Origin of the sequence: Methylococcus sp. S1M, from assembly GCF_051295855.1 — a bacterium.
In the GTDB taxonomy this organism is placed as follows: domain Bacteria; phylum Pseudomonadota; class Gammaproteobacteria; order Methylococcales; family Methylococcaceae; genus Methylococcus; species Methylococcus capsulatus.
The window spans coordinates 55,817-171,159 of the sequence record NZ_JBPDXO010000002.1 but is presented as its reverse complement, the minus strand read 5'-3'; the positions used below and the strand labels follow the sequence as shown (position 1 = coordinate 171,159).

93 protein-coding genes (2 of these 93 running past the window's edge) are annotated in these 115,343 nt (G+C 63.4%); 59 read left to right on the top strand and 34 right to left on the bottom strand.

The genetic code is table 11. From position 1 onward, the window contains the following. On the bottom strand, positions 1 to 111 hold the start of the coding sequence (locus ACSHWJ_RS04400; protein ID WP_017366263.1) for a lactonase family protein. The gene continues 1,011 nt to the left of window position 1, outside the view; the window shows 111 of its 1,122 coding nt (coding positions 1-111); it begins with the start codon at positions 109 to 111; its stop codon lies beyond the left edge, outside the window. 188 nt (positions 112 to 299) lie between these two features. On the opposite strand from ACSHWJ_RS04400, the gene ACSHWJ_RS04395 reads away from it, so the two are divergent. From ACSHWJ_RS04395 to ACSHWJ_RS04340, 12 genes are all read left to right on the top strand, one after another. Beyond that, positions 300 to 1,010, top strand: coding sequence for a response regulator transcription factor (locus ACSHWJ_RS04395; RefSeq protein ID WP_017366262.1), 711 nt, complete (start codon positions 300 to 302; stop codon positions 1,008 to 1,010). Then, positions 1,007 to 2,479, top strand: a complete 1,473-nt coding sequence (locus ACSHWJ_RS04390) for a HAMP domain-containing sensor histidine kinase (RefSeq protein ID WP_017366261.1) — start codon at positions 1,007 to 1,009, stop codon at positions 2,477 to 2,479. Before ACSHWJ_RS04395 ends, ACSHWJ_RS04390 begins: the two co-directional genes overlap by 4 nt. A 25-nt stretch (positions 2,480 to 2,504) precedes the next feature. Continuing rightward, positions 2,505 to 3,773, top strand: coding sequence for an extracellular solute-binding protein (locus ACSHWJ_RS04385; RefSeq protein ID WP_017366260.1), 1,269 nt, complete (start codon positions 2,505 to 2,507; stop codon positions 3,771 to 3,773). Further along, entirely contained in the window at positions 3,770 to 4,633 is an 864-nt protein-coding gene (locus ACSHWJ_RS04380) for a carbohydrate ABC transporter permease (protein WP_017366259.1), read from the top strand. Before ACSHWJ_RS04385 ends, ACSHWJ_RS04380 begins: the two co-directional genes overlap by 4 nt. Before the next feature lie 154 nt (positions 4,634 to 4,787). Next, positions 4,788 to 5,453, top strand: coding sequence for a response regulator transcription factor (locus tag ACSHWJ_RS04375; RefSeq protein ID WP_333687840.1), 666 nt, complete (start codon positions 4,788 to 4,790; stop codon positions 5,451 to 5,453). Continuing rightward, positions 5,450 to 6,775 carry an ATP-binding protein gene (locus ACSHWJ_RS04370; RefSeq protein ID WP_432539439.1) on the top strand — a complete coding sequence of 442 codons (1,326 nt, stop codon included), beginning with the start codon at positions 5,450 to 5,452 and terminating at the stop codon, positions 6,773 to 6,775. Before ACSHWJ_RS04375 ends, ACSHWJ_RS04370 begins: the two co-directional genes overlap by 4 nt. Next, on the top strand, positions 6,739 to 8,157 hold the full coding sequence (locus tag ACSHWJ_RS04365; RefSeq protein WP_435928699.1) for a TolC family protein: 1,419 nt from the start codon (positions 6,739 to 6,741) through the stop codon (positions 8,155 to 8,157). The genes ACSHWJ_RS04370 and ACSHWJ_RS04365 overlap by 37 nt, the downstream gene beginning before the upstream one ends. A gap of 10 nt (positions 8,158 to 8,167) precedes the next feature. Next, entirely contained in the window at positions 8,168 to 9,217 is a 1,050-nt protein-coding gene (locus ACSHWJ_RS04360; protein ID WP_010961183.1) for an efflux RND transporter periplasmic adaptor subunit, read from the top strand. Beyond that, entirely contained in the window at positions 9,217 to 12,258 is a 3,042-nt protein-coding gene (locus ACSHWJ_RS04355) for an efflux RND transporter permease subunit (protein ID WP_432539441.1), read from the top strand. Before ACSHWJ_RS04360 ends, ACSHWJ_RS04355 begins: the two co-directional genes overlap by 1 nt. Positions 12,259 to 12,361: 103 nt before the next feature. Then, positions 12,362 to 13,627: a phosphopyruvate hydratase gene (gene eno, locus ACSHWJ_RS04350; protein ID WP_218797939.1), complete on the top strand. Its 1,266-nt coding sequence runs from the start codon at positions 12,362 to 12,364 to the stop codon at positions 13,625 to 13,627. A 78-nt stretch (positions 13,628 to 13,705) separates the two neighbouring features. Next, positions 13,706 to 14,047, top strand: a complete 342-nt coding sequence (locus tag ACSHWJ_RS04345; RefSeq protein WP_432539442.1) for a hypothetical protein — start codon at positions 13,706 to 13,708, stop codon at positions 14,045 to 14,047. Between the two features lie 116 nt (positions 14,048 to 14,163). After that, complete coding sequence (locus tag ACSHWJ_RS04340; protein ID WP_218798438.1) at positions 14,164 to 15,324, top strand: MFS transporter; 1,161 nt, start codon at positions 14,164 to 14,166, stop codon at positions 15,322 to 15,324. Positions 15,325 to 15,467: 143 nt separating this feature from the next. On the opposite strand, the gene ACSHWJ_RS04335 is transcribed toward ACSHWJ_RS04340, so the two are convergent. The 6 genes from ACSHWJ_RS04335 to ACSHWJ_RS04310 form a co-directional block, all read right to left on the bottom strand. Beyond that, entirely contained in the window at positions 15,468 to 16,196 is a 729-nt protein-coding gene (locus ACSHWJ_RS04335; protein ID WP_218797938.1) for a TSUP family transporter, read from the bottom strand. Between the two features lie 208 nt (positions 16,197 to 16,404). Then, a complete protein-coding gene (locus ACSHWJ_RS04330) occupies positions 16,405 to 16,716 on the bottom strand; it encodes a DUF190 domain-containing protein (RefSeq protein WP_010961177.1) in 312 nt (103 codons plus the stop codon). Positions 16,717 to 16,734: 18 nt separating this feature from the next. Continuing rightward, entirely contained in the window at positions 16,735 to 19,503 is a 2,769-nt protein-coding gene (gene mgtA / locus ACSHWJ_RS04325; protein WP_432539443.1) for a magnesium-translocating P-type ATPase, read from the bottom strand. Positions 19,504 to 19,775: 272 nt separating this feature from the next. Beyond that, entirely contained in the window at positions 19,776 to 20,264 is a 489-nt protein-coding gene (locus ACSHWJ_RS04320) for a PepSY-like domain-containing protein (RefSeq protein ID WP_026597579.1), read from the bottom strand. Positions 20,265 to 20,463: 199 nt separating this feature from the next. Further along, the gene (locus ACSHWJ_RS04315) at positions 20,464 to 21,102 is read right to left on the bottom strand and encodes a hypothetical protein (RefSeq protein WP_432539444.1); all 639 of its coding nucleotides are present in this window, start codon (positions 21,100 to 21,102) and stop codon (positions 20,464 to 20,466) included. Beyond that, complete coding sequence (locus tag ACSHWJ_RS04310) at positions 21,099 to 21,470, bottom strand: Chromate resistance protein ChrB (protein ID WP_432539445.1); 372 nt, start codon at positions 21,468 to 21,470, stop codon at positions 21,099 to 21,101. Before ACSHWJ_RS04310 ends, ACSHWJ_RS04315 begins: the two co-directional genes overlap by 4 nt. A gap of 419 nt (positions 21,471 to 21,889) precedes the next feature. Between ACSHWJ_RS04310 and ACSHWJ_RS04305 the strand changes: the two genes are divergently transcribed. The 4 genes from ACSHWJ_RS04305 to ACSHWJ_RS04290 all read left to right on the top strand — a co-directional run bounded on the left by ACSHWJ_RS04305 (position 21,890) and on the right by ACSHWJ_RS04290 (position 25,178). Further along, complete coding sequence (locus ACSHWJ_RS04305) at positions 21,890 to 22,366, top strand: low affinity iron permease family protein (protein WP_010961172.1); 477 nt, start codon at positions 21,890 to 21,892, stop codon at positions 22,364 to 22,366. A gap of 10 nt (positions 22,367 to 22,376) precedes the next feature. Continuing rightward, positions 22,377 to 23,192 (top strand): carbohydrate ABC transporter permease, encoded by an 816-nt coding sequence (locus tag ACSHWJ_RS04300; RefSeq protein ID WP_432539446.1) that lies wholly within the window; start codon positions 22,377 to 22,379, stop codon positions 23,190 to 23,192. A gap of 247 nt (positions 23,193 to 23,439) precedes the next feature. Then, complete coding sequence (locus ACSHWJ_RS04295; RefSeq protein WP_432539447.1) at positions 23,440 to 24,687, top strand: glycerophosphodiester phosphodiesterase family protein; 1,248 nt, start codon at positions 23,440 to 23,442, stop codon at positions 24,685 to 24,687. A gap of 245 nt (positions 24,688 to 24,932) precedes the next feature. Next, a complete protein-coding gene (locus tag ACSHWJ_RS04290) occupies positions 24,933 to 25,178 on the top strand; it encodes a hypothetical protein (RefSeq protein ID WP_432539448.1) in 246 nt (81 codons plus the stop codon). Between the two features lie 174 nt (positions 25,179 to 25,352). Here the strand turns inward: ACSHWJ_RS04290 and ACSHWJ_RS04285 are convergent, their stop codons facing one another. Then, a complete protein-coding gene (locus ACSHWJ_RS04285) occupies positions 25,353 to 27,509 on the bottom strand; it encodes a RelA/SpoT family protein (protein ID WP_218797934.1) in 2,157 nt (718 codons plus the stop codon). A gap of 179 nt (positions 27,510 to 27,688) precedes the next feature. On the opposite strand from ACSHWJ_RS04285, the gene ACSHWJ_RS04280 reads away from it, so the two are divergent. Next, on the top strand, positions 27,689 to 28,678 hold the full coding sequence (locus ACSHWJ_RS04280) for a CHAD domain-containing protein (RefSeq protein ID WP_432539449.1): 990 nt from the start codon (positions 27,689 to 27,691) through the stop codon (positions 28,676 to 28,678). A 40-nt stretch (positions 28,679 to 28,718) separates the two neighbouring features. Beyond that, positions 28,719 to 30,041: an NAD(P)/FAD-dependent oxidoreductase gene (locus ACSHWJ_RS04275; protein WP_432539450.1), complete on the top strand. Its 1,323-nt coding sequence runs from the start codon at positions 28,719 to 28,721 to the stop codon at positions 30,039 to 30,041. A 37-nt stretch (positions 30,042 to 30,078) separates the two neighbouring features. On the opposite strand, the gene ACSHWJ_RS04270 is transcribed toward ACSHWJ_RS04275, so the two are convergent. The 8 genes from ACSHWJ_RS04270 to ACSHWJ_RS04235 form a co-directional block, all read right to left on the bottom strand. Further along, complete coding sequence (locus tag ACSHWJ_RS04270; protein WP_017364305.1) at positions 30,079 to 30,927, bottom strand: 23S rRNA (adenine(2030)-N(6))-methyltransferase RlmJ; 849 nt, start codon at positions 30,925 to 30,927, stop codon at positions 30,079 to 30,081. Between the two features lie 45 nt (positions 30,928 to 30,972). Beyond that, on the bottom strand, positions 30,973 to 31,209 hold the full coding sequence (locus ACSHWJ_RS04265) for a hypothetical protein (RefSeq protein ID WP_432539452.1): 237 nt from the start codon (positions 31,207 to 31,209) through the stop codon (positions 30,973 to 30,975). Between the two features lie 243 nt (positions 31,210 to 31,452). Beyond that, the gene (locus ACSHWJ_RS04260) at positions 31,453 to 32,241 is read right to left on the bottom strand and encodes an EcsC family protein (RefSeq protein WP_432539453.1); all 789 of its coding nucleotides are present in this window, start codon (positions 32,239 to 32,241) and stop codon (positions 31,453 to 31,455) included. 56 nt (positions 32,242 to 32,297) lie between these two features. Further along, positions 32,298 to 34,658 (bottom strand): cation-transporting ATPase, encoded by a 2,361-nt coding sequence (locus tag ACSHWJ_RS04255; protein WP_432539454.1) that lies wholly within the window; start codon positions 34,656 to 34,658, stop codon positions 32,298 to 32,300. Positions 34,659 to 34,699: 41 nt separating this feature from the next. After that, a complete protein-coding gene (locus tag ACSHWJ_RS04250; RefSeq protein WP_017364309.1) occupies positions 34,700 to 34,891 on the bottom strand; it encodes a hypothetical protein in 192 nt (63 codons plus the stop codon). A 55-nt stretch (positions 34,892 to 34,946) separates the two neighbouring features. Continuing rightward, complete coding sequence (locus ACSHWJ_RS04245; protein WP_143708510.1) at positions 34,947 to 35,357, bottom strand: hypothetical protein; 411 nt, start codon at positions 35,355 to 35,357, stop codon at positions 34,947 to 34,949. Between the two features lie 168 nt (positions 35,358 to 35,525). Then, a complete protein-coding gene (locus tag ACSHWJ_RS04240) occupies positions 35,526 to 38,150 on the bottom strand; it encodes a heavy metal translocating P-type ATPase (protein ID WP_432539455.1) in 2,625 nt (874 codons plus the stop codon). Positions 38,151 to 38,234: 84 nt separating this feature from the next. Further along, positions 38,235 to 38,576: a hypothetical protein gene (locus tag ACSHWJ_RS04235; protein WP_017364312.1), complete on the bottom strand. Its 342-nt coding sequence runs from the start codon at positions 38,574 to 38,576 to the stop codon at positions 38,235 to 38,237. A gap of 577 nt (positions 38,577 to 39,153) precedes the next feature. Here ACSHWJ_RS04235 and cax point away from each other — a divergent pair. Beyond that, complete coding sequence (gene cax / locus ACSHWJ_RS04230) at positions 39,154 to 40,239, top strand: calcium/proton exchanger (protein WP_432539456.1); 1,086 nt, start codon at positions 39,154 to 39,156, stop codon at positions 40,237 to 40,239. A 5-nt stretch (positions 40,240 to 40,244) separates the two neighbouring features. On the opposite strand, the gene ACSHWJ_RS04225 is transcribed toward cax, so the two are convergent. Then, complete coding sequence (locus tag ACSHWJ_RS04225) at positions 40,245 to 41,417, bottom strand: cytochrome-c peroxidase (protein ID WP_432539457.1); 1,173 nt, start codon at positions 41,415 to 41,417, stop codon at positions 40,245 to 40,247. 240 nt (positions 41,418 to 41,657) lie between these two features. Here ACSHWJ_RS04225 and ACSHWJ_RS04220 point away from each other — a divergent pair, with 240 nt between their 5' ends. From ACSHWJ_RS04220 to ACSHWJ_RS04205, 4 genes are all read left to right on the top strand, one after another. Next, on the top strand, positions 41,658 to 43,175 hold the full coding sequence (locus tag ACSHWJ_RS04220) for a hypothetical protein (RefSeq protein ID WP_432539458.1): 1,518 nt from the start codon (positions 41,658 to 41,660) through the stop codon (positions 43,173 to 43,175). Between the two features lie 25 nt (positions 43,176 to 43,200). Next, positions 43,201 to 43,899, top strand: coding sequence for a hypothetical protein (locus tag ACSHWJ_RS04215; protein ID WP_432539459.1), 699 nt, complete (start codon positions 43,201 to 43,203; stop codon positions 43,897 to 43,899). Positions 43,900 to 43,982: 83 nt separating this feature from the next. Then, positions 43,983 to 44,573 (top strand): FMN-binding protein, encoded by a 591-nt coding sequence (locus ACSHWJ_RS04210; RefSeq protein ID WP_333687875.1) that lies wholly within the window; start codon positions 43,983 to 43,985, stop codon positions 44,571 to 44,573. Further along, positions 44,570 to 45,106 carry a hypothetical protein gene (locus ACSHWJ_RS04205; RefSeq protein WP_282213310.1) on the top strand — a complete coding sequence of 179 codons (537 nt, stop codon included), beginning with the start codon at positions 44,570 to 44,572 and terminating at the stop codon, positions 45,104 to 45,106. Before ACSHWJ_RS04210 ends, ACSHWJ_RS04205 begins: the two co-directional genes overlap by 4 nt. 4 nt (positions 45,107 to 45,110) lie before the next feature. On the opposite strand, the gene ACSHWJ_RS04200 is transcribed toward ACSHWJ_RS04205, so the two are convergent. Then, a complete protein-coding gene (locus ACSHWJ_RS04200) occupies positions 45,111 to 45,932 on the bottom strand; it encodes a hypothetical protein (RefSeq protein ID WP_432539460.1) in 822 nt (273 codons plus the stop codon). 109 nt (positions 45,933 to 46,041) lie between these two features. Here ACSHWJ_RS04200 and ACSHWJ_RS04195 point away from each other — a divergent pair, with 109 nt between their 5' ends. The 15 genes from ACSHWJ_RS04195 to drmC all read left to right on the top strand — a co-directional run bounded on the left by ACSHWJ_RS04195 (position 46,042) and on the right by drmC (position 71,355). Continuing rightward, complete coding sequence (locus ACSHWJ_RS04195; RefSeq protein ID WP_432539461.1) at positions 46,042 to 46,986, top strand: cation diffusion facilitator family transporter; 945 nt, start codon at positions 46,042 to 46,044, stop codon at positions 46,984 to 46,986. A gap of 114 nt (positions 46,987 to 47,100) precedes the next feature. After that, on the top strand, positions 47,101 to 47,988 hold the full coding sequence (gene cysM / locus ACSHWJ_RS04190) for a cysteine synthase CysM (RefSeq protein ID WP_010961148.1): 888 nt from the start codon (positions 47,101 to 47,103) through the stop codon (positions 47,986 to 47,988). Between the two features lies 1 nt (position 47,989). Then, positions 47,990 to 49,321, top strand: coding sequence for a 23S rRNA (uracil(1939)-C(5))-methyltransferase RlmD (rlmD, locus tag ACSHWJ_RS04185; RefSeq protein ID WP_218800265.1), 1,332 nt, complete (start codon positions 47,990 to 47,992; stop codon positions 49,319 to 49,321). A 16-nt stretch (positions 49,322 to 49,337) separates the two neighbouring features. After that, positions 49,338 to 50,843, top strand: a complete 1,506-nt coding sequence (locus ACSHWJ_RS04180) for a hypothetical protein (protein WP_432539462.1) — start codon at positions 49,338 to 49,340, stop codon at positions 50,841 to 50,843. Between the two features lie 98 nt (positions 50,844 to 50,941). Beyond that, positions 50,942 to 51,424, top strand: coding sequence for a lysozyme (locus tag ACSHWJ_RS04175; RefSeq protein WP_432539463.1), 483 nt, complete (start codon positions 50,942 to 50,944; stop codon positions 51,422 to 51,424). An 86-nt stretch (positions 51,425 to 51,510) separates the two neighbouring features. Further along, positions 51,511 to 51,711: a methylation-associated defense system helix-turn-helix domain-containing protein MAD1 gene (gene mads1, locus ACSHWJ_RS04170; protein WP_432539464.1), complete on the top strand. Its 201-nt coding sequence runs from the start codon at positions 51,511 to 51,513 to the stop codon at positions 51,709 to 51,711. A gap of 58 nt (positions 51,712 to 51,769) precedes the next feature. Beyond that, entirely contained in the window at positions 51,770 to 52,882 is a 1,113-nt protein-coding gene (locus ACSHWJ_RS04165) for a DNA cytosine methyltransferase (protein WP_432539465.1), read from the top strand. Continuing rightward, positions 52,863 to 53,282 (top strand): very short patch repair endonuclease, encoded by a 420-nt coding sequence (locus ACSHWJ_RS04160; protein WP_432539466.1) that lies wholly within the window; start codon positions 52,863 to 52,865, stop codon positions 53,280 to 53,282. Before ACSHWJ_RS04165 ends, ACSHWJ_RS04160 begins: the two co-directional genes overlap by 20 nt. Continuing rightward, positions 53,279 to 56,413, top strand: coding sequence for a DISARM system SNF2-like helicase DrmD (gene drmD, locus ACSHWJ_RS04155; RefSeq protein WP_432539467.1), 3,135 nt, complete (start codon positions 53,279 to 53,281; stop codon positions 56,411 to 56,413). The genes ACSHWJ_RS04160 and drmD overlap by 4 nt, the downstream gene beginning before the upstream one ends. Next, positions 56,410 to 60,654: an Eco57I restriction-modification methylase domain-containing protein gene (locus ACSHWJ_RS04150; protein WP_432539468.1), complete on the top strand. Its 4,245-nt coding sequence runs from the start codon at positions 56,410 to 56,412 to the stop codon at positions 60,652 to 60,654. The genes drmD and ACSHWJ_RS04150 overlap by 4 nt, the downstream gene beginning before the upstream one ends. After that, positions 60,651 to 62,792, top strand: a complete 2,142-nt coding sequence (locus ACSHWJ_RS04145) for a KAP family P-loop NTPase fold protein (RefSeq protein ID WP_432539469.1) — start codon at positions 60,651 to 60,653, stop codon at positions 62,790 to 62,792. Before ACSHWJ_RS04150 ends, ACSHWJ_RS04145 begins: the two co-directional genes overlap by 4 nt. A gap of 9 nt (positions 62,793 to 62,801) precedes the next feature. After that, positions 62,802 to 64,757 carry a BbrUII/HgiDII family restriction enzyme gene (locus tag ACSHWJ_RS04140; RefSeq protein ID WP_432539470.1) on the top strand — a complete coding sequence of 652 codons (1,956 nt, stop codon included), beginning with the start codon at positions 62,802 to 62,804 and terminating at the stop codon, positions 64,755 to 64,757. Between the two features lie 13 nt (positions 64,758 to 64,770). Next, positions 64,771 to 68,742 (top strand): DISARM system helicase DrmA, encoded by a 3,972-nt coding sequence (gene drmA, locus ACSHWJ_RS04135; protein WP_432539471.1) that lies wholly within the window; start codon positions 64,771 to 64,773, stop codon positions 68,740 to 68,742. After that, positions 68,742 to 70,592 carry a DrmB family protein gene (gene drmB / locus ACSHWJ_RS04130; RefSeq protein WP_432539472.1) on the top strand — a complete coding sequence of 617 codons (1,851 nt, stop codon included), beginning with the start codon at positions 68,742 to 68,744 and terminating at the stop codon, positions 70,590 to 70,592. The genes drmA and drmB overlap by 1 nt, the downstream gene beginning before the upstream one ends. A gap of 1 nt (position 70,593) precedes the next feature. After that, entirely contained in the window at positions 70,594 to 71,355 is a 762-nt protein-coding gene (gene drmC, locus ACSHWJ_RS04125) for a DISARM system phospholipase D-like protein DrmC (protein WP_432539473.1), read from the top strand. 533 nt (positions 71,356 to 71,888) lie between these two features. On the opposite strand, the gene ACSHWJ_RS04120 is transcribed toward drmC, so the two are convergent. Genes ACSHWJ_RS04120 through ACSHWJ_RS04110 form a run of 3 tightly spaced genes read right to left on the bottom strand, consistent with a single transcriptional unit; the run spans position 71,889 to position 77,566 of the window. After that, on the bottom strand, positions 71,889 to 72,617 hold the full coding sequence (locus ACSHWJ_RS04120; protein WP_432539474.1) for an esterase family protein: 729 nt from the start codon (positions 72,615 to 72,617) through the stop codon (positions 71,889 to 71,891). Beyond that, the gene (locus ACSHWJ_RS04115) at positions 72,614 to 73,567 is read right to left on the bottom strand and encodes an acetylxylan esterase (RefSeq protein WP_432539475.1); all 954 of its coding nucleotides are present in this window, start codon (positions 73,565 to 73,567) and stop codon (positions 72,614 to 72,616) included. Before ACSHWJ_RS04115 ends, ACSHWJ_RS04120 begins: the two co-directional genes overlap by 4 nt. Before the next feature lie 27 nt (positions 73,568 to 73,594). Next, entirely contained in the window at positions 73,595 to 77,566 is a 3,972-nt protein-coding gene (locus tag ACSHWJ_RS04110) for a non-ribosomal peptide synthetase (RefSeq protein ID WP_432539476.1), read from the bottom strand. Positions 77,567 to 77,793: 227 nt separating this feature from the next. On the opposite strand from ACSHWJ_RS04110, the gene ACSHWJ_RS04105 reads away from it, so the two are divergent. The 6 genes from ACSHWJ_RS04105 to metA are packed head-to-tail and all read left to right on the top strand — an operon-like array spanning position 77,794 to position 82,470. Beyond that, positions 77,794 to 78,195, top strand: a complete 402-nt coding sequence (locus ACSHWJ_RS04105) for a hypothetical protein (protein ID WP_010961133.1) — start codon at positions 77,794 to 77,796, stop codon at positions 78,193 to 78,195. After that, positions 78,192 to 79,484 carry a glutamate-5-semialdehyde dehydrogenase gene (locus ACSHWJ_RS04100; RefSeq protein ID WP_432539477.1) on the top strand — a complete coding sequence of 431 codons (1,293 nt, stop codon included), beginning with the start codon at positions 78,192 to 78,194 and terminating at the stop codon, positions 79,482 to 79,484. Before ACSHWJ_RS04105 ends, ACSHWJ_RS04100 begins: the two co-directional genes overlap by 4 nt. A gap of 13 nt (positions 79,485 to 79,497) precedes the next feature. Further along, on the top strand, positions 79,498 to 80,130 hold the full coding sequence (nadD, locus tag ACSHWJ_RS04095; protein WP_282213313.1) for a nicotinate-nucleotide adenylyltransferase: 633 nt from the start codon (positions 79,498 to 79,500) through the stop codon (positions 80,128 to 80,130). 13 nt (positions 80,131 to 80,143) lie between these two features. After that, positions 80,144 to 80,539, top strand: a complete 396-nt coding sequence (locus ACSHWJ_RS04090; RefSeq protein WP_010961130.1) for a group II truncated hemoglobin — start codon at positions 80,144 to 80,146, stop codon at positions 80,537 to 80,539. 10 nt (positions 80,540 to 80,549) lie between these two features. Further along, the gene (locus ACSHWJ_RS04085) at positions 80,550 to 81,389 is read left to right on the top strand and encodes an ATPase (protein ID WP_041361151.1); all 840 of its coding nucleotides are present in this window, start codon (positions 80,550 to 80,552) and stop codon (positions 81,387 to 81,389) included. 13 nt (positions 81,390 to 81,402) lie between these two features. Then, positions 81,403 to 82,470 (top strand): homoserine O-succinyltransferase MetA, encoded by a 1,068-nt coding sequence (gene metA / locus ACSHWJ_RS04080; RefSeq protein ID WP_010961128.1) that lies wholly within the window; start codon positions 81,403 to 81,405, stop codon positions 82,468 to 82,470. Here the strand turns inward: metA and ACSHWJ_RS04075 are convergent. Next, positions 82,427 to 83,431 carry a bile acid:sodium symporter family protein gene (locus ACSHWJ_RS04075; protein WP_017365455.1) on the bottom strand — a complete coding sequence of 335 codons (1,005 nt, stop codon included), beginning with the start codon at positions 83,429 to 83,431 and terminating at the stop codon, positions 82,427 to 82,429. The two genes, metA and ACSHWJ_RS04075, sit on opposite strands and share 44 nt — an antisense overlap. Positions 83,432 to 83,725: 294 nt before the next feature. Here ACSHWJ_RS04075 and ACSHWJ_RS04070 point away from each other — a divergent pair, with 294 nt between their 5' ends. After that, complete coding sequence (locus tag ACSHWJ_RS04070; RefSeq protein WP_017365456.1) at positions 83,726 to 84,232, top strand: L,D-transpeptidase; 507 nt, start codon at positions 83,726 to 83,728, stop codon at positions 84,230 to 84,232. Between the two features lie 36 nt (positions 84,233 to 84,268). On the opposite strand, the gene ACSHWJ_RS04065 is transcribed toward ACSHWJ_RS04070, so the two are convergent. Next, positions 84,269 to 85,615, bottom strand: a complete 1,347-nt coding sequence (locus tag ACSHWJ_RS04065) for a hypothetical protein (protein ID WP_432539478.1) — start codon at positions 85,613 to 85,615, stop codon at positions 84,269 to 84,271. A 595-nt stretch (positions 85,616 to 86,210) separates the two neighbouring features. On the opposite strand from ACSHWJ_RS04065, the gene ACSHWJ_RS04060 reads away from it, so the two are divergent. Further along, a complete protein-coding gene (locus tag ACSHWJ_RS04060) occupies positions 86,211 to 87,503 on the top strand; it encodes a dicarboxylate/amino acid:cation symporter (RefSeq protein WP_010961124.1) in 1,293 nt (430 codons plus the stop codon). On the opposite strand, the gene ACSHWJ_RS04055 is transcribed toward ACSHWJ_RS04060, so the two are convergent. Genes ACSHWJ_RS04055 through ACSHWJ_RS04045 form a run of 3 tightly spaced genes read right to left on the bottom strand, consistent with a single transcriptional unit; the run spans position 87,462 to position 90,386 of the window. Next, positions 87,462 to 89,147, bottom strand: a complete 1,686-nt coding sequence (locus ACSHWJ_RS04055) for an ABC1 kinase family protein (RefSeq protein ID WP_228370162.1) — start codon at positions 89,145 to 89,147, stop codon at positions 87,462 to 87,464. The genes ACSHWJ_RS04060 and ACSHWJ_RS04055 overlap by 42 nt on opposite strands. Before the next feature lie 37 nt (positions 89,148 to 89,184). After that, on the bottom strand, positions 89,185 to 90,030 hold the full coding sequence (locus ACSHWJ_RS04050) for a RibD family protein (protein ID WP_010961122.1): 846 nt from the start codon (positions 90,028 to 90,030) through the stop codon (positions 89,185 to 89,187). After that, a complete protein-coding gene (locus ACSHWJ_RS04045) occupies positions 90,027 to 90,386 on the bottom strand; it encodes a cupin domain-containing protein (protein ID WP_010961121.1) in 360 nt (119 codons plus the stop codon). Before ACSHWJ_RS04045 ends, ACSHWJ_RS04050 begins: the two co-directional genes overlap by 4 nt. Before the next feature lie 86 nt (positions 90,387 to 90,472). Between ACSHWJ_RS04045 and recQ the strand changes: the two genes are divergently transcribed. Continuing rightward, complete coding sequence (gene recQ, locus ACSHWJ_RS04040) at positions 90,473 to 92,632, top strand: DNA helicase RecQ (RefSeq protein ID WP_218801389.1); 2,160 nt, start codon at positions 90,473 to 90,475, stop codon at positions 92,630 to 92,632. Positions 92,633 to 92,672: 40 nt separating this feature from the next. Then, entirely contained in the window at positions 92,673 to 93,035 is a 363-nt protein-coding gene (locus ACSHWJ_RS04035; protein WP_017365462.1) for a (2Fe-2S) ferredoxin domain-containing protein, read from the top strand. On the opposite strand, the gene ACSHWJ_RS04030 is transcribed toward ACSHWJ_RS04035, so the two are convergent. The 3 genes from ACSHWJ_RS04030 to mfd are packed head-to-tail and all read right to left on the bottom strand — an operon-like array spanning position 93,036 to position 97,576. Then, entirely contained in the window at positions 93,036 to 93,338 is a 303-nt protein-coding gene (locus ACSHWJ_RS04030; RefSeq protein WP_218800249.1) for a DUF3175 domain-containing protein, read from the bottom strand. A gap of 52 nt (positions 93,339 to 93,390) precedes the next feature. Further along, positions 93,391 to 94,047 (bottom strand): riboflavin synthase subunit alpha, encoded by a 657-nt coding sequence (locus tag ACSHWJ_RS04025; RefSeq protein ID WP_432539479.1) that lies wholly within the window; start codon positions 94,045 to 94,047, stop codon positions 93,391 to 93,393. A 58-nt stretch (positions 94,048 to 94,105) separates the two neighbouring features. Continuing rightward, positions 94,106 to 97,576 carry a transcription-repair coupling factor gene (mfd, locus tag ACSHWJ_RS04020; RefSeq protein WP_432539480.1) on the bottom strand — a complete coding sequence of 1,157 codons (3,471 nt, stop codon included), beginning with the start codon at positions 97,574 to 97,576 and terminating at the stop codon, positions 94,106 to 94,108. A gap of 330 nt (positions 97,577 to 97,906) precedes the next feature. Between mfd and ACSHWJ_RS04015 the strand changes: the two genes are divergently transcribed. Further along, positions 97,907 to 98,266, top strand: coding sequence for an H-NS histone family protein (locus tag ACSHWJ_RS04015; protein WP_228370160.1), 360 nt, complete (start codon positions 97,907 to 97,909; stop codon positions 98,264 to 98,266). Positions 98,267 to 98,337: 71 nt separating this feature from the next. Here ACSHWJ_RS04015 and ACSHWJ_RS04010 read toward each other — a convergent pair whose 3' ends face one another. The 4 genes from ACSHWJ_RS04010 to ACSHWJ_RS03995 all read right to left on the bottom strand — a co-directional run bounded on the left by ACSHWJ_RS04010 (position 98,338) and on the right by ACSHWJ_RS03995 (position 103,088). Beyond that, positions 98,338 to 99,225: a carbon-nitrogen hydrolase gene (locus tag ACSHWJ_RS04010; protein ID WP_017365466.1), complete on the bottom strand. Its 888-nt coding sequence runs from the start codon at positions 99,223 to 99,225 to the stop codon at positions 98,338 to 98,340. Next, entirely contained in the window at positions 99,222 to 100,325 is a 1,104-nt protein-coding gene (locus ACSHWJ_RS04005) for an agmatine deiminase family protein (RefSeq protein WP_432539481.1), read from the bottom strand. Before ACSHWJ_RS04005 ends, ACSHWJ_RS04010 begins: the two co-directional genes overlap by 4 nt. Positions 100,326 to 100,535: 210 nt before the next feature. After that, on the bottom strand, positions 100,536 to 102,212 hold the full coding sequence (gene recN / locus ACSHWJ_RS04000; RefSeq protein WP_432539482.1) for a DNA repair protein RecN: 1,677 nt from the start codon (positions 102,210 to 102,212) through the stop codon (positions 100,536 to 100,538). Positions 102,213 to 102,215: 3 nt separating this feature from the next. Continuing rightward, positions 102,216 to 103,088, bottom strand: coding sequence for an NAD(+) kinase (locus ACSHWJ_RS03995; RefSeq protein WP_017365469.1), 873 nt, complete (start codon positions 103,086 to 103,088; stop codon positions 102,216 to 102,218). A 219-nt stretch (positions 103,089 to 103,307) separates the two neighbouring features. Here ACSHWJ_RS03995 and hrcA point away from each other — a divergent pair, with 219 nt between their 5' ends. From hrcA to greA, 8 genes are all read left to right on the top strand, one after another. Beyond that, positions 103,308 to 104,360 (top strand): heat-inducible transcriptional repressor HrcA, encoded by a 1,053-nt coding sequence (gene hrcA, locus ACSHWJ_RS03990; RefSeq protein ID WP_010961110.1) that lies wholly within the window; start codon positions 103,308 to 103,310, stop codon positions 104,358 to 104,360. A gap of 109 nt (positions 104,361 to 104,469) precedes the next feature. Further along, complete coding sequence (gene grpE / locus ACSHWJ_RS03985; protein WP_218797903.1) at positions 104,470 to 105,027, top strand: nucleotide exchange factor GrpE; 558 nt, start codon at positions 104,470 to 104,472, stop codon at positions 105,025 to 105,027. Between the two features lie 68 nt (positions 105,028 to 105,095). Further along, complete coding sequence (gene dnaK / locus ACSHWJ_RS03980; RefSeq protein ID WP_010961108.1) at positions 105,096 to 107,021, top strand: molecular chaperone DnaK; 1,926 nt, start codon at positions 105,096 to 105,098, stop codon at positions 107,019 to 107,021. 95 nt (positions 107,022 to 107,116) lie between these two features. Next, a complete protein-coding gene (gene dnaJ, locus ACSHWJ_RS03975) occupies positions 107,117 to 108,250 on the top strand; it encodes a molecular chaperone DnaJ (protein ID WP_010961107.1) in 1,134 nt (377 codons plus the stop codon). 17 nt (positions 108,251 to 108,267) lie between these two features. Further along, a complete protein-coding gene (dapB, locus tag ACSHWJ_RS03970; protein ID WP_010961106.1) occupies positions 108,268 to 109,077 on the top strand; it encodes a 4-hydroxy-tetrahydrodipicolinate reductase in 810 nt (269 codons plus the stop codon). Between the two features lie 134 nt (positions 109,078 to 109,211). Then, positions 109,212 to 110,348 carry a glutamine-hydrolyzing carbamoyl-phosphate synthase small subunit gene (carA, locus tag ACSHWJ_RS03965; RefSeq protein ID WP_432539483.1) on the top strand — a complete coding sequence of 379 codons (1,137 nt, stop codon included), beginning with the start codon at positions 109,212 to 109,214 and terminating at the stop codon, positions 110,346 to 110,348. A gap of 15 nt (positions 110,349 to 110,363) precedes the next feature. After that, entirely contained in the window at positions 110,364 to 113,582 is a 3,219-nt protein-coding gene (gene carB / locus ACSHWJ_RS03960; protein WP_017365473.1) for a carbamoyl-phosphate synthase large subunit, read from the top strand. A 24-nt stretch (positions 113,583 to 113,606) separates the two neighbouring features. Beyond that, a complete protein-coding gene (greA, locus tag ACSHWJ_RS03955; protein WP_010961103.1) occupies positions 113,607 to 114,083 on the top strand; it encodes a transcription elongation factor GreA in 477 nt (158 codons plus the stop codon). Here the strand turns inward: greA and yhbY are convergent. Beyond that, on the bottom strand, positions 114,080 to 114,361 hold the full coding sequence (gene yhbY, locus ACSHWJ_RS03950; protein ID WP_432539484.1) for a ribosome assembly RNA-binding protein YhbY: 282 nt from the start codon (positions 114,359 to 114,361) through the stop codon (positions 114,080 to 114,082). The two genes, greA and yhbY, sit on opposite strands and share 4 nt — an antisense overlap. Positions 114,362 to 114,419: 58 nt before the next feature. Between yhbY and rlmE the strand changes: the two genes are divergently transcribed. Further along, positions 114,420 to 115,052, top strand: coding sequence for a 23S rRNA (uridine(2552)-2'-O)-methyltransferase RlmE (gene rlmE, locus ACSHWJ_RS03945; RefSeq protein WP_432539485.1), 633 nt, complete (start codon positions 114,420 to 114,422; stop codon positions 115,050 to 115,052). A gap of 203 nt (positions 115,053 to 115,255) precedes the next feature. Then, on the top strand, positions 115,256 to 115,343 hold the beginning of the coding sequence (gene ftsH / locus ACSHWJ_RS03940) for an ATP-dependent zinc metalloprotease FtsH (RefSeq protein ID WP_187148265.1). Its footprint extends 1,820 nt past the window's final position; 88 of the gene's 1,908 nt are visible here — the first part of the coding sequence; it begins with the start codon at positions 115,256 to 115,258; its stop codon lies off the right edge, out of view.

The window sequence follows — 115,343 nt, the reverse complement described above, 5'->3', positions numbered from 1 at the left end:
CGGCGGATTTCCGGCGAATTTGGGGCGTTTGTCGGGATCGGCCAGGCCAATGCCCGGGATCAGCGATGCGAACGCAAATGCGGTGAAGGTGAGCTTGAATAGGGTCTTCATGACAGGCCTCGTGTGAATCGAAAAAGGTTCCCCCGGTAAGCCACGGGCTTTTCGGGCGTGGCCATTGTGCGTGGCCAAAAATCACGAATTCATCACGGAGCGCTCAAATAAATGTGACTGGCCTGTACCTTGCGGCGTGCCGATAATTGAGGCCACACCATCCGATCGGCGGGAGTCCGGCTCCGGCAATGAAACGCATCCTGGTCATCGAAGACGATACCGACATCGGGGACATGCTCGGCATCAACCTGCGGGATGAAGGTTACGCCGTGGAGATCGCAAGAGACGGTATCGGCGGACTTGCGTGTTTGAAGGCCGACCGTTTCGACCTCCTGGTTCTGGACCTGATGCTTCCCGGCATCGACGGCCTGGAAATCTGCCGTCAAGTCCGGCGCATGCCCCATTACCAGCCGATCGTCATCATCAGCGCAAAGTCCACGGAAACGCAGCGTGTATTGGGCCTTGAACTCGGGGCTGACGACTACCTGACCAAACCCTTCTCCATCCCCGAACTCATTGCGCGGATTCGCGCCCTGTTCAGACGAGTCGAAGCGATGGAACGGGAGTCGCAGGCAAAGGCCGGCGTCATCGTTCGTGGGCCGCTGACCATCGACCCGGTCGGTTATTCCGTCATGCTGGAAGGTCGGCCCGTCGCCCTGACGCTGAAGGAGTTCGAGTTGTTGCTGTTCTTCGCCCGCCATCCCGGTCAGGCATTCACCCGCCTCGCGCTGCTGGATCGGGTGTGGGGCTATAGCCACGACGGCTACGAGCACACCGTGAATTCGCATATCAATCGCCTGCGTGCGAAGATCGAACGCGATCCCGGACGGCCCGAATTCATCCAGACGGTCTGGGGTGTCGGCTATAAGTTCGTGGATTTTGGGGAGAATCGCCCGTGAAATTCAGGTCGCTCTACAGCCGCATCGCGCTCACCTTCGCCGCGCTGGTTCTCCTCTTCGGCGGCTTGTGCGGCGGGCTCGATCTGGTCGCGGCAAAAAATCACCAGCAGGAAATCATCCAGCGGCTCAGCCGCGGCCTGGCGGAACACATCGCGAGCCACTGGCCCCTGTCGAAAGGGGAGGGGTTCGACGGCAAGGCGGTGAGCGAGCTGTTCCACATGCTCATGATCGTCAACCCCAGCATCGAACTCTATCTGTTGGACGCGAAGGGAGCCATTCTGGCCTACGATGCGCCGCCGGGGCGGGTTCGGCTGAAGGAGGTTTCCCTGGCCCCCTTGCGCGGCCTTCTCGGAGGCGATGCGCTGCCCGTGAAAGGGGACAATCCGCGCCACCCCGACAGCCGCGAGATATTCAGCGCCACACCGCTGAATCGGGATGGGCAAATCATCGGTTACCTATACATCGTGCTGGCCGGAGACGAGTACCAAAGGCTGGCCGAAGACGTCTGGCAGGGGCATGTGTTCCAGAGTGTCATGTGGACGGGAGCGGGGGCGTTGCTGTTGACCCTGGTTGCCGGGTTGGGCCTGTTTTCGCTGGTGACCCGTCGTTTGGACGCCTTGACACGGACGATCGCCGCCTTCGACGACGCGAGTTTTTCCGGCACCTTGCAACTGGATGGCGCGCTGCAAAACAGTCCCGACGAGATCGGCCGGCTCGCCGCGACATTCTCCCGGATGGCCGAGCGCATCGCCGCGCAGGTGCAACATATCAAGTCCCAGGACACGCTGCGGCGCGAAATGGTCGCCAATGTGTCGCACGACCTGCGCACCCCGCTCACTTCCATGCAGGGTTATCTGGAAACCATGCTGCGGAAGTCCGACCGGCTTTCTCCGGCGGAACGGCAACAGTACCTTGAGGTCGCCGTGCGGCAGAGCCGGCGTGTGGCGCACCTGGCTCAGGAGCTGTTCGAACTGGCGAAGCTGGAATGCGAGGAAGTGCGGCCGAGTCTCGAGCGTTTCTCCCTGCAGGAGCTTGTCCAGGACGTGGCGCAGAAATTCGAGCTGGCCGCCGATGCCAAAGGAGTCCGGATTGCCGCCCGGTTTCGCGATCGCATTCCCTTGGTCTATGCCGATATCGCGATGATCGAGCGGGTTTTGACCAACCTCATCGACAACGCGTTGCGCCACACGCCCGAGGGCGGTCAGATCGACTTGACGCTGAGGCGTGAAGCCGGCGACAGGGTGACGGTCCGGGTGGAGGACAGCGGTGCCGGCATCGCCAGCGAACTTCTGCCAGGCCTGTTCGAACGGGATTCGCCGTTGCGCCGGGATTCCGGAAGGCATATGGGGGGCGGGCTGGGTCTGCTTATCAGCAAGCGGATGCTGGAACTGCATGGAAGTACGATCGAGGCATTGAGCGGGGATGGCTGCGGAGCGGTTTTCACGTTCAGCCTGCCGGCGCCGGCTTGAGAGACCGGTGGGCCCGTATTTTCCGATGAGCCGGATCACGCATCCCCGCGCCCCTTCGTTTCTCCTGGCCTGCGCCGTGTTTCTGAACGGCTGCCAGCCGGCGGAAAACGCCGAGGTCGTGGAATTCTGGGCGTTCGGCAGCGAGGGCGAAGTGGCCCGTGAGCTTGCCGGCGAATTCGAGCGGCGGAACCCGGAGATTCGCGTCGAGGTCCAGCCAATTCCCTGGAGTGCCGCGCACGAAAAGCTGCTGACGGCTTATGCCGGCGGCAACCTGCCGGACGTATTTCAGCTCGGCAACACCTGGATAGCGGAATTCGCCGCGCTCCGGGCACTGGAGGATGTCGCCGCCCGGTTCGAGAACACCGGGCGGAAAGGCGACTACTTCGAAGGGCCGCTGGATGCGGCTGTCGTCGACGGCAGGATGCTGGCGGTGCCCTGGTATGTCGACACGCGCATTTTGTTTTACCGCCGTGACTTGCTGGAGGCTGCCGGAGTTGCGGTACTGCCGCGGAGCTGGGATGCCTGGTTCGAGGCCATGATCCGCGTCCGCGAACGCCACGGCGATTTCGGGCTGTTCCTTCCCATCGACGCATGGGAGGTTCCGGTAATTTTCGCCATGCAGCAGGGGGCGGTTTTATTGAGGGACGGGAATCGCCACGGCGACTTTCTCCATCCCGATTTCAGGGCGGCGTTCGACTTTTACCTGCGCTGGTTCCGGGAAAAACTGGCGCCTGCGGAAACCTCCGGCCAGGTGGCCAATCTTTATCGGGAGTTCGGGCGCGGCTATTTCACCGCCTTGATCACTGGGCCGTGGAACCTCGGCGAGTTCCGGCGGCGGCTGGCCGATCTCGACGCCTCCGCCTGGGACACCGCGCCCTTGCCGTCCTTCGACGGTTCCTATCCGGGAGTCTCTCTGGCCGGCGGGGCCAGTCTTGCGCTCGCCGCCGGGTCCACGCGCAAGGAAGCGGCCTGGAAGCTGATCGAGTTCCTGACCGCTCCGCCGCAGCAGATCCGCCTGTATCGTCTCACCGGCGACCTGCCGCCGGGACGGACGGCCTGGACCGATCCCGCCCTGGCCGGGGACCACAAGGCGCAGTCCTTCCGGAGGCAGATGGACCGTCTGCTTCCGCCTCCGAAAATCCCGGAGTGGGAGCGGATTGCCAGCCGCATCGCGGCATATGCCGAGAAGGCTGCTCGGGGTGAAATGGCTCCGTTGGGGGGCCTGGAGGCCTTGAACGATGAAGTGGATCGGATACTGGAAAAACGCCGCTGGCTGCTGGAGCGGGGGCGATGAGGTTCAATCCCGCCTTCTGGTTCGTAGCGCCGGCGCTGGCGCTGCTCGTGGTGTTCTTCTTCTTGCCGGTCGGAGCGGCGCTGGGTCTCAGCTTCACCGATTTCGACATTTACGCTCTGGCCGACATCGGACGGCTCAGATTCGTGGGTCTGGACAACTACCGCCGCTTGTTCGGCGATGCGGAGTTCTGGACCGCACTCTGGAATACCCTGTATTTCGTGGCCGTGGGCGGCCCGTTGTCGGTGCTGGTTTCGCTGGCGGCGGCCCTGCTGGTCAATCACCGCCTGACCCCGTTCAAGGGGCTGTTCCGTTCGCTGCTGTTCCTGCCAGTGGTGACGACCCTGGTGGCCGTGGCGGTGGTCTGGCGCTACCTGTATCAGCCGCGCTACGGCGTTCTCAACTACCTGCTCGGCGGGTTCGGCATCGGACCGGTCGACTGGCTCGGCGATCCGGACTGGGCGATGCCGGCGATCATCCTCATGGCGGTGTGGAAGAATTTCGGCTTCAACATGATCGTGTTCGTCGCCGGCCTCCAGAGCATTCCCGAATCGCTGTACGAGGCGGCCAGCATCGACGGCGCCGGCGCCCGCCAGCAGTTCCTCTATATCACCCTCCCGCTGCTCGCGCCGACTTTCCTGTTCGTCGCCGTGATCACCATGATCGGCCACTTCCAATTGTTCGCCGAACCTTATGTGATGACCCAGGGCGGTCCAGCCGGCAGCACGCTCAGCATCGCGTTGCTGATGTATCAGCAGGGATTCCGCTGGTGGAATCTGGGCTATGCTTCCGCGATCGCTTTCGTCCTGTTTGGCATCGTTCTGTTGTCCGCCGTATTCCTCGCGTTGCAGAAGCGGAAGTGACCCTTAGGGTCCAGCCGCTGCATCGGCTACTCACTGCTTCGGCGCTTTGCCGCCCAAACTTGGCTGGCCATGGACGATGGACCGGGCCTTCTTCTTAATTTTTTGTTAAGAGTCGTTGGTAAAAACTCTCCTCCGGATTCGAAACGAGGGCTCCATGCGTTTACTGCTTGCCGAAGATGACTGGATGATTGGCCAAGCCCTTCGCGAGGGATTGAACCAGGAGGGCTTCGTCGTCGACTGGGTACAGGACGGACGCCAGGCTGAGCTCGCCTTGAAAGCCGCCGCAGCCGAATACGCCTTGCTTTTGCTCGACTTGGGATTACCGCGCCGGTCGGGTCTGGATTTGCTTGCCGACCTTCGGCGCAGTCGGGCCGATATCCCGGTCCTCATTCTCACCGCGCGCGATTCCCTGTCAGACCGGGTACTGGGGCTCAACAGCGGTGCTGACGATTACCTCGTGAAACCCTTCGAACTCGATGAGCTCGTCGCCCGCATCCATGCCCTGGTCCGGCGGGCGGCGGGACGTGCCGAACCGGTCATCGAACACGGTGTGTTGCGGTTACATCCGGTGAAGCGGGAGTGCTGGCTGCGAGGTGAGCCGGTGGAACTGTCCGCCCGTGAATTCGATTTGCTCTACGTCCTCCTGGAAAAACCGGGCGCTGTGCTGTCTCGCACCCGGTTGGAAGAGCGCGTTTATGGCTGGGGACAGGAAGTGGTCAGCAATGCCATCGATGTCCATATCCACCATCTCCGCAAGAAGCTGGGCCCTGGATTCATCGTCAATGTCCGGGGCGTGGGTTATCGGGTTGCCAAACCATGAACGTAACGATCAAAAACCGTCTCCTGCTCTGGCTGTCGCCAGCTCTCATCCTGGCCGGGTTCGCCTTTACCGCATCGACGTATTTCAATGTTCGGGAGGAAATCGACGAACTCTTCGACAAGGTTCTGCAGGCCATGGCGTACTCCCTGCAAACCCTGCCGCCCACGGCCGTCGAAAGTTCGGTGCCGGCGTATCGTGTGGCTCAGGCGGCAGATCTCGATCTCATTGGCCAGCGCTGGAGCGGGGACGGGCGGTTGAGTTATCGCTCGCATCCGTTCGAGCCCCTGCCCGCTGACACGCCGGAAGGCTGGAGCATCATGCACTGGCGGGGCGAGCCATGGCGTACCTTCAGTCTCGCAACGCCCCAGGGGCTCGTCCAGGTGGCCCAGGCCATCCGCGAACGGCGTGAGACTGCCGATGAAATCACCCTGGAACTGTCGGCGCCGCTGCTGTTCCTCCTGCCGACGGTGGCCATGGTGGCGTGGTTCGGTGTCCGCCGGGGACTGGCGCCGTTGCAGGCCATCGTCGACGCCGTGCGCCGGCGGGCCCCCGACGACGTGGAACCTTTTCCCGACCAGGACGCTCCGCAGGAAATCGGCGCTCTGACCCTCGCGCTGAACGGCTTGCTGATGCGTTTGCAGGATGCTTTGGCCGCCCAGCGCAGGTTCACCGCAGATGCCGCCCATGAACTGCGCAGCCCTTTGACGGCGCTGTCCCTCCAGGTTCAGATCGCCGAACGCGCCGACGATCCGCAAAAGCGAGCCCTGGCTTTGCAGCGGTTGCGGCAAGGCATCCAGCGAGCGACTCATGTCCTCAACCAAATGCTGACCTTGGCCCGGTTCGATCCTGAGGCGCCCCCTTCGCCATTGGTTCCCACCCGGCTCGACGAACTGGCGTGCTCGCTGGTGGGGGAGCTGGCCCCCGTGGCAGCGGATAAAGCCATCGATTTGGGTATCGCCGTGGTCGAGCCCACGGTGATACAGGGCAATGAAGATGAGCTTCGCGTGCTGCTCCGCAACCTGATCGACAATGCCGTGCGCTATACCCCGAAGGGGGGGCGGGTCGACGTCAGCGTGAATCAGGAAAACGGCGCCGCGGTTCTGGCGGTATGCGACGACGGGCCGGGCATTTCCGTCGAAGAAAGGCATCGCGTTTTCGATCGCTTTTATCGCGGCCGCGATCAGGCTGAACCCGGCAGCGGGCTCGGTCTGGCCATCGTCCGCCGCATCGCCGACCGGCACGCGGCCGACATTCGTCTGTCGACGGGTCGCCATGGACGGGGGTTGTGTGTGAACGTCTGCTTCTCGGGGGGCCGGACATGATCGGGCTGCCACGAGGCGAAAGCCGGGTCGGCTCGGGGGCGGTCCCTCTCATTCTGACCCTGACGGCCTGTCTGGTTTGCGGGTGCGCCGATTACCGGAGCCGGCCGCTGGACCAAGACGAGCTGGTCGGGCAACTGGCCGTGCCAGCGCCTGGATCGCTGGCTGAAGCCGCCAGCCGGCTGCGCCATCCGCGCCTTCGACCGGTATCACTGGACTTCTCCAAGCCTCTGACCGACGAGGCCTTGGGTATCCTCGCCGTCCTGGTCAGTCCCGAACTCAAGGCCTTTCGGGCCAAGGAGGCCGTCGCCGAAGCCCAGGTCTTCAATGCCGGTCTGTTGCCCGATCCGAAACTGTTCGGCCGCTTCGACTGGGTGTTCAGCGGTCCGGCCGGTCTGGTCAGTCCCTACACGGCGACCCTCCAGTGGGATCTCGCCAAGCTGGCGACGCGGTCCACCGATCTGCACATCGCCGAGGAGCACGCCCGGCAAGTCCGGCTGGACGTGGCCTGGCAGGAGTGGCTGGTTGCCAACCAGGCGCGTCTCTTGGCGCGGCGTTGCGCCTATCTGGCACGCCAGGAGGCCGTGGCAGCCGAAGCCGCGCAGATTTCGGCGCAACTGCTCGAACTGTCCCGACACAACCTCGCTTTGGGCGATGCGACGCTGGCCGAGTTGGGCATCCGCGAAGCGGCATTTCTGGATGCCAAGGATCGTTCCCTGGCGCTGGCGCGGCAGATCGCCAAGGCCCGCCAGGATCTGAACCGATTGTTGGGGTTCCCGCCGGCGCAGCGTCTGGTGATCGCGGATGTCGAGGCGAAGCCGCCGGCCGGTCTAGATCCGGAGCGGCTGTTTGTGTCGGCGCGGCGGCAGCGACTCGATTTCCAGGCACTCGAAGCCGGCTATGCCAGCCAGGAGGCTTCGGTATACCGGGCTATCCTCGGCCAATATCCGGCATTCACCCTTGGCATCAACGATTACCACTACTACAGCGATTACAACACGGGGGGGCCCACCGTCAGCCTGGACCTTCCCCTATTCAATCGTAACCGCGGCGCCATTGCCATCGCCGAGGCGACGCGCGAGCAACTCTATCGGGAATATCTGGGGCGACTCAATCAGACCCGTGCCGACATAGGCACCCTGGTAACGGATCTCGACCGGATCGCTCAAGAACGGGAACCCTTGGCCCGTGAATTGCCCGAGCTCATCCGTGCCGAACGCTTGTTACGAGAAGCGGCGGCGGTGGGTGACGCAACGCTGGTGAATTACGAAACCGTGCGTGCGAACTACCTGGACAAGCGTCTGAAACTGCTGGCTTTGGAGCAGGCCGCTGCCGAACAGGCGGTCGCCCTCCAGCTCGCCGTCGGTTCAGCTTCAATCCTGTGACAGCAATGCCATGAGTCCAAAGTCGAAATTCGCAAACCGCCGGCGCTTCCTGCTGGCTACCATGCTCATTCTCGCATCCGGCTACGGAACGAGTACCGAATCGTCCGTCCTGGTGACGTTGGCGCCGGCGGAACCGGCCGACATGAGTAAGACGCTCACGGCCTACGGCACCGTGGAGTTCGCGCCGGACCAGCTCCAGGCACTGAGCGTCCAGGGTGAGGGTTTGGTCACCCGGGTATACGTCGCACCGGGACAGCGGGTACGAAAGGGCGACGTCCTGGTCGAACTGACGGCGACCGCCAACAGCGCAACGGAGCTGGAACATGCCCGTATCGCGGTCGAGTTCGCCACCAAGGACTTGGAGCGTCTCCAGGACTTGCGGGCTCGCCAACTGGCCACCAACGCCGAGGTCCGCACGGCGGAAGAAAATCGGGCCAAGGCCGATTCGGCTCTGGCCAATGTGCGAAAGCGCCTGGGTGATACCAGTTACAGGCATCTGCGTGCGGACCTCGACGGCTACGTGGAAGCCGTCCATGTTCATGCCGGGGATATCGTATCGCCCGGCGTGCTGCTGGTGCTTCTGGCACCCGCCGACAAGCTGAGGGTGCGGTTGGGGATTGAACCGGAGGATTTGCCCGTCATCCACGAAGGCCAGAAGGTCGTGATCAAGGCCCTCCGTCCGGGTCTTCCACCCCAGGAAGGACGGGTCAACCACATCTATTACCAGGTGGACCCGAAGACCCGGCTGGCCGAAGCGGTCGTGCCGCTGACGGGCTCATCGGATTGGTTGCCCGGCATCACGGTCAAAGCCGAACTCGTCGTCGCCGAACATCGGCAGGTCGTCACCGTGCCGCGTCAGGCCGTGCTCAGCCGGGACGGAAGACCTTATCTGTTCGTGGACGAACAGGGTCATGCGCGGCTGCGCTGGGTCGAGACCGGATTCGACGATGGCCAGCGAGTGGAGATCCAGGCTGGCATTGAAGCCGGGGAAGGCGTGATCGTCACCGGCAATTATGAACTCAGTGACGGTATGGCCATCCGGACCAGCGAGGTACCGTGATGGCCTCCTGGCTTTCGACGCACCGACGTTCGCTGCTGTTTCTGCTGGTGCTTCTGGCCCTGGGTGGGATGGTGACGGCGCTGCGACTGCCGGTGGCACTGTTCCCGACGCTGGATTTTCCGCGGGTGGTGGTGAATATCGATGCCGGAGACCGTCCGGTGGAACGTATGGCCGTGGAGGTGACCCAGCCGTTGGAGCAGGCGCTTCGCGCCGTTCCGGAAGTGCGCGCGATCCGCTCGACGACCAGCCGCGGCTCGGCCGATCTGGCGCTGACCTTCGATTGGCGCACGGATATGGTCACCGCGCTGTTACAGGTGCAGGCCGCGGTCAATCAAATCCTTCCGGACCTGCCGGCCGGTGTCCGTTTTACGGCACGGCGGATGGACCCCACGGTTTTTCCGGTGTTGGGACTGGCCTTGACGTCTGCCCGGAACGACCCCGTCGCCTTGCGCGATTTCGCCTATTACCGATTGCGCCCGCTCCTTTCGGCCTTGCCTGGCGTCGCGGAGGTTCAGGTTCTAGGCGGACGGCAGGCGGAATACCAGATCATGGTGGATCCGGACCGGCTGCACGATCTGGGACTGACCCTGGCCGAGGTGGCGTCGGCGCTTTCCGACGCCAATGTATTGAGTGCCGTAGGTAAGGTGGAAGAGCGTTACCACCTTTATCTGACGCTCGCCGATTCGCATCAGGTGAGTGAAGACGATATCCGGCACACGGTTTTGAGAAGCGGTTCCGATGGTGTCGTGGAGCTGGAAGACGTCGCCCGGGTCGAACGCGGCCATCGGCCCGAATGGACACAGGTCAGCGCCAACGGGAAGGACGCCGTGCTGGTGAACATCCTGCAACAGCGTGGAGCCAATACGGTCACCATCGCCGAGGAGACCCGGCGCGCGCTGGCCGGCTTCTCGCCGCAGATTCCTGGCGACGTCGAACTCAAACCCTATTACGACCAGTCGGAACTGGTCAACGACGCGGCCATCAGCGTACGCGACGCCCTCGCCTCCGGAGCAGTCTTGGCTGCACTGGTCCTGCTCTTGTTTCTGCGCAATCTGCGCGTCACGCTGATCATGCTCATCGTCCTTCCCGGCGTCATTTCCGCCACGGTCTGGCTGCTGAAGCTGTTCGGACAGAGTTTCAACATCATGACCTTGGGCGGGCTCGCCGCAGCCGTAGGACTGGTGACGGACGATGCCGTCGTCATGATCGAACACATCATGCGCCGCTTGAGCGAAACACGGGACGACCAGCCGACACATGGAACGGTACTGACGGCCGCCAGAGAGATGCTGCATCCGTTGACGGGTTCATCACTCGCTACGATCGTGGTGTTTCTCCCCCTTGCGTTTCTGGACGGCATCACGGGCGGATTTTTCCGGGCGCTTGCCTTGACCATGGCAGCGGGCCTGGTCATTTCTTACGGGGTCGCCGCGCTCGCCGTGCCGCTGTTGGCAAATCACTTGCTGAGCCGGCGGGACTCGCTCCGTTTGGAGTCGGTTGGGCCGCTGCAGGCCCGGTTCCACCGGGCCTACGGCAGCCTGCTCCTTCGGCTTCTGCGGCAGCCGCTTTGGACACTGCCCATCATCGTCGCCCTGATCGTCACGGGTGTCGTCGCGTACAGCCGGGTGGGCTCCGGCTTCATGCCCCATATGGATGAGGGAGGATTCGTGCTGGACTACCGGACACCGCCGGGAACCTCTCTGACTGAGACCGACCGGCTGCTCGACCAGGTCGAGCGGATGATTGCAACGATCCAGGACATCGACAGTTATTCCAGGCGTACCGGCTTGTCGCTGGGTGGGCATATCACCGAAGCCAACGAAGGGGATTTTTTCATTCATCTAAAACCACACCCCCGCCGGGACGTGGAGGATGTCATGACCGAGTTGCGGGAGGCCATCGAAAGCCGTGTTCCCGGCTTGCAGATCGAAACTGCCCAACTCATGGAAGATTTGCTCGGCGATCTCACCGCCGTGCCTCAGCCCATCGAGATCAAGCTGTTCGGTGACGATAGCCGGGTGTTGCGTCAGCTGTCGCCCCGGGTGGCGGCCTTGCTGGGAGACGTTCCCGGCGTCGTGGAAGTGTTCGATGGGATTACGCTCGCGGGTGATGCCATAGAGATTCACTTCGATCCGGTCCAAACCGCCTTGGAAGGCATGAGTCCCGGCATGGTGGCAAGACAAACACAGGATTTCCTGGCCGGAACGGTAGCGACTCAAATCGCGATGGGCGAGAAGATGATCGGGGTGCGCGTCTGGACTGATGAGGCGCTCCGCACCCGCATGGGACAATTGGAAGCGCTGCGGATACGCTCGCCCGACGGCCATGATTTTCCTTTGAAGCGCGTGGCCCGTCTGCGAGTCATCGAAGGGCAGGCTCAGGAGACGCGGGAAAACCTGAAAGCGATGGTGGCTGTCACTGCCCGAATCGAGGGACGCGATCTCGGCTCGACGGTCGCGGACGTGCAGGCGAGGGTGGCCACGCTGCCCCTCCCTCCGGGCGTATATGTCGAATATGGCGGACTCTACCGCGAACAGCAGGATTCGTTCCGGGGGCTGATCCTGGTCTTCGTCAGCGCCGTCCTCCTGGTCGCTCTGTTGCTCCTGTTCTTTTACGAACGCTTCAGGGTCGTACTGGCCATTCTGACCACCACCCTGCTGTCCCTCACGGGTGTGTTCGCAGGGCTATGGCTGACGGGAACCGAGCTCAATATTTCTTCGTTGATGGGGATGACCATGATCGTGGGCATCGTTACCGAAGTGGCCGTGTTTTATTTTTCCGAACTTCGCCAAGTCGGCAAGCCGGATCCTGCCGCTTTGGTCCGTGCCGGCACTTTGCGCATGCGGCCGATCTTCATGACATCGCTGGTCGCGATTCTGGCGCTCATGCCGCTCGCCTTGGGCATGGGACCCGGCTCCGCCATGCAAAAACCGCTCGCCATCGCCATCATATCCGGCCTTCTCCTTGCCGTGCCCCTGGTCTTGATTGTCATGCCGGCGATCTATGCTTTACTTCACACAAACCGTGGGGGGTGGTCATGAGCCTGAACGGCAGGCCGTGTGTCCCGCCTCATTCGCCCGTTGTGGAACTGCGCATAGCCGGCCGCAGCGTTTTTTCTCTGGACCATCACCTGAAGGAGTCCCCATGAAAGCCCGTATCGAATCCGTCCAAGCCATGCCGATTTACGATTCCCGCGGCGTCCCCACCGTGCGCGTCAGGCTGACGCTGACCGATGGAACGGCGGCCACCGCCTCGATTCCGTCGGGGGCATCCACCGGCGAGAACGAGGCCGTGGAGTTGAGGGATGGCGACCCGAAGGCCCATGGCGGCAAAGGGGTGCTGAAAGCCGTGAGCAACGTGAACGATGTCATCGCACCCGCCGTCATGGGTTTGGAGCCCTGGCGGCAGGCCGAGATCGACCGTCTCATGATCGAGCTCGATGGCACGGCGAACAAGGAGCGACTGGGCGCCAACGCCATCCTGGGCGTCTCGGAGGCCGTCGCCGCCGCGGCGGCGAAAAGTGCGGGGCTGCCGCTCTATGCCTATCTCGGCGGGGCCGGCCAGGCGCGCCTGCCCATCCCCATGATCAACATCCTGAACGGTGGCAAGCATGCGGACAGCAGCCTGGATTTCCAGGAGTTCATGATCATGCCGGTCGGTGCGCCGAGCTTCGCCGAAGCGATGCGCTATGCAACGGAGACTTTCCAGGCATTGAAATCCATTCTCAAGGCCAAAGGCCATGCCACCAGCGTGGGGGACGAAGGCGGTTTCGCCCCCCAGTTGCAGAGCAATGACGAGGCCTGCGACCTGATAGTCGAAGCGATCAGGAAAGCCGGCTATGAGCCCGGCGAGGACATCGCCATCGCTTTGGATCCCGCCGCCAGTTCATTCCATGAAAACGGTATTTATAGACTGACGCGCAGCGGTCAGGGGGACAAGACCAGCTCCGAGATGACCGATCTCTACCGGCGGTGGATCGACAAATACCCCATCGTTTCCATCGAGGACGGTCTGGCGGAAAACGACTGGGATGGCTTCCGCGAGCATACGGCCGTGCTGGGTGAGAAAATCCAGATCGTCGGCGACGATCTCCTGGTCACCAACACCCGCTTCATCCAGCGAGCGATCGAGGAGAAAAGCTGCAATGCCGCACTGATCAAACTCAACCAGATCGGCACCGTCACCGAGACGGTGGAAGCCATCCACCTGTGCAGGAAGGCCGGTTGGGGCTTCGTGATTTCCCACCGTTCGGGCGAAACGGAAGACACTTTCATGGCCGATTTCGCCGTCGCCATGGGGGGCGGGCAGATCAAGACCGGGTCGGTGTGCCGTTCCGAACGCATGGCCAAGTACAACCGGCTCTTGGAAATCGAGTCGGAGCTGGGCAAGGCTGCCAGATTTGGCCGCTAGGCCGACCGATCCCTTGGCGCCGCCTTGGCAATGCAGCCGGCCTTTTGCCTGCAGTGTTTCGCGCAACTACCGGAGCCCATGGAAGTGTGTCCGTATTGCGGTTCGAGCGTTGCCGACCAGCATCACACGAGCTATGCCGCCCGGCTGATTCATGCACTGTCCCATCCGTTGGCGGAGGTGCGCATGCGCGCGATCATTGCTCTGGGACTGCGGAGGGAGGAAGGAGCGGCCACCGCACTCCTGGCCTGTGCGTTGCGCCATCCGGTGGATGTCACCGAAGGCGTGGCCGTGGCGCAGGCCCTGGGGAATATGCTCGATTCCAGACCTGCGGTCCAGGCGTTGACCGTGCTTTCGGAACGGCATCCCGCGCGGGCCGTGCGCCGAGCCTCGCGGGCCCTGTTGCAGGCAGGCGGCAGCTGACGGCACGGCCATCGAGCCCCTGCGCTTCAGGAAAGACGCTGTGGTGGGTCCAGCGGCTCGAATCCCGATCGGGATAGACCCCCATGAATGGCCGTTCAGCAACCGAAGGAGTCCAGATGTTCCGGCAGGTCTTTTCGTTACCCTCCACCGTTTGGCTGCTCGGCCTGGTCAGCCTGTTCAACGACTCGGCCAGCGAACTGGTGTATCCCCTCGTCCCGATTTATCTCGCGTCCGTCTTGATGGCGGGTCCCCGGGCATTGGGCATCATCGAGGGCATCGCCGAGATGGTGAGCAGCCTGCTCAAGCTGTTTTCCGGGATCATCGCCGACCGGGTACACCGGGCCAAATTCCTGGTGGTCTGCGGCTACAGCCTGGCGGCGATCTCGCGTCCTCTATTGGCATTCGCCACGGCCTGGCCCATCGTGTTGGCGCTGCGCTTCGCCGACCGCCTGGGCAAGGGTCTGCGGTCATCGCCTCGGGATGCCATGCTCGCCGCCAGTGTCTCCGGCGACCAGCGGGGGCTGGCCTTTGGCCTGCAGCGGGCCATGGACAACGCCGGCGCCGTGGTCGGGCCGCTGGCGGCGACCATGCTGATTGCGGCGGAAATGCCCATCACGGAAATCTTCCTCTGGGCGTCGCTCCCCGGTGCTATGGCGGTGTTCCTGGCCGTTTCAGTCCGGGAGCCGGCGCGGGAGATCCGGTATGACGGCAAGCCGCCCGATTGGAATCTGCAAAAACTGCCACGCGTGTTCAGGCGTTATCTCTGGGTGCTGGCGTTGTTCACGCTGGGCAACTCGTCCAACATGTTTTTGCTGCTACGCGCTCGGGAACTGGGTTTGCCGGAATACCAGGTCCCCTTGTTATGGGGCGCGACTTCCCTGGTCGCCATGCTGTTTTCCACGCATCTGTCGGGTCTTTCCGACCGTGTCGGCCGCGTACCCATGATTTTCGCCGGATGGATGATCTATGCCCTGTTTTATTTGTGCCTTGGCCTGAACGGCTCCGGCCTTTCGCTGCTGTGGCCGCTATTCGCCTTTTACGGCCTTTTCATGGCGGCGACCGAGGGTGCGGAGAAGGCGTTGGTCGCCGATATGGCGCCTCCCGCTTTGTTGGGAACGGCTTACGGCTGGTTCAATCTGACCACCGGAGTCATGTTGCTGCCGGCATCCTTCATATTCGGATCGCTTTGGCAATACGCCGGTCCCGTGACGGCTTTCGGCTTCGCCGCCGGATGTTCGCTCTTGGCTGCGATATTGCTGAAATTGTGGGTCAAATAAACGGCATGCCGCACGATGACAGCGTTCCGGGGTCCGTTCCCGGCGCAGCCCGGGAGCTGAGATCCAGACGGCTCGGCTGAGAGCGGATCACTCGTGCCGGGGTGATCGGGCCGTTGACGCGGGGCCACACCCCAGCCATTGCATCAGCCCAGGGCGCGAAGTATCAGGACCATCCCGGCCAACGCAAGAAACCCCGCGAAAATGCGGCGGTATTTGGTCTGATCGATTTGGGTATAAAGCATCTCGTCGGTCAACAGGAAAACCAGGGCGCCGACGACCAGATAAATGCCGTTTTCGGCATAGGGTATTTCGATCTGCGACCGGCTGAAGATCCACAAGGTCAGCAGTTGCGCGACGGCGAAGGTGCCGTAGGAGGCCGCGATGGTGACTCGGGCCACATCTTTTTCGTAGTTCTTGTGATGTACCAAGGCGGTCAGGAGTGAGCCGCCGAGATTGCTGAGTCCATGGACGATACCCATGGTGACGAAGTAGGTCTTTTCGTATTTCATCAGGGTGTCGATGGTACTTACTACGCCTGGAGAAAATTCCTTGAGAGCGATGAACAGCAGGAAAGCTCCGATAACCATACCGATGTTGATCCGGGTATGTGTAATCAGGAACAGGAACACGATGATGGGGGGGACGGCCAGGAAGATCACCCGGCGGTAAAAGGAAAAATCGATGTGAGCGTGGTGTTTGACGATCTGCAGCAGATTGATGGCGATGGAGATGGGGAGCAGGACGACCAGTACATCGATGAAAGAATGGCCCAGCAGCAGTAAGATCGGCGTGCCGAACAACAATACGCCCGCACCGAAGAGGGACTGGATGATCGATGTGGCCACGACGGTAAGTACGACTTCTACTGGCATGAAATTCTCCTTGGTCATCGGGCGATGACTCGATCGGGTTTTTAAGCTGCGGCCCTCTATGTTTTCAGAGAGGGTTACGAATGGATACGGGGGCACTCGACGATCGCCAGTCACTCCGAGCCAGTCTCGAGCGGGGCGGGGGGCACGGACCAATGAATGACCGTGCTCGCCGCGGAGACGAGCCGGACTGAGCGCTCAGGGTGTTCGGTCAGGGTGAGACATGTACCGTCGCATCCCAGCTCACGACATGGGCCAATACCAGGCGGTGAGTCAGTTTGTCCATGACGGCCTCGATCCTGTCGGGCCGGTCATAGAACTCCACGATCAGCGGCAGATCGAGGGAGAGGTCGACCAGGGAAGCGGTGTGAATCTTCCCATCGGTGCTGAAGCCCGCGATACCGCGCAGCACCGTCACACCTGCGACCTTTTCTTCCTCATGGAGGAACTTGAGGAGCTTGGACAGGAGATGTTCCCCTTCGCGGAGGTAGATCCGCACGATTCTCACCGAAGCCGTTGCCATAGATAGTCCCGCGTAATGTCAATCGATCCGATATTTCCTGTTCAGCCAGACCTTGATCGTCTGGGTCAGCGCGATGTAACCCGCCAAAATCAGGAACAGTAGTGGCCAGTAACCGCCTGGCAAGGCGGTGAAGCCGAGGTTCGCAGCCAGGGAGGAATACGGAAGCCAGATGCCGACGCAGCAGATCGCCACCGTGGTGGCGAGCAAGGGAAGACTCGCCCGGCTCTCCAGAAACGGTATTTTCTCCGTCCGGATCACATGAACGATCAGGGTCTGCGACAAGAGCGACTCCACGAACCAGCCCGTATGGAACAGCTCGGGCCGGGTCCAGGCATCGAAAACCGAGAACAAGACGAAATAGGTCAGGTAATCGAAAAGCGAGCTGACAGGCCCGACACACAGCATGAAGCGGGCGATGTGGCCGATTTCCCACTGGCGAGGCCGGTCAAGGTATTCAGGATCGACGTCGTCGGTGGCGACCGTGGTTTGCGACAGATCATACAACAAATTGTTGAGCAGGACCTGTGGCGGTGTCATGGGCAGAAACGGCAGGAATGCACTTGCACCGACCACGCTGAACATGTTGCCGAAGTTGGAGCTGGCTCCCATTTTCAGGTATTTCACGATATTGCCGAAGACCTTGCGGCCCTCGATGACGCCGTCGTCCAGCACTTCCAGATTTTTCTCCAGCAATATGATGTCCGCGGACTCCTTGGCGACATCCACCGCACCGTCCACGGAAATGCCGACGTCGGCCTCCTTCAGAGCGGGCCCGTCGTTGATGCCGTCTCCGAGGAAGCCCACCACATGTCCCTTCTGCTGCAGCAGGCCGATGATGCGCGCTTTCTGCAGGGGTGAAAGCTTCGCGAATACGGTGGTTGTTTCCAGCAGGTGCCCCAATTCCGAATCCGGTAGTTGCTCGATGGCGGAGCCGAGGGCCACCCGTTCCATCGACAGTCCCACGTCATGGCAGATTTTACGGGTAACGATTTCGTTGTCCCCGGTGAGAATCTTGATGGCGACGCCGTGTTCGCAGAGTTCGGCGATGGCCGCGGCGGCACTGTCTTTGGGGGGATCGAGGAAAGCCACGTAGCCGATCAGCGTGAGCTCTTTTTCAGCGCTGGCATCGTAGGAAATTTCGGGTGTCTCGATGTCTTTGTAGGCCACGGCGAGTACCCGGAAACCTTCTTCATTCAGGGCCGCGGTCGACTCTTTCAAACGTCGACGATGAGACTCGTCCAGATCGAAACGTTCCCCCTCCGTGTCTCCATGGGTGCAGACGGCCAGCATCTCCTCCACTGCGCCCTTGCAAACCAGGCGGTGCCGGCCTGGCTCCCGTTCCAACACGACGGACATCCTGCGCCGGACGAAATCGAACGGTATTTCATCGACCTTCAGCCAGTCTCCGTCGGTCTGCGGCAGTCCATCTTCGAGGGCATGGAGCAGCACGGCGTCGTCCAGCAGGTTTTTCAACCCGGACTGGAAATGGCTGCTGAGGTAGGCGAATTCGAGCACCCGCGGGCATTCCTCGCCCTGAAGATCGAGATGTCTCTCCAGCACGACCTGGCCCTGCGTCAGCGTGCCGGTCTTGTCGGTGCAGAGGATGTCCATGGCGCCGAAGTTCTGGATGGCACTCAACTGCTTGACGATCACCCGCTTGCGCGACATCGCCAGGGCACCTTTGGCCAAATTGATGGTCACGATCATTGGGAGGATTTCGGGTGTCAGGCCGACGGCCACCGCCACGCCGAACAGGAAGGCCTCCATCCAGTCGCCCTTGGTGAACCCGTTGAGCAGGAAGACCAGTGGCACCATGACGAGCATGAACCGGATCATCAGCATGGCGAAGCGGTTGAGCCCCTGGTCGAAGGAGGTCAGGACACGCCGTCCCAGAAGGTGCCCGGCGATACTGCCAAAGTAGGTGCCGGCGCCGGTCTGTACCACGACGGCCGTGGCCGAACCGCTGACCACGTTGGTGGCCATGAAGCAGAGGTTTTTCAGCTCCAGGGGAGCGGGCGCGGTCTGCGCCGAACCGAATTTCTCCACGGGCATGGATTCGCCCGTCAGAGCGGCCTGATTGACGAAAAAATCCTTGGCCGCCAGCACCCGGACATCCGCCGGCACCATGTCGCCCGCCGAGAGATGGATGACGTCGCCCGGCGTCAAGCATTCCAGTGGGATTTCCCGGCTGACAGGCAATGCGGTACCGGTCGCGCGGCGAACCACCGTGGCCGTGGTTTTGACCAGGGCCCGCAGCTTTTCTGCTTCCAGCTTCGCGCGTCGTTCCTGCCAGAGCGACAGCAGGTTACTCAGGACCACGATGACGGCGATCAATACCGCGGTTTTGCGATCATCCAGTGCAAAGGAGGCCGTAGCGAGGATCAGTAACAGAAGATTGAGCGGCGACCGCAGACGCATGGCCAGCTCGCTGACCAAAATCGGCCGCTTTTCCTGGCGGATTGCATTGGGACCATGCTCGCGGAGCCGCAGTTCGGCTTCCTGCTCCGTCAGCCCCCCCATACCGGAGCCCAATTCGGCCAGGGCGGCGTCAGGACCCAGCGTTGCGATCTCCAAGAGTCTTTGACTGGTCCGGTCGGCCTGGACACCGGGAGCGGAGGGGGCTATCTCGCCCCCCGGAATGATGGTGCCCAGCTCACGGCAGTAGCGAACGGCGGCCTCGCGCAGCGCCTTCCAATTCTGCGGATCCCGAGCGACGGAACCTTGGCGGATCGCCCAATCCTGGATTTTCCGGCGGAGATCATTCTTTTCACTGTCGCTGGCGTTCATCTTCTTCGGTCCGGGCTGATTCGGGTAAGCCCGAATATACCAGCATGTCTGACGGACGCCATCGCCAAAGCGTTTCCGCTCGGTCATGGGGAACGAAACAGGAATCCTCCCTTTGCGTAAGGCAAAGGCTGAAGACGATCGGACTCTCCTTTCCCTACTATATTTCAGGGCCGAAAGTAGTAATCCCTGTGCCACCCCCCCAAAGGTCCTGCATGACCTCAGCACGCGGTATTTACCGCGGCCGAAAGTCATGCAATCTCCCCTGTCGGGGCCTAGTCCTCCCCGTCCGTATCGGTTTCCGTTTTCACGATGGTTCCGTTTGCATCAAGCTCGAGCTCCAGCCGCTTTTTCCCATCGGCGAGTTCCACTTCATACCCACTGACGGTTCCTTTTGGGTTGAAAACCTTCTCGGCTTCCTTCACCGTGGCGCCCGGGTGCGCTTTCTTGATCGCGCTCACGACCGGTTCGGGAAGCTCGGTGGGTTTGATCTCCTCCTCGGTTTCGATCAACGCGCCCTCGGCGCCGTAGGTCGCCTCGAGCTTTCTGCCACGATCCTCGAATTCCACTTCATACACGATCTTGCCGTCCGTGGTCTTCTCCGAATATTTGGCCTCCTTCGCCGCCGGATAGGCCTTCTGAAAAGCCTCATGGACGGCTCGAGGAACTTGCTTGGCGGACAGTTCCTTCTCCTCGCCGGCGGCCGCGAGGCCAGAGAAGTGGGCGAACGCCAAAACGGCAAGGGTCATCGGGTGAGTCTTCATGGAGATACTCCGCGTGTGTTGTTTAAGGTCGCGGGAAAACTTTCGGAAGCTTCGCTTCAAGATTTAGGGGTAAGTTTCGCACCGCGGGCCTTTTGTACCATCCGCGACATTAACGGAAAATTACGGGATCGCAAAAATGCAGGGCCATGACGGGGAAGCAGGTCGGGACTTGGAAACCACTCAATTCATGTGCTTTCCGTCATGCACCCGAGGCCTCGGTGATGAAATGGACGCCGTAGAGGCTTACCATGACCCCGGCGATCAGGTCGAAATACTTGGCAGGAAGCCTGCGGAAGACACCGGCCTTTCCAAGCAGCAACGCGGTCAGGCCGATGACCGCTAGACCGATCAAAACGCCGGCGGTGGCGGTGGCCATGCCCTGCTTCAAGGCAATGCCCAGCCACACCACCATGATTTCCAGCCCTTCGGCGAACATGCCCCAGAACGCCACGATGATGCCGGACCAGATCAACGGATTGCCGGCGGACAGGGCATTCGCTGCGCGCCGGCTGGACGGGTCCTCATAGACCTCGAGCATTTCCACGGCTTCCGTGGCGACTTGGTGCGCCGTCCAGAATTCGTAGAGCAGGAACAGACCGAAGCCCAGCAGCAGCAAGGCCGAGATCCAGTCCAAGGCGGCCATGGGCAGCAGCAGTCCAAGCTGCGCCAAACCGAAGGACACGACGGCCACGGCCAAGGCACCGCCCAGGCTGCCCAAGGCGGCGCTCTGCCAGCCGTGCTTATAGGCCACCGAACTGATGACGGTGGAGGCGATGAACAATTCGGTGAACGTCACCTGAAAGGTGACGAGGACGCCGGCCAGCGAGATTTCGTTCATGGGTTTTCCTCCGAAGGGGGGAAGGGTCGGGATTTCAGCCGTTCGTGTTCGGCGGCGAACACCGCCTGGGAAAATTCTTCGAGCCGTTCTTCGCGGAGCAGCAGTTGCCGGGCGGCTTCCGCTGCCAGCTCGGCGCCGTAGAAGTCCAGTCTGCCGATCTTCTCCAGCCAGCTTTTCAGCTTCTTCAAGTCCTCGTCGTTCTCCTGGAGCTCGGCGTAGGTGAAGTTTTGGGCCGCCGTCTCCCGTTCGATCTCGGCGAGATAATCGGCGCAGCGCCCCCGGAACTCGCGGTATTCGGCGTTGCGTTCCTCGTTGAAGCGGCCTGCAATCAATTCCTGCTGCCGCCTGTCGAAACCGCTGTTCTCCAACAGATAAAGATACGCCGCCCATTTCGCCGGTTTCGTTCTGGACGATCTTGAACCGGCGCCGATGATGGTCGGATTTCGGCAACAGGCAGACCCCATTCTGGAGGTAGACGGCCCGGAGTCCCTTGAGTTTGCGCCAGAGCGCGAGACGCCTCTTGCTGGGTTCGGCAGGGACCTTGTAGATCAGTAGTAGCCAGTCGCTTTCATGCATGGCAAAAATCATGTAGCCACCGTTACATCCCATAGTAACGAACTGGCCGAGCTGTTTCGGGTAGCAGGAAGTCATATCCTTATTCCCCCCGTCCCGGGCCTTTCTTGCCATCCGGAGGAATGCCGTGGTATAGCGCAACGCGACCCAGAGACCCTGGATCCGCGAAAATGAGCTATCAGCCCAACATCAAACAAGAAGGAGGAGTACCGCAATGTCATCCGACCTGAACCTGTACGATGTGGCGCGCCGTTGCGCCGCACGCCTCACCGAGAACCTCGACAACATCGGCTACTGGAATGCCAGGTTCGACCGTTTCGCCCGGCTGTTCGCGCGTCTGTCCGGCAGACCGCTCGCCTTCAACCTCGCCCTGTTCGTTATCCTGGCTTGGGTGATCACAGGCCCGATTTTCGGTTTCAGCGATACCTGGCAACTGATCATCAACACCGCGACCACCATCGTGACCTTCCTCATGGTGTTCCTGATCCAGCATACGCAGAATCGCGATACCGAGGCCGTCCAGGTGAAGCTGGACGAACTCATCCGCGCCGTCGAACGCGCCGACAATGCGTTGCTGGATTTGGAGGAACTCGAGGAGGAGGAACTGGCTCTGATGCGCAGTAAGTATGTGAGTCTGGCCCGCGCGGCGCGCCAGGGCCGGGCGAGCGGGGAAATCTTGGGGACCGAGTGATGCAGGACCGATGCGGTATCCGGCTCTGATTTTCTACCTCGTTCTGTCGCTGGCGACGGCGGCGACCCTGTTTCCGCTGGTCTGGATGGTTTCGGTGTCGTTGATGCCACCGGCCGAAGCCATGCGCTATCCGCCCCCGCTCTGGCCCGAGGCCCCGACGCTGGAGCATTACCGGACATTGTTCGATCGCCTGGCGATTGCGCGGTATGCGTTGAACAGCCTAGTGCTGGCCGGTGCTGTCACGGCTCTGTCGGTGCTGGTCAACGCAGCCGCCGGCTACGCCTTCGCCCGCCTGCCGTTCGTGGGGCGGGATGCGCTATTCCGGTTGTTGATGACCTTCATGGTCATCCCGGGGCAGGTCGCCATGCTGCCGCTGTTCCTGCTGCTGAAGCAGCTCGGCCTGATCAACACCTATGCCGGTGTGATCGTTCCCGGGTTGGCCAGCATTTTCGGGATATTCCTGGTGCGGCAGTATGCGCTGTCACTGCCACAAAGCCTGTTCGATGCGGCGAGGCTGGAGGGGGCCGGTGAGCTGCGCATCTTCTGGTCGCTGGTGCTGCCCCTATGCCGGCCGATTTTGATTACGCTGGCGGTCTTCACCTTCCTCGGGAGCTGGAACGATTTCCTCTGGCCCCTGATCGTTCTGACCGACCGCCGTCTTCAAACCCTCCCGGTGGCGCTGGCTGCCCTGATGGGGGAGCATGCGGTTGACACCGAGCTGATGATGTCGGGTGCAGCCCTCACGGTGGTGCCGGTGATCGTTCTGTTCCTGGCAGCGCAGCGATACTACCTCGGCGGGCTGATGCAGGGCGGCGTCAAGGGATAGCCGCGCGATGGCCGCCCATGGCGGCCGCCGGTCACGCCCCTGTCATTTCCACCGATTACCGTAGCGACCGTTTCGACCCGGCTTGCCGGGCCGAAAGGGCGCCGGACATCCGCAGAATCCCCGCGGCGGAGCCATTCCGGCCGATCCACCGACAGCCAGTAGGCGGTCAGCCCGTTTTCATCCATGTTTCCGCACCCGGGCTCGACCCGCGCCGGCTGGTGATCAGCGCGTAATCGGAGAGATGAACATGTCGAAAATACGTCTGTTATTCAGTTTGCTTGTGGGTTCCTCGTGCCTGGCCGCGGTTTCGGGCGAGGTGATGGCCGGCAGGACCGACGGCATCCAATTGGGGCCGCGTCCGTTCTTTCTGGTCAATGACATGAGGGATGGCAAGCTGAAGAGCAAGCTGCTGAAATGTTCCGAAGGACCATTCAGAAAGGCCGAGTTTGCGATTGGTCACCGCGGTGCAGCATTGCAGTTTCCGGAGCACACCCGGGAGTCCTACGAGGCTGCGGCACGCATGGGGGCCGGCATCATCGAGTGCGACGTGACCTTCACCAAAGACAAGGAACTGGTCTGCCGCCATGCCCAGAACGATCTGCACACCACCACCAACATCCTCACCATTCCCGAACTGGCGGCGAAGTGTACCAGGCCCTTCACGCCGGCTACTTTCGACGCCAGCGGCAACCTGCTCACTCCGGCGAGTGCGGAGTGCCGCACCACCGACGTCACCCTGGCGGAATTCAAGATGCTCAGAGGCAAGATGGACGCCTTCAACCCCAGGGCAAAGACCCCGGTGGAGTTCCAGGGTGGTACGCCGGACTGGCGAACCAATCTCTATGCCGGACCCACCAGCGGCACGCTGATGACTCACAAGGAAAGCATCGCACTGTTCAAAAAACTGGGCGTGAAGATGACGCCGGAGCTCAAGAGTCCCGTCGTGTCGATGCCTTTCGACGGTTTCAGCCAGGAAGACTATGCGCAAAAAATGATCGACGAGTACAAGGAAGCGCTGGTTCCCGCCAGCAAGGTTTTTGCGCAATCCTTCAACAAGGCGGACGTGCTGTACTGGATCCAGCATGAGCCTGCCTTCGGCAGACAGGCCGTCTATCTGGATGACGCCGAGGAGGTGGCGGACCTGCCCGGCGCCGCCGAGCTGGCACAGTACAAAGCCGACGGCATCAACATCGTCGCGCCGCCGATCTTCGCCCTGCTGGACGTGGATGCCGCCGGGAACATCGTGGCTTCGGAGTACGCCAGGAACGTCAGGCGTGCCGGTCTGGACATCATCACCTGGACGCTGGAACGCTCCGGCATCCTCGCGGATGGCAATAACGGTTTTTATTACCAGACCTTCGATTCGGCGATCCATCGCGAAGGCGACATGATGCGCGTGCTCGACGTACTGGCCAGGGACGTGGGTATCCGGGGCATCTTCTCCGACTGGCCGGCGACGGTGACGTATTACGCCAACTGCATGAACCTGAAATGAATTTGAGCGAATACGGTTCAACCGAGCCGTGACGAGCCGCGGGTGAACATCGTGTGGAGTCGTCATGGCGGCGGCTTCATGCGCGGCGGAAGGAGGGCGATGGCGGGAATGGGGAGGTGATCGAATCACAGTCCGGCAGGACAGAACCTGCCCGCCATCTCGGGCGGGCGTTTCGGTGTCCTCCCCATTCCCACGATAACGGACCGGCCAGCCTCGTCCGGGTGCGGGGGCCGTTCAGCGGGCCCATGCCAAACCGCGACGCGAGCGGTTTCTGGAACGGCCATGAGCGTAGCGCCAGGACTCGCCGAACAATTGACCCCGGCCAGGTGGGCGAGACCGGATTGCGGCTGCAGAAGGAGATCGAGGAGGGGGAAGTGTGTCTGACCCAGGCCATCCATCGTCAGACCCTCGGGGTGGTCGGTTCCGTCGGTGCGGTGGCGGGAATGATCCGGCTGCTGGAATGGTTCCTCGCCCATCCGCCCAGCCCGTAGGCCACAGGCTACCCGACAAAATACTTCGTACCCGAACGGCACGACCCACGGAGGTTTTCGGGGCACCTGACCGCGGGGGCAAGCCGATTCAAGTCATGCTCGCGGTCGTGACCATTCGTCAGTCTTCTTGGCGCCGGGAGTCGCCACTGCACGGCGAAAGGTGATGTTGTTGCCCTAGCCAGGCAGTTTCCGCCGGGCTTCCTGTACGTTATGGATCTGCCCGATCTTTTCCAATGCGGTGCTGAGCTGGCCGAGGTCGTGGACTTCGACCGTGATGTCCATGACGACGCCCTGGTCTTGCAGGTTGGTCTCGGTGTAAGTCCGCAGGATGTTGATGTGCTCATGCGCCAGCACCTGGGTGATGTCTTTGAGCAGTCCTTTGCGGTCGAACGCGCGAACCTCGATTTCGACAGGGAACACCCGTGTTTCCTCCCCCCAGGCGACGTCGATCAGCCGGTTTCGTTTGCCCGAGGGGAGCTGGACGACGTTGGGACAGTCCTGGCGGTGGATGGTCACGCCGCGGCCGACGCCGATATAGCCGATGATAGGATCGCCCGGGATCGGCGCACAGCAGCGCGCGAAATGCGTCAGCAGATTCCTGACCCCCTGCACGGTCACTTCGCCGGTTCCGCGGACGGCCGCGCGCGCCGGTTTCCGCGGCGGTACGGGAGGCGGCTGGAATCCGGGCACCTGGAGCGCGGCGGCCAGTTGTCCGGGACCGATGTCGCCGCGGCCGATGGCGAGCAGGACGTCATCGGGCCGCGGCAGGTGGAAATGGCGGGCCAGGGCGTCGAGGTCGACGTCCCGGGTCTGGAGCTTGTGCTTTTCCTTGTCGAGTATGGCCTTGCCGGCGCGCAGGTGCTTGTCGTGGTCCTGCTGTTTGAACCACTGCCGTATCTTGTTGCGCGCGTGGGCGGTCCGCACGTATCCCAAACGCGGGTCGAGCCAGCCGAGCGTTGGGCCGCCCTCCTTGGCAGTGAGGATTTCCACCTTGTCGCCCGATTTCAGCGGGTGGGTCAGCGGCACCATGGCGCCGTTGACCTTGGCGCCCCGGCAGCGATGTCCGACTTCCGAGTGGATGGCGTAAGCGAAATCGACCGGGGTGCTGCCTTTGGCCAGGCGGATGACCTGGGCGCGTGGTGTGAGCACGAAAATCGCATCGCCGAAAGGCTCTTCGCGGAAGTCCTGCAACAGCGAATCGTTGTCCTCCTCGCTCTCCAGCAGCCGGCGCAGGGAGGCGATGCTGCGGTCGAAAGCCGCGTCCTGCCCGCCGCCTTCTTTATAGCGCCAGTGGGCGGCGACACCGTATTCGGCGAATTCGTGCATCGCCTGGGTGCGGATCTGGATTTCCACCGGGCGGTCGTCGGGCCCGATGACGACGGTGTGCAAGGACTGGTAGCCGTTATCCTTGGGGTTGGCGATGTAATCGTCGAACTCCTTGGGAATGTGTGGCCACAGGCCGTGGACCGCGCCCAGCACCGTGTAGCAGGTCGGAATGCTGTCCACCGTGACGCGTACCGCCAGAAGATCGTACAGATCGGCCAGTTGGGCATGTTTGCGCTCCATCTTTTTCCAGATGCTGTACAGGTGCTTGGGGCGCCCCGATACCCGCGCGTCGATGCCGAGTTTCTTGAGCTCGTCCCTCAAGAGCCCCATGAAATTCAGGATGTAGACTTCCCGTTCGGCGCGGTTGGTGCTCAAGGACTTCGCGAGCGTACGGTATTCGTCGGGATGCAGGTAGCGGAACGACAGGTCCTCCAGTTCCCATTTCAGTTGGCCGACGCCCAGCCGGTGCGCCAAGGGGGCATACAGCTCCAGGGTTTCGCGGGCGATGGACTCCCGGACGTCGCTGTCCTGATATTTGAGGATGCGCATGCGCTGTACCCGGTAGGCGAGGCGGACCAGCACGGCGCGGACGTCGTTGACGACGGACAGCAGCATGCGCCGCAGCAGTTCGGCTTGTTCGGGGCCGGGATTATCCTGCAGTGAATATTCGTTGAAGGTATTGAGCCAGTTGACCTTTTCCAACAGCCGGACGGTCTCTTCGTCGAAATGGCCCCGGATGAATTCCTGTGGCAGCGTCTCCCGCAGATAAGGATCGGCCAGCAGCGCGGCCTGGATGCTGTAAGCATCCACCTTCAGGTTCAGCAGGATATGTCCGACGTCGACGCCGCGCGGGCGGGTCTCGGGATCCTTTGCCGCCGCGTCGATGGCGAGGTTCAGTGCCTTGCGGATGTTTTCCGCTTGGGCTGGATAGCCTTGCTCGAACAGCCGGTGCAGTTGTTCGGCATCCAATTTCGAGGCGTCAGACTGGTAGTGCGTGTGCTTCATTCAGTTTCGAGCGGGTGGAAACGCCAGAGCCTGGAGGCGAGCAGGTACGGCGGTTGCCGCGTGAGGGGGATCACCACCATAATCGGGCTGCGAATGGCTCTCCCGCAATCTTAGCAGAACTGATACTTCCCGCCCGCGGGCCGGAGCCGAAACCGTATGTTGCTCGAGGAGCGCGGGTGATGCAGGAGATAGAGGAGGAATCGGGGAAGGCCGATACCCCGCCGCTGGCGGAATGCCGTGCCGATGCCATCGTACGCCGGTTCGCGTCGCAGTATCTCGATCGCATGGAGTGCAGTGAAACCGGGATTCTGGAAAACCCCGAGGCATTGCACGACTACCGTGTGGCCCTGCGCCGCAGCCGGACCTTGCTGGGGCAGCTGAAAGGCGTGTTCCCCGAACGGGATGCCCGCTGCTGGCTGGACCGGCTCGGTCGTCTGGGCGAATTGACCGGGCCGCTGCGGGATTGCCAGGTCATGCTCGCCGATCTGCCCCTCTACCATTCGATGCTGCCCGAGTCGCTGAGGCCGGCATTGGCGCCGCTGCAGTCGTATCTCGAACGGGAAACGGCGTCTGCTCACCGGATACTGGCGGAGCGTATGCGGCGCAAGGATTACCGGCGCACGATCGAAAACTGGCGCCGGTTCCTCGAACGGCCCGCGCCGAAGCGTCCGGCGGCGCCGAACGCCCTCGCTCCCGCCGGCGAGATCTGCGGCCGGCGCATCTGGAAACTTTACCGGTCGATGCTGCGGGAGGGCGCGGCGCTCGGGCCGGACAGTCCGCAGGATGCGTTCCACGCCTTGCGGAAGCGGGGCAAGAAACTGCGCTATCTGCTGGAGTTCTCGGCTTCGCTGCGGGGCGATGGCAAGCTCCGGGATCTCATCGCCCAGTTGAAGAAGCTCCAGGACGTCCTCGGCGAATGCCAGGACACCGCCGTCCAGCGCGCCCGCCTCCTGCGCCTGGCGGAAACCCTGAGACAGGACGGCCAGCCGCTCGACACCCTGCTGGCGATGGGAGTCCTGGTCGGTCACCTGGAACGACGCCAGTCGCGCTGCCGCCGGGCTTTCGGCGAAGGCTTCGCGGAATTCGCAGGAAAGCCGGTGCGCCGGCGTTTTCGCAAACTGTTCGGACCCGGCCACGGTGAAGGAGACAGAGGTCGGCGTAGGGCTTAAACTTTTTAGGACTCAACCTAACAAGAATGGAAGGGGATTCATGCAACGAAAACGGAACGAGCAACCGACACCTCGCATCCTGATCATTGGCGGCGGCGCCGGTGGCCTGGAACTGGCGACCAAACTGGGCAAGACGCTCGGCAAGAAGGGAAAGGCGCAGGTGACCCTCATCGACGCCCATCCCACCCATATCTGGAAGCCTCTGCTGCATGAAGTCGCGGCGGGCACGATGGACGTGAACGACGATGAGCTGGATTACCTGGCGCAGGCCAACGCCTGCCATTTCCGTTTCGTCCTGGGGCGCATGAACGGTTTGGATCGCGTCGCCAAACAGGTGAAGCTCGCGCCGATGACCAACGCCGCGGGCGAGGAGGTGATCCCTGCCTGTTCCTATCCCTACGACATTCTGGTCATCGCCGTCGGCAGCGTGTGCAACGATTTCGGCGTACCCGGCGTGGCCCAGAACTGCATCTTCCTGGACACTACGGAAGAGGCCCAGCAGTTCCACCGCCGCCTGCTGGAGGCCTACATGCGCGCCCATGCCATGGGCGGGGCGAAGCAGCCCGGTCAGCTCGACGTGGCCATCGTCGGCGGCGGCGCCACCGGCATCGAACTTTCGGCCCAACTGCACCAGGCCACCCGACTGCTGGCGGCTTACGGCCTCGACAACGTCACACCCTCGGATATCAAGATTCATCTGATCGAGGCTGCCCCCCGGCTGTTGCCCGAATTGCCGCCGCGTCTGTCCGAATCCACGGTCAAGCAGCTCCTGGCGCTCGATGTCCAACTGCACCTTGGCGAGCGCGTGGTGGAGGCACGGCCGGATGGCGTCCTCACCCATACCGGCAAATTCATTCCCGCCACGCTGAAGGTTTGGGCGGCTGGCGTCAAGGCGCCGGATTTCCTGGCGCAGACCGATCTGGAAACCAACCGCCTCAATCAGGTCGTGGTGCGCCAGACGCTGCAGACTACGCGGGACGACCACATCTTTGCCATCGGTGACTGCAGCGCCTGTCCTTGGCCGGAAAGGAACACCACTGTGCCGCCGCGCGCGCAGTCGGCTCACCAGCAGGCCAGCACTGCCTACGAGAACATTCTGCGGCTTCTGGCCGGCAAGGCGCCGGTCGATTACCGTTACCGCGATTACGGTTCCCTGGTTTCCCTAGGCAAGTACAGCACGGTGGGCAATCTGATGGGCAATCTCCTCGGCAGCGTGATGATCGAAGGGGTGATCGCCCGCTTGGTCTACCTGAGCCTTTACAAGATGCACCAGTACGCACTGTTCGGGCCGTTGCGGGTCGGCCTGATCATGATCGCTCATTTCTTCAGCCAGAAGCTGCGGCCGAAGATCAAGCTGCACTGAGGCGGAGGCGGGTTCGAAGTCCAGCGTCCGCGCTTCTCTAGTCCGGTTCGCCCGCCAGCCACTCCAGCCGCCAGCCGCCTTCGCCCTCCGGACTGAGGGTCGCGTGCAGCCAGGGCAGCAAGGTCTTCATGTGTTCGTCGAGGCGCCAGGGTGGGTTGATCACGATCATGCCGCTGCCGTACATCCGCTTGTCACCGCTTTCGGGCAGCACCGACAGCTCCATCGCGAGCAACCGGTCGATGCCGGTCTGGCGGAATTTCCGGCGTAGCCGGTCGGCGGTGCGGCGGTCCTGGATTGGGTACCAATAGGCGAAAATGCCGGTGGGCCAGCGTTTCCAGGCCCCCGCCGCGGCTTCGGTCATCCGTTCGCGCTCGTTGCGCAGTTCGAAGGACGGATCGCAAAGCACCAGGCCGCGCCGCTCGGGAGGCGGCAGGAAGGCTTTGAGGCCCTGGTAGCCGTCGGTCGGGTGGACCGTGATCCGGCGTTCGCCGGCGAAGAGAGAGCGCAGCGACAGGACCTCGGTGCCGTGCAGCTCGCACAGGACCATCCGTTCGCCGCCGCGAAGGAAATGCCGGACGATGAGCGGCGAACCGGGATAAAACCGTAATCTGCCGCCGGGATTGAGCATCCTCACCGCGGCCAGGTAATCCTCCAGCTCGGGCGGTACCGAAGGCAGCTTCCACAAGCGCTCGATTCCGCTCCGGTGTTCCCGGTTCTGCTTCGCCATGGCCGATTCCAGGTCGTAACGCCCGGCGCCGGCATGGGTGTCGAGGTAGAAGAAGGGCGCCGGTTTGCGCAGCAGCGAGCGGACGATCTGCGTCAGCACCGCGTGCTTGAGGACGTCGGCGAAATTGCCGGCATGGAAGCCGTGGCGGTAGCTCAGCATCGGTCGAATGGAAACGAGGATTCGCACCCCGGAAACCGGGGACGATTAGCGGGCTGATGGCGGGTAGCGCCTTTCCAGGTCATCGAGAAAACGGCCGATCTGTCTCATACTACCTTTCAACAGCCGCGGCGGCTGCCCGTTCAGCCACCGCTCCAGGCGCATGCTGCTGCCGGGCCACAACACCAGCCCCCCCATGGCCAGGAAAGGCAGGCCCAGCACACCGGGCGTGACCAGCCCGACGACACCGGCGGTGATCAGCAGCCAGCCGACGTCATGTGGCATGCGGCGTATCCGCTGTTCCGTTTTTCGTTCAATGGCGAGGGCGTCCAGTATCGCGAAGCCATTTTCGAGGGATGGTTCGCTCTTTTCCGGTCTGGTGGGCCGGGGCGGAGCAGGGAGGGCTGCCGGCCTGTTACGCCGCTTCGTAGATTTGCGCCCGGGATTGGGACTTTCGGTCATGTTTATGTTGCTTCGAGGTCGGACCGCCCATGTTACCTGCAGCAGGTGGCACGGCTCAATCGCGACTCACGTGGGTGGTATCCAGCCTGCGATCCTGCCGCGATCGAGCAGCCAGCGTTCCTGGTAAACGTGCTTGGCGGCGAGGCCGGCGCGCCGGCTGAAGGACCGGTTGGCATAGGCATTGAGCGCGACGGACAGGCCGGGAACGAACGATGCCAGCTTGCGGCCGAACACGATCCGCTGCAGTACCGCCAGCGCTGCGTCGTTCACGGCGTCGCCGACGAGGTGATGCTCGAGCTGCCAATGATAGTTCTCCATGGCGCGCGTTCGTTCCTCGGCCGTTTCGGCGGTGGCCAGCGCCAGGATGTGCAGCATGAAGCCGCGGTCACCCGTGCGCTCCGTGGAATAGCCATAGGCCTGGGACACGCGATGGATCAGCCGCAGCGCCACGCCCAGCAATGCCGGAACGCCCACCAGGACGGTACCCAGGCTGCCCGTGCCGGTCACGGCGCCTACACCGGTGGCGAGTTTGAGTCCTTCTTCGATGACTTTGTCGGCCAAGCGATCGCTGAATTCCAGCGACTGCGCGCCGATTTCCTCCAGGCTGCGAATTCCACCGTGGCGCAGGATCCAGTCGTCCCGTACCAGTTGCTCGGCCATCTTGTTGAGGGCGTCGAGCGCGAATCGCGAAGCAGGGGCGGGTATGATCTTCCGGCCCAGCCGGACCAGCGGCCGCCGCGCGCGGTTCAGGAGCGGGCTCGCCAGATGAGGCTTACGCCGTTTCCATGCGGCGATGGCCCGGATCTGTTCGGCTTCGTAATGGCTCGGTGGCATGGCTGGAATGAGGTGTTTCATGCCTATCAGCAAGACTGGCGGAGAGGGCTCCGGACTCCGGCGAGCGCCGGGCTTGTTCAGCGCAGAAGCGGAACGCGACGCACCTTTGCCATCTGCAGGTTTCGCCGCAGACGGCGGTCGACGTTCACGACACCGAGGTTGGCGATGATGCCGGAAGTAATGCCGTTGAGGATACCGGCGAAGGCGCCGGCGATGCAAAGCAGATTCGGGATCGCCGCCATACGGCAGGCCGAAACGACGTTGGCGTCATGGCTTCGGGCCAGCTCCATCAGAGCGACCAGGGGATCGAGCGATTCGCTCAGGAGCGCGATGTCGCAGGGCCCGCTGTCACCCAGCGGGTTTACCAGGCCGACGGTGACATGGGCTTCGCCCGCCATCTCGGACTCCTTGTCGAAGTCGCCGACCAGCGTGGTCCGCACGCCCCGGTTTTTCAGCCCGCGTAGAAAGCGGATCTTCTGCTCCGCGTTCAGCCCGCCGCCGGAAAGATCGGCACCGAGGCGGCGCATGAGTTCGGCGGTTTCGGCCTCGGGGCGTGACGAGACGACGAATATCTGCCGCATGCCGAGCGCGCGGAGAGAGGCGAGGGTCTGACTTGCGCGCGGCCGGTGCGAGTAAGTGAACCGCAGCTCCGCGACGTCGGTGCCGTCGATGCGCATCCGCAACGGCGCCGTGACCGCCTCGGAGTGGCTGAGAGCTCCCGTCAGACTGACGGTATGGCGGCCGCTCCGCACCTCGACCGCATTGGCGTCCAGCGACAGCAGTTCCGGCTCGCGGACGACCAGCCCACGCTGGGCGCAGCTTCGGGCCAGCGCCTCGGCGCGTTCGTCGCCGAGGAACAGTCCGGCGCCCGCGGCGTGCCGCAGGATCGTGTCGGTGTACGGCGCCTGGCCGGCCACTTCGGCCAGCTCGAGCTGCGGATCGAGGAGGCCCGGCAGATCGCCGTCGATCACCAGGAAGTCGCTGTCCTTCATGCGGGCGAGAGCCGAAGCGGATTTGAGCAGGGCACCGCTGCGCCAGGCCAGCCGCATGGCCCGGAGTGTCTCCATCGGCAGGACCATGCCGGGGCCGCTGACCCAGTCCTGATGCAGGATGGCGCCCACCGTGATCAGGTCGCCCACGGCCCAGCCTACGCCGGCGGTGGCCAGAGTAGGGAACACTGTGCGGTCCGCCAGTTCTTCCGCTCGGCGTCGCATGGTTCGGTCGGCGGGCATCAGGGAGGCGGTGTCGAGGACCTGCCTTGTGAGACCGGCGGCCCGGGTCTCTGGTCCGGTGCGGACGGCTTGGATATCCAGGGAACCGTTGGCCACGACGGTCCCGGCAAGCACTTCGTCGCCGGCTGTTTTCCGTACCAGGCCCGGATGTCCGCGAAGGCTGGATTCCTGGACCAGGGCCTGGCCGGCGAGGACGACGCCGTCGACCGGGATGATCCGGGGCGCAGAGACTTTGACCCGGTCGCCGGCGCGCAGATCGGAGGAAGCGACCCGTGACTCGATGCCTTCGGGGCTCAGCAGGACGGTCTGTGCCGGAACCGGCAGGTTGTCTTCCAGAAGCGCCCGGGTTTCCCGGGTCAGATGCTTCCGCCAGTTCTGCTGCCAATAGCGCAGAGACCATTCGGTCAGGGCATACGCGAGGACCTGGCCGGTGGCGATCGAGCAGGCGAGCAGGGCGGTGTGAAACACCGCCACGCCCGGTTTCCCGCGGCTGATCTGTTTGCCGGCATCCTGCAGCACCCGGAGATTGCCCGCCACCAGCAGACCTGCCGCGAGCGGCGTCGCGAGCGGCAGCATCAACTCCCCTACGGCGCCGAGTCCGACACTGGCGTTGGCGACCCGGAAATCCACCGCCGCGGGTTCGGGAATGCATGATGCCGTTTCGGCGATCAGAAGCCCCTCGGCGACGCGTAACAGAGCGGCCGGTTCCAGTGAACCGGCGTGGTAACGGATTCGGATCGTGCCGGAAGCGGCATGGCCAGAAACACGCCGGACGGCATCGAGTGCGCCGAGCGCGGCTTCGATGGTTCGGAGACGTACGGCATTGCCCTGCAAGGACGGATGTCGCAATTCGAGCCAGCCATTGGCGGCGGACCCGATCCGGAACAGCGAGATCAGGTCGTCATGCCGATGCAGCGTGACGGGGGAATCCGCCGGCCACTGCGGCAAATCCCGGTCTGCCCGCCCTTCTTCCTCGACGTCCACCGCGGCGGCCAGCCGCCGGCGGAAAGCGTCGACGCCTGTCTTCGCGGTGCGGTGTCTGATGAGCGCACATCCCCGGGAGGGTTCCAGCTCGAGTGACTCGACTTCCGGGAGGGTGAACACCCGCCGGGCAAAACGGCGGGCGATCTTCGCTCGGCCGGGGCCGAAGACCGCCGTATCCTCGATGCGTAGCCAGCTGGAACCGAACGCGATCCTACCGGCCATACATCGTTATGTTGGGAGCACGCGGCTCGTCGGCGAAACGGCTAATCGGCATAGGGCTTGATTTCGCCGAGTTCGACCATGCGGTCGAGTTCCATGACGATCAGCCTGTCCTGTTCGTCCAGGACGTTGTAAAGCTCCTGCAACTGCTTCTGCCGGCGTCGGACTTCGATGATCATGGCCGACAGAAAAATGGCCGCCAGGGCGGTGGTCAGTGCGTTCGTCACCTGTTCCATGCGTCTGTCCTCCGGATTCAACGGGGTGAAAATACGGGGCGAACGGGCGGTCCAGTCAGGCGCCCATGGCATCCTTGGCGCCCTCACGGATCACTTCGATCGTACCCAGGAAGCCGTCCTTGTGCAGCCTGTCCTTGATGTCCTTTTCGATATTGGGGCTGTCGTGGTGCAGGCTCAGGAAGCGCAGGAACTCCTGCAGGGCGTGCAGCGCCCGGACCGGCTTCTGAATCAGCCCCAGATTGAGATGGAATCCGTGGTACTCGCCGCCATCGCGCGGACCGGATCGGCGCATGTCGCGGACGATGAGCACCGGGTCCTTGCCGATGAACTGCGGATGCCGCTTGACGATGTCACGGGACTGTTCCGGGGAAAGTACGTAGAGCGGGTCACCGTCCTGGAAAGAGCGGATCATCTCGAAATTGTCCCGGATCACCTGCGCGGCGGGGGAGGTCCAGCCGGTATCCAAGATGAATATGCGAAACCTCGGAGCCGGCCGCCCGCCGGCGCTTTCCGGGACGGCGGTCGCGGTTTTGCTTCTGCGGCCACGGGATGTGGGGGCGTTTGATTCGGACATGGGCGATTCTCTCCTGGGCTGTTTCGAAGCGGGGCGGGCGATGCGAGCGGAGCCGGACTCCTAGGCCGCCAGCGCGCGCCCCTTGTCATCGTCGGCTTCGTCGATTTCCGCCGCCTTCACCCTTTCCATCGCCTCGCCGGCTTTAGGGACTCCGCTCCGGTCCGCCTCGGCACAGCCCGCCCGCTTGAGTTCGAGTTCGAGCTGGTGGCGTCGTTCGGCTTCCAGAAGGGCGACCTTCCGCATCGGCAGCAGGCCGTTGGCGAGCGCCGCGAGCGCCGCGACATTGTTGGTGAAAACCGAGGCCGCCACGCCGAAGCCCAGGGTGAACACACCGAGGACGCAGGCGACATTGGGGGCGATGATCATGGCCCAGCTGCGCGCGATATTGCGCTCCAGCTCACGGGAAATGTCCCGCAGTTCGCAGAGCTTGCCCAGGCCCTGTTCGAGGAACACGATGTGGGCGGTATCCGTGGCGATGGACGTGGCGCCCCGCAGCGAGATCGACACGTTGGCCTTCTTCAGCGCGATGGAATCGTTGATGCCGTCGCCGACGAAGCAGACGGTACGGCCTTCCTGCTGCAGCTTTTCCACGTAATCGGCCTTGTCCGCCGGCAAGACCTGGGCGAAATAGCGGTCCATGCCCAGTTCTTCGGCCAGTTTGCGGGTGGGCGCCTCGTGGTCGCCGGAGATGATGGCCAGGTGCTTGACGCCGCGCGCCCGCAGGCCGGCGACAATGTCCTTCACTTCGGGGCGGACTGCCGCCTGGAGTTCCAGTGCTCCGCCGATCCGGTCGCCGATCGCGACCATCACCATGGTATAGCCTTCGAGGTGGGCGGCATCGAGTGCTTCTTTGATTTCCGGGGTCAGCCCAATGCCCTCCCTCTCCATGAAGCGGGCGCTGCCGACCCGGATTCGCCGGCCTTTCACCCTGACGTCGATGCCGTAGCCGACCTTGTACTGGGTCTCGTCGGTCGCCGGCAGGTCGATGCCCCATTCCTCCGCTTTTTTCAGGATGGCCAGGGCGATGGGGTGATGGAACTTCTGCTCGGCACCGGCGGCATACATCAACACCTCGTTTTCCGCGAAACCGTTCGCCGTGATGATGCGGCCGACCTCCGGACACTCGCGAGTGAGGGTGCCGGTCTTGTCGAACAGCACGGTGTCGATCCTGCCCATGAGTTCCAGTGCCCGGCCGTCCTTGACCAGGACACCCTTTTGCGCGCACAGCGCCAGGGAAGACAACAGTGCCAGCGGCGCCGCCATCCGGATGCCGGTGCCGAGGTCGCTGTTCAGGGCAGCGACTGCGCCGCTGGGTCCGATGGTCGCCCATGCGATGGCGCCCACGACCAGGGTCGGAGCGGCGGCCCGATCCGCCAGCTTCTCCCCTTTGTTCTGGGATGACAGCTTATAGCCCGCGGTGTCGTTCAAAATCTGGCTGATCTTGGCGGAGGCCGTTTCACCGCCCGACTGCTCGACCGAGACGAAGATCTTGCCGGCCACCATGACGGTGGACGCGAACACCCGGTCTCCCACGCCCTTTTCCGCGGGGCTGGATTCCCCGGTCAGCGTGTGCTGATCGATCATTGCCATGCCTTCGACGATGTGGCCGTCCACCGGTACGGTATCCCCGGTGTGGACGGCGACGATGTCACCCTTCTGGACCTTGTCCATGGGTACCTCGATCTCGACGCCGTCTTTGACCAGCCAAACATGGCGGGGCTGTTTGCCGAAGGCGTTCAGCAGCATCTTCTTGGAATTGTCCTCGGTCTTCTTGACCAGCAGCCGGCCGAAGGACAGGCACCAGGCCAGCACCGCGCCGGGCAGGAGCTGCAGGGTGCCCAGGCAGCCGAGCACGACGATCGAATCCAGGAAATCGCAGCCGATCCGCTTTTCCTTCGAGAGACGTTCGTAGGCTCCCCGGAAACAAGGGATGGAGGTGTAGGCGAATACCGCCGCGGACAGTGGGAGCAGGGCGGGAACGGCGAACTGCGCGGTCGCCGCCAGAGGGATGGACAAGCTGCAGATGGTCAGGTCGAGGTCGAGTCTGTCGAGTGCTTCCTGGTGCTCGGCGGTTTCCAGGGCGCTGTCGAGGATCTCGATGAGATTGGTCTGGCTCAGGCGGCGTGGATCGTAGTCGATCTGTACCGTGCACCGCAGCGAGTGTGTTTTGTAGCGATCGACCCCCAGTACGCTCATCAGCTCCCGCTCGATGGCCTGGCACAGATTGTTCTTGCGGTACAGGACGGGGTTCTTCAGCCGGATCGAGCCGATCTGGTCGCTCACGACCTGCCAGCCCGTGACGCGCTTGCCGAAGCGATGGTAATGCACGACGCCTTGGCGATCGCGCGCGGTGATCATCGGCGCGAAAACCGGCTCGCCCTCCGCTGGCGTGCCTTCGTCTTCCACCAGGCAGTCTGCCACTCGCCCCAGCACTTCTTTCGCGGCATGACGCTTCGTGTCGAAATGCAGCTCGGCGCGGCAGGCCGGCGCCGCTTTGATCGTCGCGCCCCGGATTTGCGGTACCCGGAATACCCGCCGCAGGAAAGCCCGACACACCGGTGTATCGGGGTCGCTGAACATCTCCTGGCCGTGGACGGCGATGGTTCCGGGGGCGGGAAACGAGACGGTGATGCTGTTGGTCCCGGAGTGTTTCGGAGCGCGGGGACTGGAAGCGGCGTAGGGCATTATCGACTGTCCTGAGTGACCAACGAATTGACGATGATTCCTTTGCGAAGGGGCGTCATCGCGCCCCTGGGCCGGCGGCGCGGCTCAGGTGGTGGGTGCGGTCACCGGCGTTTCCTTGGCTTCGTTCAGCGCATCGAGAGCAGCGCGGCCGCCGTCGATGAATCCCTCGACGATGGGATTGTCCTGGGGAATGGCCCGCGCGATGAAGACGGTGCCGTAGACGATGCCGTAAGAAACCATGTAGGAACTGGTGTAGGCGAAGCGTGACAGCGAGCGTCCCACATCCATGCCGGCCAGTTTCTCTTTCACCTTCGCCGCGTCTTCCGTGGCGTTCTGCACGGCATCACGCATCGCATCCGAGATCGATTTCAGGGCTTCGGCTTCGCCGGCGTCTGTGCTGGTACTGTTCGCGGTTGAATCTGCCATGGTACTTGGATACCCCCTTGAAGTTCGACATGTTCGTTGTGCCGGACGGGTCGGTCGTTCGAAACGGCCTGTAACACTCGGGTTCAGGCTAACACGTCTGTCCGGCGGAAGCCAAGACGAAGAGGACGCCGGGAATCCGCTTTAACCTGACGGTAACATCGCGGTGCCGGTCTCAAAGCCGAGCTTCATAAATATCCGTCAGGCTCGTTAAATTTTTATTGGGATTATGTGTAAGTTTCTTGTCCGTCGGCTACGGCGATGAGGCATGGATGAAGCCGATTCCGAACATCAGGTAGACTCCGATCGGCATCATGCCTTCGAGCCGGGTCGGGGAATGGTCGCCCAGGGGTTCCGGGCGACCTTCATCGACAGGATGATGCCGACGAGTTCGAGCCGGGTGAACAGCAGTCCATACTCATGCCTACGAGATGGCCGGCGATGACCGGGATGGGGGCGACCAGCAGCGCTAGTTGGGTCGTTGCGCCGATTGGTTCAAACCGCGCGATTATGGTTGGCAGGCGTGACGACTGTTTTGAGAGAACATTCTTATGCGCCATCAATCTTGGGAGCCCCGAGTGTGAGACTGAACTGGTTGCTGGTATTCGTTCCGATTGCGTTGGGTCTGGACTGGGGAGATGCCCACCCCACGCTGGTGTTCCTGGCGTCTGCTCTGGCGATCGTGCCCCTTGCGGCGCTGATGGGCGATGCCACCGAATCGCTCGCGAGTTATCTGGGGCCCACCTACGGCGGCTTGCTCAGCGCGACCCTTGGCAATGCGCCCGAAATCATCGTGGGGCTGTTCGCGCTTCATCAAGGATTGGTCGACGTCGTCAAGGCCTCGTTGACCGGTTCCATCATCGGAAATCTGTTGCTCGGTCTGGGCTTGTCGCTGTTTGCCGGCGGTATGAAACATGGAGAGCAGCAATTCGACTCCAAGACGGCGAGGCGCAACGCGGCGTCACTGATGCTGGCGGCGATCGCCCTGATCATTCCTGCCGTGTTTCACTTCAGCGCGAGTTCCGATGAGGAGATCAGCGTCCACATAGCAGCGGTGCTGTTTTTCGTCTACTGCAGCAGCATCGTTCTCACCCTCCGAAGCCAGAAGGCAGTATTCGGTGTCGCGGCGGCCGCCGAGGAGCTCGAAGAAAAAGGCAAGGCCGAACCGGAGCCGTTGGGCGGCGAGCTTGGATGGAGCAGGAACCGGGCGCTTGCGGTCCTCGCCGTGGTGACCATCGCCTTGGGCGTCATGAGCGAAATCATGACGGACGCCGTCCAGCCGGCGGCCGATGCGATGGGATTGACACCCTTGTTCGCCGGCGTTTTCCTGCTGGCGATCGTGGGTAACGCCGCCGAAACCTTCAACTCGATCCGGTTCGCCCGCTCCAACCAGGTGGAACTGGCGCTGGGCGTCACCGTCGGTGCCAGCACCCAGGTCGCTCTGGTGGTGGCGCCCGTCTTGGTGTTCTTCAGCATGCTCATCGGACGGGACATGGACCTCCTGTTTTCCCAGTTCGAGATCGTCGCCGTCATGCTCGCCGTCGTGGTCACACGCGACCTGGTCCGAGACGGCCAATCGACTTGGTTCGACGGGCTCCTGCTGATCGGCGTCTACTGCATACTCGCCATCGGATTCTTCTACATCCCCGTCACCCCGGCTTCCTGACTCCCTTACTCCGGCCGGTAACCGTCGGTCAGGGTCTTGAGGAACGCGACCAGATCGTCGACCTCCCGGTCGCTCAGGCGCAGATTGCCGAGCTCATCGCCATTGACGTTCTGTTTGACCTCGGGTGCGGGCCAACAGCCCAAGCGTTGGGCATCGGCTTCGGGTACGAGTTCGTTCCAACAGGTGGGGCGGACATCGCGGGTGTTGTAGAAGTCCACCACGGACCGCAGGGTGCTGAAATAGCCGTTGTGCATGTAGGGCGCGGTCAGAGCGATGTTGCGCAAGGTCGGCACCTTCAGTTTGCCGTCCTCCCAGAACTTGCCCACCCGCTTGCCCAGTCCCAGGTCGATGAAGGCCGGCCCGTCCGGGTTCAGCGTCGGCGGCAGCGCGTAGAAGGGGTTGTTCGGATTCTTGGGCACGCCGAGGTTGTCGTAGGTGTGATCCGTGAACAAGGGTGGGGTGCCGTCCGCGCTCGGCCGACTCGGGTGACAGGCTGCGCAGTTGCCTTTTTCCTCGGATTCGAAAATCACCAGCCCGCGCATTTCCTGCGGCGTGAGTTTCACTTTCCCTTTCAGGTAATAGTCATATTTGGAATCGAACCTGGCGAACACCGGTGACCGTTCGAAGGCGGCTATTGCGGCTGCGATCCGGTCGTAGGCCTTACGGGTGTTATCGAGCGAGCCGGGACCGAACACCTCGTCGAACATCCAGGCGTATTCCGCTTCACGGACCTTGTTCACTACCGTCTGTTTATCAGGATTGGCCATTTCCAAGGGGTTGAGGAACGGTCCTTTGGCCTGTTCCTTGAGTGTCGGAGCGCGTCCGTCCAGGAACTGCCCCCCAACGAACAGGCGCAGAATGGGGTCGTAGTGGAATGGCGGGGTATAGGCGGCATAGGCCGCGGTCGGCGCATTGCGGTTGCCTTTGAGCGTTTTCAGCGCGCCGTTGGAGGTCGGTTGGCTCTTGTTCGGATCGGAAAAAGCCGTGGCCGGATCATGGCAACTGCTGCATGCCTGACCCGGTGGCGTGGACAGGTTGGTGTCGAAGAACAGTTTCTGGCCGAGCCGGGCCTTTTTGGAAAGGTGTTTTCCTCCCGGTAGAGTGAGTTCTTCCGGGGAAGCCGAAAGGGATGCCATTAGTCCTAAGATGCTCGCCGCGAAGGTGAAACGGTATTTCATGCGAGGTTCCCCTCTCTCTTGCTCGAGTAAATAATGAGAACAATTCTCGTTAAATCCTGGCGCCGGGGCAAGCTCTACCTCTGACCGCTGTCCGATTTCCGGCGCTTCCCGTCATCCCTGGAAGGGGACGCCTTCCTTCAGAGGGCACTTGCAACGTTCCGATGCAGATGCTAATGTTCATTCAAACGCGAATCAATCGCATTTGCAAGCGTGTTATCTTTTATAAGGGGAGAGTCAGCAATGAATGCACCACCAGTCAGACCGAACCCGCTCCGGGCGGCATTATCCACCGCCCTTCTTTCCGTCGGTATTGCGGGAGAGGCCGCTGCCGCTCAGAAGATGCCTTCGGTCGAAGAGCTCTGGAAAGTGATCCAGCAGCAACAACAGGAAATCGAAGCGCTGAAGACCAAGCTCGGCCAGACCGAGACCGTCCAGAAGGAGGTCAAGCAGGAAGTGCAGGATCTCAAGACGGCCAGCAAGGGGGAAGCGCCGTCCGAGCCGGGAAAGCCGGCTGACGAGGCCGGCAAGAAAAAAGTCAAGTCCGAATCGGACCGCAAGACCGATATCCTGGCGGCCGAGGTGGAAAAACTCAAGACTTCGCTGATCATCCCGGAAAAGCGGGAATACAAGAGCATGTACGGTATGGCGCCGGCGGCCTCCCAAGTGTACATGAATAAGCGAGGCTTATCGATCGGCGGTTACGGCGAATTCTTCTACACCAATTTTCAAAACGACGGGGTGGAAAAATCGCTGCAGCAGAAAAACACGGCCGACATGGCCAGACTCGTTCTCTACGCGGGCTACAAGTTCAACGACTGGATCGTTCTCAACAACGAAATCGAGTTTGAGCACGGATCGACCGGCGAGGGGAGCGAAGAGAAGGGCGAGGTTTCCGTCGAGTTTTCGTACCTCGATTTTCTGTTCGATCCCCGGGCCAACGTCCGTACCGGTCTGATGCTGGTGCCCATGGGCTTCATCAACGAGATCCACGAGCCGACATTCTTCCATGGCAACCGGCGTCCCGAGGTCGAGCAGTTGATCATCCCGACGACCTGGCGGGAAATGGGCGTTGGCGTACATGGGGAAATCGTGCCCGGCCTGGTCTACCGCGCCTACGGCATCAATGGTCTCAATGCGGAGGGCTTCGATTCGTTCGGCATCCGAGAGGGTCGCCAGGGTGGCAGCCAGGCTCTCGCGGAGAATCTGGCGTTTACCGGTCGGGTTGACTACATGCCGCCCGAATTGCCGGGGCTAATGGTCGGCGCCTCGACCTTCCTCGGCGATGCGGGGCAGGGCAATGTCTTCATGACCGCTGCGGGTCCGCAGAAGCCCAACGTGTTCACCCAACTCTACGAAGGTCACCTCCAATGGCACTACCGAGGCTTCGAATTCCGGGCGCTGGGAGCCTGGGGTGGGATCGGGGATGCGGCGATACTCAGCGAGGCCAAAGGCGAGACGGTGGGCAGTTCCAATTACGGCTGGTATGTGGAGGGGGCCTATGACGTGCTGCCTTGGCTGTGGCAGGGGACCACCCAGTACCTCGCGCCGTTCGTGCGTTACCAACGTTACAATACCCTGGCGACCGTGCCGGACGGCTTCACCGATTACGACGGCCTTTACGATCGGCGCATCTACCAGGCGGGCCTCACTTACAAACCCATCACCAACATCGTCATAAAGGCCGATTATCAGAACATCAGTTCCGGGGCGGGACAACTGCCGGGCCAGTTCAACCTCGGCGTCGGGTTCATTTACTGAGCAATCCAGTCCAGAGGAAAAATCCATGCTATTTCGCGGACTTCTGTGGGTGACGGCGGCGCTGGCGGTTGCCGCCTGTGCGCCAGCACCGGTCGTCGACCAGTCGAATTTCTCGGACGTGTCGGGGCTCGAGCCGTCCTTGGGACAACAGGCACAGGCGCCGGCCGGCGGACGCATGTTCACGGTCTACAATTACTGGCACCGCAAGGGAGCCGTCTTCACCGAATCGAGCCGGCAGGTGGTCGGGGAGGGCGCGGTCTTCGTCGATGCCGGTGATCCGGTGTTTCCGGCGACGGTGCAGAGCGACCCAGTCTATTGTTCGGACAAGCTGATGTACATCGATCCCTTGATCGGTGCCTACAAGAGGGCCTGTTTCTCGGACGAAACGGGCGATGGCCTGTTCGATCACGTCCGGGTGGCGCCGGAGTCGTCCTGGATCAAACAGCCGCTGTCCCCCCGACTGCCGTACAAGACCCAGGATATTGTCGTGCCGCACGGTGGCGCCTTCCGCTACGAGTTGATTTATCAGGGTTTCGCCAACAATACCCTCAGCCTCCGGTTCATGGAGTACAAGGGAGGCGATTTCGACCGGCCGATGGTGACGCTGGACATGAGCTATGCGGCCGACACATTCCCGACCACCATCACTTTCCGGAATCTGAAGGCCGAAGTGCTGGCGGCCGACAACCACAAGATCGTTTACCGCGTCCTCAGCGGATTTTGACGTTTTCATGACCTGAGGTGGTCCGTAAGGCACGGTCTTTGGTGTAGCATGAGCTTGCAAATGACATTGAGGAGTATTTTTCTTTGCACAGTCAATTTTGTGTTTCCAGAGGCGAATCGGGGCAAGGGAAGGTCGGGTTTTTTGCTGCCCTGCTGACAGGGGTTTGTCTGCTGGGGGTGATGCCAAGTGCCTGTGCAACGGTCTATCACAGTCAGGAGGAGGCTTTCGAACTGGCATTCGGCACAGGTGTGTCCGTGACGGCGGAGCCGGTGTTTCTCACCGACGAGCAGATCGCCGCGGTGGAGCGGGAGGCGCGGGTGAAGCTCGATTCAGGCCTGTTCACGTTTTACACCGCCGAACGGGATGGCAAGTCCTTGGGATTCGCGGCCATCGAATCCCACACCGTGCGGACCCAGCCGGAGAGTCTCCTGATCGTGCTTTCCCCGACGGGCGAGGTGGGGCGCGTGGAAGTGCTGGCGTTCCACGAGCCGCCGGAGTATCAGCCGGCGGCGCGGTGGTTCGAACTGATGAAAGGAAGGACGATCGAACAACTGATACCGGGCAACGGCATCGACGCGGTATCCGGAGCCACACTGAGCTCGGTGGCTGCACTGGCCAGTGTCCGGAAGGTCAAGGCGATATTCAGGCAGGCGCATCCTGCCGGAGGTGAATGATGCGATTTTTCGTGACCGGAGAGCAGAATCGGCAGATGATGCTCAATGCCGTGGTGCTCTTGTTTCTGGGGTACATCGCTTTGTTCTGGGTCAGCAACGGCCTGATGTATTTCCATAAAATGGGGCTGACGGCGCAATCGGTGGTCGAGTATTACCTCGGCTCGCCGGAAAAATTCACCCAGCCCCGGAGTTACCAGAGTCTGCTGGAAGTCACGCATTTCCATCTGTTCTCGATGGGGATGCTGGTGGTCACGCTCGCCCACCTCGTGTTGTTCACTCCCCTGCCGACCGGCCTGAAAGTCTGGCTGACCGGCCTGACGTTTTTCGGCGCGGTGGCGGATGAGGCGGCGGGCTGGCTGGTCCGTTTCGCCCATCCGGTTTTCGCCTATTTCAAGATTGGCGCGTTCGTCTTGCTGGAGCTCAGCCTGGCGACCCTGATCGTGGTCGTGTCGCTGTCGCTTGTGGCCCAGCGCACGCGACTGCGGGCCAAGGAGCCGCCGCGCTCCGTTCAGGCCGTGACGGACGTCGTCTGAGGATTCACCAGAACTTGAGCTTTTTCGCCGCATAGCCCTCCGGAATGGCCATGACGCCGGGCGGGAAGACGTCCGAGTTGACCCTGCTCAGGGTCAACGTGGCGGCCTGTTGGGACGAAGCGTCGTGGAGTTCGACCGGGATACCGGGATAGTCGGTGAGGTTTACCGTAGGCAGCGGCCCGAGATCGACGTAGCGTGCCGCCACCCCCTTGGCTTTTTCGGCGATTCTGGACGAAAACAGTAGCATGGCACGCAGGGTTTCGTAGTCTCCGGCCGGAAGCTTGAGCGTTTCCGCCGATGCCAGGCAGATGTCGCCCTTCTTGTCCCCGCCCTGACGCAATTCCACTTTGCTGCAGGCATAGCCTCCTTGAGTTTTTGCAGTGCCCACTTGCGCCAGCACGATCGGCCGACTGTCTTCCGACTTGGCGGTGATCCGGTCCAAGTCGACGCCGCCCAGGATGTCCGACCACTTGGCTCTTTGTTCCGGAGATACTTTTTTCAACTGTTCACCCAGTCCGCGCAGGAGCGGCTGTACGTCCTGGACTTGGGATGCAAGTTCGGCGACCCGCTGCTCGGTGACGGGCATGTAGGCCTGTTTGCGGTGATCGATCAAAAATGCCGCGTTTCGGGATCGATTGAATAGGATGTCCAGTTCGCCATCACCCCCCGCCGACTTGATGAGTACCTGCCCATCCTTGACGAACAGCGACTGCGGCGCTTTTTCTCCGGCGACCTGATATTGCAGCGTGGTGTCGGCAAAAGCCGGGGCGATGGAAAAAGGGGAGGCGAGGATTGCGCATGCGATGCGCCGGGAAAGTCTTGCCATGGGATGACCTGATCGGATTTTTCGTAAAGCGGATGATGCGGGGCGCTGGGCAGCTGCCGGTGCAGCAAATCCGTTAAAATCGGTATTTTCGCGCGGCCTGGAGAACTCTGTGCCTCACGACGACCACGAACACCATCATGCGGCTGATTCCGCCGGAGCGCAAGGGCGACTGGTCTGGGCGTTGATCCTCACTGGCGGCTTCGTCGTGTTCGAAGCGCTGGCGGGCTGGAAGGCGAACAGCCTCGCGCTGCTGACCGACGCCGTGCACAACCTGAGCGACGTGTTGGCGCTGGGCCTGAGCTGGTACGCCATGCGGCTGACTGCCCAGCCGGCGCACGCGGCCAAGACTTTCGGCTACCACCGAGCCGGCATCCTTGCCGCCCTCGCCAATTCGGCCGGGCTGGTGGGCGTTGCCTTGTACATTCTCTACGACGCCTACGTCCGCCTCCTCAGTCCCGCTCCGGTTCAGGCCGACATCCTGATCGGGGTGGGCGGGGCAGCGCTGCTGGTCAATGCCTTCACCGCCTGGCTCGTCCATCACGGCAGCCACGACGACCTGAACATGCGCAGCGCCTTCCTGCATCTGCTGGGCGATGTGGTGTCAACCCTCGGTGCCATCGCCGCGGGTGTGGCGATCCGCTACACCGGTCTGTACTGGCTCGATCCGGCGGTCAGCGTCCTGATAGCGCTGCTCATCCTCTGGAACGCCAAGGGGCTGATGGCCGAAGTCTTGGACATCCTGCTGGAAAGCACGCCGCGGGATGTGGACATGGGTTCGATGGTACGGGACATGATGCAGGTGGAAGGTGTGCATGGGGTGCACCATCTCCATGTGTGGAGCATTTCGCGGCAGTTGCGCATGCTGTCCGCTCATATCGTGACGGACGACATCCGCCTCAGTGAAGGCGAGGAGCTGCAGAGGCGGGTCACGCGTCTGCTCGCTCAACGTTATGGTATTGCGCATACGACGCTGCAACTGGAGTCCGAGAGCTGCCAGCCGGATTCGCTGTATTGCGACATTTCCAGGCCGAATCACCGCTATCATGGTGAATGAGCCGGCAACGTCCGATGAACACACCGTTGGCCGTTTGACGGTCAATCCGGAGAAAACCGCTCGGTCATTACTCCTTACAATAAGCGCCATCAGAAATTTTCCGCAGGCCGCTCCATGTTTCCCACCATCGAATCCTTCGTCGGCAACACGCCGCTGGTACGTTTGCAGCGCTTGCCCGGCGACACCGCCAACTTCATTCTGGCCAAGCTGGAAGGCAACAACCCCGCGGGGTCCGTCAAGGACCGGCCGGCCCTCAGCATGATCCGCTGTGCCGAGGCGCGCGGCGACATCCAGCCGGGCGACCGGTTGATCGAGGCGACCAGCGGCAACACCGGCATTGCCCTGGCCATGGCGGCGGCCATCAAGGGCTACCGCATGACCCTGATCATGCCCGATAACATGAGCGCCGAGCGTCGGGCGACGATGAAGGCTTTCGGGGCCGAGATCATCCTGACGCCGGCGGCGGGCGGCATGGAGGCGGCCATCGACCTGGCACGGGCGATGGAGGCTCGGGGCGAGGGCAAGATCCTCGATCAGTTTTCCAACTCCGACAATCCACGCGCCCATTACGAAGGCACGGGGCCGGAAATCTGGCGAGACAGCCAGGGGCGGGTCACCCACTTCGTCAGCTCCATGGGCACCACCGGCACCATCATGGGCACGGCACGCTACCTGAAAGAGCGGAATCCTGCGATCCAGATCATCGGCGTCCAGCCCAAGGACGAGGCCAGGATCCCCGGCATCCGGCGTTGGCCGCAGGAATACCTGCCGAAGATCTACGATCCCTCGCTGGTGGACCGCATCCTCGACGTGACCCAGGAAGAGGCCGAGTCGACCACGCGGGAACTGGCGGCACAGGAAGGCATCTTCGCCGGCATTTCCTCCGGCGGTGCGGTGGCAGCCGCCCTGCGACTGTCGCGGGAGGTGGAGAACGCGGTGATCGCCGTCATCATCTGCGACCGCGGCGACCGTTATCTCTCCACAGGCGTATTTCCGGAATAAGATGGGTCATCGAGGCAAAAGAAAGCCGCTGCCGGCCGAGCCGATCGCAGCGCACATCGAATCTTTCGCCCACGACGGCAAGGGGATCGCCCACGTCGACGGCCGGGTGGTGTTCGTCGATGGCGCTTTGCCGGGCGAAGACGTCACTTTCGTCTATACCGAAATCAAGCGTGACTACGCCGCCGGGCGGGTGGTGGAGATCGTCACGGCCTCGCCCGACCGGGTGCCGGCGCGTTGCCGGCATTTCGCCCTGTGCGGAGGCTGCAGTCTGCAATATCTGTCCGAAGACGCCCAGATCGCCCTGAAGGAAGATCTGCTGCTGGATCAATTCCGCCGTATCGGCAAGGTCGAACCGGCGGCTCAGTTCCCGCCGCTGCGGGGACCGCACTGGGGTTATCGCAGCCGGGCCAGGCTCGGGGCGCGCTACGTGGCCAAGAAGGGCAGGGAGCTGGTGGGATTCCGCGAACACGCGAGCGCCAAGATCGTGGACATGACCGATTGTCCCGTGCTGCATCCGGCGTTGGGGGAGCGCATCCAGGCCTTTGCCGAGTTGATCGAGGGTCTCTCGCTGCGGGAACGGCTGCCACAGATCGAGGCGGCGGTCGGCGAGGAGCGCACGGCGCTGGTGTTCCGGGTGCTGGAGGACCCGACCGCCGAGGATTTCGCCAGACTGGCTCGGTTTGGCAAAGACCAGGGTCTGGACGTCTACATCCAGCGGGAAGGGCGCGACTCGGTCGCTCCGGTCTATCCGGAGACCGCACACGACCTGAGCTACAGCCTTCCGGAATGGGAAGTGACCTTCCGCTTCGGTCCCCTGGATTTCACCCAGGTCAACATGGCTATCAACCGCCAGATGATCGACCAGGTCATGCAGGTGCTCGATCCCCAGCCGGAGGAACGCGTGCTCGATCTGTTCTGCGGCCTGGGAAACTTCACCTTGCCGTTGGCGCGCCGCGCCGGCCACGTCACCGGCGTGGAGGGAGGCGCGGAAGCGGTCGCGCGGGCGATCCGGAATGCGGCGGACAACGGTATCGGCAACGTCGAATTCCACGTTGCCGACCTGTCGAAGCCGGAAAGTTGCGGCTCCTGGGCCGGCCGGGAATACCACAAGGTGCTGCTCGATCCCTCTCGCTCCGGCGCCCTGGAAATCCTCCAGTGCGTGCCGAACTGGAAAGCCGGGCGCATCGTCTACGTGTCCTGCAATCCTTCCACCCTGGCACGCGATGCCGGCGTCTTGGTCCACGAATACGGTTATCGTCTGCTCAAGGCCGGCGTCATGGATATGTTTCCGCACACCGCCCACGTCGAGTCCATCGCGGTATTCGAGCGCTGATCTCGAGGTTTTCACCATGAAAAGACTGCTGCTCACGCTGGCCGCCGCGCCCGGACTCGCCCTGGCCATTCCGGCCACGCCGGTGATGACCCTGTACCAGTTCAACGGGCCGCTGGATATTCCGTACTATGACGCCGATGCTTTCCTGCGCAACGGCCCGGCTTCGCCGGCCGGGACGTTGAGCCAGGGCAGTTCGGTCATCCCATGCCTGGTTCTGAAGAACGGTCAACCGCTGACCGACGCCACCGGTACGCCTTACGTCGGTTTCAAACTCGTCGTGGACTCCCGTACCGCCACTCCCGCCTCGGCGGAGAAATTCAAGCAGGCCGTGGCGGAGCGCAAGACCCTCGTCGTCGCCAACCATCATTGCGATGCCTCGGTCCGGCACGTAATCGACGTCCGCAAGCTCTATCCCATGGAAAAAGCTCCTTTCTTCGATCCGCCACGGGAGCTAGCCCGCCGGCCGGTCAGGCCGGACCAGGGCGAGCTGGATCGGATCGTAAAGGCGTTCCACGACTCGCCTCAGTGTGAAAGCGCCAACGGCAGTCTCACCGGCCGACGCTCCGCTCTGGCCCGCGCGTGGGACCAGTTCGTGCGGGCCAACCCCGGCCATTGGCCGGCACGGGCACTGGAGCAGGCCAAGCAGCTCGATTACGTCATGCGCACCACCCTGTTCGAGGGGCATCTGGAGCGGGGCTGCAATGCCTACGGTGCCTGTGAACGTAACGTCATCGCCCTGTCCATCCGCAACCGCGGCAAGGAAGGGTGCAGCAGCGGCCAGGGCTGTGGCGCCCCGGGAGATTTCCAGGGAGTGGCGTCCAGGCCCTCGCAATACAACATCTGGGACGAATACCTCACCCAAGTCACGGGTCTCACGGCCTGCTTCCTGCGCCAGGACCTGAGTCAGACCGAGCGCTACGCCAAGCTGCAGGCCATGTACGCGCAGACTCTCCCGGACGTGCAGCGCATCCTGTTCGGCGATGATGCGGACCTCAGGGAAATCTTTCCCTTCGTTCCCCTCACGGACCTGAAGAGCCTCAAGCACTACTACCACGCTCCGGCCATGGGCAAATGCTTCCCCGGCCACGAGCGGGCGGAGTACATCACCGGTGCAGTGGCCCGGAAGGGGCGGGATTTCGCCCTCATCGCCAATACCCGGATTCAGGTGGAGGATCGTGCAGACGGCGGCTACTTCTTTCGGGATTTCCTCGTGACCGCCAAAGACGACCGGGATGAAATCAGGATCGTCGACAATTATCCCGGTTTCGTCATCGACGCCCGCAAGGTCGATCTCAAGCCCACGGCCGGCTGCCTGCCCTACGGCATTCCCGCGGGCTGCGAATTCGGCGAACCCGGACGTTACCGCACCACCCCGGTCTGGCTGAACACGGGCCGACCGCTGGAGCTGCGCTGTCATCTCGAGGACCGGGGAGAAAACTGCCAGGCGCCCGCGGTCGCCAAAACCGTCGGCGTCGGCGGCCGATGCGATACCCAGATGCGGCCGGTGGCCGGGGTGAAGTGATGTTGTCGGCGCCTTCCTTGCAGGCCAGGCGAGATCGATGCGTTTACGACCTTCGAGCCGTTCCTCTTCCTCGGGCGCGTGTTCGACCGGGTGCGGCCGTGATCGCGGTGCCTCGAGCGGCCATCGACCTGGCCAAGCGCTTCGAGGGCTTCCACCGCGTGCCGAAGAACGACCCCGGCCGCGCGCATCCCTACGTCTGCCCGGCCGGCTACTGGACCATCGGCTACGGTCACCTCTGCGACCCGAAGCATCCCCCGATCACGGAGGCCGAAGCCGATGTCTACCTGGCCCGTGACCTGCAGACGGCGCTCGCCGCGACGCTGCGCTACTGCCCGGTGCTGGCGACCGAACCCGAGGGGCGGTTGGCTGCCATCGTGGACTTCACCTTCAACCTGGGCGCAGGACGGCTGCAGACCTCGATGCTGCGGCGCCGGGTCGATCAGCGGTATTGGACCAGCGCTGCAAGCGAGCTGCGCCGCTGGGTCTACGGGGGCGGGAAGGTGCTGCCTGGCCTGGTGGCGCGCCGACAAGCCGAAATCGAGCTGATGGCCGACCGATCGACGACAAACGAATCGGCATGAACCGGCCCCAATCGGCATGGATCGCATTTACCCTGTCCAAATCCTGTGACAATATGCGTCCTGGAGTCCACGCGATGGAAAGCGTCATGGCCGATCGTTGGTTATCCGTCGAGGAAATCGCCGAATACCTCGGCGTCAGCAGGGACAGCGTCTACGCGTGGATCGCGAAAAAGGACATGCCGGCCCACAAGGTGGGGAGGTTTTGGAAGTTCAAGGCCGAAGAGGTCGACGAATGGGTGCGCTCCGGCAAGGCGTCGGAGGAATCCGATTCGGCGGAAGGTCATTGACCGCCTCGGAGATTGGAGTGCCCAGTTCGCCAGGACCGACGTCGCGAGGAAAGGAAAAATGACCAAGTTGGCCTGCATCGATTTGTTCTGTGGGGCGGGAGGACTCGCGCACGGCCTGATCTCGGAAGGCGTTCCGGTCGTGGCCGGCATCGACGTCGACCCGGCCTGCCGCCATCCCTTCGAGGCGAACAACGGCGCGCGCTTCATCGAGGAAGACGTCTCGAGGACGAAGCCAGCGGTTTTGCAGGATCTTTTCGGGGACGCGGACGTCCGCATCCTCGCCGGATGCGCGCCTTGCCAGCCGTTCTCGACCTACGCCCAACGCTACGACACGGTGGGAAGTCCACGATGGGCACTGCTGTACGAGTTCGCACGTCTGGTCAAAGCCATTCGCCCCGATCTCGTCACCATGGAGAACGTGCCAACGGTGGAGAAGCACCAGGTATACCGTGATTTCGCGGCCGCTTTGAAAAAGCTCGACTACGAAGTCTGGCACGATATCGTCGATTGCTCCGAATACGGCCTACCGCAACGCCGACGCAGGAGGGTGTTGCTCGCATCGAGACTGGGGCCGATCGAGCTGATCGAGCGCACGCACGAGCGGCCACGAACCGTCCGTGAAGCGATCGGAAGGCTTACCCCCATACCAGCGGGCGGTGCTCTGCCCTCCGATCCGCTGCACACGGCGTCCAGGCTTTCCAGTCTCAACCTCCAACGCATCCGCGCATCCCGTCCCGGCGGGACCTGGAGGGATTGGCCCCAACGTCTGATCGCGGATTGCCACCGCCGTGACAGCGGCCGGACATACCCGGGTGTCTATGGCCGTATGGTCTGGGACGAGCCCGCCCCGACCCTCACCACCCAGTTCTACGGTTTCGGCAACGGTCGCTTCGGACACCCCGAGCAGGATCGGGCGCTATCGCTGCGTGAAGGTGCGATCCTGCAAGGGTTTCCGGAAGACTACTCCTTCGTCCCGGACGGTGCGCCGATCCATTTCAAGAGCTTGGGCCGCATGATCGGCAACGCGGTGCCCGTCACTTTGGGCAGGATCATCGGCCGGAGCATCCTGAGACATATCGCCGTCGCGCCTGAAAAGAAGACAGTCGTCGAGACCGCCCAGTCCGTCGCCGAGAGGGAGCGAAATGCCAAGCGTGAGTCCCTCGTCGCCTGAAGCCAGCCGCCGCATGGCGCGCGTGCGGCAGCGAGGAACGGACGTCGAGATCGAACTGCGGCGGGCCCTGCATGCCTTGGGCCTTCGCTACCGCTTGCAAGTGCCACTGTCCAGAAAACCGCGAAGGGTTGCCGACATCGTGTTCATCGGCGCGCGCGTGGCGGTTTTCGTCGATGGGTGTTTCTGGCACGGCTGTCCACTCCACGCCACCTGGCCAAAGGAGAACGCCGGATTCTGGCGCGCCAAGATCGAAGCCAACCGAGCGCGCGATGCCGACACCACCCGGCGCCTGCGAGAACTCGGTTGGGAAGTGATTCGCGTCTGGTCTCATGAGGATCCGGTCGAGGCCGCCCGCCGCATCCACGACCGCGTGCGGGAACGGAAGGGAAGATCCCGATGAGCATAACGCCACGATCGACTAGCGTCCGATCCGCCCATTCGACCACCCCGGAGCCCGGCCAGTTGGTCGAGGTGCGACGGCGTCAGTGGGTCGTCGCCGACGTCGTCTCGTCGAATTTGGAGGGGGCGCCACAAAGCTTGGTTACGCTGTCGTCGATCGACGAGGATGGCCTCGGCGAAGAGCTGGAGGTCGTCTGGGAGATCGAGCCCGGCGCACAGGTCATCGAGCGGGCGGGCCTGCCATCCATCACCGGGCAGGACGACGCGACCACCCTCGATGCCTTCCTCGACGCCGTGCGCTGGGGCGCCGCGACCAACGCCGACCGCGGGTTCCTCCAGGCACCGTTCCGCAGCGGCGTCAGCATCGAGGACTTCCAGCTCGATCCATTGGTGCGAGCCATCGACATGGCCCGCGTCAACCTGCTCATCGCCGACGACGTCGGTCTCGGCAAGACCATCGAGGCCGGGCTGGTCATCCAGGAGCTCCTGTTGCGGCACCGCGCCCGCACCGTCCTCATCGTCTGCCCCGCCTCGCTGCAGGAGAAGTGGCGCGTCGAGATGCTGGAGAAGTTCGGCCTCGACTTCCGGGTGGTGGACACCGAGTACATCAAACGGTTGCGGCGCGAGCGCGGCATCCACGCCAACCCGTGGACGTCGCATCCGCGTCTCATCACGTCGATGGATTGGGCCAAGGGCGGCGAGGGGCTGCGTGCCATGCGCGACGTGCTCCCGCCCCATGTCGGCCATCCGCGCAAGTTCGATCTGCTGGTCGTGGACGAGGCGCACAACGTCGCGCCCGCCGCGGGCGCGCACTACGCGCTAGAGAGCCAGCGCACGCGCTTCATCCGGACCATCGCCCCGCACTTCCAGCACCGCCTGTTCCTGACCGCCACACCCCACAACGGGTACACCGAGTCGTTCACCTCGCTGCTGGAGTTGCTGGACGACCAGCGTTTCGCACGCAACATCCTCCCCGACGAGAAGCGCCTGAGCCAGGTGATGATCCGTCGCCTCAAGAGTGATCTCGTCGATGCGCAGGGCAACCCCCTCTACGCGCGGCGCAACCTGCAGGCGCTGCCGATCCACTACACACCGGAAGAGCGTGAGATCCACCGCAAGCTGAGCGACTACTGTGCCAGCCGCGAGAAGCACGCCGAACGGGCCGGCAACGGCTTCGGCACGACCTTCGTCAACCGGCTGCTCAAGAAACGCTTGCTCTCATCTCCGGCCGCGTTCGCCGCCACCCTCGAGAAGCACGCCAACTCCCTCTCCGAGGCGCGGCCCGAGAAGCGGGACGCCATGGCCGAGCGCATCCTGCACAAGGCCATCCTGAGGGTCGAGGAGGACTACGCCGACGATCGGGAGGTCGAGAACGCCCAGGCCGAGGCCATCGAGGAGGCCACGCGCCGCACGCCGCCGCTGACGGCGGAGCAGCGAGCGATGCTCGACGAACTGAGATCGTGGGCCCAGCGCGCCAGGAACCAGGTCGATTCCAAGGCCCGCGCCATCCTCGACTGGCTCGAAAAGCACCTCAAAGGGCCGAACGGCGAATGGAACGACCGCCGGGTGATCCTGTTCACCGAGTACCGCACGACGCACGAGTGGATGCATCGGATCCTCGCCAGCCACGGCTTCGGCGGCGAGCGCCTCGCGCTGCTGCACGGCGGTCTCTCCCAGGAGGAGCGCGAACCCATCAAGGCAGCGTTCCAGGCCTCCCCCAAGGACTCCCCCGTCCGCATCCTGCTCGCCACTGACGCGGCCTCCGAGGGCATCGACTTGCAGAACCACTGCAACATGCTCATCCACCTGGAGATCCCCTACAACCCCAACGTGATGGAGCAGCGCAACGGGCGCATCGACCGCCACGGCCAGCGCGAGAGGGAGGTGCTGATCTGGCACCCGGTCGATGGGGGTGACGCTCAGGGCACCTCGGTCGGCGGCCATGCCGAGGACATCCTGCGCGCCCTGCGCAAGCTGGACTCGATGCGCGCCGACATGGGCAGCGTCAATCCGGTCATCGCGCCGCAGATGTCCGGCCTCATCGAAGGCTCGCTGAAGGACCTGGACACCCGCATGGCCGAGGCACGGATCGCCCGGGCCCGGAACTTCGTCCGAGCCGAACGCGAGTTGAAGGAGCGCGTCGCCAAGCTGCACGAGCGACTGCTGGCCACCAAGCAGGACTTCCACCTCGACCCCCAGCACATCCTGATCGCGGTGAAGACCGGCCTTGCCCTGGTCGGCCGACCTCCTTTGGAGCCCGTCGAACTGCCAGGGGCCCCGCCCGGCACCGTCTTTCGCATGCCAGCGCTCTCCGGATCCTGGGCGCGCTGCCTGGAAGGATTGCGTCATCCCCACACGCAGAAGATCCGCCCCATCACCTTCGACCACGCCGTCGCCAGCGGCCGCGACGACGTGGTGCTCGTCCACCTGAACCATCGCCTGGTGCAGATGTGCCTGCGCCTGCTGCGCGCCGAGATCTGGGCCCGAGACGACGTGAAGAAGCTACACCGCGTCAGCGTCCGCAGCGTGCCCGACGCGCTACTCGACGGTCCGGCCGTGGTGATCGTCTCGCGGCTGGTGATCACTGGCGGCAACCATCACCGCTTGCACGAGGAGCTGACCGTCTCCGGCGGCTACCTGCGTGATCAATCCTTCCGCCGTGAAGAGAGGGTCACCCGCGTCCAGCAGTGGCTGGACGACGGCAAGCCGATCACCGCGGCGGCGCCCCTGTTCGATGCACTTCGCGTCCGCTTCGATCGCCACCGCGAAGCCATCCTCGAGGCGGTCACTGCCCGCTCCAAGGAACGGCTGCGCTACCTGACCAACACGCTGCAGACCCGCAAACGGCAGGAGATCGACGACATCGGAACCGTGCTCGACGAGTTGGAGCGGGCGATCCAGTTCGAGTTGAAGAGAGGTGAGCAACCCGAACAGCTCTCGCTCTTCACCGAGGACGAACGCATGCAGCTGCGGCGTGACATCGCCGCGCTGCAGGCCCGGCTCGCTCGCATCCCGGAGGAGCGCCGCATGGAGACCGAGGTCGTCGAGTCCCGCTACGCCAAGCTCGACGACCGCACCTTCCCGGTCGCCGTGATCTTCGTCGTGCCCGAGTCCGCCGGAGGTGCCGCATGAGCATGCACCACGACTGGCTCTCGCTCATCGAGATCTCCGGTCCCTTCCTCGCCGTCCCGGTCCTGAAGGAAGCCTTCCCGCAAGGGCTGGAGGAGCTCGACGTCGCCAAGCGCAAACGGCTGCGGCAGGCCTACGACGAGTGGCAGGAGGCGCTGGAGACGGGCGATCCACGCTTCGACGACCTGCACGCCGCCTGGATCGACGAGGTCCTCGCACGTGGGCTGGAGCTGGACGAGGACGGCCGGGGCGACGTGCTGAAGCGCCGCGACTGGTGCGCCGCGAACGTGGTCGTCGATCTACCCGAGCACGGCGTGAGCCTGTCGCCGGAGTTCGCCGTCGTCGCCGACGGCGGCAAGCCGCTGCTGCTGATCCAGACCCACGGGCCAGAGGTCGATCTCGAAGCCACCCAGAGGCTGGACGGTTGGGCCAGTACGCCCGCCGAGCGCATGGTGGCGCTCTGCCGTGCCACCGGCTGCCGCCTGGGGCTCGTGACCAACGGCGAGCGCTGGATGCTGGTGGATGCCCCGGTGGGCGCGGTCACCACCTTCGCCAGTTGGTACGCGCGCCTCTGGGGTCAGGAGCCCGTCACCCTCCAGGCCTTCGTCCACCTGCTCGGCATCCGGCGCTTCTTCGTGGAAGAGTCGGAACGGCTGCCCGCGCTCCTCGATCGCTCGCTGAAGTACCAGGACGAGGTCACCGACGCCCTGGGCGAGCAGGTGCGGCGCGCCGTCGAAGTGTTGGTCCAGGCGCTCGACAAGGCCGACCAGGACCGTGACCGTGAGCTGCTGCGCGGCGTGAAGGAGGTCGAACTCTACGAGGCCGCGCTGACGGTGATGATGCGGCTGGTCTTCCTGCTGTGCGCGGAGGAGCGCGGCCTGCTGCTCCTGGGCGACGAGCGCTACGAGGCCCACTACGCCGTCTCCACGCTGCGCATGCAGCTGCGCGCCGAGTCCGATGAGATCCTCGAGCGCCGCTGGGACGCCTGGTCGCGCCTGCTCGCCGTGTTCCGCGCGGTCTATGGCGGCATCGAGCACGAGAACCTGCGCCTGCCCGCGCTCGGCGGCTCCCTGTTCGATCCGGATCGTTTCCCCTTCCTCGAGGGCCGGGCCAAGGGCTCCCATTGGCGCACCGATGCCGCGAAGCCGCTGCCCATCGACAACCGCACCGTGCTGCTGCTGCTCGAGGCCATCCAGCAGTTCCAGGGCCGCACGCTCTCCTACCGCGCGCTGGACGTGGAGCAGATCGGCTACGTCTACGAGGGCCTGCTCGAGCGCACCGTCAAGCGCACCACCGACGTCACGCTGGAGCTCGAAGCCACCAAGAGCGCCCAGTCGCCCTGGGTCACGCTGGCCGAGCTCGAATCCGCCCGGCTCGACGGCGCCGAGCACCTCGTCGCATTGCTCCGTGAGCGGTCGGGCAGCTCCGAGAGCCGCGTCCGCAACGACCTGGCTCGGCTCGTGGACGACACGCTGGCCGAGCGCCTGCTCACCGCCTGCCATGGCGACACGGTGCTGCGCGACCGCGTCCGGCCCTTCGCCCATCTGCTCCGCACCGACCCGTGGGGCTATCCGCTGGTCCATCCAGCCGGGGCCTACGTGGTCACCACGGGCTCCGACCGGCGCGAGACCGGCACGCACTACACGCCGAAGTCCCTCACCGAGGCTATCGTCGCCGAGACGCTCACGCCCGTCGCCTACGTCGGCCCGGCGGAGGGCAAGCCGCGCGCCGAATGGACGCTCAGATCTCCCGAGGAATTGCTCGATCTCAAGGTCTGCGACCCGGCCATGGGTTCGGGCGCCTTCCTCGTGCAGGCCTGCCGCTGGCTCGCCGACCGGCTGGTGGAGGCCTGGGCTCGTGCCGAGGCCCAGGGCCATACGGTGGGCATCGATGGGCGGGTGGCGCAGGCCGGCTCAGAAGTCGAGCCGCTGCCGCGTGACGTCGAGGAGCGCACCATCGTCGCCCGCCGCCTCATCGCCGAGCGCTGCCTCTACGGCGTGGACCTGAACCCGCTGGCGGTGGAGCTGGCCAAGCTCTCGCTGTGGCTCACCACCCTGGCCACGGGGCGGCCCTTTGGCTTCCTTGACCACAACCTGCGCCAAGGCGACAGCCTGCTCGGCATCCATCGACTGGATCAACTGACCCAGCTCACGATGAACCCCTCGGGCCAGGGGCAGATGCGCCTGTTCGGCCAGACCGTCGAACGCGCCGTGCGCGAGGCCATCGAGCTGCGGCAGCGACTGCGCGCCACCCCCATCCGTGACATCCGCGACGTGGAGGTCATGGCGCATCTGGATGCCGACGCACGCCAGAGGCTCGAGGTGCCAGAGCTCATCGCCAATGCGTTCATCGGGGAGGTGTTCGCTACGGGTGGCACCGGCGCGGCGTTGGAGAACGCGCTGGCCTCGCTCGCCGTGCAGGCCGGAAGGGCCATCGACGGCGATCAGGAGACGCAGGCCGCGATGCGTCGGCGAGCCGCCGCCGCACTCGCGACCGATCTGCCGGCGGGCAAGCCACCACGTCGTCCGTTCCATTGGCCGCTGGAGTTTCCGGAGGTTTTCGTCGATGGCAAGGGCGGATTCGATGCCATGGTGGGGAATCCGCCGTTCATCGCGGGGAAACGACTGACCACCCGCCTAGGAGAAGCCTACACCTTCGGGATAAAGAGGGTCGTCTCGGATACCAAGGGGGCCGCTGATCTCTGTGCGTACTTTTTTATTGTCTGTTCGCGCATAACCAGTCAAAGTGGGGCGTTTGGCTTGATTGCAACGAATTCGATTTCACAAGGTGATACGCGCGAGGTTGGCTTGGGCTGGATTGAGTCGAATGGATGGAAGATCATCCGAGCCTGGCCGGACTTGAACTGGCCGGGGGGTGCCGCCGTCACGGTTTCCCCCTGTGTTCTCGCTGGACCTGCGTGGCAGGGTGAAATTCGTCTGGCTGACAAAGTGGTATCCAAAATCTCTTCGTATCTCGAAGAAGAGGATGACGGTGGTCAACCTTACCATTTGAAGGCAAACGAAGGTATGGCATCCATCGGTACGGGCATCAATGGAGAAGGCTTCATTTTGACGCCGAATGAATATGCCCAGTTCATCTCCGCCAACCCCAGGAACGCTGAAGTCATCCGTCGATACCTCACGTCCCAAGATATCAATCAAACTCCGGATTCCTCGCCTTCTCGCTATGTGATCGATTTCTGGGACTTACCAGAACATATCGCGCGCAACTACGAACTGCCGTTCGCCCGCGTGACGGAACTCGTCAAACCTCAACGCGACCGACTCACTCGTCAGATTCACGAGACTTGCTATTGGAAGCACTGGGATCGACGCGAGGCTTTCTACGAGCGCATGCGCAAGTTGCCGCGTGTCATCGTTACCGGGCGGGTCTCGAAGCACCACGTATTCGCTTTCGCTGACCCCGAATGGTTGATAGCCGACGGGGTCGTCGTGTTTCTGCGATCAGATGAGGCTAGTTTCTCTGTCCTTCAGTCGTCGATTCACGCCGAATGGGTGCAGAGGCACAAGACAACAACGGCAGCACTCAGCACCACTTATTCCGTGAGTCGCTGTTTTTCCACTTTCCCTTGGCCTGAAAAACTTCCGGATGAAGTCGCCACGGTTGGACGATCCTATCTTGAGACGAGAAACGATGTTCAGTCCACCCTTCAATTGGGCCTGACTTTCTTATACAACCGGCTTCACGACGAGTCCGACCAGTCGAGCGAAATCAACAAGCTGAGGGAACTGCACCAGAAACTCGATAACGTCGTCGCTGCCAGTTACGGAATTTCCTTTCCGCTGGAGCATGGTTTCCATGACACCAAGCAAGGACGTCGCTTCACGATCTCGCCTGCGGCGCGCAGGGAGGTGATCCTGCGCCTATTGATGCTGAATCGAAAGCGCTACGAAGAGGAGGTCGCCCAGGGATTGCATGGTGGCACGACCACCCGTACCTCTCGCCGTGCATGCTCGGTACAGTCCGTGCAGCCGTCCCTGGACTTCGAGAAAGGGCCTGCGCCGACATCAAGACACGCATCGCCATCCGCCGCCATTCTGGACTACCTTCGCACGAATCCCGGCTGGCAGGCGAAATCCGATGTCCTCGCCGCCACAGGCATCACGGATGGCCACTGGACCGCCGCCATTGCCGACCTGGTTGCAGGCGGCCAAGTCGAACGTCAGGGCGAGCGGCGCGGGGCGCGGTATCGAGCCACCAACGATGCGGAGGGATCGGCATGACGGCACTTTCGGCCGACCGGCCCAGTACCGACCCGAAGGACGATCTCTTCGGGCATGCACCGTTTGCCAAGAGCCTGGCCGACAGCATCTGCCGTTATCCGGGTGGCGATGGACTGGTGCTCGCGCTCTACGGCCCTTGGGGCTCCGGGAAGTCCACGGTACTGAGCTACGTGGGGCACTACCTCGACCAGCTTCCTGAAGGCGAACGGCCTGCCGTCGTGACCTTCAACCCCTGGTGGTTCTCGGGGCAGGAGAACCTGGCCCGTGCATTTCTCGGCCAACTCCAGGCCGTCCTACCCGCCAAGAGCGAGAAGTTCAAGAAGCTGGGCGACCTGCTGGGTGACTTCGCCGAAGGCATCGGCGGCCTGATCGATCTCTCCGGTGTCACGGGGGGCGCGGCAGCCAAGCTCGGGAAGCTCATCGGCATGGCGACCAAGCGAAAGCCGAAAGACGTCCCGGCGCTCAAGGCGGAGATCTGCAGGCTCCTGAAGGAAGCCGGAAAACGCATCCTGGTCGTCATCGACGACATCGATCGACTGACGCCGGAAGAAACGCGCCAGCTGTTCACGGTCATCAAGGCGCTGGCGGATTTCCCGAACGTCGTCTATCTGCTGGCCTTAGACCGCGAAGTCGCCGCACAGGCCATCGAGCAGCAGGGCGGCCTGCCCGGTGAACGCTATCTGGAGAAAATCATCCAGGTGCCGTTCGAGCTGCCTCCCGTCGACCGCGTCGCTTTGCGTCGGGCACTGTTCGAACGACTCGATCAGGTGCTGGGTGACACGCCAGATGGTCTGTTCGATCGGTCCTACTGGACGAACGTGTTCTTCGACGGCATCGACCCGATGATCCAAGTACCGCGTGACGTCGTTCGTTTCACGAACACGCTGTCGGTCACCTATCCGGCGGTGCGCGGAGAAGTCAATCCGGTCGATTTCATCGCTCTCGAAGCGATTCGGGTTTTCCTGCCCGATCTGTACGACGTCATCCGGACGAACCCCGATAGGTTCTCCGGCCACAGCCGCGACGACCGGTATGAGGGCGATCGGAACGCGGTCGAGGCCTTTCACCAGCACTGGGCGAGTGAGTTACCCGCGCCGCTACGAGCAAGTACTCGAGCGCTGCTGGAACGCATCTTCCCGAAGATCGGGCGGATGGGGTATGGCCCAGACTGGCTGATCGACTGGCGCAGGAACCTGCGTGCCTGCCACCCGGACGTCTTTCCGATCTATTTCCGACTGACGGTGCCTCCCGGCGCCGTCAGTCGGCAGGAAGTGGCCGCGCTCCTGAGTTTGGCCGGTACACCCGCCGAATTCGGGAAGGCGCTCGTTCGGGCCAAGTCGGAACGTCGCCATGACGGCCTCTCGAAAGCGAGGGCCCTGCTCGAACGCCTGATGGACCATGTCGAGAAGGACGTCCCGGAGGCGAATGTCCCGACGGTCATTCAGGCGCTCTTCGACGTGGGCGACGCGTTGATCGACCCTGACGACGAACGGGGAATGTTCGACTTCGGCAATGTCTCGCGCGCGGCTCGTCCTGTCTATCACCTGTTGAAGCGGCTGCCGAGCAACCGTCGCGCCGCCGTGCTGGCGTCGGCCATCGAGGCGGGACGAGCCGTCGCGGTCCAGGCGTTGCTACTGCGGTGGCTGGACGATGAAGCCACGAAGGCGAAGGACTCCGACGAGACCGCACTGTTGTCGGCCGATGAAGTGACGGAGCTGAAGCGAGCGTGGCTGAATCGAGTGCGGGCCCTCTCAAGGGAGCCGGGCTTCCTGGATCACCCTGAGTTGCCGAGGCTTCTCGCTTTTTGGAAGCGATGGGGGGACGGAACCGAAGTCCGCGCATGGTGTGAGCAGATCACGGCGTCCGACGAAGGATTCCTGAATGTATTGCCGAAGTTCCTCCGGCACACGAGATCGCAGACCATGGGCGATTGGGCGGTTCGCCTCAGGCCTCGTCTCGATCCGCGCTGGTTGAGCGATTACATCGATACGGAGGCGACTGCGGAACGACTTCGTCGTCTGCAGCAGGATGGGCAGGTTTCCGACGCCATGCGGGAGGCCGTGACGCAGTATCTGAAGGAGCACGAGATGCTCAAGTCTGGCAAGGATCCTGACGGCTTTACCGCATTCGAAGACTAGGGGGAGCACGTGGCAGATACCTACAAGATGACGGTCGACTTGAACGTGCTCGACCACCTGGGAATCAACCTCTACAGCAACATCGCGGCCGTCCTGACGGAGGCCGTTGCGAACGCCTGGGATGCAGACGCTGAGACGGTCGACATCAGGATCGACCCGGGCGGAGATTGGATCGAGATCGTCGATGACGGTATCGGCATGTCGGTCGATGACATGAACGACAAGTACCTTCGAGTCGGCTATCGGCGGCGTGAGGAAGATGCGCAGCACGGGAAGACCACTGCCAAGGGGCGGCCCGTCATGGGCCGCAAGGGACTTGGCAAGCTCTCTCTGTTTTCGATCGCCAACGTGATCGAAGTCGAATCGTCCAAGGATGGCTGTGCTCATGGTCTGCGCATGAGCGTGGCCGGCATCCACGAGTCCGTTCAGAGACGGGAACCCTTTTACAGTCCGGAGCCGCTCCCGCCCGATGCGATCACACTGGCCAAGGGTACTCGTATCGTCCTGAAGGACATCAAGCGTCAACGCCTTGGGCGGGGAGCGCAGGCGCTGCGCAAACGTTTGGCTCGCCGTTTCTCCGTGATCGGGGAAGTGCATGGGTTCAAGATCCTGCTCGACGATCAGCCGATAACGCCGTCGGATCGCGGCGACCTGCCGATGGTGCAATTCCTATGGCAGTTCGGTGAGGACGCACTCGATCTGTCCCCAGCGAGTCAGCTCCTGGAGCGAGAGTCGCTACCGAATCGATTCGATGGTTGGGATCCGGAGTGGAAGGTCAGCGGCTGGATCGGCACCGCCAGGTTTCCCAAGCAGCTCGACAGCGAGGATGCAGGCAACCTGAACGGAATCGTCGTGTTCGCTCGTGGTCGCTTGTTCCACGAGAACATCCTGGACAAGCTCAACGATGGACGGCTGTATACGAAATACCTCACTGGACAGATCGAGGCGGACTTCCTCGATGCAGACGATGCACCAGACATCGCGACCAGCGACCGTCAGCGTGTGCAGGAGGACGATCCTCGATACGTGCAGCTCATCGCGTTCCTCAGATCTCGGCTGACCCAGGTGGAGAAGCGCTGGACGGAATGGCGCAAGAAGCACGAGGTCGAGAAGGCCAAGGAGACCTCTCCGGCCCTTTCGGAATGGCTGGATACGCTTCCCGATGGCTACAAGAAGAGCGCGGAGACGTTGATTGCCAAGTTGAGCGCCTTGCCGGTGGACGACGAAGAGGACCGCAAGCTCATGTATCGGCACGGCATCCTGGCATTCGAGCGGATGAAGCTTCGCGGCTCGACCGAGGAGTTCGTGACGGGCGTCGAGAGCGCAGAAAGACTCTTGGCCGTGCTCGCGGACAGGGATGCGCTCGAAGCCTCTCTCTACAGGGACATCGTGAAATCCCGCCTGGATGCGATCCGGGACTTCCAGACCATCGTCGACGAGGATGCGAAAGAGCGTGTCCTCCAGAAGTACCTTTTCGATCACCTCTGGTTGCTGGACCCGGCGTGGGAGCGGGCGACGGGCAGCCCGATCATGGAGTCGCGCCTGACGACGGAGGGCGTGCTCATCGAAGACTTGTCCGAGAAGGAGCGCCTGGGCCGGGTCGACATCGCCTACCGTACCAATGCAGGCAAGCACGTCATCGTCGAGCTGAAGAAGGCCGGTCGCAAGATGGGGCTGCTCGAGCTGGTCGAACAGGGGCAGACCTACGTCGACAAGCTAACGAAGATCCTGCGCGAGCAGAACCAGACGAGCCCCGACATCGAGGTGATCTTCGTCCTTGGCAAAGCCGTCGATGAGGAGGCCTCCAATCCGGATCGTCTCAAGTCGTCGATGGCCTCGATCTCACCGGGTAGCCGCATCGTCCACTACGACACCCTGATCCGTGGAGCTCAAGAAGCCTATTCGGCCTACATCGAGCAGAGCAAGGCGCTCGACAAGCTCGAGAAGATCGTGGACAGGATCTGAGGGGGTCAAGGGTATGACGAACAGTCCCAATGCCTGGATCGCCATCGACCACGGCCTCGGCACCGATCGCAGGCTGGCGTCCTACACGTTGGTATTGAAGGGCGACCGCTCCCAGTACCAGTCGATCGCCGAGGACGACTGGGTGCTGGTGCTCGACGCCAACGGAGCGGTGGTGCGTGCCGGGCGTGTACTGCGCATCCGCTCCGACCTCGAGACGACGACGGTCTTCTTCGATCGCGTGTGCGCCGCCGATGCGCCGGTGCCGATGGTCAGCCCATCGCTAACGCCGCCTTCCTCGGGCAGCGTCGGGCGTATCTCCTGGGAGACCTTCGTCTCGGCTTTGTCCAAGGCGTTCGGTCACACCGTCGCGACCGTGCCGGTGATCGAAGACCGAGCCTACGCTCGCGAACTGCTTCAGCTGGCCGTGGTGGACGACCTGCTCGGCCCCGCCGGCGGCCCGCACGAGCGCATCGTGGACATGAGCGTGCGCGATCGCTATCTGGTCGGGAAGTTGGCCCCGCGCGAAGCGGCTCCGGGTGGCATCGAGGGGTTGGAAGGGCCGTTGGCGGAGGAAGCAGTCGAGGAACCCACCGACCCGATCGTACCCGGCCAGCACGAGCCCGGTGCCGAGTTCGGGACGGTTACCGGGCGTGTGGAACCCGAATCGGATGCCTCCGACGAGATCGACGTCGCCAGCAATCAGTCGCTGGTGCCCAGCAGCTTCGGCATGACCTTTTGTGTCGACGGCGACGTCGAGCGCATCGAAATCGAAGCAAGTTGGGGGCGGTACGAGCGCGTGCCCAACGACGAGCACGAGATCGTCCGCAAGGATGGTTCCAAGGCCAAGGTCTGGCAACGCATCCCCTGTGGCGGCAAGCTGGTGCTGCCTCTCACCGAAGGCGCGATCCCCCATCAGGCGCCCGATCCGGATCATCCGGCCGTCCGCATCCAGGGTTCCGTCCGGGCCAGGAACGCCAAGGGTGATCGCTTGGTGACGCTGTTCCTGGTCAACGCGCAGGAGGAGCCTGACACCAACCGGGATACGGCCTGGCTGTTCCAACCCGAACTGATCGTGCGTGCGGAACCGCAGGCCACCCAGCGCGCCATTTTCCGCCGCCGCCCGGTGCTGGACACGGACGGGATGGATCTCGAGCGCGAGTCGTTGGAGATGATCTACCGCAACCGCGTGGAATTCGCGGTCGGCCATGGCGTGGCCGTCCATGCGGAGACGGCCGCAGACGACCCGACACGGGCCATCGAGGTGCGCGCCACCGTCATTCCCCAGTACGAGGTGCCGGTGACCGAGACGCCGGGTCTGGATCCCGCCGACCGCCCGGCGATGAGAGAGATGGTGGCGAGCGGCCTGCTCGACATGCAGCGCCTCGCCGAACTTCCCGTGGCCGAGTTGGTCGAGGCGCTGAACACGCTGACCCGCGACTACGGGGCATGGATCGCGGAGCAGCGCTGCCGCGTCGGCCGGGACGTGGTCGGCTACGACGTGCAAGCTGCCCAGGCGTTGGATCGGTGCCAGGAGATCCAAGCGCGATTGCAGCAGGGCATCGATACACTGAAGAACGACGACAAGGCCCTGGCCGCGTTCCGCTTCGCCAACCGCGTGATGGCATTACAGCGCGTGCGCAGCGTCTATTCTTTGAAGCGGCGTCGGGGAGAGGATCCCGATCTCGGCGAGCTGGAGAAGAGCGAGAGGCCTTCCTGGCGTCCATTCCAGTTGGCGTTCCTGCTGCTGTCGATCCCCTCGTTGGCCGATCCCATGCACGCGGACCGCGTGCAGCCCGTGGAAGCGCACGCCGACCTGCTGTGGTTTCCCACGGGTGGTGGCAAGACCGAGGCCTACCTGGGCGTGGCGGCCTTCGCCATGGCGATCCGAAGGCTGCAGGGCGAGCTCGGCGGCTACGACGGTTCGCGTGGTCTGGCCGTGATCATGCGCTACACCCTGCGGCTGCTGACCTTGCAGCAGTTCCAGCGCGCCACGGCTCTGATCTGTGCGATGGAGAAGCTCCGCCGGGACGCCTTCGTTCAGGGCGACGAGTCCTGGGGGAAAGAGCCCTTCACCATCGGGTTGTGGGTCGGTAACAAGGTGACACCCGGAACGACGGAGGAGAGTCACCAGGCCATCGAAGGTTTCCGTAATCCCGGCAGGCACCGGGCTGGTACGGTATCCCCATTACAGCTCACGAGCTGTCCGTGGTGTGGAACTCCGATCGATCCCGGTAAGAACGTCCACGTCGACGTGCCAAGAAAGCGAACCGTCGTCTATTGCGGCGACAAGAAGAGCAGCTGCCTATTCTCCGAAGGACGGTCCGCCGGACTTCCGCATCCAGGTCTTCCGGTGCTGACGGTGGACGAGGAGATCTATCACCGTCCGCCGACGATGATGATCGCCACCGTCGACAAATTCGCCATGATGGCGTGGCGTGGCCAGGTGCGCACGTTGTTCGGCCGGGTGAGCCAGGAATGCGAGCGCCATGGCCTGCTCTGGCCCGGCTGCGAGTGCAACACCGGCCACCGCGCATCCAAGGGCCTGCCCGCGGCGGCGGTGAAGCCCGTCAGCCTTATCCGGCCGCCGGATCTGATCATCCAGGACGAGTTCCATCTCATCAGCGGCCCGCTGGGCACGATGGTCGGCCTGTACGAATCGGCGGTGGACGAGCTGTGCGGATGGACGCTCGACGGCAAGACGATCAAGCCGAAGATCGTCGCGTCCACGGCGACGGTCCGCAAAGCCAGGGAACAGGTGAACAACGTGTTCATGCGGCGCGTGGCGGTGTTCCCGCCGCATGGCCTGGACGTGGAGGACAACTACTTCTCGGTTCAGCGTCCTATCGATCGGCGGCCTGGGCGTCGCTACCTCGGCGTATGCTCGCCTGGCAGCTCGCGTCCTGCGATGCTGATTCGCGTCTACACCGCCTTCCTCACCGCGGCACAAGCCCTGTTCGAGCGCTTCGGCGAGGTAGCCGACCCATACATGACGATGGTCGGCTACTTCAATTCACTGCGCGAGCTGGGTGGGATGCGACGGCTAGCCGAGGACGACGTCCAGACGCGTTCGTACCGCGTGCAGATGAGCATGGTCGAGCGGCCCGCGCTCGCCCAGCGCAGCATCAGCAACATCCGCGAGCTGACGTCGCGCGTCTCCAGCCAGGACATCCCGAAGTACCTCGACGACCTCGAGGTCAAGTTCAAGGCCACGTTCGATTCGAGTGCGGGTAAGTACGTGACGAGATGGAACGAGGGCGATACCCGCGCCATCGACGTGGTACTGGCGACCAACATGCTGTCGGTCGGCGTCGACGTGAACCGGCTGGGTCTGATGGCGGTGAACGGGCAGCCGAAAGGCACGGCCGAGTACATCCAGGCGACCAGCCGTGTGGGCCGGTCCTTCCCCGGGCTCGTCTGCACGGTGCTCACGTGGGCACGACCGCGCGACCTCTCGCACTACGAGACCTTCGAGCACTACCACGCGACGTTCTACAAGCACGTGGAGGCGCAGTCGGTGACACCGTTCTCGCCTCGTGCCATGGATCGCGGGCTGACCGGCGCGTTGCTGAGTCTGATGCGGCTGGAGTACGCCGACTTCAGCCCGAACGAGGGAGCGGCCGCTCTCGACCGGCCCGACAAGCCCGAGGTTCTCGAAGCCATCGAAGTGCTGAAGAGGAGAGCTTGGAACGTCAGCGAGAACCGCGCTATCGAGGCGCTGGCCGAACGTGAACTGAAGGAACGGGCCGACGAGTGGGCCAGGGAGGCGAATGTCCCAGGACGAACCCTGGCCTACGAGAAACGTGGCGAACGCGCGGCGACGACGGTCGGGCTGATCAAGTCGCCCGGCATCCATGCGTGGGACAACTGGACGGTCCCGATGTCGATGCGCGAGGTCGAGCCTGGCGTGCGGCTAATCATGAACACGGGGCGCCTATCGGACGTTCATGGCTGGAAACCGCGTCCGGTGTCGACTGACGAGGACTGATGATGACCGATCGAACACCCGTGGGCGAGGTTCGGCCGAGCCAATTGTTGTGGACGTATGGACCAGGCGCACTGATCGACCTCCCGAACCTGTCGGTGGTGACGCTGGGCATCGACCAGTGGGAGAAGGACCGCTGTCAGCCGATCCAGGAACCGCGCCTACTCGCCGCCGTTCGCAGGGCCCTCGGGCCGCAGGTGGAGAACCTGCGCGTGCCGCCGTTCCAGAAGAGCGAGCTCGTCGATCCGTGGTCGGCGGAGGCGAACATCGGCGTTCCCGTCCGTCCGTTCCCGCGCTGGATGCGCTGCGTGAAGTGCGGCTTGTTGTCTCCTTTCGATACCGGCCTGTTCGAGATCAAGGAGCATCGATTCCGTCCGGAGCGCACCCGCTTCGTCCACAAGGCCTGTCGCGGCTCCAAGGGCGATCAGCCGGCCAAGGATGCCGACGCGGTCCCCGCGCGATTCCTGTTGGCTTGCCGTAATGGGCACCTCGACGATTTTCCCTGGCATTACTTCGTCCACGGCGGCAACAGCGACTGCAAGGGTACGCTGCGCTTCTTCGAGAGCGGTGCCTCGTTGCAGACCGAGAACCTATGGGTGAAATGCGATGCCTGTGGGGCATCGCGCAGCATGGCGCAAGCTTTCGGCAAGGCTGGGAAGGAAAACCTGCCGAGCTGTCGAGGCAGGCATCCTCATTTGGACCATTTCGACGACGACTGTGACGAAGAGGCGCGGGCCATCCTCTTGGGGTCGACGAACGGTTGGTTTCCGATCACCCTTTCCGCACTCGCCATCCCCCAGGCCAAAGATCCGCTCGCCCAACTGATCCAGGATGGCTGGGAGTTCTTCGACGATCTGGACTCGGAGGCCGCCGTCGCCGTGACGGTGAAGACGCTGAAGAAGACCGGAGTCCTACCGGGCATCGACAAGTATTCGGCCTCCGCCATCTGGGCAGCGATCGAAGCGCATCGCCATGGTGGTGAGCAGGACGTCGTTGGCGATGCCGATATCAAGGGGCCGGAATGGGACGTCCTGACGGCAACCGATCCGCCAACCGATTACCCACACTTCATGAGCAAGAAGGTGGACACGCCGGCCGGATTCGAGAAGTACATCCGCAAAGTGTTGCTGCTGGAACGACTTCGAGAGGTGAATGCCCTGTTGGGCTTCACCCGCGTGGAAGCGCCCGAGGAGTCGAGCGCTCCGGACGCGCGTCCTAAGATGGCGCCTCTCGCCTGTCATAAGCCCGATTGGGTGCCGGCGAGTCAGGTGCATGGCGAGGGCATCTTCATCCAGTTCAGCGAGGAGGCGATACAGGCGTGGGAGGTGCTCGCGGGCGTCCAAGAGGTCAATGAGATGCTCATGGCCGGGCATCGGGGTTGGCGAAACTCGCGCCACCTCGATCCGAACGAAGGCTATCCGGGGATCCGCTATGCCATGCTCCACACGCTGTCGCACTTGCTCATCCGCGAGCTGGCACTCGAATGCGGTTACAACGCGGCGAGCATCCGTGAACGGATCTACGCCGATGCCGAGAATCGACACGCGGGCATCCTCATCTACACGGCGGCGGCCGATTCGGACGGGACGCTGGGTGGCCTCGTCGACCTGGGTAGACCCGAGAACCTCGGCCGACTGGTGCGGCAGGCCCTGAATCGAGCGAAGGTCTGCTCGTCCGACCCGCTCTGCTCGGAGCACGACCCGGGCAAGGATCGCTCGCTCCACGCCGCCGCGTGCCATGCGTGCAGCCTGGTCGCGGAGACCTCCTGCGAGCGGGGCAACCGTTACCTCGACAGGTCTTTGCTGGTGCCGACCCTCGAACGAGGGAGCGCCGCATTCTTCGCCGGGCTGTGACATGGAGAGACTCCTGGAAGCCGTCACGGCCGTGGTCTGTCTCGTTTCGCCGGAGAAAGTGCGGGTGCTGGCAGGCGCGATTCGGAAGATCGAGGAGGCGCAGGCGAATGCCGCCCTGTCGGATGTCGTCGGCACGGCTACGGCCAAAGCCGCCGTCGATCGTCTCGTCGATGCTTGGCGGAGCACGTCGGTCGGTTCCGGCGAGTTGGCTTCGATGCTCCTCGCCGCCGGTCATGCATTCGAGAGCGTGTCGAAGCAGCAGTCGATCGAGCTCGTGTGGACGGGGCCGACGACGCCCTTCGTCTCGGCGCGCCGAACCGAACAGGCGCTGTTGCAGGTCATCGGTGCGGCCAGGCAAACCTTGTTCGTCACCAGTTTCGTGGCCTACGACGTCTCGACCATCGTGAAGGCATTGAACGATGCAAGCACGCGGGGGGTGAGCATATCGATGCTCCTCGAGTCGTCACAGGATCACGGGGGCAGTATCACCTTCGACGTGATCGGCAAGATGAGGGCACTGGTTCCCTCCGCGAAGCTCTACGCCTGGCGGGAGCGAGCAGCCCCGTTCGCGGATGGGCGGGTCCATGCCAAGGTCGCCGTCGCCGACGGCGCCATCTGCTTCATCACCAGCGCCAACCTGACCGGTCATGCCATGGACCGGAACATGGAGGCTGGCATACTGATTACGGGCGGGTCGGTTCCGAAGCTACTGCACGAACACCTGCAGGCGTTGGTCGATACGAAGACGGTGTCTCCAGTCTGAATTTCCGAGGAAGTGCGCGGGGCCGTTCACACAACGGGTTGAAAAGAATCGAGTTGTAGCAGCGGCTCCATGGCGTGAGAAAAAACGGCCTTATGGCGCGCCGAGCGGTGCCCGTAGGGCATCCGTTCAAGTGACTGGTTCTCCCGGAGCAGCGTGAGGGGGGGCGAGTAATTGAACGTTTTTCCGTTTATCTCCAACTGGCTTCTACCACACTGCCGCCCACCCGCCAAGAGCGCTCGATTCCATGGGGCTACGCTCCCGTTTGATCATCCCCAGTCACGCGATGGACAGACCCGGCAACCCTACCATGACGCTTCCGCCGGAACCGAGGTGTTTTGAGTCCGACGCCTTTCCAATACCGGCAAGTGCAGATTCGGCTTGACGCCGCGAACCGGTAGTACAAAAGTGGGTCGCGAGCCGTCTTCGTTGTGTCGAGCTCGTGGGATGGGGGTTACGAGAACCGATGCTACATCGGCCGGTCTGCCCAATGCCCGAATCGAACCGGGCAGACACCGGTTGGAAACATTCGCGGCTTAGACGTACAGCGGCGCCATCTTCCGCCAGGCGTGACCCTGGTGGGCGCGCCCGTCCCAGGTATGGAGGGCGTGGGGGATGCCCTTGGCCCACAGAATCCGGCTCAGGTCGCGGTTGTTGCCGGCGAAGGGATCGTCGCCGCCCACCACGAGCACGATGTCCATGCGCCGCAACGCTTCGAGCCGCCAGTGGCATTCCAGGTTGGGGAGAAAATGCGAGGGCGTGTGGTAGTAGATGGTGTCGTCGTAATAGCCGTCGAACAGGTCGCGGAAGTGTTCCACGCCAAGCGTCAGGTCGTAGCGGCCGGAGAATGCGGCCACCTTGCGGAACAGGTGGGGGTGGCGGAAGGCGATGTTGACGGCGTGGAACGCGCCCAGGCTGCAGCCGTGCGCGATGGTGCAGGGATGGGGGTTCTTTGCGGCCATCAAAGGGAACACCTCATTGAGGACGTATTCCTCGAACCGGACATGGCGCCGGATGCGCTCGGCCGGATGGCGCCAGAAGCAATAGAGGGCTTCGTGGTCGATGCTGTCCAGGCAGAACAGCTGCAGGTGTCCGGCCTCGATCTTGTGCCGCAGGCTTTCCACGAGGCGGAGGTCTTCATATTCGTGGAAGCGGCCGTCCCGGGTCGGGAAGACCAGCACTTTTGCGCCGGCATGACCGAACACCAAGAGTTCCATGTCGCGGCCCAGGCGTTCGGTGTACCAGCGGTGATATTCCCGGTTCATAGCGGTTCGAAAAACGCCGCGATGGCGGCGGACAGCGATCGGTCCTGTTCCGGTTTGCGCGGATGGTCGAAATGCCCCGCGTCCAGCACCAACAGCTCTTTCGGCCCGGCGAGGGCGTTGTAGATGGCGAACTGACCGGGCGGCGCGACCGCCGGGTCGAACAGGGCGGCGGCGACGTGCACCGGGATGCCGACGAACTGTGCTGCGTTGGCGGCATCGTAATAGGCCAAGGTTGCCGCCACGTTACCGTGTGAAGACCGATACCGCCGGACCGATTCTCCGCTGCCGACGGTCGGCAGCGTCAGCCGCAGCGGCTGGTGGCCGAAGGTCGGCACGTTGAGATGGGCCCGGCGGATGCGCGGCTCCCACGGCAGGCCCAGCGCGCCGATGCCGCCGCCGAAGCTGATGCCGAGGTAGCCCACGCGGCCTTCCGTCTCGGGAAACAGTTCGAGCAGGACGCTGACGGCCAGCCAGAGGTCCTCGACGCAGCCGCCGAGGACGTAGCGGTCGCGGTCCTCGATGCCGCACAGCACATGCCGGTCCGGAGTGTCGGGAATGCCGGAACAGCGGCTGCGGGAGAGGCCACGGAAGCAGGGAAACAGGACGGCGGCGTCGTCGAAGGGGAGATCGAGATCGGGGCCGCTGCGGCCACCGTAGCCGTGGCCGACCACGAAGCCCCGGTTGATCCGCCCATGCTCCGGGATCAGCGCCCAGCCGCCGATGTCGATCGCGCCGGTCGAGCGGTAGCCGAGGTCGAATGCCTGGAAGCGCGGATGGCTCCAGCCGCAGCGGCGGAGCTCCGGCCTGGGCGCGACGTTCCTGGCGTCGTCGTACCGCGCCGACCAGAATGCGGCGAAGTCCTCCGGCGGGTCGGGCGGTTCCAGCCGGAGCAGCTGGTCGAGGGAAAACCCGTAGGTCGGATCGAACGGGTAGCAATGGCTGAAAGGCATGGTTTCCGGCGCGGTGGGGGAGCGGGGTCAGCGCCCGCTGCTCCCCGGTGGACGCGCCCGGCGCCGCAGTTCGTCGGCCAGCGTGCGGACGTGCGGTTCGCCGAGCAGGGTGTAATGGTTGCCGGGCACTTCCACGACGTCGATTTCTTCCGCCAGTCCATTCCAGCCGAGCAGCGGATCGTCCAGGGCGGTGGCGGCCTGCTGGCGGGCGCGGAACAGCGTGAGGGTGCCGGGATAGAAGCCGGGTACGTAGCGGTGGGCGGCCTTGACGTTCGCGGCTTTCATCTTCTCCAGCGGGCGTACGCCGGCCCGGCCGGGCGCCAGCCGCGCGTCGAGGCACCGTTTCGCCCACTGCATCTTGTCGCACAGGAACCGCAGCTTGTCCGCGGTGCCGAGTTTCAGGAAATGGACGGTGAGACGGAGCAGCTTGGTGCCGAAACCGGGGGCGTCCGCCGCGCGGTTCCAGTTGTCGAAATTCGCCACCAGCGCGACCTCGTCTCCCATGGCGTGGAGCTGGCGGGCCATTTCGAAGGCGATGATGCCTCCCATGGAGTGGCCGCCGATCCAATACGGCCCTTTCGCCTGGACGGCCTTGATTTCCGAGATGTAGAGGCGGGCCAGGCACTCGACGTCGGCGCCGATCAAGGCGTCCTCGCCTTCATCCATGCCGGGCGACTGGATGCCGTAGACGTTGAAGTCGGCTTTCAGTAATTCAGCCAGGGCGTGATACCAGTGCACGCTGCCGCCCACGCCGTGGACGAGGAAAAGCGCGGGCCCCCCGGCGGCCTCCAGGTTCAGGGGAACGATGTGGGTGTGCGGAGTCTCCGTATCGCCTCTGCCGTCGATGAGCGCCGCCAGTTGTTCGACCGTCGCGGCCCTCGCCAGGGCGGCGAACGAAAGCCGTCGGCCGCAAACGAGTTCGATGCGGGTGAGGAGTTGGAAGGCGCGCAGGGAATCGCCGCCCATGGTGAAGAAGTTGTCCCGGATGCCGATCGAACGTGCCGGGAAGATTTCCTGGAAGATCCCGGCGAGTTTCCGCTCGGTGTCATTGCGGGGGGCGTCGGTGCGGCCGGCTGCCGGGGCTGGCACTGCCGGGTCGGGCAGTGCCTCGCGGTCCAGCTTGCCACCCGGCGTGAGCGGAAATTCCGCCATGGCTACGAAGGCTTGAGGGATTTCGTGCTCCGGTAGGGTGGCCCGCAGGAACGCCTCCAGTTCGTTGGCGTCGAACCGGCGTCCCTGTGCCGGAACGACGTAGGCGGCGAGGTATTTCCCGCCCGCCGTTTCGAGCGCCTTCACCGCGGCCTGGGCCACGCTCTCATGACGCTCGATCGCTGCTTCGATTTCGCCCGGTTCGACGCGGAAGCCGCCGATCTTGACCTGATTGTCGCTGCGTCCCAGGAAATACAACTGGCCGTCCGCGCCATAACGCACCAGATCGCCGGTACGGTACATCCGGGCTTCGGGGTCACCGACGAACGGCTCGGGGACGAAGGCCGCAGTGGTGAGTTCGGGACGCCGCAGGTAGCCTTTAGCCACCCCGGCGCCGCCGATGTACAGTTCGCCCGGGACGCCGATGGGCACCGGTTTCAGGTGGCGGTCGAGCACATACAGCCGGACGTTGTCGATGGGCCGGCCGATCGGAGGATCGGTGAGAGGCAGACCGGAGGGTAAAGGCGACGGCTGATACACCGTTGCAGTGACCGTCGTCTCCGTCGGTCCGTAGCTGTTGAGCCAGGTGACGCGGGCTGCGCCGGGCAGCCGGTTCCAGGCCTCCAGCATGGCGCCGGAGGCCTTTTCCCCGCCGACCACCGTCAGTCTCAGCTTGGCTGGCAGTACTCCGCCGCTTGCGGTGAGTCCGCGTACCAGTTCGTTCCAGAATGCCGTGGGAATGTCGAACACAGTGATGCCTTCGCGGTCGGCCCAGTCCAGGAATTCGTGCACCGAATGACCCTGGCTCTCGTCGCGGAATACGACCGTGCCACCGGCGTACAAGGTCGGGTAAATCTCCTCCACGCAGATGTCGAAACTCAGGGAGGCATACTGCAGGACCCGGTCTCCCGGCGCCAGGTCGTAGCGGCGACGTATCGCCGCGCACAGGTTGACGATGCCGCGATGCGTGACCATCACGCCCTTTGGCTGGCCCGTCGAACCGGAGGTATACATCAGATAGGCGATGTCGTCCGGCCCGGCCGGGCATGGCGGCGCTTCGTCCAGGCCGTCGCCATCGGTTGCCCGGTCGGCATCCAGTCTCAGCAGTTCGATGCCGGGAAGGCGAAGCGCATCGGCCAGGGCGTTCCGGGTCAGTACGATCCGGGCGCCCGAGTCCTCGAGCATGTAGGCGAGCCGGTCTTCGGGATAGGCGGGGTCCAGCGGCAGGTAGGCGCCGCCGGCTTTCAGCACGCCGAAGAGGGCGACCGCCAGTTCGCAACTGCGGTCGAGCAGCAGGGCGACCACGGAACCGGGCCCCACGCCTTCGTTCAGCAAAAACGCCGCCAGGCGATTCGAGCGCCGTTCCAGCTCGCCGTAACTGAGACGTTGGTTTCCTCTCTGGACTGCGATGGCATCGGGCGTGTGGCGTGCCTGCGCGGAGAAAAGCTCACCCAGGGTGACCTGAGGGTAATCGGCACGCGTGTCGTTCCATTCCACCGTGAGGCGCCGCAGCTCGTCGTCGGGAAGAGTGCGGAGGTCCGCGAGTCTGCCATCGGTGCAGGCCGTCAGGCTTTCGAGGATCGTCAGGAGTTGTTGCAGCATACGCTCGACCGTGTCGTCCTCGAACAGGCGACGGTCGTATTCGATCTTCAGCAGCAGGCCGTCGGCGAGGTAGCCCGCCAGGATGAGGTGGTCGGTCTGTTCTTTCAATTCGAACTGGCGCTTGTCCCAGTCGCCACCCCGGGACTTCACCACGTGGTAGTTCTCGAAAACCACGATGGTGGTGAACAGTGGCATGCCGGACGGCAGGCCGCTCCAGGCGTGGATGCAGGCCGGCGGAGTGTGTTCGTGGGCGCGCACGCTCAGGTGCTGGCGCCGAAGCTCGCGGATGAATTCGGCGACCGGTCTGGCAGGGTCGATCTTCAGGCGCACCGGGGTGGTGTTGATGATCGGGCCGACGATGGCCTCGCCCCCGGGGACGGATTTCCGGCAGGAACGCGTGGCACCGAACACCACGTCGTCGAGTCCGCTGTGACGCGCGATCAGCAGACCCCAGGCGGCCTGAACCAGGGTGTTGAGGGTGACCTCCTGTTTTTTGGCGAGCGCCTGCAATGCCTCGTAGAGCGCCGGAGGCGCCCAGGCCTGAACCAGTCCGCCGGTATGGGCGGGCGACAGGAGCCGCGGCTCGGATCGGGCGCTCAGGACGCGGTTGGGTTCATGGAAATCCGCCAGCAGCTCGCGCCAGTAGCTTCCGCTCGCCGCGAAATCCAGCGAGTCCAGCCAGCCGATGTAGTTGCGGTAGGGCGTCGGTGGTGGCAGCGCCGGCTCGTGGCCGTCACGCAGCGCCTGGTAGATCCGGAACAGTTCTTCCATGATGATGAGCCGCGCCCGCCCGTCCAGCAGCGCATGGTGGTAAGTCCACACCGCCCAGTGTTCGTCTTCGCCGGTTCGGATCAGGCTCAAACGGTGGAGAGGCGCCCGCGCCAGGTCGAAGCCCCGCAGTCTGTCCTCGGCGAGAAAGGTCTCGAACCGGCTTTCCTGCTCCTTCCGTGCCATTCCGCGCCAGTCGAAAGCGGCCCAGGGCATCGTCACGGCGGGTTCGACCCGTTGCATCGGCGTTTCCAGGTGCTGCCAGAGGAACGCCGTCCGCAGGATGTCATGGCGGGCGACCAGGCGGGTCCATGCCTCCCGGTAAGCGTCTTCGTCGAGGTTCTCGCGGGTTCGCAAGACCAGCTGCTGGATGTAGGTGCCTTCCCGCTGGTCGAACAGGGTCGCCGAGAGCATGTTTCCCTGCATCGGCGAGAGCGCATAACAATCCGGCATGCTCTGCTCCTTGACGTCTTTTTCCATCGTGCCGAGGATCCTTTTCAGATTGGCTTCAACGTGCGTAAGTATTGGGCGATTTATAAGACATTCATGGGGCCGGTGAAAGCCGGTACCGTGTGATTTCCGCAAAAGGCGTGGATTCGCTGTATCATTTCCGATTTGAAACCTCGTAGATCCGAATCGTGGGTACAATCCGGACCGATGGCGGCGAATGGCCGAATCGGCATTCTTATCAAACAACGGTTGATTTCATGAAGGGGAAATTTTCATTGGTACTGGTGCTCGCGCTGCTGGCAGCGTGCGCCGGCAAGGAGCAGAGCGATCTGCGCGAAGCATTGCTGGCCAAGCTCCAGGACGACAGCGATCTCAAGGACTACAATCTCGATCCGGGTGAAATCGCGGACTGTGTGGTCAACGATCTCACGGACGATCTGCCGGGCTTCCCGGGCGATCCGCGGCGCAAGCAATACCTGACGGCCTATGCCCGGTTCTATTCGGTGAAAGGCTCGGGTGATTTCGAGAAAGTGGCCGAGGAGTACAAGGACCTGTTCGGTTCGGTCAAGGCCGCCCATCAGGCGGCCCTGCGTATGACCGACTACATCATGACCTGCATGGGGCAGGCGATCGAACGCAGCGGACCGACGGAACGATGACGGCGGTGAGCGCATTGCGTCCGGCCGGCCCGGAGGCCGTGGCGGCATACGTGGATGGCCTGGCGCGGCGCGCCCGGGAGGTGGGCCGGATCCTGAGCCGGGCCGAGACGGCCGCGAAGAACCGGGCGCTGCTGGCGATCGCCGCAGCGCTCGAGGAATCGGCGGACGCCTTGATCGAGGAAAACCGCAAGGACCTCGAGGCCGGCGCGGCCAAGGGTCTGGACCGGGCCCAGCTCGAGCGGCTGGGGATCGACGCCAAACGGGTCCAGACCATGGCCGTGGGCCTCAGGGAGATCGCCGCGCTTCCAGACCCGGTGGGTGAGATCAGCGGGCTGACCTACCGGCCTTCCGGCATCCAGGTCGGGCGGATGCGGGTGCCGCTGGGTGTCATCGGCATCATCTACGAATCCCGTCCCAATGTCACCGCCGATGCGGCTGGGCTGTGCCTGAAGTCCGGCAACGCCTGCATCCTGCGGGGCGGCTCGGAGGCAATCCATTCCAACAGAGCCATCGCGGCCTGTATCCGCCGGGGCCTGGAAGCCGGCGGCCTGCCGGCCGATGCGGTCCAACTCATCGAGACCACCGACCGGGCGGCCGTCGGTGCGCTGCTGGCTGCGGACGAGTACGTGGACATCATCGTGCCGCGCGGCGGGCGTTCGCTGATCGAACGGGTCGTGGCGGAGTCGCGGATCCCGGTCATCAAGCATCTGGACGGTATCTGCCACGTCTACATCGACGACGGCGCGGATTTGGCCAAGGCCCGCCGCATCGCGATCAACGCCAAGACCCAGCGCTACGGGGTCTGCAATGCCATGGAGACCCTGCTTGTCGCCGCCGCCATCGCGCCGGCGGTCCTGCCGGATCTGGCCGCGCTCTACCGGGACAAGGGTGTCGAATTGCGCGGCTGTCCCGAAACTTGCCGCCTCGTGCCGGACTGCGTGCCGGCGACCGAGGCGGACTGGGACACGGAGTATCTGGCCCCGATCCTGGCGGTCCGCGTGGTCGCCGGGCTGGACGAGGCGATCGAGCACATCCACCGCCATGGCTCGGGCCACACCGACGCCATCGTTACCGAGGATTACGGCCGTGCCCGCCGCTTCCTGCGGGAGGTCGATTCGGCATCGGTCATGGTGAACGCCTCGACGCGTTTCGCTGACGGGTTCGAGTACGGTCTGGGGGCGGAGATCGGCATCAGCACCGACAAGCTCCATGCCCGCGGACCGGTCGGCCTGGAAGGGCTGACCACCCAGAAATTCATCGTGCTGGGTGACGGCCACGTCCGGATCTGAGGCGGCACAAGGGATGATCGGCATTTACGGCGGCACTTTCGATCCGGTCCATTACGGGCATCTGCGGGCGGCGCTGGAGGTCCGGGAGGACTTGGAGCTGCGCGAACTGCGCTTCCTGCCGTGCCACCAGCCGCCCCACCGTCCGCCGCCAGTGGCCGACCCCCAGACCCGCCTGCGCATGCTGGAGATCGCGCTGGCCGACGCCGACGGCGGTTTCGTTCTCGATACCCGCGAGCTGGACCGCGGCGGGCCGTCTTACATGGTCGATACCTTGAGCTCGATACGCAAGGAGACCGGCGACGAGCCGCTCTGTCTCATCCTCGGTCTCGATGCGTTCCTCGCGCTTCCGGCCTGGCACCGCTGGCGCCGGCTGTTTTCTCTGGCGCACATCGTGGTGCTCCAGCGCCCCGATTACGACATCGAATATGCCGAAGATCTGAAGCATTGCGTCGAGGAGCGGCAGGTGACGGACCCGACGCAGCTCGCGGCTCAGCCGGACGGGATGATCTATTTCCTGGAAGTGACCCAGCTCGCCATCGCCTCCACGTCGATCCGCCGGATGCTGCGGGAAGGGCGCAGCGCCAAGTACCTGTTGCCGGACGCGGTGCTCGAACTGATCCATCGGGAATCGCTTTACGCCAAGTGAGATCGTTTCAGTCATGCAGGAACCTGTAATCCAGACTCCCTACCAGCGCCTCGGCGGCGAAGCAGTGCTGCACGAACTGGTCGAACGCTTCTACGGCTACATGGACGAGCTGCCGGAGGCGGCGCCGATCCGGGCGATGCATGCCGACGACCTGTCCGGTGCCAAGTCCAAGCTGTTCAAATTCCTGTCCGGCTGGCTGGGAGGACCGGACCTGTTCGTGCAGGAGTTCGGCCATCCGCGTCTGCGGGCGCGGCATTTCCCGTTTTCGATCGGCGTACCCGAGCGCGACCAGTGGCTCTTGTGCATGCGCAAGGCACTCGACGACATCCCGCTGGACGGCCCGTTCCGCGAAGCCTTGTACGAGGCACTGGCACGCACCGCCCATCACATGATCAACCGCGAAGATTGAATCACCCCCGATGCGTCTGACCTCTCAAGAGTTTCTGGACTGGGATTGCAAGAAGATCACCCTGCTCGGCATGTCGGGGACGGGTAAGACCACCTTGGCCAACAAGCTGCCGAAACGGACCTGGTTCCATTATTCCGGCGACTACCGGATCGGTACCCGCTATCTCGATGAGCCGATCCTGGACAACATCAAGCGCCAGGCGATGGAGGTGCCGTTCCTGCGCGACCTCCTGATGTCGGATTCGATCTATATCTGCAGCAACATCACGGTGGACAATCTCGCGCCCATCTCGTCCTTCCTGGGCAAGCTCGGCGACCCGGCGCAAGGTGGCCTGCCGTTGAAGGAATTCAAGCGGCGGCAGGCGCTGCACCGGCAGGCCGAGATCGCGGCGATGCGGGACGTGCCGGAATTCATCGAGAAAGTGCGCGAGATTTACGGTTACCAGCATTTCATCAACGATGCCGGCGGCAGCGTGTGCGAATTGGACGATCCGGAAACCCTGGAGACACTGGCGAAAAACACGCTGATACTCTACATCCGCACCAGCCCGGAACTGGAACAAATGCTGGTCGAACGGGCCGCGCGTGACCCCAAACCGCTGTATTACCGGGAGGCCTTCCTGGACGAACATCTGCCGGTTTTCCTGAAGGAAAAGGGTTACCCCTCGGTCGAGGCCATGCCGCCCGACGAATTCGTGAGCTGGGTGTTTCCGTACCTTTTCAAATCGCGGCTGCCGCGCTACCAGGCCATCGCCGACCGCTACGGCTACACCGTGGACGTCGGGGACGTCGCCCGGGTGCGGGACGAGGGCGATTTCTTGCGGCTCGTGGCTTCGGTCCTGGGCGGCTGAGGGAGGGGGTGTCATGCCGCTGGTTGCACACACCGATCTGCCCACCTTCCAGCGTCTGCGCGAGGAGGGCCAGGACGTCCTCAGCGTCGAACGCGCCGCCCGGCAGGACATCCGTGAGATGCACATCGGTCTTCTGAACATGATGCCGGATGCCGCCCTGGAAGCTACCGAGCGGCAGTTCTTCCGGCTGGTGGGGGGGGCCAATCCGATCGTGCAGTTCCACATGCATCCGTTCACCATCGAGGGATTGCCGCGGGGAGACCAGGCGGCGGAGCACATCGCCCGCTATTACGAGAGCTTCGACCGTATCCGCGAGGAGGGCCTCGACGGTCTGATCGTGAGCGGGGCCAACGTCACCCAGCCACATCTGCAGCAGGAAGCGTTCTGGCAGCCGCTGACCGAGGTGTTCGACTGGGCCCGCAGCAACGTCACTTCGATCCTGTGCTCGTGTCTCGCCACCCATGCCCTGTTCCAGTACAGCTACGGCGTGGAGCGCACCCATCTCGGTTTCAAACGCTGGGGCGTCTATTCGCACCGGGTGGTCGAGCCGCTGCATCCCCTGGTGGCGGACATCAACACCCGCTTCGACGTGCCGCATTCGCGCTACAACGAAATCTTCCGCGAGGACATGGAGGCCGCGGGGCTGCGGGTCCTGGTCGAGAGCGAGGAAGCCGGGGTGCACCTCGCGGTGAGCCCGGACCTGTTCCGCGTCATCTACTTCCAGGCCCATCCGGAATACGACACCGTGAGTCTGCTCAAGGAATACAAGCGCGAAATCCTGCGTTACTTTTCCGGCGAGCGCGAGGACTACCCGCCCTTTCCTGAACACTATTTCTCGCTCGAAGTGGGCGCGGCGCTCAATGACTACGGCCAGGCGCTGCGCAGCGCCCGCCGGGCGGGCAGGGCGCCGCCACCGTTCCCGGAGGAATTCGTGCTACGGCACCTGGACAACACGTGGCGCGATACCGCCAAGGCAGTGTTCAACAACTGGCTGGGCAAAATCTACCAGATCACCGACCAGGACCGCCGCAAGCCCTTCATGGCTCACATCGATCCGGACAATCCGCTGGGACTGGCATAGGGGTGTCGAACGCATGTCCCATGGAAGGCAGGGGCCGATGCGTGCGCAGCCGCCACCAGCCCGCCAGCAGGCTGCCGATGATGGAATGGAAGCTGGCGGAAATCGCCGAAGGGATGGGTGCCAGCGCCATGCCTGCGAAATTGGCCTTGGCCAGCACGGTGGCGAGCCCCGAGTTCTGCATGCCAACCTCGATGGCGATGGTGCGGACGACCGCGTCGCGGTAGCCGAGCACCCTGGCGAAGACGTAGCCCAGACCGAATCCGCCGACGTGCAGCAAGGCGACGGCGCCGAACAACTTGAGTGCGGCGGATTTGATGACGTCGGCATTGGCGCCGATGATACTGGCGCAGATGAAGGCGATGAAGATCACCGACACCAGCGGCGTCACCGGGCTGACGGTGCGCACCAGCCGCGGCGCATAGCGGTTCAGCAGGAGGCCGGCGGTGACGGGCATGACGATGACCTGCAAGGTGTTCAGGAAGATGCCCCAGCCGTCCACCGGCGTGTAGGCGCCCGCCAGGAGCTTGACCAGCAGCGGGGTCATCACCACCGCGGTGAAGGTCGACACCATGGTCAGCAGCACGGACAGCGCCACGTCGGCGCGGGCGATGTAGCTCACCACGTTGGACGCCGTCCCACAGGGGCAGCAGGCCACCAAGATGAGTCCTACCGCCAGTTCCGGTTCGAGCGCCAATCCATGCGCGATCGACCAGCCGAGGAACGGCATGATGCCGAAATGCGCGACGGTGCCGGCGATGATGATTCGCGGCATCCTGGCCACCCGGTGGAAGTCGTCGAAAGTGAGCGTGATGCCCATCCCAAGCATGATGATCGACAGTCCCCAGACGATCATCGGGCCGGTGAACCAGGTGAACCAGGCGGGGAAATACAGCGCCAGCCCCGAGCACAGCAGCACCCAGACCGGAAACAGGTTCGCAAGTGAATTGCAGATTCGAAGCATCGTCGGAAGCCGTGAAAGACGAACCGCGAAGTTTACAAGTTATCGCCGCCGCTTGTACCGGATACACCGAAATCCATGACGCGGCGCTCCCTCTCCCGCCGGGACGAATCTGCCGGGAGCAGATTTCACGCGGCACCTCCCTATGCCGCCTCCTTTGGGCGCTACGGGTGCAAATCGGCTTTCCTGCCGATTCGTGCATTTACCCGAAGGGTGCCGGGCAGGATAGCCCGGCATGATTGGGCGAGGCGAGGGCCATCAAAACCGGCCCGCCCAGCAAAGCCCGGGCACAGGAACATGACGGCGCCCGGGAACGTCGCCGACTTCTTGCACATCAGCGTGCCGCGGCAACGCCTGGAGCTGATCGAAGCGGGGAAGGTGGTGGCCCACTACCGCGTATCCACCGCGAAAAACGGCGTCGGCGAAAAGCGCGGCTCGGAATGCACGCCGCGCGGCTGGCACCGGGTCCGCGCCAAGATCGGCGCCGGTCTGCCGGCAGGGGCCGTGCTGGTCGGACGCCGGCCCACCGGCGAAATCTACACGCCTCTACTCGCCGCCCGCCATCCCGGCCGTGACTGGATCTTGAGCCGCATCCTCTGGCTGGGTGGCCTTCAGCCCGGCTTCAACCGCTACGGCGAAGTCGATACCGCCTGGCGATACATCTACATCCACGGCAGCCCGGATGACGGCGTCGACGGCACGCCCCAGTCCCATGGCTGCATCCGCCTCACTTCCGCCGACGTCATCGATCTGTTCGACCGGGTTCCCGTGGGTGCGCTGGTTTATGTCGATGCAGGAGCGTAGGGGACACCGCACGCGAGCCGCCGGATCCGCCGAGGATCACTGCGGCGGCCAGGGCTGCTGGTTGTTGGTCACCCCCCAGGGACCGGTGCAGACGCTGCCCATGTTCTGAAGGGGCGGCGCGCAGCAGGCCGGCGTGACGGCGTCGGTGTAGGGCTGATTCTCATTGACCGTTATCAGGCACTCGTTGGTCCCGGTTTTCCGGGCCGTCACCGTGGAAATCTCATAGGTCTCGATGCCTTTTCCGTAGACGGGCGGGTTCTGCGACAGGACGCACTGGTCGGAAATCATGAACTGGGCGCCCGAATTGTCCGGATTCTGTGGCGGTCCTTTCTGGACCGGCAGGTTTTCCGAGGTCCAGTACCAGTTGTTCACCTGCAGGCCGAGGCCGGGATAGGCGGAATAATCGCCCTGGAAGGTGACCGAGCCGCCTCCGGGCTGGACGACCTGCTGTCGTCCGCCGGAGGTGAATATGGTCACGGTGTTGCCATTGGGACAGGGAGAGCTCTTGCTCAGGTTGTTCTGGACCGTGATCTTGTTCGGAGTGGCGCCGGTCTGGCCCAGTGCGGGCAGTTTACTGGTGCCCGGACAGAGCGTCACGAGGTAGCCGGTGCCGGCCGGGCAGGCGACCTGCTTATTGTCTACGGGATACTGGTACGCGTCCGGACACGAGACATCCGTGCAGGTGAGACCCGGCCCGCCTTGCGGAAACGTGCAGCCGGCGCCGGTGCTCATGGTCACGCCGATCGGAACGTTGAAAAAGATGTTCGCGGTCGCGGTCACGCAATCGTCGGGATTGGCGCCGGAAGCGCTGCACAAGGTGGGAGGAGAGGTAGGACCCGAGCCGAAATTCGTGCTGAGATCGACGAAATCCTGATTGTTCTTGGTGCCCCCGTTCGGGGTGATCTCGAAAGTCGTACCGAAGGTCTTGTCGTAATTCATTTGCGAACCGCAGCACGGGGTCGCGGACGTGGTGGTGCACTGTCCCGCCGCCGCATTCGTGGGCTGGCAATAGGCCGCATAAACCAGGTTGTCGTTGCCGGGAGTGTTGTCCATCCACATGTAGCCCATGCGCTGCCCCGCGGCCTGTATGTCCGTCCACTTGCCGCATTGCACCTGGGCGCATTGGGCATCGGTGGTGATCGGCGCGAACATGAAGGTGTTGGGCGTGTTCTGGCCCAGGCCCCCGCCGGCGGCGGTCGGATAAGAGATGCTGTCATACGGCTGCAGCGTCGTGCCGTTGATCGTGCTGCTGGTGGGCGACATGATCTTCATGGGCTGGGTACAGTTGTTGTAGAGGATGAGTTGGCCCGGCACCGGCTCGGGCGGGGTTCCCGCAACCATGCCGCGCACTTCGGCCACCGTCTGCCAGACCTCTTGCTCCAACGGTGACTGTGCGCCGGATTCGGTGTCGCCGACCGCGGGGCAGCCTTCGGCCGATAGCTTCAGGGCCGCCCGGTAGCTTTTTTTTGTAGGCGTCGTCGCAGGCTTTACGGATGTGCTCGTTCCTGGCCGGATCCTGACCTCTGGCCAAGGCGGCCTCGGCGTTCATCAGGCAATGCAGGTATTCGCCGACAAGCCGGTAGAGTTTCACCTGACATTGCGTTTGCCGCGAGTGTGCCGGTGTCTGGGCCACCGGAAGGAGCAGCAGCAGGCCGTAGGTGACGGGGCGGAGGCTGGCACGGCACAGGTTCGGGATGCGTTTCATGGTCGATCTCTCCCAGGGGCGTTATGCGTTCTTCGGAATCCAATCATCCGCTCATCTGTCCCAATCCGGGGAGGACCGTGGCATTGCCGACGCGGCAGTTGATCGCCGTGGCACTGAAGACGGGGGACGGTTGTCATTGTGATCTCGTCGGGCGGAAGAGTCTATCTCCGCGCCGAAAAACCGGTCGCCGAGTCTGACCTCCACCGTCCCCGCCGCGGCTGAACGGCTGCGGCCGCTCGGGTATGCTTTGGACTTTTTGGCAGGAGATGGCGGATGGCCGGGCGGCACATATTCAAGGAACTCTACGTCCAGGTGATCCTGGCGGTCATCGTCGGCGTGGCGCTGGGCGTGGCTTGGCCGGAGCTGGGGGTGAAGCTGAAGCCTTTGGGCGACGGCTTCGTCAAGCTCATCAAGATGATGATCGCGCCGATCGTGTTTCTGACGGTGACGCTGGGGATCGGCAAGGTCGGCGATCTGCGCAAGATCGGCAGTGTCGGGCTGAAGGCGCTGATCTACTTCGAAGCGCTGACGACCGTGGCGCTGCTGATCGGTCTGGTCGTGGTCAACCTCCTGCAACCGGGGGCCGGTATCCACGCCGATCCCAAGACCCTGGATGCCGCGGCGATCGGCCAATACACGGGTGGCGCCAAGGCGCTGAGCGGCGTGGACTTCGTGCTGAACATCATTCCCTCCAGCGCAGTCGATGCCTTCGCCAAGGGCGACATCCTGCAAGTGCTGCTGGTCTCGGTGCTGTTCGGCGTCGCCATGAGCAGGCAGGGCGAGCGCGGCAAGCCGGTGCTGGATGTTCTGGAACGGGTGTCGGAAGCCTCGTTCGCCACCATCGGCCTCATCATGCGGGCGGCCCCGGTGGGCGCATTCGGGGCGATGGCGTTCACGATCGGCAAATACGGACCGGACACCCTGCTGTCGCTGGGCAAGCTGATGGGCGGAGTCTATATGACCTGCGCTTCCTTCGTGGTCCTGGTGCTGGGGGCCGTGGCGAGAGTTTCCGGTTTCAGCCTGTGGCGGCTGCTGAAGCTCATCAAGGAAGAGCTGTGGCTGGTGCTGGGCACTTCCTCATCGGAAGCCGCCTTGCCTCGCCTCATGGAAAAACTGGAAGGCGCTGGCTGCCCGCGCTCGATCGTCGGGCTGGTGGTGCCGACCGGCTATTCCTTCAACCTGGACGGGACGGCGATCTACTTGACGATGGCGGCGGTGTTCGTAGCCCAGGCGACGGATACGCCGCTGACCCTCGGGCACCAACTCACCCTGCTGGCGGTGCTGCTGCTGACCTCCAAGGGCGCGGCGGCCGTGACCGGGGCCGGCTTCATCACCCTGGCGGCCACGCTGTCCTCGCTGGACGTGGTGCCGGTAACGGGGCTGGCGCTGCTGCTCGGGGTGGACCGGTTCATGTCGGAGGCGCGGGCGCTCACCAACCTGATCGGCAACGCCGTCGCCACGCTGGCCGTCACCCGCTGGGAGCGGGCGGCCGAAGACACCGGGAACGGTGTCTGGACGCCGCGATCAGTGCTTGCCCCGGGTGCCGCGCCAGATCGCGACGAGTAGCCAGGTCGCCATGGCGCTGGCGCCGACGTAACCCAGCAGTCCGAACGCCGGCAGTCCCCACAGCGTGGGGCCGCCTTGCACCGTCATCACGATGGCTGAAGCGATGATCAGCGCCGAGGCCACCAGGCCGAGGCTGAGCCAGCCCAACGCCCGCTCCACCTGCCAGCCCAGATGGTCGAGCCGGGCCAGGTCGATGTTGAGCTTGAGCGCGCCTTTCTGCACGGCGCGCGACACCCGCCGCAGCTCGGTCGGCAGGCCGGCGACCATGTCCAGGGCATGCAGGGTGTTGCGCCAGGCATTGCGGGCGATCTTCTCGGGGTCGTAGCGCTCCTTCAAGCTTTTTTCGATGAAAGGAGCGGCCTGGGCGAAGATGTCGAAGTCCGGATCGTTCTGTTTGCCGATGCCGTCCAGGGTGATGAGCGCCCGAAACAAAAGGGTCAAGTCCGGCGGCAGCGCCAGCCGGTGCTGTCGCATGAGCTGGGTCAGGTCGGTCAGCATCTGGGTCAGGCTGAGCTGCCTCAAGGTGGCGCCGTGATAGTCGTCGATCAGGTTGTCCATGTCGGCAACCAGGAGGTCGGGATCGACGTTGACCGTGGCCGCCCAGTCCAGCAGGACATCCGCCGCCGTCTGCGCATCGCGTCCCACGATGGCCGACAGCAGATCGACCAGTTGGTGGCGGCGCAGCTCCGGCAGCCGGCCCACCATGCCGAAATCCAGGAAGGCGATGCGGTTGTTCGGCAGATAGAGCAGGTTGCCGTGGTGCGGATCGGCGTGGAAGAAACCGTCCAGCAGGATCATCTTGAGCATGGCATCGGCCCCCACTCGGGCCAGGGTACGCTGGTCGAGATCCGCCGCACGGACGGCATCCAAATCCATGGCATCGATGCCTTCGATGTAGTCCATGACGCAGACCCGCTCCCGCACGTACTGCCAGTGGACCCGAGGAATGACGATCCGGGGATCGGTGCGGAAGTTCGCCGCCAGCCGGTCGGTGTTTCGGCATTCGTTGATGAAGTTCAGCTCACGGTGGATCGAAAGCCCGAACTGGTGCACGATTTCGGAAGGGCGCAGGTAATCGAGCTCGGGGAACTCGAACTCGATCAGTTTGGCCAGCTTCGCCATCAGGCGCAGGTCCGCGTCGATGGTCTTGGTGATGCCAGGACGGCGGATCTTGACCACCACCTCTTCACCGGTCAGCAGCCTTGCCCGATGGACCTGGGCGATCGATGCGGCGGCGATCGGGCGGACGTCGAATTCTGCGAACACCTTGTCGACGGGCGCTCCCAGGTCTCTTTCCAGTTGCCACCGCAGGGATTCGAAGGGGAGGGGCGGCACCCGTCGCTGGAGGTGACTCAGTTCCTCGATCCATTCCGGCGGTAGCAGATCGACGCGGGTCGAGAGAATCTGGCCGAGCTTGATGAAGCTCGGTCCCATTTCCTCCAGCGCGTGGCGCATCCGGGCCGGCAGCGAGAGCTGCGCCTGCTCCTCGGCGTACTTCCAGGACAGCGATTTTCCGGCCTTTTCCAGCACCCGGTGAATACCGAGCCGGTGGACGGCCTCGCCGAATCCGAACCGGACCAGGACCGAGGCGATCTCGTGCAGGCGGACGAAATCGCGGAGCGTGTTGAATGTTTCGACGAGCATGGGGCGATGCCAGGGGGACGAACTGGCGCAGTGTAGCTCAAGCGGCCACGGTCAGGTTTTCGAACTGGGCGAACCACTGCCCGGTGCCGAGCGGTGAGGTCGGGTCGTAGTACAGGGACTGCATCTTCAGATGGCCATGCGGGCCGAGTTCCGGGCCGGGCACCAGGGTGCGGAAGCCTTCGCCACCGAGCAGCTGGTGGGTGATGGTTTGGAACAGCCGGCACAGGCGGCCGTTGCGGACCATGGTGTCGAGCATGCGGGGGCCGGCAATCAGGTAGAGGGAGCGGTAGCCCAGGGCGTCGAGTTGATCGACCAGGGTGTCGCCTTCGGCCATGGCGCCGTCGCCGGCGAACAGGATTTCATGGCCTTCGCGTTCCCAATGGCGGACCCGCTCGGGATCGGCATGGCGACCGGTGGCGATCAGGCAGCGCTGGCCGTGTTCGTGGATCGAGGCGGGCATGGGGAAATCGAGGCTGGCGCTGGCGACGACGATGTCCGGCTGTGGTTTGAGACCCTGCGTCTTGCGCCAGACTGAGAGGTCGCGCGAGCGTTCATCCAGTCCGATCTGCAGGATGTTGCCCAACCGTCGTTCCTGCAGCGAGCGCAGATAGCCGCCGTGGGTGATGAGGCAGTCGGCCTGGGCTTCCAGCTCGAGGAACAACCGGAAATCGTCCGGCGTGGTCAGCGACTTCGGGAGAAAGGTCTGACCGCTGGCATCCTCCAGGGCGATGCGTCCGTCCAGGCTGGTGAGGAAATTGGCGTAAACGAACGGCTTGCCGGCAGTGCCCAGGCGGTGCAGGTTCAGATTCAGGTAAAGGCCGTGCAGCGAGACCTCCTCGAACGGCGGCGGGAACAGCCGGTAAACGGATTTGCCGGGGTTCATTCGGATTCCAGGGCTTCGGTGCGGACCGGTTCCGGATAATGCAGGGCGAGCCAGATCGCCTCCGGTCGGCTCGACGTCCATTCCACCCGGTGCCGGCAACGCGGCGGGATGCGCAGCCAGTCGCCGGGAACGAGACGGCGGGGAGCGGCTTCCTGCTCGAACCGGAGCAAGGCTTCGCCTTGCAACAGTATCACCCATTCCGCCTGCGGCTGGTCGTACCATCTGCCTTCCGGAGTCGTGTGCCCGCGGGAAACGATCCGCTCCAGCCGGAAGCCGTCGGTCTGTTCGAGGGTGTCGAACAACTCTTCGGGCAGCTCGGCGGGTATGGCAGAGTACAGATTGTCGGATTTCGGCATGCCGGCGTACTCGGGGGAAGTCGGGGCGCCATTATCGCCCTTCGATGCTTTATAGTGGAGACTTTTTGGTTTCCGCCGCCGCTTCCATGTCCGCCGCCGCTTCCAGTCCCCTGAAAACGCTGCAGACCGTCTTCGGCTACGAGCGTTTCCGCGGCCTGCAGGCCGAGGTCATCGAACAGGTGCTGAACGGCGGCGATGCCTTGGTGCTGATGCCCACGGGGGGCGGCAAGTCGCTGTGCTACCAGGTTCCGGCCCTGCTGCGGCCGGGCACCGGCGTGGTGGTCTCGCCCCTGATCGCGTTGATGGAAGACCAGGTCGGCGCCTTGCTGCAATTGGGTGTGAAGGCCGCGTTCCTCAATTCGAGCCTGGATTTCCAGGCTCAACGGGAGGTCGAGAGCCGCTTCCTGGCGGGCGGACTGGATCTCCTGTACGTGGCCCCGGAGCGGTTGCTGACCGAGCGTTTCCTGAACCTCCTCGACCGGGTGCGCATCGCCTTGTTCGCCATCGACGAAGCCCATTGTGTGTCGCAATGGGGCCACGATTTCCGTGCCGATTACTGGCAGTTGTCGCTGCTGCACCAGCGTTTCCCCACGGTGCCGCGTATCGCGCTGACCGCGACTGCCGACGAACGCACGCGCGGGGAGATCATCGAACGGCTGGGACTGGACGAGGCGCGGGTATTCTGCAGTGGCTTCGACCGGTCCAACATCCGCTACGCTATCGGGCTCAAGTCGAACCCGCGCCAGCAGTTGCTGGAGTTCATCCGGCGTGATCACGAGGGCGACGCCGGCATCGTCTACTGCCTGTCGCGCAAGAAGGTCGAGGAAACCGCCGGCTGGCTGTGCAGCAAGGGCCTCAAGGCCTTGCCCTACCACGCGGGCCTCTCGGCCGAAATCCGCCAGCACAACCAGCGCCGCTTCCTGCTCGAGGAAGGGCTGATCGTGGTGGCGACCGTCGCGTTCGGCATGGGCATCGACAAGCCCAACGTGCGTTTCGTGGCGCACCTGGATTTGCCGAAGAGCCTGGAGGCGTATTACCAGGAAACCGGGCGCGCCGGCCGCGACGGGCTGCCCGCCGATGCCTGGATGGTGTACGGGCTGCAGGACGTCATCACCCTGCGCAGCATGGTCGAATCCTCCGACGCCGATGAACTGCACAAACGGGTGGAGCGCCACAAGCTCGACGCCATGCTGGGCTTCTGCGAGCTGACCTCCTGCCGCCGCCAGACCCTGCTGCAATATTTCGGCGACACCCTGGAGCGGCCCTGCGGCAACTGCGACAACTGCCTCAACCCGGTGCAGACCTGGGATGCCACCGAGGCCGCGCGCAAGGCCTTGTCCTGCGTCTACCGCAGCGGCCAGCGCTTCGGCGCCCATTACGTCATCGACCTGCTGCTCGGCAAGACCAGCGAACGAGTCCGCGGGCTCGGCCACGACCGGCTCAGCACCTTCGGCATCGGCCGCGAACTGGACGACAAGCAGTGGCTCTCGGTGTTCCGCCAACTGGTCACCCGGGGCTTCCTCGTGGTCGACTGGGAGGCCCACGGCGCCCTGCGGCTGAGCCCTGCCAGCCGCCCTCTGCTCAAGGGCGAACAGACTCTGTTCCTGCGCAAGGACGAAGAAACCGGGAAGACGGCCGCGTCCGCCCGCGACACACGGCGCAGCGCGATCCGCTTTTCCGATCCCCGAGACGAAAACCTGTTCCAGGCCCTGCGCGGCCTGCGCCGGCAACTGGCCGACGAACAGAGTGTCCCGCCCTACGTCATCCTGCACGATGCCGTGCTGATGGAAATGGTCCAGTGCCGCCCGGAAACCCACCTCCAGTTGGCGCGGATTCCCGGCATCGGCGAGCGCAAGCTCGAACTGTACGGCGACGCGTTCCTGGAACTGATCCGCGAGCATGCCGGCCAGCGCGGTGGTGGGGCCGGTGCGGAACGGTCCACGGCGGAGGAAAGCCTGGCGCTGTTCCGGCTCGGTCTGGACGTCGAGCAGATCGCCGCGCGGCGTGAACTCAAGCCGTCCACCGTCTATGACCATCTGGCCCAGGCCGTAGCCCGGGGCGCCTTGGATGCGCTGGAGGTGACCGGGCTGTCGGCCGATGAGGCGGCGCGGATCGGAAGCGTATGGAGGAGCCTGCCCCAGGACCGGCCGGGCGCCATCAAACCCCTGTTCGAGGCGCTGGAAGGGCGCTACGACTATGGCATCCTGCGTTGCCTGCTGGTTTCCTGGGGCGCATTGTCAAACTGAATCGCGGCGGAGCCGCTCCTACACCGAGGAAGGAGGAACAATGGAAGAACTGCAAGCCGTCGTGGCCAAACTCGGGCTGAACGACATCGAACGACATATCTTTCTGTGCGCCGGCGCGACCAAGCCCAAGTGCTGCGGCAGGGAGGAAAGCCTGGCGTCCTGGGACTATCTCAAGCGCCGTCTCGAGGAACTCGGCCTGACCAGGCGCGGCGTGTTCCGGACCAAGGCGGACTGCCTCCGCGTCTGCGTTCGGGGCCCCATCGCCGTGGTCTATCCGGAAGGCGTGTGGTACCGCGACTGCACCCCCGGAGTGCTGGAGCGGATCATCCAGGAGCATCTGATCGGCGGCACGCCGGTCGCGGAATACGTGATCGCCTCCCGCGCCGGCATGCCGACGGACTGATCACGGCGGCGGGCGTCGGCGCGGCCTGCCGTAAAGCGCCCGCAGTTCGTCCTTCGCCGCTTCCAGGCAGGCCCGCCGCGATTCGGAAAGCTGGCTGCCGGCGCGGTTGATGTAGAAGTTCAGCATCGACATCGCCGACCGGAACGGCCCGGCCTTGCGGCGCCCGCTGGATTCGGCGGAGCGCTGCAGCGACAGCGCGATCCGGCGCGGATCGTCCCAGGTGAACACGCCCGGCTCCAGGTCCAGGGCATTGCTGGTCTCGGTGACGCGCTGGGACCAGCGCTTGCGGTCATCCGGCGCCAAAGGCTACACCTCGCCCATGGATTCCTGGTTCAGGAGGAACGAATTCAGGGCGTCAGGGAGATGCATTTCGCGGCCCGACGGTCTCCCGGCCCGCCAGCGCGGCGCTGATCGTCCGCGTCACCACGTCCACCAGCACCTGGGTCTGGTGCTCCACTTCGATGTTTACCCGGTCGCCGACGCGATAACGGCGGAAGCAGGTGTTGCGGAGGGTTTCCGGAATCAGGTTGATCCGGAACCGGCCGCGCTCGGAATCGGCTTCCGCCACCGTGAGGCTGGCGCCATCCACCGCCAGGAAGCCGCGCAGGAAAATGTAGCGCGTCCACTCCGGCTCTACCTGGAATTCGATGTGGTGGCTGCCGGAGCCTTCCAGCTCGACCGAGGTGAGTACGCCGGTGGTGGAGACATGGCCCGAGACGTGATGCCCGCCGACCTCGTCGCCCAGCCGGGCGGACCGCTCCAGGTTGACCTCGTCGCCGACCCGGCGGTCACCGAGATTGGTCAGCGCCAGGGTGCCGGCGACGACATCGAAGTCGATCTCGTTGCCGGCGATCCGCACCACGGTGAGGCAGACCCCGTCGACCGCAACGCTGGCGCCGGTTTCCAGGCCGCCGAGCAGGTCGTCCGGAAATCGGACGCGAAAGCGGGTGCCGGTGTCTTGGGGGTCGGCGGCGACGATCAGGCCGCGGCCTCGGATGATTCCGGTAAACATGGGGGAGGGTACCTCCGTTCCGATTGAAATGTCCTACATTGCCCGGTTCCGCCGGTCATCATGCCTTCAGCCGGTCCAGCAGCGCCTCGACGAACCGGACCCGCTCCGCCGGGGTGGGGAGCTTGGCGATGAACCGCAGTTTGTCCGGGCCGTCCAGCTTGTAGGTGGCGGCCTCCTTCTGGATCAGCAGGATGATCGCGGCCGGGTCGATGGCCGGGTGGGCTTCGAATATCAACCGTCCGCCGGTTGCCCCGGCTTCGATCTTGACGATGCCCAGCTTGGCGGCCTCGTTCTTCAGCGCGCTGACCGCGAACAGCTGCTTGGTCGCCTCCGGCAGCAGGCCGAAGCGGTCGATCATCTCGATCTGCAGCTCGCGCAGCTCGTCGTCGCTGCGGGCGTTGGCGATGCGCTTGTACAGCACCAGGCGGGTGTGCACGTCGGGGAGATATTCCTCCGGGATCAGCGCCGCGCATTGCAGGTCGACTTCGGTACCGGCGAGGTGATCGGTTTCCAGTTCTGGCAGTTTGCCGGATTTCAGCGCGTTGACGGCCTTTTCCAGCAGTTCGGTATATAAGGTGAAGCCGATTTCCTGGATCTGGCCGCTCTGCTCCTCGCCGAGCAGCTCGCCGGCACCGCGGATCTCCAGATCCTGAGAGGACAGCAGGAAACCGGCGCCGAGTTCGCCTGCCGCCTCGATGGCCTCCAGGCGCTTCACGGCGTCGGCGGTCATGGCCTTCTTCGGCGGTACCAGCAGATAGGCGTAGGCGCGGTGATGCGAGCGTCCGACCCGTCCCCGCAGCTGGTGGAGCTGGGCGAGACCGAAGGTGTCCGCGCGGTCGATCAGTATCGTGTTGGCACTGGGCACGTCGATGCCACTTTCCACGATGGTGGTGCAGAGCAGCACGTTGAAGCGCTGATGGTAGAAGTCCAGCATGATGTTTTCCAATTCCCGCTCCGGCATCTGGCCGTGGGCGATGCGGGTGCGGATACCGGGCACCAGTTTTTCCAGCCGCTCCGCCAGTCTGGGCTGAGTCTCGATCTTGTTGTGCACGAAATAGACCTGGCCGCCGCGCTTGATCTCGCGCGTGATGGCTTCCTGCACCAGCGTGTCGTCCCATTCGGTGACGAAAGTGCGGATGACGTGCCGGTGGGGCGGCGGAGTGGCGATGACGGAAATCTCGCGCAGGCCGCTCAGGGCCATGTCCAGGGTGCGGGGGATGGGGGTGGCGGTCAGCGCCAGGAAATCCACTTCGCTGCGCAGCTTCTTGAAATGCTCCTTGTGCGCGACCCCGAAGCGGTGCTCCTCGTCGATGATGACCAGTCCCAAGTCCTTGAAGCGGATGTCCTTCTGCAGTAGCCGGTGGGTGCCTATGACGATGTCCACCTTACCGTCGCCGATGTCCGCGATGGTCTGGGCTTGGTCTTTCTTGGAGACGAAGCGCGACAGCACGTCGATCCGCATCGGCCAGTCGGCGAAGCGGTCACAGAAGTTCTTGTAGTGCTGCTGGGCCAGCAGGGTGGTCGGTACCAGCACTGCGACCTGGCGGCCGTTCTGGGCGGCGATGAAGGCGGCCCGCATCGCGACTTCCGTTTTGCCGAAGCCGACGTCGCCGCAGACCACCCGGTCCATCGGACGGGGGGCGGCGAGGTCGCGGATGACGTCCTGGATCGCGGTTTCCTGGTCGGGTGTTTCCTCGAACGGGAACTGAGCGGCGAAGCTCAGGTATTCTTCGGTCAGAGTGGCGAAACTCCGCCCGCTCGCCGCGGCTCGCCTGGCATGAATGTCCAGCAGTTCGGCGGCGACGTCGCGGACCTGTTCCAGTGCCTTGCGGCGCGCCTTGGCCCATTGTTCGCTGCCCAGGCGGTGCAGCGGCGCGTGTTCCGGGTCGGCGCCGGCGTAGCGGCTGACCATGCCGAGGGCCGAAACGGGAACGTAGAGCTTGTCGTCGTTGGCGTAGCGGATCGTCAGGAATTCCGACTCCACGCCGCCGGTATCGATCCGCTGCAGGCCGAGATAGCGGCCAACGCCGTGTTCGCGGTGCACCACCGGCGCGCCGATCTCCAGTTCTTCCAGGCTGCGCAGGAATTGGCCGAAATCCTTGGATGGCGTGCGTTGCCGGCGCCTGCGTTGCTGGGCCTTGTCGCCCGAGAGCTGGGCTTCGGTCACGATCGCCAGGGGAGGATCGGAAATGACCAGGCCATGGTCGAGGGCGGCGACCATCAGGCACAGCGGGTCCGGCACCGCAAGGAAGTCCGCCCAGCTCTCCACGATCCGTGGACGGATCCGGTACTTGGTGAGGTTCGCCGCCAGGGTCTCGCGGTGGCCCGCGGATTCCGCGACCAGCAGGATTTTTCCGGCAAACTCCCCGATGAAGCATTGCAGCGGTTCGTAGGGAGGCTGGGTCTTGGTTTCCGGATGCAGTGCCGGCGGCGGCGCGCAGTCGAATTTCACCGCGGTGGCGGGGGCGGCGTCCGCAGCCGGGATCATGACGCGGCTGAAGGATGCGAGGCTGGATGTCAGCGTATCGGGTTCCAGAAACAGGCGGGCCGGTGGCAGGGGCGGACGGTCCAGGTTGTGGCGGCGCTGGTCATGACGGCTGGCGGCCTCGGCGTAGTAAGCGGCGGCAGCCTGTTCGACATCGCCGTGCAATATCAGGGTCGCATCGCCCGGTAGGTAATCGAACAACGTATCCATCCGTTCCACGAACAGGGGTATGTAGTATTCGATCCCCCCGACGGCGATTCCCTTGCTGACATCCTGATAGAGGACGCTGCGACTCACCGCATCCGGGAATTCGACCCGGAAATTCTGCCGGAACTTTTTAATGGCAGCCTCGTCGAACGGAAATTCGCGGGCAGGGAAAAGCTCGATGTCTTCCACTTTTTCGATCGAGCGCTGGCTTTCCGGATCGAAGGTACGGATCGTTTCCACCTCGTCGTCGAACAGCTCGATGCGATAAGGTGCCTCGCTCCCCATGGGATAAAGGTCGAGTATCGAGCCCCGGATCGCGAATTCGCCATGCTGGTATACCTGCGGGACGCACTGGTAGCCTACGCTTTCGAGCGTCTGCCTGGTCTGGTCGATATTCACAGCGCTGCCGGTGCGAATGGAAAACGTATTGGCCAGGGTGTGGGTCCGCGGAGCTACCCGATGCATCAGTGTGGATACAGGGGTGATGAGCAGGCCATGTTGGATGCGGGACAGCTCGTAAAAGGTCCGCAGCCGCTGCGACGTGATTTCAGGCAGCGGGGAAAACACGTCGTAGGGGAGGATTTCCCAGTCCGGGAATGGGAGGAGCGCCGCATCCCCACCGAGAAATGTCTTCACCTCCTGTTCGATGCGTAAAGCGCTCTGGGCATCGGCGGTGACGACGACGAACAAGCCGGGTGAGGCACCGATCGCCGAGGCGATCGCGAGGGAATCGCTGCAACCGTGCAGCCCGCTCCAGCACAGGGCCTGGCGGCGGGTGGTAGGCAAAGGGGGGGTCAAAGGCGTAGCCAAAGAGGAAGACGGAGCGAGTGGTTTCATGCTGTCGGGATACCGGACGTTCGACGATATGTCCGTGGGAAGGGGCGTATTTTAGGGGGCGATGTCCAAAGACGTACGATTTCGGGAAATGAAAGTGAATGCGCCGCGGTATTAAATGGGATGGCATGGCCAGGCCAGGATTGTTTCTGGCTAGATGAAGCCGATGGTCCGGTCCCGTCGGTCTGGTACGCATCAAAGGGCACGGCTTGGAAAAAGAAGGGTTCGCAGCCGGCAATTTGCACTTCCCGATACAGATAGGCGGAAGACATATTGTATCGTGTTACCGGGTTTATGTATTATATCAAGGGTCACAACAATATAGCTTAAGACTTGCTCAGAGAGGTGTTGTCAATGTCACATGATTTTTCGGGTTATACGGCGCAGGAATTACAGTCGCTCATCGATGCAGCGACCAAGGCGCTCAAGGAAAAACTGGAATCGGAGCGGCGCGAATATCTTCGCCAGATGAATGAACTGGCTTCCAAGGCGGGTGTCCGGTTCCAGATCATCGAGGATCTTTCCAAGGGAGGAGGTGCGCCGAGTACCCGTCGTGGCGCCAAGGTGCCTGCGAAATACCAGAACCCGCATAATCCCGCAGAAAAATGGAGCGGCCGGGGCGTGAAACCGCGTTGGCTGCAGGCTTTCCTCGCGCAGGGTCGCGACATCAAGGAATTCGAGATCAAGACCTGATTCCGGTGAGGGAAACCGGGGACGAGCTTCGCGCTCGTCCTTTTTCTTGGAGGGGTGCTTCCAAGGAAGAGTCAATCGAGATAGCGCCGTAATAATCCATCGTAACCGTCGATGCGGCGGTCTCGCAGGAAAGGCCAGATGCGCCGGACGTCTTCGGAACGCTTGCGGTCGACGGTCACCATCAGCAATTCCGTGTCCGCCGGGCCGGCGCGGCAGAGGAATTCGCCCTGGGGGCCGGCAGCGAAACTGTTTCCCCAGAACAGAATGCCCGGCGTCTGGCCGCTCGGGTCGGGTTCGCTGCCGATGCGGTTGCAGGCCGCTACCGTCAGCCCATTGGCGACCGCATGCCCGCGCTGCACCGTGATCCAGGCCTCGAGCTGACGCGACCGTTCGACCTCGTCGTCGGCCGGGTTCCAGCCGATCGCCGTGGGGTACAGCAGGAGATCGGCGCCCGCCAGCGCCATCAGGCGCGCGGCCTCCGGATACCATTGGTCCCAGCAGACCAGCACACCCAAGCGTCCGACCGAGGTATCGATGGGGCGGAATCCGAGGTCACCCGGGGTGAAGTAGAACTTCTCGTAATAGCCCGGATCGTCCGGGATGTGCATCTTCCGGTACTTTCCGGCCAGGCTGCCGTCACTGTCCAGCACCACCGCCGTGTTGTGATAGAGGCCGGGGGCCCGCCGTTCGAACAGCGATGCGACCACCACGATACCCAGCTCCCGCGCCACGGACCCAAGTTCGGCGGTAGTGGGGCCGGGGATGGTTTCCGCGCCGTCGAAACAGCTGCAGTCCTCGGTCTGGCAGAAATACGGGCCGAGGTGCAGTTCCGGGAGCATCACCAGGTCGGCGCCTTTGGCCTTGGATCTGCGGATCCCTTCGACGGATGCGGCCAGGTTCTGTTCCCGGCTGCCGTTACAGGCCTGCTGTACCAGGGCCAGCTCGATGGTGGATTTCATGGATAGGAGACTCCGACGGCTTCGGGAAACTGCATGCTCATGCAGTGCAGGCTGCCGTATTGGCGGATCAGTGGCGTGCAATGGATGGGGACGATTTCGCGGTCGGGGAAACACGGCGCCAAGCGCTCGATGGCGACCGAGTCCGCTGGATCGGCATAGACCGGGACTAGAACCGCGTCGTTGACGATCAGGAAGTTGGCGTAGGTGGCAGGCAGGCGCTGACCTTGCTCGTTGCGGATGGGCTTGGGGATCGGCAGCGGCACCAGGGTGTAAGGCCGACCATCGCGCTGTTTCAGATCCTGCAGCTGCCCCTCCATCGCCTTCAGCGGCGCATGGTGCGGATCGGATGTGTCGTCGCAGGCGGTATAGGCGATGGTGTGCTCCGAGCAGAACCTCGCCAGGGTGTCGACATGGGCATCGGTGTCGTCGCCTTCGGCTTGGCCGTGATCGAGCCAGAGTATGCGATCGGCCCCCAGCGTCCTTGCGAGGCAGTCCTCGATCTCCGCGCGGCTGTAGCCGGGATTGCGGTTGGGATTGAGCAGACAGCGGCTGGTCGTCAGCACGGTGCCGAGGCCGTCGGTTTCGACGCTGCCGCCTTCGAGCACGAAATCGACCTGCACTCGCGGCGTCCGGCCGAAGATGCCCGTCGCAACGAGGCTGGCCGCCAGAGCGGCATCGTCGCTGCACTCGTATTTCCCTCCCCAACCGTTGAAGCGGAAATCCAGCAGTTCCGGCCGGCCCTCGTGCAGCCTGCTCAGCGGCGCGGTGTCGCGGACCCAGATGTCGTCGTATGGAATCCGGATGAAAACGATGCGGTTTTTGTCGGCTCCGGTATTCGCCAGGATGTCACCGATACGCCGTTCGTGGGCCGCGTCGAGGCAGGCGATCAGGAGGGTCTCGCGTTGGCTCAACGCCGTGGCGATGGCCGCGTAGGTCTGTTCGACCTGGTCTAGCCAGGGGGCGAAATCGCCGTGGCCCGGTGGCCAGGCGATCAGCACTGCGGATTGTTTCTCCCATTCGGGAATGAATCGTATCGGGCTCACTTGATTCGGCAACGTATGTATCGGCGGCCCGTGCCGCCGGATTGAGGTAAAAGTCATCGGAACGAAGAGACCGCGGTCCGACGGCACGCGGCACGGAGTCGGCGCCGTCCGGGGTTCCCGCCTTAATTATAAGAGAACACGCCGGTTTCGCTTTCCTGGGTCGAGTCGTTCATGTGGACATTCCTGGTGGTCACGGAGGAGGGAACAACCGGTTGGGGCGATGTGGGGTGCCAATTCTAAGGCAAAATATCGGCCAGGGGACCGGTTTCAATGCGCCAAAGCCAGCATTTCTCGTGCGTGGGCCAGGGTCTGCTCGGTGATGCGCAGGCCGCCGAGCATGCGGGCGATTTCGCCGGTGCGTTCGTCCATGCTCAGCGGGCGTACCGTGGATTGGGTGACGCCGTCCTGCGCATGTTTCTCCACCAGGAGATGCTGATGGCCCAGGGCCGCGATCTGGGGCAGGTGGGTCACGCACAGCACTTGGCGGTTGACACCGAGTGAGCGCAACTTGGTTCCCACCATCTCGGCCACGCCGCCGCCGATGCCGGTGTCTACCTCGTCGTAGATCAGGGTAGGCGTGGTCTTTTGCGCGATCGACGCCACTTCGATCGCCAGGCTGATGCGGGAGAGTTCGCCTCCGGAAGCGACCCGCGACAGTGGCCGCGGCGGCAGACCCGGATTGGCGCTGACCAGGAATTCGATCCTGTCGCGACCGTGGGGGGTGGGCGCCGATTCGGTATCCGTCTCGAAGGCGACGGCGAAGCGCCCGTGCGGCATGCCGAGTTCATGGATGAGCCGAGAGATGTCCGTCTCCAGCCCCTCGGCTGCTGCCCGCCGCTTTTCCGAGAGGCTGCGGGCGACGGCATCGTAGGCGGACAGCAGTTCGCTTCGTTCGGCGAGCAGGTGCTCAAGCCGCTCTTCGCCGGTCGCAAGGCTCCGCAATTCGGTCCGGAGCGTTTCGAGGTGGGCGGGCAGTTCTTCCGGGCGCACCTGGTGCTTGCGTCCGAGCTGGTGGACTTCCGCCAGCCGTTGTTCCAGCGCCGCCAATCTAGCCGGATCGGGATCGAGTGCGTCCAGGTGATGGCGCAACGCCATCGCCGCTTCTTTGACCTGTATGCGGGCGCTTTCCAGCAGATCCAGTATCTCGGCGAAGTCCTTCGACAGCTGAGCGAGTTCGCCGACCGCATGTGTGGACTGGGCCAGCAGACCGTTCACCGAATACTGTTCATCCTCGTAAAGCAGCTTGAGCTGCGCGTAACCGATTTCGGAAACCCGCCCGAGATTGGCCAGCAGCTCGTGCTCGTCCGACAGTGCACCGTAATCCAGGCCCGCGATCCCGAGTTGTTCCAGTTCGTTCACCTGGTACTGGAGCAATTCCTGGCGCGCGTTGCGACTGCTGGCGTCCTGTTGCAGGCGGTCGATCCGCTCGGAAACCTCTTTCCAGCGCTCGAAAATCCGCTTCAGCTCCGAGGCCAGTTCGCGGCTGCCCGCGTGCCGGTCCAGCAAGGCCCGCTGTTCGCCAGCCTGCAGCAGGTTCAGATGAGCGTGCTGACCGTGGATTTCCACCAGATGCCTTCCCAGCGCCTGGAGGTTCGGGAGGGTCGCGGGACGGCCATTGATGAAAGCGCGCGAGCGCCCATCCGTACCGATGGTCCGGCGAATCACGCAGGTATCTTCATCGGGTTCGGCCAGCTCGTTGTCGATGAGCCAGTCCCGGGCAGAAGGGGCATCGCCCAGATCGAAGCAGAGGCTGACTTCGCCCCGCTCCGCGCCCGGCCGTACCAGACCGGAGTCGGCCCGGTCGCCCAGTGCCAGTCCCAGAGCGGTGAGCAGGATGGACTTGCCGGCACCGGTCTCGCCTGTGAGCACGGTGAAGCCGGGGCGGAGGTCCAGATCGAGGGCGGATACCACCGCGAGGTCCCGTATGCTCAGGCTGGTCAGCATGGCTCAGCGGTTGCTCCAGTTGAGCTTGTGCCTCAGGATCTGGAAGAAATCGTAGTCCGTCGGGTGAAGGATACGGAAAGGCCGTTCCGCCTTGCGAATTTCGATGCGGTCCTCGATCCCGACGTCCGGGAAGGGGACGTTGTCGCAGCTTACCTGGGCGCGGAATTCCTTGTTCGGCCGGAAAGCGATCGTGACCAGGCTGTCGCCGGAAATGACGATGGGACGGTTGGACAGGGTGTGGGGGTTGATCGGCGCCAGTACCGTGGCATTGAGCGTGGGATAGAGGATCGGGCCTCCGGCCGACAGCGCATAGGCAGTTGAACCGGTGGGCGTGGAGACGATCAGCCCGTCGGAGCGCTGGGAATTCAGAAACACGCCATCGATGGCGGTTTCCAGTTCGATCATGCTGGTCGCGCTGCCACTGTGGACGACGACTTCGTTGATTGCGCTGCCTTGCGCGATGGTCTGCCCGTTCCGGATCAACCGGGCCGTCAGAGGGTAACGCTCCTCGGCGCGGCAGGCCCCGCTCAATATCGCATTGAGCTTGTCGACGGCCTCGTTGGGCGAGATGTCCACCAGGAATCCCAGCCGGCCCAGATTGATCCCCACGAGGGGAACGCCATGGGCGTAAAGGCTGCGGGCGGCTCCCAGCAAGGTGCCGTCCCCGCCGACGACGACGGCGATATCTGCCTGCCGTGCCAGTTCGGGCATCGTGCCGGTCCGGGCAGAACGCGGAAAAAGCCCCGCGCACCCGTGCTCCACCAGAATTTCGAGACCGGAAGTCAGCAGATAGGAGTGAATGGCGGCGAGCGTATCCGCTATCCGGGGAGCGTCCGGTTTTCCGATGAGCGCGATGGTGCGAAATTGCGATGGCATCCGCCAGAACTCGAGTGAGGAGGGGTTGAGAATTCGATGCCTTCAGGATCTTGATCAGGATTGGCAAGGCTCGGGGGCGACCGCCGGTCGAAGGGGGCGGATACCGCATTTTTGCCAAATGGTAGGACCTTCTTGACACTTTATCTAGGGGTTGTTAGCTTTTTGGCACTCCAATGGGCCGAGTGCTATTCCTAAAATTAAATCCTTTACGGAATTTCCGTGGCGAGTTTCCCAGAACTGAGCGAACGCGCGCAGCAACTCCTGAAGGCGCTGGTGGAGCGTTACATCGGCGAGGGTCAGCCTGTGGGTTCGCGCGTTCTCGCCCGGGATGCCGGCTTGAGTCCGGCAACGATACGCAACGTCATGGCCGATCTCGAGGAACTCGGCCTGATCACCTCGCCGCATACCTCGGCGGGGCGTCTGCCCACCGTGAGCGGCTATCGCCTGTTCGTCGATTCCCTGCTGACCGTGAAACCTCTGCATCAGGCCATCGTCGACCAGTTGTGGCTGGATCTGGAAAGCCGGGAAAACCCGCGCGATCTGCTGGAAACGGCTTCCAAGCTGCTGTCCGAGCTGACCCACATGGCTTGCATCATTTCCATGCCGAGGCGGGAAACCCTGGTGTTCCAGCACATCGAATTTCTCCCCCTCTCGGACAACCGGGTGCTGGCCATCCTGGTCACGAGTGACCAGGAAATCCACAACAAGATCATCCACACGCCCCACAAATTCAGTGCCGCGGAGTTGCAGACGGCGGCCAACTTCTTCAACGCCGTCTGCGGCGGCAAGGACATGGTTTCGGCCCGGGAGCATCTGCGCGCCGAGTTGGCGAAGGAACGCGACCGTTTGAGTGAACAGCTGTTGCAGGCGGGCGAGATCGCCGAACAGGCTCTGGCCGAGGGCGGGCGTTCCAGGAAGCCGTTCCTGGTGCGCGGGGAAACCAACCTCATGGATTTCGTCGAGCTGGCCGACGTCGACCGGCTGCGCGGTCTGTTCGAGGCGTTCCGGCAGAAAGAAAGCATCGTCGGCCTGCTCGATCGCTGCCTCGAGTCGCCCGGGGTGAAGATCATCATCGGAGAGGAGAGTGGTTTCCGGCCGCTGGAGCCCTGCAGCCTGGTGACGGCTTCCTATTCGGTCGACAACCGGGTGATGGGAGTACTCGGCGTGATCGGACCGACCCGGATGAAGTATGAACGGGTGATTCCGCTAGTGGACGTCACCGCGAAACTGGTGGGAGCGGCCTTGAATCAGCGGACGCTGGCCCCAACTTAGCATTGCCGGAGTCGTGACGGCAAAAGGACATCCGCCGCCCGCTCCCGCCGAGGGGCCGGGCGGTTTCATTTTTCCCGATCCAAACTCTATTAAACCCTGTAATCGGACTATGAGCGAAGAAGAATTGACCAACGGCCCCGGCCCGGAGCCTCAGCCGGAACCGCTGGAGGTGGAGAGCACACCCCTCGAAGCTGCGCCAGCCGCTGAGCCGGACAAGGCCCTGCTCGAGGCGCAGCAGCAGGCCAGCGAAAACTGGGACCGGTTCGTTCGGGCCCAGGCGGAAATGGAAAACCTGCGCCGCCGGCTGGAGAAAGACATCCAGAACGCCCACAAGTACGCGCTGGAAAAATTCGCCAAGGAGCTACTGCCGGTCATGGACAGCCTGGAGCTGGGCATCGCAGCTTCCACCGGCGATGCGCCCGACGTCGCCAAGCTCCGGGAAGGGGCGGAGCTGACCTTGAAGCAGTTCAAGAGCGTGTTTGAGAAATTCGGCATCGCGGTCGTCGATCCGCTCGGCGAGAAGTTCAATCCGGAGCAGCACCAGGCCATGGCCATGGAGCCGGCCGGGGAAGCCGAGCCAAACACGGTCGTCAAGGTCTTTCAGAAAGGCTATCTCCTGAACGACCGGCTGCTTCGGCCGGCGCTCGTCGTCGTGGCCCAGGCTTGAAATCCCCGAGATCGGCCTCACATAGCCTATAGGCTTTCAGAACAATCACTTATAAATCGGAGAAACCCATGGCAAAGATTATCGGGATCGACCTGGGCACCACCAACTCGTGTGTGGCCATCCTCGAGGGCGGCAAGCCCCGCGTGATCGAGAATTCCGAAGGTGCACGCACCACCCCCTCGATCGTCGCTTTCACTGCGGACAACGAGGTGTTGGTGGGGCAGTCCGCCAAGCGGCAGGCCATCACCAATCCGAAGAACACCTTGTTTGCGATAAAGCGGCTGATCGGTCGTCGCTACAAGGATGACGTCGTCCAGAAAGACATCAAGATGGTGCCTTATACGATCGTCGAAGCGGAGAACGGCGACGCCTGGGTGGAGGTCGGCGGAAAGAAGATGGCGCCACCGGAGATTTCGGCGCGCGTGCTGATGAAGCTCAAGAAGGACGCGGAGGCCTATCTGGGTGAAGAAGTCAAGGAAGCGGTCATCACCGTGCCGGCGTATTTCAACGACTCTCAGCGCCAGGCCACCAAGGACGCCGGCCGTATCGCCGGTCTGGATGTCAAGCGCATCATCAATGAGCCGACCGCGGCAGCGCTGGCCTATGGTATGGACAAGAGCCGCGGCGACCAGAAGATCGCGGTCTACGACCTGGGTGGCGGCACTTTCGACATCTCCATCATCGAGATCGCCGAAGTCGACGGCGAGCATCAGTTCGAGGTGCTGTCGACCAACGGCGATACCTTCCTCGGCGGCGAAGACTTCGATCTGCGCATCATCGAATACATCGTAGACGAGTTCCGTAAGGAACAGGGCATCGATCTGCACAACGATCCGCTGGCGCTGCAACGCCTGAAGGAGTCTGCCGAAAAGGCCAAGATCGAGCTGTCGTCCAGCCAGCAGACCGAGATCAACCTGCCCTACATCACGGCGGATGCGACCGGGCCCAAACACCTCAACGTCAAGCTCACCCGGGCCAAGCTGGAGGCGCTGGTGGAGGATCTGATCCTGCGCACCCGCGGTCCTTGTGAAACCGCGCTGAAGGATGCCGGTTTGAAGTCGGCCGACATCGATGAAGTCATCCTGGTCGGCGGTCAGACCCGGATGCCCAAAGTGCAGGAGTTCGTCAAGGAAATCTTCGGCAGGGAGCCGCGTAAGGACGTCAATCCGGATGAGGCCGTGGCGGTCGGCGCCGCCATTCAGGCCGGCGTGCTCGGTGGCCAGGTGAAGGATGTGCTGTTGCTGGATGTGACCCCCTTGTCCCTGGGTATCGAGACCCTGGGCGGCGTCATGACCAAATTGATCGAAAAGAACACCACGATCCCGACCAAGGCCACACAGGTGTTTTCCACCGCCGAGGACAACCAGACGGCCGTGACCATCCATGTGTTGCAGGGTGAGCGTGAAATGGCCCGTGACAACAAGTCGCTGGGGCGTTTCGACCTGAGCGACATCCCGATGGCACCGCGCGGCGTGCCGCAGATCGAGGTGACTTTCGACATCGATGCCAACGGCATCCTGAACGTCTCGGCCAAGGACAAGGCGACAGGCAAACAGCAGTCCATCGTCATCCGCGCCTCCAGCGGCCTGTCCGAGGACGAGATCAAGCGGATGGTGAAGGATGCCGAACTGCACGCGGAAGAAGACCGCCGCATGCACGAGCTGGTCAGCGCGCGCAATCACGCCGATGCCGTGGTCCACGCCACCAACAAGACACTCGCCGAACTGGGCGACAAGGTCTCCGGCGAGGAGCGGGCGAAAATCGAAGCGGCCCTGAACGACCTGAAGGATGCCATGGGCGGTGACAACAAGGATCTGATCGAGCAGCGGACCAGCGCGTTGACCGAACTCTCCGGCAAGCTTGCCGAACGGCTCTATACCCAGCAGGGCGGCACGGCAGGCAGTGAAACGCACAGCCACGAAAAGGCTGGCGGGTCGGGCGGCGATGACGTCGTCGACGCCGAGTTTGAGGAAGTCCGCGACGACAAGCGTTGAACCGCGGCGGACCGTGCAGCATCCCCCCGTGGGACGCGGTTCATCCTGATCCCTCTTGATCGGGCCGCCGGCGTCGAGCCGGCGGTTGTGCGTTTATGGCAAAAGAAGACTATTACGAAACGCTCGGGGTTCCTCGCAACGCCAGCGACAGCGACATCAAGAAGGCGTTCCGCCGCCTCGCGATGAAATACCACCCCGACCGGAACAAGGACAATCCCGAGGCCGAGGAGCGTTTCAAGAGCGTGAAGGAGGCCTACGATGTCCTCTCAGACCCCAAGAAGCGGTCGGCCTATGATCAGTTCGGCCATGCCGGCATCGATCCTTCGATGGGCGGAGGCGGCGGCTTCGGATTCACGGGTGACAGTTTCAGCGATATTTTCGGCGATGTCTTTGGGGATATCTTCGGTGGAGGTGGACGCCGTCGAGGCCGGGGGCAACGGGGGAGTGATCTGCGCTATAACCTCGAGCTTACGCTGGAGGAGGCCGTAGCCGGGACCGAAGCGAAGATCAAGGTGCCGACGTGGGTCACCTGCACCGAGTGTGGTGGTTCCGGTGCCAAGAAAGGCAGCGCTCCCGTGACCTGCCCGACCTGCCACGGCCAGGGTGCGGTGCGCATGCAGCAGGGCTTCTTCTCGGTTCAGCAGACTTGTCCGACCTGTCGCGGCACCGGCCAGCACATTTCCGACCCCTGCCGGGTCTGTTACGGCCAGGGCCGCGTGCAGGAGACCAAGACCTTGTCGGTCAAAATTCCGCCCGGCGTGGATACCGGCGACCGTATCCGGCTTTCCGGCGAGGGTGAAGCGGGGGAGGGCGGCGGGCCGCCGGGCGATCTCTACGTACACATCGGCGTCAAGCAGCATCCCATCTTCACGCGGGACGGCGCCGATCTGTACTGCGAAGTGCCGATCGGTTTCCCTACCGCCTGTCTGGGCGGCGAACTGGAAGTGCCGACGCTGGACGGCAAGGTGGTGCTCAAGATTCCGGCCGAGACCCAGACCGGGCGGCTGTTTCGGGTCCGTGGGAAGGGTGTCAAGCCGGTCCGGGGCGGCGTGGCCGGTGACCTGCTGTGCCGGGTGAGAGTCGAGACGCCGGTGCACCTGAACAAGGAGCAGATCGACCTGATTCGGCAGCTCGACGAATCCTTGCGGGGCGGTGGCAGCCATCACAGTCCCCAGGCACATGGTTGGTTGGACGGGGTCAAACAGTTCTTCGATCGCCTGGGACTTTGAGAGGGAAGGCTGGAACCATGGTGATCAGAACAGGAATAGCGGGTGTCGCCGGCCGGATGGGCGGCAATCTCGTGCGCGCATGCTTAGCCGATCCGGCAGTGGAGCTAACGGCGGCGATCGCGCGTCCCGGGAGTCCGGTGGTGGGGCGCGACGCGGGCGAGCTGGCCGGTTTGTCGGCGATCGGTTTGCCCGTGGTCGGCAACCTGAGCGAAGTTTCGGACAAAGTCGATGTACTGATCGACTTCACCCTGCCGGAAGTCACGCTGGCCCATCTCGAATCCTGCCGTTCGGCCGGAATCCGGCTGGTGATCGGCACGACCGGTTTCAGCGCGGAGCAGCGCCAGCTCATAGCCGCCGCCGCGGAGGGCATGGGTATCGTGTTCGCGCCCAACATGAGCGTGGGTGTGAATCTGGCCCTCAAGCTGCTGGATATCGCCGCCCGGGTGGTGGGCGAGCATGCCGACATCGAGATCGTCGAGGCGCATCACCGCCATAAGATCGACGCGCCCTCCGGAACCGCGCTGCGCATGGGCGAAGTGGTGGCGAAAGCCTTGGGGCGGAACTTGCAGGACTGCGCGATCTACGGCCGCGAAGGCATCACCGGGATACGCGATGCCAAGACCATCGGTTTCTCCACCATCCGCGCCGGCGACATCGTCGGCGAGCACACCGTCATGTTCGCCGACGAAGGCGAGCGCATCGAGATCACCCATAAGGCCAGCAGCCGCATGACCTTCGCCAAGGGAGCGGTCAGGGCGGCCGTCTGGCTGATGTCCCAAGGCGAAGGACTGTTCGACATGCAGGACGTGCTGGGTTTGAAGGGATGAGGTGCCGCCGCGCTCTGGATGGACTCCATCAGGGCTATCTTCTATAATCCCACGGCTAAAACGCATCGAATATCCCAACGAGCGGGGCATATCTTCGGGTCTGCCCCGTTTTTGCACGTCTTGAGGTGGCTTTTTTGAAAACTCCCGCGCTGCTCGCTCTTGACGACGGTACCGTGTTTCGTGGCTACGCGATCGGGGCCGAGGGGGCATCGGTGGGCGAGGTGGTGTTCAATACCTCGATCACCGGCTACCAGGAAATCCTCACCGATCCGTCCTACGCGCGGCAGATCGTCGCGCTGACCTATCCCCACATCGGCAACACCGGCATCAACGAAGAAGACACCGAATCTACCGGCATTTTCGCCAGCGGATTGGTGATCCGTGATCTGCCGCTGCGGGCCAGCAACTGGCGGTGCGAGCGCCGGCTCGACGAATACCTGCGCCAGCGCGGCGTGGTCGGCATTGCCGGCCTGGATACCCGCCGGCTGACCCGTATCCTGCGCGACAAGGGGGCCCAGCGCGGTTGCATCGCAGCCGGCAACGCTCTGGATGCCGACGCTGCGGTGGCGATGGCCCGGGGTTTTCCCGGATTGCAGGGTATGGATCTGGCTCAGGTCGTCACCACCCCGCAGCGCTATGAGTGGACCGAAGGCAGCTGGCGGTTCGGCGCCGAGCCGGTGCAGTCAGGTCAAGGCGGTTTCCATGTCGTCGCGTACGATTTCGGAGTCAAGCGAAACATCCTGCGACTGCTCGCGGATCGAGGCTGCCGGGTCACCGTGGTACCCGCCCGGACGCCGGCAGCGGAAGCGTTGGCGCTCAAACCCGACGGGTTGTTCCTATCGAACGGTCCTGGTGATCCGGAGCCTTGTGACTACGCCGTTGCGGCGATCCGGGAATTCCTGGACACCGGCATTCCGGTTTTCGGCATCTGCCTGGGGCATCAGTTGCTGGCCCTCGCGGCGGGCGCGCGCACGTCGAAGATGAAGTTCGGCCATCACGGCGCAAACCATCCGGTGCAGGACCTGAGCACCGGCCGGGTCGTGATCACCAGCCAGAACCACGGTTTCGCCGTGGAGGAGGCCAGCCTGCCGGCGAACGTGAGACCGACCCACCGCTCGCTGTTCGACGGCAGTCTGCAGGGCATCGAATTCACCGATCGTTCTGCCTTCAGTTTCCAAGGGCATCCGGAAGCCAGTCCTGGCCCGCACGATCTGTGCGACCTGTTCGACCGCTTCGTCGGCGCCATGAGAGCCGCCCGCAACCGCCATTAACGGTGTCCTTCGTTCATGCCAAAACGTACCGATATCAAATCGATTCTGCTCCTGGGCGCCGGCCCCATCGTCATCGGCCAGGCCTGTGAGTTCGACTACTCCGGCGCCCAGGCCTGCAAGGCACTGAAGGAGGAAGGCTATCGGGTCATCCTGGTCAATTCGAATCCGGCCACGATCATGACGGACCCGGAGATGGCCGATGCAACCTACATCGAACCGATCGACTGGCAGACGGTTGCCCGCATCATCGAAAAGGAGCGTCCGGATGCGCTGCTGCCGACCATGGGCGGCCAGACGGCGCTCAACTGTGCACTGGACCTGGACCGCGAAGGTGTGCTGGAGCGGTTTGGGGTGGAGATGATCGGCGCCAGCCGCGAAGCCATCGCCAAGGCCGAGGACCGCGACCAGTTCCGCAAGGCCATGATCAAGATCGGCCTGTCAGTACCGAAATCCGAGGTGGCTCACAGCCTTGAAGAGGCGTTGTCCGTGCTGGACATGGTCGGCTATCCCGCCATCATCCGACCTTCCTTTACCCTGGGTGGGTCCGGTGGCGGTATCGCCTACAACCGCGAGGAGTTCGTGGAAATCTGCGAACGCGGGCTGGAGCTTTCGCCGACCCACGAACTGCTGATCGAGGAGTCGGTGCTCGGCTGGAAAGAGTACGAGATGGAGGTGGTGCGCGACCGTGCCGACAACTGCATCATCGTCTGTTCGATCGAAAACCTCGATCCCATGGGGGTTCATACCGGCGATTCGATCACGGTCGCGCCGGCGCAGACGCTGACCGACAAGGAATACCAGATCATGCGTGACGCCTCGATCGCGGTGCTGCGCGAGATCGGGGTGGATACCGGCGGTTCCAACGTCCAGTTCGCCGTCAATCCGAGGGACGGCCGTCTGATCGTGATCGAGATGAATCCCCGGGTGTCGCGTTCTTCGGCGCTGGCTTCCAAGGCCACCGGTTTCCCCATTGCCAAGGTCGCTGCCAAGCTGGCGGTCGGCTATACCCTGGACGAGCTGCGCAACGAGATCACCGGCGGTGCCATGCCGGCGTCGTTCGAACCGACCATCGATTATGTGGTGACCAAGGTCCCGCGCTTCACCTTCGAAAAATTCCCGCAGGCGGACGATCGCCTCACCACCCAGATGAAGTCGGTAGGCGAAGCCATGGCGATCGGCCGGACTTTCCAGGAGTCGCTGCAGAAGGCCTTACGCAGCCTGGAGATCGGGGTGGACGGGTTGGTCGGCAAGCTCACTGCGGACAGCGACGACCGGGTGGAGCGCTTGCAGCGCGAGCTGGGCCATCCGGGCTGCGACCGCCTGTTCTACGTCGCCGACGCTTTCCGGCTGGGTTGGAGTCTCGACCAGGTCCATGAGCTGAGTGCCATCGATCCCTGGTTCCTCGCCCAGATCGAGGATTTGATCCTCGAGGAAGCCGCCCTGGCCAAGCGTACCCTTGCATCGCTTACCCCTGACGAACTGCTGGCTCTGAAACGCAAGGGATTCTCCGATTCCCGTCTGGCCCGCCTGCTGGACCGCAGCGAAGCCGAAGTGCGGGCGGTGCGACATCGTTTCGGCATCCGTCCGGTGTACAAGCGGATCGACTCCTGCGCGGCCGAGTTCGCCACCGTCACCGCTTATCTTTACTCGACCTACGAGGAAGAGTGTGAAGCCGCGCCGACGGACCGGGAGAAGATCGTCGTGCTCGGCGGCGGTCCCAACCGCATCGGCCAGGGCATCGAGTTCGACTATTGCTGCGTGCACGCGGCGATGGCGCTGCGCGAGGATGGTTTCGAAACCATCATGATCAACTGCAATCCGGAGACGGTGTCGACCGATTTCGACACTTCCGACCGCCTGTATTTCGAGCCGCTGACGCTGGAGGATGTGCTCGAAGTGGTTCATCTGGAGAAGCCGAAGGGCGTGATCGTGCAATACGGCGGCCAGACGCCGCTGAAGCTGGCCCGGGCGCTGGAAGCGGCCGGCGTGCCGATCATCGGCACTTCGCCCGATTCCATAGACCTGGCCGAGGACCGTGAGCGCTTCCAGAAACTGATCGACCGGCTCAACCTGAAACAGCCGCCCAACCGCACCGCGCGCTCGCTGGAAGAGGCCCTGCGGGGTGCCCAGGAAATAGGCTACCCGCTGGTCGTGCGTCCCTCCTATGTATTGGGTGGCCGGGCCATGGAAATCGTGTTCAACGACGATGACCTCAAGCGCTATATGCTGGAAGCCGTCAGTGTTTCCAACGAATCCCCGGTGCTGCTCGACCGCTTCCTGTCCGATGCCATCGAGATGGATGTGGATGCCGTCGCCGACGGCCAGCGCGTGATGATCGGCGGCTTGATGCAGCACATCGAGCAGGCGGGGGTGCATTCGGGCGATTCCGCCTGCTCGATTCCGCCGTATGACCTGCGGGTGGACATCCAGGACCGGGTCAGAGAGCAGGTCCGCCTGCTGGCGGAGGCATTGGGCGTGGTCGGTTTAATGAACACCCAGTTCGCCATCCAGGATGATGAGATATTCGTACTGGAAGTGAATCCGCGCGCCTCCCGCACCGTTCCCTTCGTCTCGAAGGCGACCGGATATCCCCTGGCCAAGGTCGCGGCGCGCTGCATGGTCGGACGCAGCCTCGACCAGCAGGGCGTGAGCGAAGAGCGCATTCCGCCGTATTTCTCGGTGAAGGAGGCGGTGTTTCCCTTCATCAAATTCCCTGGTGTCGACCCGCTGCTCGGGCCGGAGATGAAGTCGACCGGCGAGGTGATGGGTGTCGGCGCCAGTTTCGGCGAGGCTTACGCCAAGGCGCAGCGGGCCGCGAGTGTGCGTCTGGCCTACGAGGGGACGACCCTCATCAGCATCCGTGACGCCGACAAGCCCAAGATCGTTCCGATCGCGAAGGCCCTGGTCGCCAGGGGGTTCCGCCTGGTGGCCACGCGAGGCACGGCGAAGGTGCTGCAGGATGCGGGCGTGCCTTGCGAAAAGGTGAACAAGGTGTACGAAGGGCGGCCGCATATTGTCGACATGATCAAGAACGGCCAGATTCAGCTTATCATCAATACGACCGAGGGCAAGAAGGCCATCGCCGATTCGTTCACCATTCGGCGGCAGGCTCTGCAGCATCAGGTGACCTACACCACCACGATTTCCGGCGCCCATGCGATCTGCTGTGCGCTGGACGAACTCGGCTCGGTGGACGTCAACCGGCTGCAGGATTTGCATGGCGCCCTATCCTGAATCGGAGAATCGGAAGCAGCAGCGATGAACAAGACTCCCATGACCACACGCGGTGCCGAGAAGCTGCGTGAAGAACTCAATCATCTGAAGACGGTGGCGCGGCCCCGGGTCATCGAGGCGATCGCCGAAGCGCGCGCCCATGGCGACCTGAAGGAGAACGCCGAATATCAGGCAGCGCGCGAACAGCAGGGATTCATCGAAGGACGGATCAAGGAGATCGAGGCCAAGCTCGCCAATGCCCAGATCATCGACGTCACGCGGCTGAACCCCGGCGGCAAGGTCGTCTTCGGGGCGACCGCGGAGATCGAAGATCTGGCTTCCGGCGAAGTGGTGACCTATCAAATCGTCGGCGAGGACGAAGCCGAGATCAAAGAAGGGAGGATTTCGGTGACTTCGCCGATCGCGCGCGCCCTCATCGGCAAACAGGAAGGCGACGTAGCGACGGTGCAGGCGCCGGGCGGTACCCGCGAATACGAAATCGTATCGGTCAGATACGTCTAGACTTTCCTGCCCCGCTCAGGCGATTTCCGGAACAGCGTGATCACATGGCCGAGCGACTGGACCAGCTCGGCACCCGACTCTCCGCAGATTTGCGCCGTCATCTCCGCTCTGGTTTCGCGGTCCCCGGCATTGACCCGGACTTTGATCAATTCGTGATGTTCCAGAGCCGTGTCGATTTCGCCGAGCACGCCCGGTGTGATACCGGCCTGGCCGGTGATCACGACCGGCTTCAGTTTGTGGGCCTTGGCGCGTAATTGGCGTCGGAGTTCGGGAGTCATACGTGGCACTCTGTCGAAGAAAAAGCCGTTTATTGTAACGTGATTGAAGAAATTTCTCATGGCAAAGCGTAGCCGGAGCAGCGGCCGCTGGCTGGCGGAGCATTTCTCCGACGAGTACGTGCGCCTGGCGCAGGAGAAAGGTTATCGTTCGAGAGCCGTCTTCAAGCTGATGGAGCTGGACGAGCATGACCGTTTGTTCGCGCCCGGCACCACGGTGATCGACCTCGGGGCGGCCCCAGGCGGTTGGTCGCAATATGCGGCCCGGCGGGTGGGGGCCTCCGGCCGAGTCCTTGCCCTGGACATGCTGCCGATGGAGCCTTTACCCGGCGTCACCGTGGTGCAAGGGGATTTTCTCGACGATGCGGTGTTCCAGGCGATGCTGGAAGCCATCGGCGGGTGCCGTGTGGATGTGGTATTGTCGGACATGGCGCCCAATATGAGCGGTAACCGCAACGTCGACCAGCCGCGCAGCATGTACCTGGCGGAATTGGCCTTCGATCTCGCGGAAAGGGTGCTGGGGCCGAAGGGAAGTTTCGTCGTGAAGCTGTTCCAGGGGGAAGGATTCCAGGAATACGTGGCACGGGCCAGGAAGGCGTTTGGGTCCGTCGGCATGAGGAAGCCGAAGGCCTCGCGGGCACGGAGCGCGGAAATTTACCTGGTCGGTAAGGGATACCGTGGCGCCGACCGCTGAATCAGGGGGGCGGGAACGATTTTGGCCATCCAAGTGTCATATTTGTGTCATGTTGCGTCGGCGATTTTTTCGTGCTGCGGGGAATTCCGTAGCGATCGCGTGCAGGTGTGGATAATATTGCCGTCATCGGTCTGACACAAAATAACAAGAGCCGTTCTCCATCCCATTCCAATCCGACTACGGAGATTCGAGTCGTGAACGACATGTTAAAGAATATCCTGCTCTGGGTGGTCATCGCCGTCGTGCTGATGTCCGTCTTCAACAACTTCGGGTCCCGTAAATCGGTCGATT

Coding starts and splice junctions, on each gene's coding strand:
- ACSHWJ_RS04055 (WP_228370162.1), bottom strand. CDS start 89,147: ATGCTCGTCGAAACATTCAACACGCTCCGCGATTTCGTCCGCCTGCAC.
- rlmE (WP_432539485.1), top strand. CDS start 114,420: ATGGCAAAGCGTAGCCGGAGCAGCGGCCGCTGGCTGGCGGAGCATTTC.
- eno (WP_218797939.1), top strand. CDS start 12,362: ATGAAAGCCCGTATCGAATCCGTCCAAGCCATGCCGATTTACGATTCC.
- ACSHWJ_RS04120 (WP_432539474.1), bottom strand. CDS start 72,617: ATGAACCGGGAATATCACCGCTGGTACACCGAACGCCTGGGCCGCGAC.
- ACSHWJ_RS04270 (WP_017364305.1), bottom strand. CDS start 30,927: ATGCTGAGCTACCGCCACGGCTTCCATGCCGGCAATTTCGCCGACGTC.
- ACSHWJ_RS04315 (WP_432539444.1), bottom strand. CDS start 21,102: ATGAACGAAATCTCGCTGGCCGGCGTCCTCGTCACCTTTCAGGTGACG.
- metA (WP_010961128.1), top strand. CDS start 81,403: ATGCCGCTGGTTGCACACACCGATCTGCCCACCTTCCAGCGTCTGCGC.
- ACSHWJ_RS04275 (WP_432539450.1), top strand. CDS start 28,719: ATGCAACGAAAACGGAACGAGCAACCGACACCTCGCATCCTGATCATT.
- ACSHWJ_RS04045 (WP_010961121.1), bottom strand. CDS start 90,386: ATGCCGAAATCCGACAATCTGTACTCTGCCATACCCGCCGAGCTGCCC.
- ACSHWJ_RS04235 (WP_017364312.1), bottom strand. CDS start 38,576: ATGGCAGATTCAACCGCGAACAGTACCAGCACAGACGCCGGCGAAGCC.
- ACSHWJ_RS04340 (WP_218798438.1), top strand. CDS start 14,164: ATGTTCCGGCAGGTCTTTTCGTTACCCTCCACCGTTTGGCTGCTCGGC.
- ACSHWJ_RS04345 (WP_432539442.1), top strand. CDS start 13,706: ATGGAAGTGTGTCCGTATTGCGGTTCGAGCGTTGCCGACCAGCATCAC.
- ACSHWJ_RS04335 (WP_218797938.1), bottom strand. CDS start 16,196: ATGCCAGTAGAAGTCGTACTTACCGTCGTGGCCACATCGATCATCCAG.
- ACSHWJ_RS04145 (WP_432539469.1), top strand. CDS start 60,651: ATGACGGCACTTTCGGCCGACCGGCCCAGTACCGACCCGAAGGACGAT.
- ACSHWJ_RS04295 (WP_432539447.1), top strand. CDS start 23,440: ATGTCGAAAATACGTCTGTTATTCAGTTTGCTTGTGGGTTCCTCGTGC.
- drmD (WP_432539467.1), top strand. CDS start 53,279: ATGAGCATAACGCCACGATCGACTAGCGTCCGATCCGCCCATTCGACC.
- ACSHWJ_RS04200 (WP_432539460.1), bottom strand. CDS start 45,932: ATGGCAAGACTTTCCCGGCGCATCGCATGCGCAATCCTCGCCTCCCCT.
- drmC (WP_432539473.1), top strand. CDS start 70,594: ATGGAGAGACTCCTGGAAGCCGTCACGGCCGTGGTCTGTCTCGTTTCG.
- ACSHWJ_RS04285 (WP_218797934.1), bottom strand. CDS start 27,509: ATGAAGCACACGCACTACCAGTCTGACGCCTCGAAATTGGATGCCGAA.
- ACSHWJ_RS04260 (WP_432539453.1), bottom strand. CDS start 32,241: ATGAAACACCTCATTCCAGCCATGCCACCGAGCCATTACGAAGCCGAA.
- mads1 (WP_432539464.1), top strand. CDS start 51,511: ATGGCCGATCGTTGGTTATCCGTCGAGGAAATCGCCGAATACCTCGGC.
- recQ (WP_218801389.1), top strand. CDS start 90,473: ATGTCCGCCGCCGCTTCCAGTCCCCTGAAAACGCTGCAGACCGTCTTC.
- yhbY (WP_432539484.1), bottom strand. CDS start 114,361: ATGACTCCCGAACTCCGACGCCAATTACGCGCCAAGGCCCACAAACTG.
- ACSHWJ_RS04255 (WP_432539454.1), bottom strand. CDS start 34,658: ATGGCCGGTAGGATCGCGTTCGGTTCCAGCTGGCTACGCATCGAGGAT.
- ACSHWJ_RS04320 (WP_026597579.1), bottom strand. CDS start 20,264: ATGAAGACTCACCCGATGACCCTTGCCGTTTTGGCGTTCGCCCACTTC.
- ACSHWJ_RS04115 (WP_432539475.1), bottom strand. CDS start 73,567: ATGCCTTTCAGCCATTGCTACCCGTTCGATCCGACCTACGGGTTTTCC.
- greA (WP_010961103.1), top strand. CDS start 113,607: ATGAACAAGACTCCCATGACCACACGCGGTGCCGAGAAGCTGCGTGAA.
- ACSHWJ_RS04250 (WP_017364309.1), bottom strand. CDS start 34,891: ATGGAACAGGTGACGAACGCACTGACCACCGCCCTGGCGGCCATTTTT.
- ACSHWJ_RS04150 (WP_432539468.1), top strand. CDS start 56,410: ATGAGCATGCACCACGACTGGCTCTCGCTCATCGAGATCTCCGGTCCC.
- carB (WP_017365473.1), top strand. CDS start 110,364: ATGCCAAAACGTACCGATATCAAATCGATTCTGCTCCTGGGCGCCGGC.
- ACSHWJ_RS04225 (WP_432539457.1), bottom strand. CDS start 41,417: ATGAAATACCGTTTCACCTTCGCGGCGAGCATCTTAGGACTAATGGCA.
- ACSHWJ_RS04240 (WP_432539455.1), bottom strand. CDS start 38,150: ATGCCCTACGCCGCTTCCAGTCCCCGCGCTCCGAAACACTCCGGGACC.
- ACSHWJ_RS04395 (WP_017366262.1), top strand. CDS start 300: ATGAAACGCATCCTGGTCATCGAAGACGATACCGACATCGGGGACATG.
- recN (WP_432539482.1), bottom strand. CDS start 102,212: ATGCTGACCAGCCTGAGCATACGGGACCTCGCGGTGGTATCCGCCCTC.
- nadD (WP_282213313.1), top strand. CDS start 79,498: ATGATCGGCATTTACGGCGGCACTTTCGATCCGGTCCATTACGGGCAT.
- ACSHWJ_RS04220 (WP_432539458.1), top strand. CDS start 41,658: ATGAATGCACCACCAGTCAGACCGAACCCGCTCCGGGCGGCATTATCC.
- dapB (WP_010961106.1), top strand. CDS start 108,268: ATGGTGATCAGAACAGGAATAGCGGGTGTCGCCGGCCGGATGGGCGGC.
- ACSHWJ_RS04280 (WP_432539449.1), top strand. CDS start 27,689: ATGCAGGAGATAGAGGAGGAATCGGGGAAGGCCGATACCCCGCCGCTG.
- ACSHWJ_RS04035 (WP_017365462.1), top strand. CDS start 92,673: ATGGAAGAACTGCAAGCCGTCGTGGCCAAACTCGGGCTGAACGACATC.
- grpE (WP_218797903.1), top strand. CDS start 104,470: ATGAGCGAAGAAGAATTGACCAACGGCCCCGGCCCGGAGCCTCAGCCG.
- cysM (WP_010961148.1), top strand. CDS start 47,101: ATGTTTCCCACCATCGAATCCTTCGTCGGCAACACGCCGCTGGTACGT.
- rlmD (WP_218800265.1), top strand. CDS start 47,990: ATGGGTCATCGAGGCAAAAGAAAGCCGCTGCCGGCCGAGCCGATCGCA.
- mgtA (WP_432539443.1), bottom strand. CDS start 19,503: ATGAACGCCAGCGACAGTGAAAAGAATGATCTCCGCCGGAAAATCCAG.
- ACSHWJ_RS04075 (WP_017365455.1), bottom strand. CDS start 83,431: ATGCTTCGAATCTGCAATTCACTTGCGAACCTGTTTCCGGTCTGGGTG.
- ACSHWJ_RS04385 (WP_017366260.1), top strand. CDS start 2,505: ATGAGCCGGATCACGCATCCCCGCGCCCCTTCGTTTCTCCTGGCCTGC.
- ACSHWJ_RS04180 (WP_432539462.1), top strand. CDS start 49,338: ATGAAAAGACTGCTGCTCACGCTGGCCGCCGCGCCCGGACTCGCCCTG.
- ACSHWJ_RS04100 (WP_432539477.1), top strand. CDS start 78,192: ATGACGGCGGTGAGCGCATTGCGTCCGGCCGGCCCGGAGGCCGTGGCG.
- dnaK (WP_010961108.1), top strand. CDS start 105,096: ATGGCAAAGATTATCGGGATCGACCTGGGCACCACCAACTCGTGTGTG.
- ACSHWJ_RS04290 (WP_432539448.1), top strand. CDS start 24,933: ATGCCAAACCGCGACGCGAGCGGTTTCTGGAACGGCCATGAGCGTAGC.
- ACSHWJ_RS04070 (WP_017365456.1), top strand. CDS start 83,726: ATGACGGCGCCCGGGAACGTCGCCGACTTCTTGCACATCAGCGTGCCG.
- ACSHWJ_RS04205 (WP_282213310.1), top strand. CDS start 44,570: ATGATGCGATTTTTCGTGACCGGAGAGCAGAATCGGCAGATGATGCTC.
- dnaJ (WP_010961107.1), top strand. CDS start 107,117: ATGGCAAAAGAAGACTATTACGAAACGCTCGGGGTTCCTCGCAACGCC.
- ACSHWJ_RS04375 (WP_333687840.1), top strand. CDS start 4,788: ATGCGTTTACTGCTTGCCGAAGATGACTGGATGATTGGCCAAGCCCTT.
- ACSHWJ_RS04085 (WP_041361151.1), top strand. CDS start 80,550: ATGCGTCTGACCTCTCAAGAGTTTCTGGACTGGGATTGCAAGAAGATC.
- ACSHWJ_RS04105 (WP_010961133.1), top strand. CDS start 77,794: ATGAAGGGGAAATTTTCATTGGTACTGGTGCTCGCGCTGCTGGCAGCG.
- ACSHWJ_RS04005 (WP_432539481.1), bottom strand. CDS start 100,325: ATGACTTTTACCTCAATCCGGCGGCACGGGCCGCCGATACATACGTTG.
- ACSHWJ_RS04060 (WP_010961124.1), top strand. CDS start 86,211: ATGGCCGGGCGGCACATATTCAAGGAACTCTACGTCCAGGTGATCCTG.
- ACSHWJ_RS04110 (WP_432539476.1), bottom strand. CDS start 77,566: ATGGAAAAAGACGTCAAGGAGCAGAGCATGCCGGATTGTTATGCGCTC.
- ACSHWJ_RS04050 (WP_010961122.1), bottom strand. CDS start 90,030: ATGAACCCCGGCAAATCCGTTTACCGGCTGTTCCCGCCGCCGTTCGAG.
- ACSHWJ_RS04370 (WP_432539439.1), top strand. CDS start 5,450: ATGAACGTAACGATCAAAAACCGTCTCCTGCTCTGGCTGTCGCCAGCT.
- ACSHWJ_RS04355 (WP_432539441.1), top strand. CDS start 9,217: ATGGCCTCCTGGCTTTCGACGCACCGACGTTCGCTGCTGTTTCTGCTG.
- drmA (WP_432539471.1), top strand. CDS start 64,771: ATGACGAACAGTCCCAATGCCTGGATCGCCATCGACCACGGCCTCGGC.
- ACSHWJ_RS04265 (WP_432539452.1), bottom strand. CDS start 31,209: ATGCCACATGACGTCGGCTGGCTGCTGATCACCGCCGGTGTCGTCGGG.
- ACSHWJ_RS04330 (WP_010961177.1), bottom strand. CDS start 16,716: ATGGCAACGGCTTCGGTGAGAATCGTGCGGATCTACCTCCGCGAAGGG.
- ACSHWJ_RS03995 (WP_017365469.1), bottom strand. CDS start 103,088: ATGCCATCGCAATTTCGCACCATCGCGCTCATCGGAAAACCGGACGCT.
- ACSHWJ_RS04380 (WP_017366259.1), top strand. CDS start 3,770: ATGAGGTTCAATCCCGCCTTCTGGTTCGTAGCGCCGGCGCTGGCGCTG.
- ACSHWJ_RS04215 (WP_432539459.1), top strand. CDS start 43,201: ATGCTATTTCGCGGACTTCTGTGGGTGACGGCGGCGCTGGCGGTTGCC.
- ACSHWJ_RS04010 (WP_017365466.1), bottom strand. CDS start 99,225: ATGAAATCCACCATCGAGCTGGCCCTGGTACAGCAGGCCTGTAACGGC.
- ACSHWJ_RS04305 (WP_010961172.1), top strand. CDS start 21,890: ATGTCATCCGACCTGAACCTGTACGATGTGGCGCGCCGTTGCGCCGCA.
- mfd (WP_432539480.1), bottom strand. CDS start 97,576: ATGAAACCACTCGCTCCGTCTTCCTCTTTGGCTACGCCTTTGACCCCC.
- ACSHWJ_RS04300 (WP_432539446.1), top strand. CDS start 22,377: ATGCGGTATCCGGCTCTGATTTTCTACCTCGTTCTGTCGCTGGCGACG.
- drmB (WP_432539472.1), top strand. CDS start 68,742: ATGATGACCGATCGAACACCCGTGGGCGAGGTTCGGCCGAGCCAATTG.
- ACSHWJ_RS04360 (WP_010961183.1), top strand. CDS start 8,168: ATGAGTCCAAAGTCGAAATTCGCAAACCGCCGGCGCTTCCTGCTGGCT.
- ACSHWJ_RS04090 (WP_010961130.1), top strand. CDS start 80,144: ATGCAGGAACCTGTAATCCAGACTCCCTACCAGCGCCTCGGCGGCGAA.
- ACSHWJ_RS04165 (WP_432539465.1), top strand. CDS start 51,770: ATGACCAAGTTGGCCTGCATCGATTTGTTCTGTGGGGCGGGAGGACTC.
- ACSHWJ_RS04025 (WP_432539479.1), bottom strand. CDS start 94,047: ATGTTTACCGGAATCATCCGAGGCCGCGGCCTGATCGTCGCCGCCGAC.